Annotated in this window: 86 protein-coding genes (2 of these 86 only partly in view); 36 read left to right on the top strand and 50 right to left on the bottom strand. The window is 64.0% G+C overall.

What is annotated here, in order from left to right; genetic code table 11:
- The 4 genes from AC515T_RS12830 to AC515T_RS12845 form a co-directional block, all read right to left on the bottom strand.
- Window positions 1-2,886, bottom strand: partial view of a dermonecrotic toxin domain-containing protein gene (locus AC515T_RS12830; RefSeq protein WP_496532780.1) — the 5' portion only. The gene continues 1,815 nt to the left of window position 1, outside the view; the window shows 2,886 of its 4,701 coding nt (coding positions 1-2,886); its start codon is at window positions 2,884-2,886; its stop codon lies beyond the left edge, outside the window.
- A 163-nt stretch (window positions 2,887-3,049) separates the two neighbouring features.
- Complete coding sequence (locus AC515T_RS12835) at window positions 3,050-7,753, bottom strand: dermonecrotic toxin domain-containing protein (RefSeq protein WP_496532781.1); 4,704 nt, start codon at window positions 7,751-7,753, stop codon at window positions 3,050-3,052.
- Between the two features lie 140 nt (window positions 7,754-7,893).
- Window positions 7,894-8,613, bottom strand: a complete 720-nt coding sequence (locus tag AC515T_RS12840; protein ID WP_053119770.1) for a FadR/GntR family transcriptional regulator — start codon at window positions 8,611-8,613, stop codon at window positions 7,894-7,896.
- Between the two features lie 274 nt (window positions 8,614-8,887).
- Window positions 8,888-10,624, bottom strand: coding sequence for an IlvD/Edd family dehydratase (locus AC515T_RS12845; RefSeq protein ID WP_186613878.1), 1,737 nt, complete (start codon window positions 10,622-10,624; stop codon window positions 8,888-8,890).
- A gap of 193 nt (window positions 10,625-10,817) precedes the next feature.
- Here AC515T_RS12845 and AC515T_RS12850 point away from each other — a divergent pair, with 193 nt between their 5' ends.
- The 7 genes from AC515T_RS12850 (at window position 10,818) to AC515T_RS12880 (ending at window position 17,287) form a co-directional block, all read left to right on the top strand.
- Window positions 10,818-12,140 carry an MFS transporter gene (locus AC515T_RS12850; protein WP_496532782.1) on the top strand — a complete coding sequence of 441 codons (1,323 nt, stop codon included), beginning with the start codon at window positions 10,818-10,820 and terminating at the stop codon, window positions 12,138-12,140.
- Window positions 12,141-12,372: 232 nt separating this feature from the next.
- Window positions 12,373-13,365, top strand: a complete 993-nt coding sequence (araD1, locus tag AC515T_RS12855) for an AraD1 family protein (protein ID WP_496532783.1) — start codon at window positions 12,373-12,375, stop codon at window positions 13,363-13,365.
- 12 nt (window positions 13,366-13,377) lie between these two features.
- Entirely contained in the window at window positions 13,378-14,958 is a 1,581-nt protein-coding gene (locus AC515T_RS12860; protein ID WP_496532784.1) for an aldehyde dehydrogenase (NADP(+)), read from the top strand.
- Between the two features lie 234 nt (window positions 14,959-15,192).
- Window positions 15,193-15,489: a DUF5629 family protein gene (locus AC515T_RS12865; RefSeq protein ID WP_496532785.1), complete on the top strand. Its 297-nt coding sequence runs from the start codon at window positions 15,193-15,195 to the stop codon at window positions 15,487-15,489.
- A complete protein-coding gene (locus AC515T_RS12870; protein ID WP_496532786.1) occupies window positions 15,476-16,651 on the top strand; it encodes a lactonase family protein in 1,176 nt (391 codons plus the stop codon). The genes AC515T_RS12865 and AC515T_RS12870 overlap by 14 nt, the downstream gene beginning before the upstream one ends.
- A gap of 156 nt (window positions 16,652-16,807) precedes the next feature.
- A complete protein-coding gene (locus AC515T_RS12875; protein WP_018611529.1) occupies window positions 16,808-16,987 on the top strand; it encodes a hypothetical protein in 180 nt (59 codons plus the stop codon).
- Between the two features lie 174 nt (window positions 16,988-17,161).
- Window positions 17,162-17,287, top strand: a complete 126-nt coding sequence (locus AC515T_RS12880; RefSeq protein WP_256587218.1) for a hypothetical protein — start codon at window positions 17,162-17,164, stop codon at window positions 17,285-17,287.
- 175 nt (window positions 17,288-17,462) lie between these two features.
- Here the strand turns inward: AC515T_RS12880 and AC515T_RS12885 are convergent, their stop codons facing one another.
- The 14 genes from AC515T_RS12885 to AC515T_RS12950 form a co-directional block, all read right to left on the bottom strand.
- Window positions 17,463-18,065, bottom strand: coding sequence for a glutathione S-transferase (locus AC515T_RS12885; protein ID WP_496532787.1), 603 nt, complete (start codon window positions 18,063-18,065; stop codon window positions 17,463-17,465).
- Complete coding sequence (locus AC515T_RS12890) at window positions 18,062-21,703, bottom strand: AAA family ATPase (protein WP_496532788.1); 3,642 nt, start codon at window positions 21,701-21,703, stop codon at window positions 18,062-18,064. The genes AC515T_RS12885 and AC515T_RS12890 overlap by 4 nt, the downstream gene beginning before the upstream one ends.
- Window positions 21,700-22,944 carry an exonuclease SbcCD subunit D C-terminal domain-containing protein gene (locus AC515T_RS12895; RefSeq protein ID WP_496532789.1) on the bottom strand — a complete coding sequence of 415 codons (1,245 nt, stop codon included), beginning with the start codon at window positions 22,942-22,944 and terminating at the stop codon, window positions 21,700-21,702. The genes AC515T_RS12890 and AC515T_RS12895 overlap by 4 nt, the downstream gene beginning before the upstream one ends.
- 277 nt (window positions 22,945-23,221) lie before the next feature.
- The gene (locus tag AC515T_RS12900) at window positions 23,222-24,859 is read right to left on the bottom strand and encodes a BatD family protein (protein WP_496532790.1); all 1,638 of its coding nucleotides are present in this window, start codon (window positions 24,857-24,859) and stop codon (window positions 23,222-23,224) included.
- Window positions 24,856-26,595 (bottom strand): tetratricopeptide repeat protein, encoded by a 1,740-nt coding sequence (locus tag AC515T_RS12905; protein ID WP_496532791.1) that lies wholly within the window; start codon window positions 26,593-26,595, stop codon window positions 24,856-24,858. Before AC515T_RS12905 ends, AC515T_RS12900 begins: the two co-directional genes overlap by 4 nt.
- Window positions 26,592-27,671, bottom strand: coding sequence for a vWA domain-containing protein (locus tag AC515T_RS12910; protein WP_496532792.1), 1,080 nt, complete (start codon window positions 27,669-27,671; stop codon window positions 26,592-26,594). The genes AC515T_RS12905 and AC515T_RS12910 overlap by 4 nt, the downstream gene beginning before the upstream one ends.
- Window positions 27,664-28,158, bottom strand: coding sequence for a DUF4381 domain-containing protein (locus AC515T_RS12915; RefSeq protein ID WP_496532793.1), 495 nt, complete (start codon window positions 28,156-28,158; stop codon window positions 27,664-27,666). Before AC515T_RS12915 ends, AC515T_RS12910 begins: the two co-directional genes overlap by 8 nt.
- Window positions 28,155-29,099, bottom strand: a complete 945-nt coding sequence (locus AC515T_RS12920; protein WP_496532794.1) for a DUF58 domain-containing protein — start codon at window positions 29,097-29,099, stop codon at window positions 28,155-28,157. The genes AC515T_RS12915 and AC515T_RS12920 overlap by 4 nt, the downstream gene beginning before the upstream one ends.
- A 9-nt stretch (window positions 29,100-29,108) precedes the next feature.
- Window positions 29,109-30,068: an AAA family ATPase gene (locus AC515T_RS12925; protein WP_039589986.1), complete on the bottom strand. Its 960-nt coding sequence runs from the start codon at window positions 30,066-30,068 to the stop codon at window positions 29,109-29,111.
- A 322-nt stretch (window positions 30,069-30,390) separates the two neighbouring features.
- The gene (locus AC515T_RS12930) at window positions 30,391-31,368 is read right to left on the bottom strand and encodes a 2-hydroxyacid dehydrogenase (protein WP_496532795.1); all 978 of its coding nucleotides are present in this window, start codon (window positions 31,366-31,368) and stop codon (window positions 30,391-30,393) included.
- Window positions 31,369-31,383: 15 nt separating this feature from the next.
- Complete coding sequence (locus AC515T_RS12935) at window positions 31,384-32,682, bottom strand: MFS transporter (RefSeq protein ID WP_496532796.1); 1,299 nt, start codon at window positions 32,680-32,682, stop codon at window positions 31,384-31,386.
- Window positions 32,683-32,767: 85 nt separating this feature from the next.
- A complete protein-coding gene (locus tag AC515T_RS12940) occupies window positions 32,768-33,748 on the bottom strand; it encodes a sugar kinase (RefSeq protein ID WP_496532797.1) in 981 nt (326 codons plus the stop codon).
- Window positions 33,741-34,523: a sugar phosphate isomerase/epimerase family protein gene (locus tag AC515T_RS12945; RefSeq protein WP_496532798.1), complete on the bottom strand. Its 783-nt coding sequence runs from the start codon at window positions 34,521-34,523 to the stop codon at window positions 33,741-33,743. Before AC515T_RS12945 ends, AC515T_RS12940 begins: the two co-directional genes overlap by 8 nt.
- Before the next feature lie 152 nt (window positions 34,524-34,675).
- The gene (locus AC515T_RS12950; protein ID WP_496532799.1) at window positions 34,676-35,701 is read right to left on the bottom strand and encodes a LacI family DNA-binding transcriptional regulator; all 1,026 of its coding nucleotides are present in this window, start codon (window positions 35,699-35,701) and stop codon (window positions 34,676-34,678) included.
- A gap of 244 nt (window positions 35,702-35,945) precedes the next feature.
- On the opposite strand from AC515T_RS12950, the gene AC515T_RS12955 reads away from it, so the two are divergent.
- On the top strand, window positions 35,946-38,099 hold the full coding sequence (locus tag AC515T_RS12955) for a WG repeat-containing protein (protein WP_496532800.1): 2,154 nt from the start codon (window positions 35,946-35,948) through the stop codon (window positions 38,097-38,099).
- Between the two features lie 171 nt (window positions 38,100-38,270).
- Here AC515T_RS12955 and AC515T_RS12960 read toward each other — a convergent pair whose 3' ends face one another.
- A complete protein-coding gene (locus AC515T_RS12960; protein ID WP_496532801.1) occupies window positions 38,271-38,624 on the bottom strand; it encodes a hypothetical protein in 354 nt (117 codons plus the stop codon).
- A 430-nt stretch (window positions 38,625-39,054) separates the two neighbouring features.
- On the opposite strand from AC515T_RS12960, the gene AC515T_RS12965 reads away from it, so the two are divergent.
- Window positions 39,055-43,923 carry an NAD-glutamate dehydrogenase gene (locus tag AC515T_RS12965; RefSeq protein WP_496532802.1) on the top strand — a complete coding sequence of 1,623 codons (4,869 nt, stop codon included), beginning with the start codon at window positions 39,055-39,057 and terminating at the stop codon, window positions 43,921-43,923.
- 185 nt (window positions 43,924-44,108) lie between these two features.
- Here AC515T_RS12965 and AC515T_RS12970 read toward each other — a convergent pair whose 3' ends face one another.
- From AC515T_RS12970 to pdxR, 3 genes are all read right to left on the bottom strand, one after another.
- Entirely contained in the window at window positions 44,109-44,513 is a 405-nt protein-coding gene (locus AC515T_RS12970; protein WP_496532803.1) for a cupin domain-containing protein, read from the bottom strand.
- A gap of 325 nt (window positions 44,514-44,838) precedes the next feature.
- Window positions 44,839-45,132 carry an antibiotic biosynthesis monooxygenase family protein gene (locus AC515T_RS12975; protein WP_496532804.1) on the bottom strand — a complete coding sequence of 98 codons (294 nt, stop codon included), beginning with the start codon at window positions 45,130-45,132 and terminating at the stop codon, window positions 44,839-44,841.
- 121 nt (window positions 45,133-45,253) lie between these two features.
- Window positions 45,254-46,687 carry a MocR-like pyridoxine biosynthesis transcription factor PdxR gene (gene pdxR / locus AC515T_RS12980; RefSeq protein ID WP_496532805.1) on the bottom strand — a complete coding sequence of 478 codons (1,434 nt, stop codon included), beginning with the start codon at window positions 46,685-46,687 and terminating at the stop codon, window positions 45,254-45,256.
- Window positions 46,688-46,881: 194 nt separating this feature from the next.
- Between pdxR and AC515T_RS12985 the strand changes: the two genes are divergently transcribed.
- Window positions 46,882-47,322 (top strand): carboxymuconolactone decarboxylase family protein, encoded by a 441-nt coding sequence (locus tag AC515T_RS12985; protein ID WP_496532806.1) that lies wholly within the window; start codon window positions 46,882-46,884, stop codon window positions 47,320-47,322.
- Window positions 47,323-47,458: 136 nt separating this feature from the next.
- Here the strand turns inward: AC515T_RS12985 and AC515T_RS12990 are convergent, their stop codons facing one another.
- Window positions 47,459-47,800 (bottom strand): hypothetical protein, encoded by a 342-nt coding sequence (locus AC515T_RS12990; protein WP_496532807.1) that lies wholly within the window; start codon window positions 47,798-47,800, stop codon window positions 47,459-47,461.
- A gap of 205 nt (window positions 47,801-48,005) precedes the next feature.
- On the opposite strand from AC515T_RS12990, the gene AC515T_RS12995 reads away from it, so the two are divergent.
- The 3 genes from AC515T_RS12995 to AC515T_RS13005 are packed head-to-tail and all read left to right on the top strand — an operon-like array spanning window position 48,006 to window position 50,159.
- A complete protein-coding gene (locus AC515T_RS12995; protein ID WP_496533129.1) occupies window positions 48,006-48,638 on the top strand; it encodes a secretin and TonB N-terminal domain-containing protein in 633 nt (210 codons plus the stop codon).
- The gene (locus AC515T_RS13000) at window positions 48,635-49,180 is read left to right on the top strand and encodes a sigma-70 family RNA polymerase sigma factor (RefSeq protein WP_496532808.1); all 546 of its coding nucleotides are present in this window, start codon (window positions 48,635-48,637) and stop codon (window positions 49,178-49,180) included. The genes AC515T_RS12995 and AC515T_RS13000 overlap by 4 nt, the downstream gene beginning before the upstream one ends.
- A 37-nt stretch (window positions 49,181-49,217) precedes the next feature.
- Window positions 49,218-50,159 (top strand): FecR family protein, encoded by a 942-nt coding sequence (locus AC515T_RS13005; protein WP_496533130.1) that lies wholly within the window; start codon window positions 49,218-49,220, stop codon window positions 50,157-50,159.
- Window positions 50,160-50,540: 381 nt separating this feature from the next.
- Here the strand turns inward: AC515T_RS13005 and AC515T_RS13010 are convergent, their stop codons facing one another.
- Window positions 50,541-51,152, bottom strand: a complete 612-nt coding sequence (locus tag AC515T_RS13010) for a type II secretion system protein GspJ (RefSeq protein ID WP_496532809.1) — start codon at window positions 51,150-51,152, stop codon at window positions 50,541-50,543.
- A complete protein-coding gene (gspH, locus tag AC515T_RS13015; RefSeq protein WP_092445040.1) occupies window positions 51,149-51,601 on the bottom strand; it encodes a type II secretion system minor pseudopilin GspH in 453 nt (150 codons plus the stop codon). The genes AC515T_RS13010 and gspH overlap by 4 nt, the downstream gene beginning before the upstream one ends.
- Window positions 51,602-51,718: 117 nt before the next feature.
- On the opposite strand from gspH, the gene AC515T_RS13020 reads away from it, so the two are divergent.
- Window positions 51,719-52,162, top strand: a complete 444-nt coding sequence (locus tag AC515T_RS13020; protein WP_496532810.1) for a type II secretion system protein N — start codon at window positions 51,719-51,721, stop codon at window positions 52,160-52,162.
- 113 nt (window positions 52,163-52,275) lie between these two features.
- Here the strand turns inward: AC515T_RS13020 and gspI are convergent, their stop codons facing one another.
- Window positions 52,276-52,650 (bottom strand): type II secretion system minor pseudopilin GspI, encoded by a 375-nt coding sequence (gene gspI, locus AC515T_RS13025; RefSeq protein ID WP_092198320.1) that lies wholly within the window; start codon window positions 52,648-52,650, stop codon window positions 52,276-52,278.
- A 148-nt stretch (window positions 52,651-52,798) separates the two neighbouring features.
- Between gspI and gspG the strand changes: the two genes are divergently transcribed.
- The 9 genes from gspG (at window position 52,799) to AC515T_RS13070 (ending at window position 75,609) form a co-directional block, all read left to right on the top strand.
- Window positions 52,799-53,248, top strand: a complete 450-nt coding sequence (gene gspG, locus AC515T_RS13030; protein ID WP_060742020.1) for a type II secretion system major pseudopilin GspG — start codon at window positions 52,799-52,801, stop codon at window positions 53,246-53,248.
- 8 nt (window positions 53,249-53,256) lie between these two features.
- Window positions 53,257-54,243, top strand: coding sequence for a type II secretion system minor pseudopilin GspK (gspK, locus tag AC515T_RS13035; RefSeq protein ID WP_496532811.1), 987 nt, complete (start codon window positions 53,257-53,259; stop codon window positions 54,241-54,243).
- Complete coding sequence (gene gspL / locus AC515T_RS13040) at window positions 54,240-55,418, top strand: type II secretion system protein GspL (protein WP_496532812.1); 1,179 nt, start codon at window positions 54,240-54,242, stop codon at window positions 55,416-55,418. Before gspK ends, gspL begins: the two co-directional genes overlap by 4 nt.
- A complete protein-coding gene (locus AC515T_RS13045) occupies window positions 55,411-55,986 on the top strand; it encodes a type II secretion system protein M (RefSeq protein ID WP_496532813.1) in 576 nt (191 codons plus the stop codon). The genes gspL and AC515T_RS13045 overlap by 8 nt, the downstream gene beginning before the upstream one ends.
- Window positions 55,983-58,349 (top strand): type II secretion system secretin GspD, encoded by a 2,367-nt coding sequence (gene gspD, locus AC515T_RS13050; RefSeq protein ID WP_496532814.1) that lies wholly within the window; start codon window positions 55,983-55,985, stop codon window positions 58,347-58,349. The genes AC515T_RS13045 and gspD overlap by 4 nt, the downstream gene beginning before the upstream one ends.
- Before the next feature lie 169 nt (window positions 58,350-58,518).
- Window positions 58,519-59,937, top strand: a complete 1,419-nt coding sequence (gspE, locus tag AC515T_RS13055) for a type II secretion system ATPase GspE (protein ID WP_496532815.1) — start codon at window positions 58,519-58,521, stop codon at window positions 59,935-59,937.
- Complete coding sequence (gene gspF, locus AC515T_RS13060; RefSeq protein ID WP_496532816.1) at window positions 59,937-61,148, top strand: type II secretion system inner membrane protein GspF; 1,212 nt, start codon at window positions 59,937-59,939, stop codon at window positions 61,146-61,148. Before gspE ends, gspF begins: the two co-directional genes overlap by 1 nt.
- Window positions 61,149-61,687: 539 nt before the next feature.
- On the top strand, window positions 61,688-62,869 hold the full coding sequence (locus tag AC515T_RS13065) for a substrate-binding domain-containing protein (protein ID WP_496532817.1): 1,182 nt from the start codon (window positions 61,688-61,690) through the stop codon (window positions 62,867-62,869).
- Between the two features lie 278 nt (window positions 62,870-63,147).
- Entirely contained in the window at window positions 63,148-75,609 is a 12,462-nt protein-coding gene (locus AC515T_RS13070) for a filamentous hemagglutinin family protein (protein WP_496532818.1), read from the top strand.
- 247 nt (window positions 75,610-75,856) lie between these two features.
- Here the strand turns inward: AC515T_RS13070 and AC515T_RS13075 are convergent, their stop codons facing one another.
- Complete coding sequence (locus AC515T_RS13075) at window positions 75,857-78,430, bottom strand: bifunctional diguanylate cyclase/phosphodiesterase (RefSeq protein WP_496532819.1); 2,574 nt, start codon at window positions 78,428-78,430, stop codon at window positions 75,857-75,859.
- A 280-nt stretch (window positions 78,431-78,710) separates the two neighbouring features.
- Window positions 78,711-80,510, bottom strand: coding sequence for a thiamine pyrophosphate-requiring protein (locus AC515T_RS13080; protein WP_496532820.1), 1,800 nt, complete (start codon window positions 80,508-80,510; stop codon window positions 78,711-78,713).
- A gap of 298 nt (window positions 80,511-80,808) precedes the next feature.
- On the opposite strand from AC515T_RS13080, the gene AC515T_RS13085 reads away from it, so the two are divergent.
- The 3 genes from AC515T_RS13085 (at window position 80,809) to AC515T_RS13095 (ending at window position 83,013) form a co-directional block, all read left to right on the top strand.
- Complete coding sequence (locus tag AC515T_RS13085; protein WP_496532821.1) at window positions 80,809-81,195, top strand: HvfA family oxazolone/thioamide-modified RiPP metallophore; 387 nt, start codon at window positions 80,809-80,811, stop codon at window positions 81,193-81,195.
- A 233-nt stretch (window positions 81,196-81,428) separates the two neighbouring features.
- A complete protein-coding gene (locus AC515T_RS13090; protein WP_496532822.1) occupies window positions 81,429-82,274 on the top strand; it encodes an HvfB family MNIO-type RiPP peptide maturase in 846 nt (281 codons plus the stop codon).
- Window positions 82,267-83,013 (top strand): HvfC family RiPP maturation protein, encoded by a 747-nt coding sequence (locus tag AC515T_RS13095; protein WP_496532823.1) that lies wholly within the window; start codon window positions 82,267-82,269, stop codon window positions 83,011-83,013. Before AC515T_RS13090 ends, AC515T_RS13095 begins: the two co-directional genes overlap by 8 nt.
- Before the next feature lie 128 nt (window positions 83,014-83,141).
- Here AC515T_RS13095 and AC515T_RS13100 read toward each other — a convergent pair whose 3' ends face one another.
- From AC515T_RS13100 to AC515T_RS13115, 4 genes are all read right to left on the bottom strand, one after another.
- Window positions 83,142-83,648 (bottom strand): HvfX family Cu-binding RiPP maturation protein, encoded by a 507-nt coding sequence (locus tag AC515T_RS13100; RefSeq protein WP_496532824.1) that lies wholly within the window; start codon window positions 83,646-83,648, stop codon window positions 83,142-83,144.
- A 17-nt stretch (window positions 83,649-83,665) separates the two neighbouring features.
- Window positions 83,666-84,301, bottom strand: coding sequence for a ferric reductase-like transmembrane domain-containing protein (locus tag AC515T_RS13105; protein ID WP_496532825.1), 636 nt, complete (start codon window positions 84,299-84,301; stop codon window positions 83,666-83,668).
- A gap of 943 nt (window positions 84,302-85,244) precedes the next feature.
- The gene (locus tag AC515T_RS13110) at window positions 85,245-86,555 is read right to left on the bottom strand and encodes an ATP-binding protein (protein ID WP_496532826.1); all 1,311 of its coding nucleotides are present in this window, start codon (window positions 86,553-86,555) and stop codon (window positions 85,245-85,247) included.
- Window positions 86,552-87,292: a response regulator gene (locus AC515T_RS13115; RefSeq protein WP_003202589.1), complete on the bottom strand. Its 741-nt coding sequence runs from the start codon at window positions 87,290-87,292 to the stop codon at window positions 86,552-86,554. The genes AC515T_RS13110 and AC515T_RS13115 overlap by 4 nt, the downstream gene beginning before the upstream one ends.
- 225 nt (window positions 87,293-87,517) lie before the next feature.
- Between AC515T_RS13115 and AC515T_RS13120 the strand changes: the two genes are divergently transcribed.
- The 3 genes from AC515T_RS13120 (at window position 87,518) to AC515T_RS13130 (ending at window position 90,014) form a co-directional block, all read left to right on the top strand.
- The gene (locus AC515T_RS13120; RefSeq protein ID WP_496532827.1) at window positions 87,518-87,781 is read left to right on the top strand and encodes a DUF2790 domain-containing protein; all 264 of its coding nucleotides are present in this window, start codon (window positions 87,518-87,520) and stop codon (window positions 87,779-87,781) included.
- A 169-nt stretch (window positions 87,782-87,950) separates the two neighbouring features.
- A complete protein-coding gene (locus tag AC515T_RS13125) occupies window positions 87,951-89,159 on the top strand; it encodes a cytochrome c biogenesis protein DipZ (RefSeq protein WP_496532828.1) in 1,209 nt (402 codons plus the stop codon).
- A 525-nt stretch (window positions 89,160-89,684) separates the two neighbouring features.
- Complete coding sequence (locus tag AC515T_RS13130) at window positions 89,685-90,014, top strand: hypothetical protein (protein WP_053119980.1); 330 nt, start codon at window positions 89,685-89,687, stop codon at window positions 90,012-90,014.
- Window positions 90,015-90,018: 4 nt separating this feature from the next.
- On the opposite strand, the gene AC515T_RS13135 is transcribed toward AC515T_RS13130, so the two are convergent.
- Window positions 90,019-91,884 carry a sigma-54-dependent Fis family transcriptional regulator gene (locus AC515T_RS13135; protein WP_496532829.1) on the bottom strand — a complete coding sequence of 622 codons (1,866 nt, stop codon included), beginning with the start codon at window positions 91,882-91,884 and terminating at the stop codon, window positions 90,019-90,021.
- A 358-nt stretch (window positions 91,885-92,242) separates the two neighbouring features.
- Here AC515T_RS13135 and AC515T_RS13140 point away from each other — a divergent pair, with 358 nt between their 5' ends.
- The 5 genes from AC515T_RS13140 (at window position 92,243) to AC515T_RS13160 (ending at window position 97,610) form a co-directional block, all read left to right on the top strand.
- Window positions 92,243-93,316 carry an ATP-NAD kinase family protein gene (locus AC515T_RS13140; protein WP_496532830.1) on the top strand — a complete coding sequence of 358 codons (1,074 nt, stop codon included), beginning with the start codon at window positions 92,243-92,245 and terminating at the stop codon, window positions 93,314-93,316.
- A 2-nt stretch (window positions 93,317-93,318) separates the two neighbouring features.
- A complete protein-coding gene (locus tag AC515T_RS13145) occupies window positions 93,319-94,296 on the top strand; it encodes a thiamine pyrophosphate-dependent dehydrogenase E1 component subunit alpha (RefSeq protein ID WP_496532831.1) in 978 nt (325 codons plus the stop codon).
- A 36-nt stretch (window positions 94,297-94,332) separates the two neighbouring features.
- Window positions 94,333-95,349 carry an alpha-ketoacid dehydrogenase subunit beta gene (locus AC515T_RS13150; protein ID WP_496532832.1) on the top strand — a complete coding sequence of 339 codons (1,017 nt, stop codon included), beginning with the start codon at window positions 94,333-94,335 and terminating at the stop codon, window positions 95,347-95,349.
- Window positions 95,349-96,461: an acetoin dehydrogenase dihydrolipoyllysine-residue acetyltransferase subunit gene (locus AC515T_RS13155; RefSeq protein ID WP_496532833.1), complete on the top strand. Its 1,113-nt coding sequence runs from the start codon at window positions 95,349-95,351 to the stop codon at window positions 96,459-96,461. Before AC515T_RS13150 ends, AC515T_RS13155 begins: the two co-directional genes overlap by 1 nt.
- 84 nt (window positions 96,462-96,545) lie before the next feature.
- A complete protein-coding gene (locus AC515T_RS13160; protein ID WP_256573690.1) occupies window positions 96,546-97,610 on the top strand; it encodes a 2,3-butanediol dehydrogenase in 1,065 nt (354 codons plus the stop codon).
- Window positions 97,611-97,668: 58 nt separating this feature from the next.
- Here the strand turns inward: AC515T_RS13160 and AC515T_RS13165 are convergent, their stop codons facing one another.
- The 17 genes from AC515T_RS13165 to AC515T_RS13245 all read right to left on the bottom strand — a co-directional run bounded on the left by AC515T_RS13165 (window position 97,669) and on the right by AC515T_RS13245 (window position 113,431).
- Window positions 97,669-98,172 carry a DUF6644 family protein gene (locus AC515T_RS13165; protein WP_496532834.1) on the bottom strand — a complete coding sequence of 168 codons (504 nt, stop codon included), beginning with the start codon at window positions 98,170-98,172 and terminating at the stop codon, window positions 97,669-97,671.
- The gene (locus AC515T_RS13170; protein WP_496532835.1) at window positions 98,172-98,522 is read right to left on the bottom strand and encodes a DUF6152 family protein; all 351 of its coding nucleotides are present in this window, start codon (window positions 98,520-98,522) and stop codon (window positions 98,172-98,174) included. The genes AC515T_RS13165 and AC515T_RS13170 overlap by 1 nt, the downstream gene beginning before the upstream one ends.
- A gap of 26 nt (window positions 98,523-98,548) precedes the next feature.
- A complete protein-coding gene (locus AC515T_RS13175) occupies window positions 98,549-99,103 on the bottom strand; it encodes a DinB family protein (protein WP_496532836.1) in 555 nt (184 codons plus the stop codon).
- Window positions 99,104-99,378: 275 nt separating this feature from the next.
- The gene (locus AC515T_RS13180) at window positions 99,379-100,296 is read right to left on the bottom strand and encodes a dihydrodipicolinate synthase family protein (RefSeq protein ID WP_253475494.1); all 918 of its coding nucleotides are present in this window, start codon (window positions 100,294-100,296) and stop codon (window positions 99,379-99,381) included.
- A 204-nt stretch (window positions 100,297-100,500) separates the two neighbouring features.
- The gene (locus AC515T_RS13185) at window positions 100,501-101,526 is read right to left on the bottom strand and encodes a trans-3-hydroxy-L-proline dehydratase (protein ID WP_496532837.1); all 1,026 of its coding nucleotides are present in this window, start codon (window positions 101,524-101,526) and stop codon (window positions 100,501-100,503) included.
- Window positions 101,527-101,641: 115 nt separating this feature from the next.
- Complete coding sequence (locus tag AC515T_RS13190) at window positions 101,642-102,364, bottom strand: amino acid ABC transporter ATP-binding protein (protein WP_122566449.1); 723 nt, start codon at window positions 102,362-102,364, stop codon at window positions 101,642-101,644.
- Window positions 102,357-103,007, bottom strand: a complete 651-nt coding sequence (locus AC515T_RS13195; RefSeq protein ID WP_496532838.1) for an amino acid ABC transporter permease — start codon at window positions 103,005-103,007, stop codon at window positions 102,357-102,359. Before AC515T_RS13195 ends, AC515T_RS13190 begins: the two co-directional genes overlap by 8 nt.
- Before the next feature lie 12 nt (window positions 103,008-103,019).
- Entirely contained in the window at window positions 103,020-103,685 is a 666-nt protein-coding gene (locus AC515T_RS13200) for an amino acid ABC transporter permease (RefSeq protein WP_305470770.1), read from the bottom strand.
- Window positions 103,678-105,456 (bottom strand): cis-3-hydroxy-L-proline dehydratase, encoded by a 1,779-nt coding sequence (gene lhpI, locus AC515T_RS13205; protein ID WP_496532839.1) that lies wholly within the window; start codon window positions 105,454-105,456, stop codon window positions 103,678-103,680. Before lhpI ends, AC515T_RS13200 begins: the two co-directional genes overlap by 8 nt.
- Before the next feature lie 10 nt (window positions 105,457-105,466).
- Window positions 105,467-106,285 carry an ABC transporter substrate-binding protein gene (locus AC515T_RS13210; protein ID WP_496532840.1) on the bottom strand — a complete coding sequence of 273 codons (819 nt, stop codon included), beginning with the start codon at window positions 106,283-106,285 and terminating at the stop codon, window positions 105,467-105,469.
- Window positions 106,286-106,519: 234 nt separating this feature from the next.
- Complete coding sequence (locus AC515T_RS13215) at window positions 106,520-107,269, bottom strand: AraC family transcriptional regulator (RefSeq protein WP_496532841.1); 750 nt, start codon at window positions 107,267-107,269, stop codon at window positions 106,520-106,522.
- 278 nt (window positions 107,270-107,547) lie between these two features.
- The gene (locus AC515T_RS13220) at window positions 107,548-108,804 is read right to left on the bottom strand and encodes an FAD-dependent oxidoreductase (protein WP_496532842.1); all 1,257 of its coding nucleotides are present in this window, start codon (window positions 108,802-108,804) and stop codon (window positions 107,548-107,550) included.
- Complete coding sequence (locus AC515T_RS13225; protein WP_496532843.1) at window positions 108,801-109,037, bottom strand: 2Fe-2S iron-sulfur cluster-binding protein; 237 nt, start codon at window positions 109,035-109,037, stop codon at window positions 108,801-108,803. Before AC515T_RS13225 ends, AC515T_RS13220 begins: the two co-directional genes overlap by 4 nt.
- Window positions 109,038-109,222: 185 nt before the next feature.
- A complete protein-coding gene (locus AC515T_RS13230) occupies window positions 109,223-110,338 on the bottom strand; it encodes an NAD(P)/FAD-dependent oxidoreductase (protein ID WP_496532844.1) in 1,116 nt (371 codons plus the stop codon).
- Window positions 110,335-111,267: a 4-hydroxyproline epimerase gene (locus AC515T_RS13235; protein ID WP_496532845.1), complete on the bottom strand. Its 933-nt coding sequence runs from the start codon at window positions 111,265-111,267 to the stop codon at window positions 110,335-110,337. The genes AC515T_RS13230 and AC515T_RS13235 overlap by 4 nt, the downstream gene beginning before the upstream one ends.
- A gap of 112 nt (window positions 111,268-111,379) precedes the next feature.
- Window positions 111,380-112,051, bottom strand: a complete 672-nt coding sequence (locus AC515T_RS13240; protein WP_496532846.1) for a GntR family transcriptional regulator — start codon at window positions 112,049-112,051, stop codon at window positions 111,380-111,382.
- A gap of 213 nt (window positions 112,052-112,264) precedes the next feature.
- Window positions 112,265-113,431 (bottom strand): MFS transporter, encoded by a 1,167-nt coding sequence (locus AC515T_RS13245; protein WP_496532847.1) that lies wholly within the window; start codon window positions 113,429-113,431, stop codon window positions 112,265-112,267.
- Window positions 113,432-113,569: 138 nt separating this feature from the next.
- On the opposite strand from AC515T_RS13245, the gene AC515T_RS13250 reads away from it, so the two are divergent.
- Window positions 113,570-114,961: an aminotransferase-like domain-containing protein gene (locus AC515T_RS13250; RefSeq protein ID WP_496532848.1), complete on the top strand. Its 1,392-nt coding sequence runs from the start codon at window positions 113,570-113,572 to the stop codon at window positions 114,959-114,961.
- A 256-nt stretch (window positions 114,962-115,217) separates the two neighbouring features.
- Window positions 115,218-115,343: the start of a TonB-dependent siderophore receptor gene (locus AC515T_RS13255; RefSeq protein WP_496532849.1), read on the top strand. The gene runs 2,016 nt beyond the window's last position; the window shows 126 of its 2,142 coding nt (coding positions 1-126); the start codon lies at window positions 115,218-115,220; the stop codon falls past the right edge of the window.

Here is a 115,343-nt window from a genome sequence, read left to right on the forward strand (position 1 = left end):
ACGCTTGGGTGGCGCACCGCCCAGCAGGCGCAAGCGCAGGTCCAGGGACCAGTGGCCTTGGGTGTCCGACTTGAGTGCCGGACCGTTTTTGCTCGGGTCGCGCGGGTCGACAATGGTCGCGCTGCCGTCCTCTTCCGGAGTGACTCGATACAGGACGCCGTCGACCTCGGCGTGCCAGGTGTTGTTGATCACGTAAAGGCCCTTGTAAGGCCCGTAGGTCACCGGGTCGGGCAGTGCTGCCGGGCGCGTTGCCTGCAAGCGCAGCAGGCGGGTGCGTTGTTCCGGCGTCAGGCGCTGACGCGGGTTGGCGAAACTGAAGTCCAGGACCCTGCTGGCGGCTTCGGCGTGGGCGCCAGGCAAGGCAACGGGGCCTTCGACAAGGCTGGGCAAGGCCGGGGCGGGCCATTGATCAGGTACAGCGCGTGGCGCCGGGGGACGCATCGCCTGGGCCTTGACCGATTCGGGCAGCGTCGCGCGAACAGGCACGTGGACGGCGGGAAACTGGCTCACCAGCAGGGCCAGGTTGACCAGCAGATCGACAGTGGCGAGTTCCCGTGTCACCGGGTCTTCGCTGCTCAGGGCCGGGATGTCGTTTCGGGCGCTGGCCATCAGGTTCCACAGCCAGACCGTGGTCATGGCCGGGCCACGCAGCAAGGGGAACAGCAGCGTGTTGAACAACAGGCTGCCGCCCTCGAGCAATACCGCCCAGCGGCTCTCGCTGTTGGAGACCGAGGCCCGGTCGGCCTGGGTGACCAGGGCCTGGGCGTTGCAGCCGTAGAGGTACTGCATGAGTTGGCCTTTTTGCAGCGATTGCAGTAGATCGTCGTGGCTGTCGTCGTTGGCGAGGGTCGCCGGTGCGGGCTTTTCGGGCCGCTCGAACTCGTCACCCGGGAAAAACCGCACGATGTGTGGCTCCAGGAAACCACCGTTGGCGTACACCGGGCGTGCGGCATCGGACAGCCAGGTCAGGACGCTGTCCTGCAGCTCCCCGGCACTGGCGATGGCCTGCATCAGCCCCTGGCGCGTGGGGAATTCCCGCAGCGTCGGCGCATGCAGCGGTCGGTACAGCACGTGTGGGCCGGTGGTGATGTCTTGCGCCTCGATGATGAACATGTTCGTCACGACATCGGCTTGGGCCTGGGGCTTGCGCAGCAACGCCAGGTGCCGTATGACCACGGTGCGACCGTCGACCTGTTGGTCGTGGGGGTCGGATTGCAGGACGGCTTCCATCAGCCGCAGGCCTTTGCGGGTCATGCCGTTTTCATTGGCGAGCACCTGCTTCAACGTCTCCAGCGCCAGTTGCGCCGGGATCTGTTCGGCGAACATCTGTCGACGCCGCTGCGCCTGGGGCGAATCGCCAAGCAGCTTGTCTTGCAGGTAGTGCGGGTAGGAGGTGCCAATGTCGACCTGTTCGATCAAGCCGTCCCGGCGGGTGATGAACTCCGGCGTCAACCATGCAGGCAGCGCCAGGCCCAGGCGATGGCTGATCGTCAGGCTGCCGCTTGGCCGGGCGACGAGGTTGCGGATGGCCAGGTCGGTCAGGCTCATCTTCCTTTTTTCGCTGATACCGGCGGTGCCGGGATACCCCGCGGACACGGTGAAGATCAGCACCACATCGTCGGGTTGGTAGCGGTTGGACGGCACCTTGTCCGGGCTGCTGTCGTTGGTTTGCTGCATGCGCTTGAACAGGGCGTCGGCCGTGAAGGCCTTGATGTCCTTGATGTCGCTGAGAAAGGTTTGGCCCTGGTGCCGTTTCTTGGCGCTGGCCAGTACCAGGCTGTGGTGCTGGAAGGTGGTCTGGTCGACGATGGAGGCCTGTTGCAGCCATTTGGGCAACAGCGGTTCAAGTTGCGCCGAGGTTTTAGGCGTAAGGCGTGGGGCATCGAGCAGAGCGCGGGCCGGGTCGCTCAAGTCGTTGTAGAGCTTTTTCAGGTTTTGCAGGCCGATCCGAGCGGGCAGTTGTACGGTCTTGAGGTCGGCCAGTTGCTGTTCCAGCAGCATGGCTGCCTGGATTTCGAAGGTATTGCCGCTGATCTCGTAGCGCTGGCAGGTGACGGTGTCGACCACGTACCGACTGGCGATCCGTTCGCGCCAATGTTGGTTGAACGCCTCCAGGGAGGTGAAGGCGTGCACCGCGCTGCCGGGGCTGCACAACAGGAAGACGGTGGCGTCTGTGGTAGCGCGGGTCAGGAGGATGTCGCTGCCGATCAGCACGGTGCTGGTCGTGCCTTGGGTGACCAGGGTCTCCAGGCTGTAGGCGTATACCGGCGCCTGGCGGTTGTCACGCAAGCGTCTGTCACGGTCCGGCCAGCGGATCACCTGGTCCAGGGCTTCACGTGCCGGGTCGGTGAGCCCCGGTTGTTGCAGCCCACGGATATGCAGCATGTTCTTGAAGGTGTCGCTGAGCCATTGCCAGCGGCTGATAGGGCTGTTCGCCTCGGTGGGTGGGCTGGTATCGAGGTCGTCGCTCCAGTAGCGGGACAGCGCCTCTTCCAGCCCGATGGGTACACTCCAGGACAGCTCACGCAATACCTTTTCGATGACCTTCATGTCCAGCGTTTGATTGCCTGACCAAAGACGGTGGGGAACGCTGTCGGAAAGGTAGTAATCCAGATTGCCCTGTGGGCTCAGATCCAGGGGGGTACCAAGTGCCAAATAGTTGAGGACCCAAGCCATGAACGATTGGAAGTGCCAACCGTGCCCGACGGCGTCCGGCGTTGCCAATTGGGTCTTGGCGAGGTCGAGGGTCAGCCAGGGGCATTTGTCCTTGAGGGCTTGCTCAAGCATGCGCTGGGCGACCTGTTCGAAGGTCGGGCGGCTGGCGAATTGCAGGCTGACCCGTTGTGCCAATGCGGCGGCGGTGTCAGCCGTGGGGAGGGCGGTCATGAGAAGTCCTTTTCATAAGTGCCATGGCCGTCGGAATGACGACCAGAAAAGTATCGACTTCGCTGTTCCCGGTGGGTGGTATATACATACCACCCTGTCGAATTCAGGTTGTGGCAGGTCTCGCCGCAGCCCGCAAAGCCGAGCCCTTGATCCTGCGCTGTGATCAGGGCGCCAGCGGCAGGAACTTGCTTTGCGCCAAGGATTTGCTGAGCTGTCCTCGATGTACGTTCACCACTGCGTAGGGGCTGTCCGCCTTGGCGATCAGCGAGTGGTAGTGCTCCCGCCGTTGCTCCTTGGTTTTCAGGTGCGCGACGCTGTAGTCGGCTTTGGGTGTGTCGGCCGTTTCGTAGTGGAAATGGGCATACCAGAGGGGAAACCCGTCGCGGTCGTTGACGGCGTATTCCTGGAGAAAATCCTTGCGATCGCCTTTCAAGGCCTGACATTCGCCGAGTCGGGCGACTTGTATCAGTTGTTTTTCGAACAGGAACCGAAGGTTGCTATCGGTGGGCGGCAATTTCAGGCTCAATTCGATGCGCAGGGCACTGCCCTTGCTCCTCAGGCTGGAAACAGCGTCTGATAGTTGTTTGCGCAGTGCCTGGTCGGCCGGCGTAGGCGAGGTTTGTGATGCGCTGAAGGCTCGGTCGAGTTCTTCATGGAGCGCGCTGAATCGACTCGCCTCATTGTTCACGATTTCCTCGATTTCCTGAGGGTAGCGGCAATATTTCTTGTAGCTTTCAGCGCGGCGTAAACGTTCGGCCAATTCGTCCAGCAGCTTTCGCGCAGCACTCTTGATGGCCTTGACCGACCTCGTTCGGGGGACGGGGGCGGGCACCGGCATCGGAGGCCGCACGTCAACGACATCCCAGACATCGTCGTGGCGCGAATAGGTGGCGATCACCTCGTCACTGGTTTCGGAACGCAGCTCGACGACTTCAATCGGCAAGGCTGTGCCGGCCGGTTTCAGGTCACCAATCAAAACACCGCTTTTGCGGGTCCTGATCACCTGTTTCTGCGGCCGCCCGGGCGCTGCCTTGGGGCGCCTGGGCGCACGCCTGCGTGGTTTGGGCTCGGGTTTGATTTCAACCGCCAGTTTCCCTGACACGTCTTGGTACAGACTCTCGACCACCTTGATGAACCGGTCGAAATAGGCTTCGTCGATATCGTCGGCATAGAGGGTTTTAATGCCCTGCAAGGCATCCAGGGATTGGCCATAGTGCTCGGTCAGGCTCTCCAGTACCTCCAGTTGTTCCGAAGGGAGTAGCTCGTAGAGCCGCAGCTTGCAATGAGAAATCATGTGTTCTCCCAGCGGCTCGATGATGTGGGACAGGCTCTCGGTCAAGTCGGAATCAAGGTCCTTGATCGCCAGTACGGGAAGCGTAGAGAGCTGCAAGGATTTGGTGCCGGTCGCATCTATCCCGCCTGATGGGAACTCCGTGGTCAGGCGTTCAAACGCTTGGGCTCCGGCTTCATCTAGGTTCAATAACCTTTCCAGGTAGTCGTCCTTGAGTTCCAGCCAATGAATCCATTGATCGGTGACATCCGTCAGTGTGTCGAGGAACCTTCTGTAGCCCGGCAGGTCATGGGTCATGGCCGCCTCTATGTTGGGTTCCGCGTATTGGGGATGGGTGGCCCTGATGTTCGTGTAGTCTCTTTCTGTGATCAGGGAGGCTCTGCGGGCATTTCTGACCACGTTTTCCAGTAGCCCGCGCAAGTATTCGGGCGCAAACGCGATACCCAGGCTGGCGCGTTCGGGCGCGCTGTTCACCAGGTGCACATACATCTCGGTCTGCGCCTGGAGCAGGTCATAGAACACTTTGCGCTTCGGTGCGCGCTGCGCCTCGGTGTAGGGCCCTTCCTCGAGTCTCGCCAGCACTTGGAGGGCAACAGTCATGGCTTTGTGTCGATCGGGCTCTTGCGCGATGAACTGGTCCATCTCCTCGATCAATTCCTTGCATCGTTGGCTATTGAGACGACGTTGTGCTGCCACGCGCTTGGGCGGCGCCCCTCCCAGCAGGCGCAGGCGCAGGTCCAGGACCCATTGGCCCTGGGTATCGACGCGTAACGGCGGACCTTTTTTGGTCGAGTCGAGCGGGTCGACGATGGTGGCGCTGCCGTCCTCTTCCGGGGTGACTCGATACAGCATGCCCTCAACCTCGGCGTGCCATTTGTTGCCGATCACGTACAGGCCCTTATAGGGCCCATAGGTGATCGGTTCGGGCAGTGAAGCCGGGTGTGGTACTTGCAGGCGCTGCAGGCGGGTGCGTTGTTCCGGCGTCAAGCGATGGTGGGTGCTGGCGAAGCTCAAGTCCAAGGTCCTGGCAGCGGTTTCAGCGTGGGTGCCCGGCAAGGCAATGCTCCCCTCGATGATGCGCGGCGAGGACGGCGCGGGCCATTGCTCGGCAATGGCCCGTGGCGCTGGCGGGCGCATGGCTTGTTTCTTGATCGATTCGGGTACGGGGGCATGAGCAGGGATGTGGCTAGAGGGGAACTGGCTCACCAGCAACGCCAGGTTGACCAGCAAATCGACGGCCGCCAGCTCCCGAGCCACCGGATCTTCACTGATCAGGGCCGGGATGTCATGGTTGGCGCTGGCCATCAGGTTCCACAGCCAGACGGTGGTCATGGCCGGGCCACGCAGCAAAGGAAACAGCAGCGTGTTGAACAACAGGCCGCCGCCCTCGAGCAACACCGCCCAGCGGCTTTCGCTGTTGGAGACCGAGGCCCGGTCGGCCTGGGTGACCAGGGCCTGGGCGTTGCAGCCGTAGAGGTACTGCATGAGTTGGCCTTTTTGCAGTGATTGCAGCAGATCGTCGTGGCTATCGTCGCTGGCGAGGGTCGCCGGGGCGGGCTTTTCAGGCTGCTCGAACTCGTCACCCGGAAAAAACCGCACGATGTGTGGCTCCAGGAAACCACCGTTGGCATACACCGGACGTGCGGCATCGGACAGCCAGGTCAGGACACTGTCCTGCAAGTCCCTGGCAGCAGTGATGGCCTGCAACAGGGCCTCACGGGTCGCAAATTCCTGTAGGGCGGGCGCGTACAGCGGTCGATACAGCAGGTGCGGGCCGGTGGTGATGTCTTGCGCCTCGATGATGAACTGGTTGGTCACCACATCGGGCTGGGCCTGAGGTTTGCGCAGGAGCGCCAGGTGGCGCATGACCACCGGACGTCCGTCGACCTGTTGGGCGTCTGCGGTGGGTTGGAGGACGGCTTCGAGCAGGCGCAGGCCTTTGCGGGTCATGCCGTTTTCGTTGTCGAGTACCTGTTTCAATGCCTCCAGCGCCAACTGCGCCGGCATCTGCTGGGCAAACATGTGTTGACGCCGCTGTGCATGAGGCGAACGGCCGAGCAACTTTTCTCGCAGATAACGAGGATAGTTCGCGCCGATGTCGACCTGTTCGATCAACCCGCCTTTGCGGGTAATGTAATCCGGCGTGATCCAGGCCGGCAGCGTCAGGCCCAGGCGATGGCTGAGCGTCAGGTTCCCGCTTGGCCGGGCGACGAGGTTGTTGATGGCCAGGTCGGTCAGGCTCATGTTCCGCTCTTCGCTGATACCGACGGCCCCGGGATAACCCGCCGAGACAGTGAATGTCAGGCGCACATCGTCGGGCTGGAAGTGGCTGGAGGGTACCTTGTCCGGGCTGCTGTCGTTCGTTTGTGTCATGCGGTTGAGCAAGGCGTTGGCGGTAAAGGCCCTGATGTCGCTGATGTCACTGAGAAAGGTCTGGCCCTGGTTGCGTTTTTTCGCGCTGGCCAGGGTCAGGCTGTAGCGCTGGAACGCGGTCTGATCGGCGATGGAGGCTGTTTGCAGCCATTTGGGTAACAACGGTTCAAGCTGGGTCGAGGTTTCAGGCGTGGGCCGGGGCGCGTCGAGCAGATAACGAGCCGGATCGCTCAAGTCGTTGTAGAGCTTTTTCAGGTTTTGCAGGCCGATCCGAGCGGGTAGCTGTACCGCCTTGAGGTCGGCCAGTTGCTGTTCCAACACCATGGCTGCTTGGGTCTCGAAGACATTGCCGCTGATCTCGTGGCGCTGGCAGGTGACGGTGTCGACGATGTACTCGCTGGCGATTCGTTCGCCCCAATATTCATTGAAGGCCTCCACCGAGGCAAAGGACTGCACGGGACCACTGGGGCCGCACAACAGAAATTCGGTTGCGCCGCGAGTGGACCAGGACAGGAGGATCTCGGTGCCGACCAGTGCGGTGCTGGAGGTGCCTTGCGTGATCCTGGTTTCCAGGCTGTAAGCGTACACAGGCGCCTGATTGTGGCGAATGAAACGCAGGTCACGGTCCGGCCAGCGGACGATCTGGTCCAGGGCCGCACGTGCCGGATCGCTGAGGCCCGGTTGTTGCAGCCCGCGGATGTTCAGCGTGTTCCTGAGCACATCGCTGAGCCAGCCCCAGCGGGTGACGTTCGCACCGGTTTGGCCGCTGGCGTCGAGGTCGGTGTTCCAGTAGCGGGTTACCGCATCTTCGAGTCCGATCGGCACGCTCCAGGTCAGTTCAAGGAGCAATTTTTTGATGACTTTCATGTCCGGTTTTTCGTTGCCTGACCAGAGGCGGCGGGGAATGCTGTCGGAAAGGTAGTAATCCAGATTGCCCTGTGGGCTGAAATCCATGGGGGTGTCCGAGGCCAGGTAATCGAGGACCTGGGGCATGAACGGTTGGAAGTGCCAACCGCGCCCGACCACGTCCGGCGTTGCCAATTGGGTCTTGGCGAGGTCGATGCTCAGCCATGGGTACTTTTCCTTGAAGGCTTGTTCAAGCATGCGTTGGGCGACCTCTTCGAAGGTCGGGCGGCTGGCGAATTGCAGGCTGACCCGTTGTGCCAATGCGGCGGCGGTGTCAGCCGTGGGGAGGGCGGTCATGAGAAGTCCTTTTCATAAGTTTCATGGCCGTCGGAATGACGGCGAGAAAAGTATCGACTTCTCTGTTCCGGGTGGGTGGTACATACATACCACCGGGTTGCGGGCGGGGTGTGGCAGGTCGCGCTGGAATTCGGGGGATGTCAGGCGGGATCGCTGCCCAGCACCACATTCAACGCGCTACGGGCATCGTCCAGCTGCACCAGCGTGGCATGGCGGGCGCCGAGGGCGTCGCGGTTCTCGATGGCGGTGAGGATCGCCTTGTGTCGCGGCATCGCCAGTTCATGCAGATTGGGCCGCTGGTTGGAGTGCTTGAGCGCTTCGGCGATGGCCACCGACAACATGTTGCAGAGGTTGGCGAGCAGGTCGTTGTGGGTGGCGTCGGCGATGCGGCTGTGGAAGTCCAGGTCCGGTTGCAGCACGGCCTCGGGGGTCGGGGCTGCCTCCATGCGTTGGTAGGCTTCACGGATGGCGGCGATGTCGGCCTCGTCGGCGAACTGGGCGGCGAGGGCGGCGGCGGCCGGCTCGATGATGCTGCGCACGCTGGTCAGGAGGTTGAAGAATTCATTCTGCGGGCTGCTCTGCATCAGCCAATGCAGCACATCCGGGTCGAGCATGTGCCATTCCCGCCGGGCCTTGACCACCGTGCCCACGCGCGGGCGCGAATACACCAGGCCCTTGGCGACCAGCACCCGCGTGGCTTCGCGCAGCACCGGGCGGCTGACTGCATACTCTTCGCACAACAAGGCTTCAGCGGGGAGTTTATCGTCAGGTTTGAAACGCCCGGAGACGATCTGCATGCCCAGCTCCTGGACGATGCGCGCATGCATGCTTTTGCGGTCGGAGGGTTTGCGGTAATCCATGGGGCGCGGCGCGATCCTGTGCGAGGGGAATGTTGCGCATGATAGCAGGCGCGCGGATATTCATCAGGCCAAACCCTTGGGCCTGGCGACCTTTGTGGCGAGGGAGCTTGCTCCCGCTCGGTTGCGTAGCGACCGCCCAGGGGCCTGCTTCGCAGTCCAGCGGGAGCAAGCTCCCTCGCCACAGTCGGTGTGATAGCCAACTTTGGATGTTGTCTGTTACACCGCTATCGCGAGCAAGCTCAGCTTCCACAAAAGCTCGCTCCCACAGGGGGGGTCAGTGGGAGTGGCGTGGCACCTCGGCGCCGCGGCAACCCACCAGGAAGTCGAAGTCACAACCCTGGTCCGCTTGCAGGACGTGGTCGATGTACAACTGGCGATAGCCACCCACCAGCAGTTGCTGCGGTGGCGCGAGGTCGGCCAGGCGTGCGGCGAGTTCGGCGTCCGGGATGTCCAGGTGCAGGCGGCCGCTGGCGCAATCGAGCTCGATCCAGTCGCCTTCCTTCACCGCCGCCAGAGGTCCGCCGGCGGCGGCTTCCGGTGCCACGTGCAGCACCACCGTGCCGTAGGCGGTGCCGCTCATGCGCGCATCGGAAATCCGCACCATGTCCGTCACGCCCTGGGCCAGCAGCTTGGCCGGCAAGCCCATGTTGCCGACTTCGGCCATGCCCGGATAACCCTTCGGCCCGCAGTTTTTCATCACCAGGATCGAGCTGGCGTCCACGTCCAGTTCCGGGTCGTTGATCCGTGCCTTGTACTCGTCGAAGTTCTCGAACACCACCGCGCGCCCGCGATGCTGCATCAGTTCGGCGGTGGCGGCGGACGGCTTGAGCACTGCGCCCAGTGGCGCCAGGTTACCGCGCAGCACGCAGATACCGCCGTCGGCGCGGATCGGGTTGTCCAAGGTGCGGATGACTTCGTCCTGGCCATAGATCGGTGCGTCCTTGGTGTTTTCGCCGAGGCTCTTACCGTTGACGGTCAAGGCGTTCGGATGGGGAATCAGGTTGGCTTCGCCCAGACGCCGCAGCACGGCGGGCAGACCGCCGGCGTAGTAGAACTCTTCCATCAGGAAGCGCCCGGACGGCTGCAGGTCGACGATGGTCGGCATGCCGCGCCCGATGCGGGTCCAGTCGTCCAGGTCCAGTTGCACGCCGATGCGTCCGGCAATGGCCTTGAGGTGGATCACCGCGTTGGTCGAGCCGCCGATGGCCGCGTTGACGCGGATGGCGTTTTCGAAGGCCTCCTTGGTCAGGATCTTCGACAGTTTCAGGTCTTCACGAACCATTTCCACGGCGCGCATGCCGGACATGTGGGCCAGCACATAACGCCGTGCATCCACGGCCGGAATCGCCGCGTTGTGGGGCAGGGAAGTACCGAGGGCTTCGGCCATGCAGGCCATGGTCGAGGCCGTGCCCATGGTATTGCAGGTGCCGGCCGAGCGGGACATGCCGCCCTCGGCCGCGAGGAAATCGTCAATGGTGATGGTGCCGGCCTTGACCTGTTCGCTCAATTGCCAGACCACCGTGCCCGAGCCAATGTCCTGGCCTTTGTGCTTGCCGTTGAGCATCGGCCCGCCGGTGACGACGATGGCCGGTACGTCACAGCTGGCGGCGCCCATCAGCAACGCCGGGGTGGTCTTGTCGCAACCGGTGAGCAGCACCACGCCGTCAATCGGGTTGCCGCGAATCGCTTCTTCCACATCCATGCTCGCCAGGTTGCGGGTCAGCATGGCGGTGGGACGCAGGTTCGATTCGCCGTTGGAGAACACCGGGAATTCCACCGGGAAGCCCCCGGCTTCGATCACGCCGCGCTTGACGTGCTCGGCGATCTGCCGGAAGTGCGCGTTGCACGGCGTCAGCTCCGACCAGGTGTTGCAGATGCCGATGATCGGCTTGCCGTGGAACTGATGGTCGGCGATGCCCTGATTTTTCATCCAGCTGCGGTACATGAAGCCGTTCTTGTCGGCGGTGCCAAACCATTGGGCCGAGCGCAGGGAGGGTTTCTTATCAGACATGATCGATTCTCTTATTGTATGACTATATTGTTCTAGCTGAAGCGTAACATAAGCGCAATTTGTGCGGTTTGGAAGTGTTGTTGGGTAAATAGTATTACTATATAGTCCGATTCAACGGAGGGGTTGTCCTGGCGGTCATTCGCGAGAGAAATCCCCCGAGGTTCTATAACAACAACAATCGGAGACCGGTCCCATGAGCCAGGAATTGCGGCTTATTCGTCGCATTACGCTGAAACTTATTCCCTTCCTGATCCTGCTGTACCTGATCGCCTACGTGGACCGCTCTGCGGTGGGCTTCGCCAAGCTGCACATGGGCGCCGACCTCGGGATCGGCGACGCTGCCTATGGCCTGGGTGCCGGGCTGTTTTTCATCGGTTACTTCCTGCTGGAGATCCCCAGCAACCTGATGCTGGAGCGCTTCGGTGCCCGGCGCTGGTTCGCCCGGATCATGGTCACCTGGGGCGCCATCACCATCGGCATGGCTTTCGTGCAAGGCCCGCATAGCTTTTATGTGATGCGCTTCTTGCTGGGGGCGGCCGAAGCCGGGTTCTTCCCGGGCGTGCTGTACTACATCACCCAGTGGTTCCCGGTGCGCCATCGCGGCAAGATCCTCGGTCTTTTCATACTTTCCCAACCCATCGCGATGATGATCACCGGCCCCGTGTCCGGCGGCTTGCTGGGCATGGACGGGATCCTTGGCCTGCACGGCTGGCAGTGGCTGTTCATCGTCATCGGCCTGCCGGCGGTGCTGTTGACCTGGCCGGTGCTGCGTTACCTGCCGGATGGCCCGCAACAGGTGAAATGGATGGACCAGGCCGAGAAGGACTGGCTCACCGGTGAGCTGAAAAAAGACCTGCAGGAGTATGGCCAGACCCGCCACGGCAATCCGCTGCATGCCCTCAAGGACAAGCGTGTCTTGCTGCTGGCGCTGTTCTACCTGCCGGTGACCTTGAGCATCTACGGCCTGGGTCTATGGCTGCCGACGCTGATCAAGCAGTTCGGCGGCAGCGACCTAGTGACCGGTTTCGTGTCGTCGGTGCCCTACATCTTCGGCATCGTCGGCCTGCTGATCATTCCCCGCAGTTCCGACCGTTTGAACGACCGCTACGGTCACCTGGCCGTGTTGTACGTGCTGGGTGCCATCGGCCTGTTCCTCAGCGCCTGGTTGTCGGTGCCGGTGTTGCAACTGGCGGCGCTGTGCCTGGTGGCGTTCGCGCTGTTTTCCTGCACGGCGGTGTTCTGGACCTTGCCCGGGCGTTTCTTTGCCGGCGCCAGTGCGGCGGCGGGCATTGCGCTGATCAACTCGGTGGGCAACCTGGGCGGCTACATCGGGCCGTTCGTGATCGGTGCGCTGAAGGAATACACCGGCAACCTGGCCTCGGGGCTGTACTTCCTGTCCGGTGTGATGGTGTTCGGCCTGGTGTTGACCGGGGTGGTCTATCGCCTGCTGGAGCGCAAGCATGTGCTGCCGGCGGACCAGTTCGCCGCCAGCGCCCGGGGGGCGACGCGTACCTGAGGCCACCGCAATCAACTGTGGGAGCAAGCTTTTGTGGCGAGGGAGCTTGCTCCCGCTCGACTGCGCAGCAGTCGCAAACACGCGCTGTGTTTTGCCTGAATGAACTCGGCGCCTGAAGTTGGGGGGGCTTCGCCCCCCAGCGGGAGCAAGCTCCCTCGCCACAAAAAGCCTGCGAAGGGAGCCTGACCGTTCACTACGCCTATTTATGTTTTTGTTTACAGGGAGAAAACCCATGCGTTTAGTTCAGTTCGAATTGAGTAACGGCGAACGCCGCGTCGGTGTGGTCGAGGGCGATCAGGTGCGCGAAGTGCAGGGCGCCGGCACCGTGCGCGACCTGGCGCTGGCGGCCATCGAGGCCGGCGTGAAGCTTGAGCAGCAGGTCACCAGCCTGGGTCTGGGGGCCGGTCATGATTACGCGCAACTGCTCAAAGAGCTGCGCATCCTGCCCCCGTTGGACCACCCGGACCCGGCGCACCTGCTGGTCAGTGGCACTGGCCTGACCCACCTGGGCAGCGCCTCGGCCCGGGACAAGATGCACCAGCAGGCCGGTGACGAAGCGACCATGACCGACACCATGCGCATCTTCAAGTGGGGCGTGGAGGGCGGGAAACCCCAGGCCGGGCAGGCCGGCGTGCAACCGGAATGGTTCTACAAGGGCGACGGCAGCATCGTGGTCCGCCCGGGCCATCCGTTCCCGCTGCCACCCTTTGCCGAAGACGCCGGTGAAGAGCCGGAAATCAGCGGCCTGTATGTCATCGGCCACGACGGCAAGCCCTATCGCCTGGGCTTTGCCGTGGGCAATGAGTTTTCCGACCATGTGATGGAGCGCAAGAATTATCTGTACCTGGCCCACTCGAAACTGCGCAGTTGCAGTTTTGGCCCGGAACTTCGCGTGGGTGAACTGCCTCAACATCTGTCTGGGACCAGTCGTATCCTGCGCAACGGCGAAGTGCTGTGGCAGAACGAGTTCCTCAGTGGCGAGGCGAATATGTGCCACAGCCTCGAAAACCTGGAATTCCACCACTTCAAGTACAGTCAGTTCCTGCGCCCGGGGGACGTCCACGTTCACTTCTTCGGCACCGCGACCCTGTCGTTCGCCGATGGCATCCGCACGCAGCCAGGGGATGTGTTCGAAATCAGCCAGGCTGAATTCGGCGCGCCGCTGGTCAATGGCATTGCCCCGGTGGACGCGGTGTTCAACCCGGGTACTATCGGCACACTTTAAAGGAGACTTGCGATGAACCAGATCCTTGGCCACAACTACATCGGCGGGGCGCGCAGCGCGGCCGGCCAGACTCGCCTGCAGAGCGTCGACGCCAGCACCGGCGAGGCCTTGCCCCATGATTTCATCCAGGCCACGGCCGAAGAAGTCGACGCCGCCGCCAAGGCCGCCGCCGCGGCTTATCCAGCCTACCGCAGCCTGAGCGCGGTGCGCCGGGCCGAGTTCCTCGAGGCCATTGCCGATGAACTGGATGCCCTGGGCGATGCGTTCGTCGCCGTAGTCTGCCGTGAAACCGCGTTGCCGGCGGCACGGATCCAGGGCGAGCGCGGTCGCACCAGCGGCCAGATGCGCCTGTTCGCCAAAGTCTTGCGTCGCGGTGATTTCTACGGCGCGCGCATTGACCGGGCATTGCCTGAGCGCACACCGTTGCCACGTCCAGACCTGCGCCAGTACCGCATCGGCCTGGGGCCGGTGGCGGTGTTTGGCGCCAGTAACTTTCCCCTGGCGTTTTCCACTGCCGGTGGCGACACCGCGTCGGCCCTGGCCGCAGGTTGCCCAGTGGTGTTCAAGGCCCACAGCGGCCACATGGCGACCGCCGAGCACGTGGCCGATGCGATCATCCGCGCGGCGGAGAAAACCGCGATGCCGGCCGGTGTGTTCAACATGATCTACGGCGGTGGCGTCGGCGAATGGCTGGTCAAGCATCCGGCGATCCAGGCCGTAGGCTTCACCGGTTCCCTCAAGGGCGGGCGTGCCCTGTGCGACATGGCGGCCGCACGGCCGCAGCCGATCCCGGTGTTCGCCGAAATGTCGAGCATCAACCCGGTGATCGTATTGCCGCAAGCGCTGGAGACCCGTGCCGAGAGCATCGCTCGCGACCTGACCGCTTCGGTGGTGCAGGGCTGCGGTCAGTTCTGTACCAACCCGGGCCTGGTGATCGGCATTCGCTCGCCGCAATTCACCGCCTTCACCCAGCAGGTCGCCGCGCTGATCGGCGACCAGGCGCCTCAGACCATGCTCAACGCCGGCACGCTGCAAAGCTACGGCAAGGGTCTGCAGAAACTGCTGGCTCACCCGGGCATCGAACGCCTGGCCGGGCGCGAGCAGCAGGGCAACCAGGCCCAGCCGCAGTTGTTCAAGGCCGACGCCAGTCTGTTGATCAACGGTGACGAAGCGCTGCAAGAAGAAGTGTTCGGCCCGACCACGGTGTTTGTCGAAGTCGCCGACCAGGCGCAACTGACCGCCGCGCTGAACGGCCTGCATGGCCAATTGACGGCCACGATGATCGGTGAGCCGGCGGACTTCGAACGGTTCAGCGAACTGACGCCGCTGCTGGAGCAGAAAGTTGGCCGCATCCTGCTCAACGGTTATCCGACCGGGGTGGAGGTGTGTGATTCGATGGTGCACGGCGGGCCTTACCCGGCGACGTCCGATGCCCGTGGTACGTCGGTGGGCACATTGGCGATCGATCGTTTCCTGCGTCCGGTGTGCTTCCAGAACTACCCCGACAGCCTGTTGCCCGAGCCGCTGAAAAATGCCAACCCGCTGGGGATCCTGCGGTTGGTGGATGGGGTGCCGGGGCGCGAGGCGCTCTGATCGCAGTCAGGCAGTTGCATTGCGGTTGATTGGGCTGCCGCCATCGCGAGCAGGCTCGCTCCCACAGGGGATCTTTAGTGAATACAGAACTTGTGTTCGCTGAAAATCCAATTGTGGGAGCGAGCTTGCTCGCGATGGCAATCGCCCAGGAAACATCGCTGCTGAAGTTATGGCCCAAGGCCCACTCCCACATTGGGTTATCATGGCAACTTTCCCAACGACCGACTGATCATCATGACTGCCGTAACCGAAACCCTGCTCGATGCCCTTGAAACCTGCGACATGCTGATCATTGACAAGCTGCATGCGTTCGATTTTTCCCTCGACGAGCAGGATCAATTGCACGTCGAGTGCATGAATGGTCGCACCCGCGAACATTGGCGTTTCACATCGGCGCAGATGCAGGCCGCAACCTTCGATGCAACCTGCAATCACTGGGTCATCACCAGTGATTCGGGTGATCACCACCTGGAGTGCATAGAGGCATTCGGCGGCTACGACGATGAGGACGAAGAACATGAAGATGCGTAGTCTCTGGCCGCTGTTGATGGCCGGCAGCCTGGGTGCCATGGGCGTCCAGGCGGACACCGAAGAACGTCATCAACTGCTGGTGGGCTCCTACACCGCCGGCCAGAGCCAAGGCATCTACCGGTTGCAGTTCGACAGCCGTACCGGCCGCATCGACGCCAACCCGTTGCAAGTGATCAAGACCGACAACCCTTCGTGGCTGACCCTGTCCAAGGACATGACCCGGCTGTTCGTGGTCAACGAAAACGGGCCGGGCCAGAAAGACCCGGTGGGCAAGGTCAGCAGCTATGCCATCGACCCGAAGACCCATGCCATCAGCCTGATCAACCAGGTGCAGTCCCTGGGCAACGAGCCGACTCATTCAAGCTTGAGCCACGATGGGCTGCATTTGTTGGTCAGTAATTATTCCGTCCTGGAAAACCCGGGCGGCACCTTGGTGGTGCTGCCGGTGGGGCCGGATGGCAAGCTGGCGCCGGTGGTCCAGTCGGGCAGCCATCAGCCGAGTCGGGTCGATCCCGAGCGGCAGAAATCCGGTCATGTGCATTCCGCGGTGCCGTCACCAGACGGCAAATATGTGTTCGCCAATGACTTGGGGGCGGACAAGGTGTTTGTCTACCGCTATGACCCCAAGGCCAATCCCGAACTGCCGCTGACGCCTGCCGATCCGCCATTCGTGCAACTGCCGCCGGGCAGCGGGCCGCGCCATCTGTTGTTCAGTGGCGACGGCAAGCACGCCTGGTTGACGATGGAGATGACCGCCCAGGTCGCGGTATTCGATTACCAGGACGGTCGCCTGACCCAGCGCCAACTGGTCGACCTGGCCGCCGGCAAACCCCAGCCGGGCAGGGCGGCGGCTGCACTGCATGCCTCCAGGGATGGCAAGTTCCTCTACGTCAGCAACCGTGGCACCACCAACGAAGTGCTGGTGTACGCCATCGACCCGGCCGCCGGCACGCTCGAAGAGCTGCAGCGACGCTCGGTCGAAGGCGATCATCCGCGGGAATTCAGCCTCGACCCGAGCGGGAAATTCCTGCTGATTGCCAACCAGAAGAGCAACCAGATCGTGGTGGTCGAGCGTGATCCGAAGACCGGCCTGCTGGGTAAAACCGTGCAGAAAATGCCGATGGATGCGCCGAGCGACCTGAAATTCATCGTCCATCAATAGAGCGAAGGCCCCGTATTTCGGGGCCTGCGCCGTTGTATCAACGAGACTGATAGTCGCTAGTATTGCAAAGCATTTCAAAGCGAGACGCCTCGGCGCGTAAGTTTGCTTCACGGCCCAACCGGGCAAGTCAGCCAACTGAATCCGAGGTATACCGCCATGAATCTGAATCTCTTCTCCGTGATCGCCGCTTCCGCCATCTCCGCCACTGTGGCATTGCCTGCCAGTGCCAGCATCGAGATCAGTGACAAGAAAAACCGCACCCAGAGCTACACCGAGAAATACCTGCAACAAAGCGCCAACTTCTATGCGGCGCTGGACCACAAGACCCAACACTGAAATCTCGCGCAACGATCGAAGCCTGCGATCTTTTCATCTTCACGGACCCTCAAGTGAAAGAGAAAAGATCGCAGGCTTCGCCGTTTCTGGAGAAATGCTACTGTAATATCACTTGGCCATGTGTTTAAATTTGACGCTGACAAATTGACTCCTTCGCAGATAAGGATCGACACCATGGCGATGCGTCTGGCAGTGATGCTGCTGTTCCTCTATTCCACACCGATTGTTTCGGCGGCCCAACCGGATGCCGGTGAGTTGGAAGTGGCGCGTGAGCGATTATTGAGTTTGCTGAGCGACTGATCGGATCAGGCAACAAAGGTCGGGCATGATTGCCTTTGTGGCGAGGGAGCTTGCTCCCGCTGGGCCGCGCAGCGGACCTTTTTTGCGATTGCTGCGCAATCGAGCGGGAGCAAGCTCCCTCGCCACAAAAGCTTCCTTAGCCACAGTTATAAAAGTGTGCTCGCCAGGCAAACGGCTACTTAGCCATGATCGCCACGAACAGCTCGGACTCCAGGAACCTCTGCAACCAATCCTGTAGCCGGGGATAGGGCGCCTGGGCAAACCAGTCGCGATCGACATGGGCGAACTGCCGGATGAAGGGCATTACTGCCACGTCCGCCAGGCTCTGGTGCTCCGCCGCGAGAAACGACCGGGTTGCAAGCAATGCCTCCAGGCGGCGCAGAAAGTCTTCACCCTCGCGGCGGTAATGCTCCTGCGGATACTCGGCGTGGCGTTCGGGGTATTTGTAGCGATTCAAGTGCAGCTTGAACACCTGGTCGTTTTCCTCGATCAACGCCGCCGTCAACGCCTGGCCGTCGGCATCGTTCCGTAGCCTCCAGTCCTGCGGGTCGTGTTGGGCCAAGGCCCAGCGCATGATCTCCAGACTTTCATCGATCACCCGGCCATCGACCTGCAGCACCGGCACCGTGCCTTTGCTGGAGAGGGCGAGCATCTCGGCTGGCTTGGCCTTCAGGCTGACTTCGACAATCGCCACGTCAATCGCGCTGTAGCGCAACGCCATGCGCGCCCGCATCGCGTAGGGGCAGCGGCGGAAGGAATAGAGCGTGGCGCGGCTCATTTCACTTCCACCGTGCTCAACCCGTTGCCCTGGCGTCGCACCTGGATCTGCACCGGGATCCGCTCGTGCATTTCCTGCACGTGGGAAATCACCGCGACCTTGCGGCCCTGGGCCTGCAAGCCGTCGAGGGCGTCCATCGCCAGTTGCAGCGACTCGGGGTCCAGGCTGCCGAAGCCTTCGTCGATGAACAGCGATTCGATCTTCAAGGTGCTGGACGCCATCGAGGCCAGGCCCAAGGCCAGGGCGAGGGAGACCAGGAAGGTTTCGCCGCCGGACAACGAATGCACCGAGCGCAGTTCATCGCCCATTTCCGTGTCCATCACCAGCAGCCCGAGCATGCTGCCGCCGCGTTTGAGCCGATAGCGGCGCACCAGTTGCCGCAGTTGGGTATTGGCGTGATGCACCAGCAAGTCGAGGTTGTAGGCCTGGGCCAGCTTGCGGAAGCGGTCACCGGTGGCCGAGCCGATCAGGGCATCGAGGCGTGCCCAGCGCTGGTATTCGGCGTAGGCCTGTTCGATCTGCTGGGCCAGGGCTTGGTTGGCGTTCTGCCGGCGCTGGTCCTCGGCCTGTTCGGCGCGCAGTTCGGCGCAACGCTGTTCGCTGGCGGCGAATTGAGTTTGCAGTTCGGCGAGGGCTTCGGCGAGTTGCTCGGGCGCCAGGTTGCCGTTGTGCTGGGCCTGGTGGTTGTGCAGGCGCTGCTCGCGTTCGGTGAGCAGTACGCGGGCCTGTTCGATGGCCTTTTCGCTGTTGAGCAAGCGCTGGCGCAACTGGCCGACGTGTTGCTCGTCCAGGCTGAGCAAGGCTGCAAGGGCGGCATCGTCCAGTTCAGGATGGCCGGTGCGCCACTGGGCGATACCTGTGGCCAGCGCCTGAAGTTCATGCTCCAGGGATTGCGCCTGCTCCTGGCGGGCCTTGAGTTCGGCGGCCAGTTGCACAAGGCTGTTACGCACTTGCTGCAACTGCTGATTGGCCGTCGCCTCGGCCTCCCGGGTCTGTTCCAGGCGCTGGTCGAGTTGGTGCTGCCAGTGTTCGGCGCTGGGGTGTTCGCCGAGCAGTTGCGCGAGTTTCTCCTGGCACGCCTGCTGTTGCTCGCTCAGGGCACTGAATTGCAGGCGGGCCGCTTCCAGTTGCTGGACGCGGGTCTGTTGGCGGTCCTGTTCTTTTTCCAGGGTCTGCTGGCGCTGGAGCTGTTCACCCAGTTCGTCGCGTTGCTGTTCCAGTTGCTCCAGGCGCTGGGCAATCTGCTGGTCGAGCTGCAAGAAGGCCGCGGCGGGTTCGCTGCGCAAGGCCTGCAAGGTGTCAGCCGGCAGCAGGGTGCTGAAGTGGCTCAACTCCTCGTCCAGGCGCTGGCGGTCGCGGGTCAGTTCTTGCTGTTGGTTGCCCAGGTGTTGGGAGGCCTGCTGGCTGGCTGCTTCGGCCTCGCGCAGCCGCTGGCCCATGCGCGCGGCGTCCTGCTGCAAAGTCAGCAGGGCGGCTTGCCGTTGTTCGTCCTGGCTGATGCGCAAGTGCAGCTGGCTGTTCTGTTGGGTCAACCAAGCGTCGCGCTTGCCCGAATCCTGGGCCAGCAGTTGCGCCGACAACGGGTGGGCTTCCAGGCTGGGCGCCAGGCTCTGTTGCTGGCTGGCGAGCTGGTCCTGCTGTTGTTTGAGTTCCTTGAGCTGGGCGATGACCCCGCTGTACTGAGCCCGCAGGTCGATGACTTTTTCATTGAGCTGCTCGACGGCTTTGCGGGCGTCGGCCTCTTCGGCTTCATCGAAGCGCCCGAGGTTTTCCAGCAGGGCTTCGGGCTGATGATAAGGATGCTCGACGCTGCCACACACCGGGCAGGGCTGCTCGTCCTGCAACTGTGCGCGCAGCTGTTCGACGCTTTCGCTGCGGGCCAGGCGCTGGCGTTCCAGCAGTGCGCGGGTCACGGTCAGGGTCTGTTCGGCGATGCTCAGTTCGGCCTTGGCTTCGCCGCCCTCACGCACCAGGCGGTCGCGTTCCTGCAACGCCTGTTGTTGGCGTTGCTCAAGCTCGGCACCACGCTTGTCCAGCTCTTGCTGACTGGCCCACAGCCGGGTCAGGTCCTCGAAGGCGCGCAGTTGCTTGCGGTTGTCTTGCAGCAGGGTACCAAGCAATTGGATCTGTTCGGCCACGGCCTCCGGCTCGGCGCCGGCTTCCTTGTACAGCACCTCGAGGTCTTGCCGGCGGCTAGCCAGTTCCTCGGCGGCACGGGCGGCGCCTTGTTCCAGCGTGGCGAGTTCGGCCTGGCCCTGGTTCAGGCGGTTGCCGATCAGCATCAGTTGTTGGAGGCGGTCGCGATAGGCGTTCCAAGCGTCGCTCAGTGGTGCCAGGTGCGTGCTTTGTTCAAGCTCGCCGGCGATTCGCTGCAAGCGCTCGGCCACCTGTTTTTGCTGATCGAGCAAGGTGTCGATGGCGTGCTGGCCTTCGCTGCACGCCTGTTGTGCCGTTTCCTGGCGCTCGGCGGCTTGGCTGGCGTCTCTGGCGAGGCGGGCCAGGGTGCTTTGTTCTTCAAAGGCCTGGCGCAGCAGCGGCGCGCTGTCGCTGCTTTGTTGCCGAGCCGCGGCCAATGCCAGTTGCGTGGCGCCCAGGCCTTTTTCCTGTTCGGCTTGCTGTTGATGCAGGTCGATCTGCTGCTGGGTGAGCTGCTGGATCTGCGCGGCCAAGGGGTCGAGCTGTCGGCTCAACTCCGCCTGGCGAATGAACTGATGGCGCTGGGGTGCCAGTTGTTCCAGGCGGGTCAGTTTCAGGCGTTCGTCGGCCAGGGCGTTCCAATCGGCCTGGGCCTGTTGCAACTGTTCGGCGGCGCTGGCGTGTTCGTCCTGCAACTGGCGCAGGTCGCGCAGCCAGGTGTGTTGCTGTTCCAGTTGCTTGAGTTGCGCCTGCTGGGCCTTGAGGTGTTGCTGGGCGTCGTTGAAGCGCTGGTCCAGCTCGGCCCGGGCCTCGGGGGCCAGCGGCGTGACACCGGTGGCCTGGTCCTGCAACTGCCGGTGGCTGTCCTTGGCTTGCTTGGCCTTGTCGAAGGCACGGCGGCCGAGGCGGGTATACAGGGCGGTGTCGGTGAGTTTTTCCAGCAGTTCGCTGCGATCGTTGTCATCGGCCTTGAGGAACGCGCTGAACTCGCTCTGGGCCAGCAACACGGCGCGGGTGAACTGCTCGAAATTCAGGCCCAGGGCGGCTTCGAGCTGGGTCTTGTATTCGCCTTTCTGGCTCGCCAGCAGTTGATCGTTGTCCAGGTCCCGCAGGCTCTGGCGGCTGGCTTGCAACTTGCCGCCGGCTTTTTCCCGGGCGCGATTGGCTTCCCAGCGGGCCCGATAGCGACGCCCGTCGATGCCGCGAAAATCCACTTCGGCAAAGCCATCGCCAGTGCCACGGCGCAACAGCGTGCGCGGGTCGCCCGTGGCAATCTCGCCATCGACATCCGGCACCTTGGCATCGCGACCGGTGTTGTTGAGGCGCGGCACGGCGCCGAACAGCGCCAGGCACAAGGCATCGAGCAGCGTGCTCTTGCCGGCGCCGGTGGGGCCGGTGATGGCAAAGAGGCCGGCACTGGCCAAGGGTTCGGCGGTGAAATCAATTTCAAACGGCCCGGCCAGGGACGCCAGGTTCTTCAGGCGGATCGCGAGGATCTTCATGGCTGCTCGCTCTCCATCTGCACGTCTTGCAACAGCACGGCAAAGTCCTTGAGGGTCTGTTCGTCCACTTCGTTGCCATAGGTGTCCTGCCAGGCGCGGCTGAACAGTTCCTGCGGGCTGAGTTGATCCAGTTCCACCAGCGCGCTGCTGTCATCGGCACTGCCGGCGCCACCGTTGCCGGCGTACTCGGCGGCGATCCGCACCAGGCGCACGGCCTTGCCTTGCAGCGCGGTCTCCACCTGGTGGCGCAGGTCGGGCTGCGGTTCGTCGAGGCGCACCCGCACTTCCAGCCAGGGTTGGCGCTGGACGTCGGCCAGCAGGTCGATGTCGGGCAACTCCTTGAGTTGCCCCAGGATATCGGCCAAGGGCGCCGGGCCCAGGCGTTGCAGGTTGACGGCCCGGGGAATCAGGCGTGGCTCGACCTTGACCAGGGTTTCACCGTCCAGGGTGATGTCGAGAATCTGATGCTGGTAACCAATCTCCGAGAATGACAGCGGGATCGGCGAGCCGCTGTAGCGGATGCGCTCTTCACCGTTGACCTTCTGCGGCTTGTGCAAGTGACCGAGGGCGACGTAGCTGATGCTCGGGCCGAACAGGCTGGCGGGCAGGGCCTCGGCGTTGCCGATGATCAGGCTGCGCTCGGAATCCTCGGACACTGAACCGCCGGCCATGTGCGCATGGCTGATGGCGATCAGCGCCTGGCCTTTCTTGCGCTTGCTGTTGGCCGCGGCGATCAGCCACTCATGGACCTGGCCGATACCCCGCAGGTAGTCGTCGCCCAGTTGCGCGCCGGTGACTTCGGCGGGGCGCAGGAACGGCAAGGCCAGGCACCACGCCTTGACCTTGCCCTTGGCATCGGGCAACGGCAATAACAGGCGTTCGACGTCCAGTTGACCGTCGTCCAGCCACAACACCCGGCCCAGGGCGTGGGTGCGCAAACGTCGCATCAGCGGCGCAGGCAATTCGATACGTGAGCCGGAGTCGTGGTTGCCGGCGATCATCACGATGGTCAGGTTGGCGTTTTGTTCGTGGGCACTGACGATGAAATCGTACAGCCGCTCCTGGGCTTTGACCGGCGGGTTGACGGTGTCGAAGATGTCGCCGGCGATCAGCAGCACGTCGGGTTTTTCGTGGGTCAGTTGACGCAGCAGCCAGTCGAGGAAACAGGCGTGTTCGAAATCGCGTTCCTGACCGTGCAGGTTTTGCCCCAGGTGCCAGTCGGAGGTGTGAAACAGACGCAAGGCAAACTCCAGAAAACAGATGATGGCCGCGGTGAAGAGGAGGGCGGCTAAAAGAAGGAGAGTTTACTGGGAAACCGGGGGGAGGACTTGTTCAACTTCGAGGTATCTGCTGCAGCGCGATCCTGTGGCCAGGGAGCTTGCTCCCGTTGGGCTGCGTAGTGGCCCCCTTTTTTGCGATTGCTGCGCAATCGAGCGGGAGCAAGCTCCCTCGCCACAAAAGCACAAAAGCACAAAAGCACAAAAGCTACAAAGCTCAAAAGCTACAAAAAAGAGCGGGTTATTTGGGGTAAAGCGGCGGCAATCCCGAATCACCCGCAGAATCCAGCGCCCCTTCGGTGGGCGGGATGGTGCGAATGGCCCGCCACAGGTCTTCGCCTTGCCAATGCTGGCCGGTCTCGCTGTAGAGCGCGCCGTTGAGGCCGTCCAGGGCGTCGGACAGCGGCACGAAGCGCGCCGCCATGTCGGCCAGGGTCTCCGGTTGCTGGCGGGCCCAGGCGTCCAGGGCCTGGCGAGTGGCGTGGGGGTCGTTGGCCAGGCAGGTGCGCTTGAGGTCGTCCAGCAGGGTGCGCGGGCTCGGTCCGGCCTGGGTCGAGCGCAGGATCGCCGGCTGCCACCGGGCGCGCCACCACAAGCCAAAGCCGAGCAACGTCGTGCAGGCCAGGATCAGGCTGCTCAGTTGCCAATACCACAGGCTCTCGTTGTCGACCGTCGTCACGATCTGCGCCGTACCGGCCGGCGTATCCACCATCAGGCTTGGATTGTTCGCCACTTGCAGGGTCCGCGCCGGGAGGCTGGTGCGGTCCAGGTGATCTTCCAGGGTGTTCCACCAGACCACTTCCACCGGTGGCAGCTCGATGGTGCCGCTCCGGTTGGGCACCAGCGCCTCGCGGTCTTCGCGGCTGCCCACCAGCCCGCGTTCACTGCTGCGGCTGCTGAGGACCGGTTGGTCCGGGTAGCGCCGCAGGCCATTGATTTCGGTGGCTGGCAGCGGTGGCAACTGGGCGCTGGCCAGGCCTTCGGCTTCCAGGGTCAGGCTGCGGGTCAGGGAGTCGCCGACCTGGCTGTGGGTCGGTTCCGGGCTCCAGCTTTCGCTCAAGGACAGGCTGCGTGCCGGCAGCCAGGGTACGTCGGCCGGGTAGCTGGCGGGCTTGGGTTTGACGCTCAGCAGCAGTTGTTCGGAGCTGACCCGCATCAATTGGCCGGGCTTGGGGCCTGAAGGTGCGGCGTCCTGGGCCACCGGTTCGACCAGGGTAGCGCTGAAGGTCTGGGCCGGGATCGTCAGCTCGCCGCTGCGCTGCGGGTAGATGCCATAACGCAGTTCGATCACGCCGTGGCGCACATCGTTGATGACCTTTTCATAGGTGCGCGATTCGCCCAGTTGTTCGGTGCGGGCGTCGGGGATGTGCAGCGGCGTCAGGCTGCTGTCGTCGTACAGCGACACCGAATGGTAGATGCGCAGGGTCAGGATCGCCTGGGCCTGTACGTAGACATCGCGCTGGTCGAGGCTGGCCTCGATGAACACCGGCGCCAGGGTCCCCGAGGCGTTGCGGGTTTCGCTTTCGATGACTTGCAGAGTGATGGGCTGGCTGCTCACCTCGCCCAGTTGCAATGGAGGAATGACCACGGTGCCGCTTCGACGCGGCAGCAGGGTGACGATCCAGCGGGTGGTGGCGCGGTTCTCGCCGTCGAGGGTGGTCAACTGGTTGACCTGGCGGGTGCCGCGTACATCGAACAAGGCCTGGAGCGGGCCCAGGTCGGGTTTGCCGAACAACGTGGCGTCATTGGATTCCAGGGTCAATTCCACCGTTTCCCCGGAATTCAGGCGGCTGCGGTCCACACTGGCCGTCAGCTGTGCAGCCTGGGTTCCAGAGGCCCAGAGCAGCAAGACGAGGAGGTAGGCGGTGAAGCGGGTCATGGGGTTTTTCCCTGGGCCTGATGGCTTTGCTGTTCATACCAGAATTTACGCCTGAGCAGCTCGCCGGGATTGTCCGGGATCTGGCGCAGCCACTGTTCCATGGCCTGGCGTTGTTCTTCTTCATTGCGCTGGCCGGCGGCGGGACGCAGCGGCGGCGTGGTGGTTTGTTCATCAGGCAGCTCACTGCCCGGCACATCCTGGGCGGTGGGCGCTTGTGCGGTCCGTGGGGGCTGGGACTCGTCCGGCGTCGCGGTCGCCTCGCTGGATGGCTGTCCCGGTTCGGAAGACGGGTGGGTTGAATCGCTATCCGGCGCTTGTTCGGCCGGCCCCGGTTCCTCGCTTTCGGCGGGCTTGGGCTCTGGCGTCGCCGGTGGTGCCTGTTCCTTCAACAGGCTCTGTACCAGGGCCTTGTTGGTCTGGGCCGGGCGCAGGTCGGGTTGCAGTTCCAGGGCTTGTTCATAGGCATCGAGTGCGGCTTCCAGCTCGCCGCTCCGGGCCAGGGCATTGCCACGATTGTAGTGGGCACGGGCGTCGTTGCCTTCGGCGAAGCGCCGGGCGGCTTCGCTGTATTGGCCGGCTTCGTACAGGGCGACGCCTTGCCACTGGCTGTCTTCGAAGTGGACGGCGGCTTCGGCGGGGCGCTTTTGCTTGAGCAAGTGCTGGCCCTGTTGGTCGGCGCGCAACCACAGGTCCTGGAATTCGAAGGCGTGGCCGGTTTGCGGCAAGGCGAACAGCAGCGGCAGGCAGAACAGCCAACCGCGACGCCCGGCGCAGGCGGCCAGCAGCAACAATGGCAGGAGCAGCCAATGACCCTGGTCGGCCCAGGTGTCCAGGCGCAACGTCTGGCCGTCGCTGCGCAGATGGCGAGGACCGTCCAGCAGGCCCAGGCCGCGCAGGTCGCTGTCGTCCAGCCGCGCCGGGCGGTAGCGACCGTCCAGCTCGTTGGCGAAGGCCTTGAGGCCCGGGCTGTCCAGGCGTGGCACCAGGATCGAACCCTGGGCATCCTTGAGGTAACTGCCATCTTCCTGGGCCACCGGTGCGCCTTCGCGGGTACCGATGCCCAGCATCAGCCATTGCGTGGCGGAGCCGTCCAGGACCAGGCGGATGCCTTCACGTTCCTGCTCGTTCAACGACGAACCGATCAGCAGGATCCGACCGTGGCCGAGCTCACCCTGGTCCAGCAGGGCCATGGCTTTATGAACGGCCAGGTCGGCGCGATGGCCGCTCTGGGGCATGATCGACGGCGCGAGGGCTTCGAGCAGGTTGGTGCTGGTGGCCAGGTCGTCGGACAGCGGCACCAGCGTGTGGGCGCTGCCGGCATAGACGATGATCGCGGTCTGGGCATCGCTGCGGTTCTGCAACAGGTCCAGCACCTTGCGCCGGGCCTGTTCCAAGCGCGTGGGCGGAACATCGGTGGCGAGCATTTCCGGGGTCAGTTCCAGTATCACGACTAGCGGGTCGGCGGGTTTCTGGCTGGTCTGTTCGACCCGCGCCCAGCTTGGCCCCAGTAACGCCAGCACGATCAACAGCCAGCCCAGGCCGAGGGCAATCCACGGCAGCCGGCTTTCCCGGCCACTGCCACCACTGAGCAGCACCGCATGGAAGGCCGGTGGCAGGATCATCTGCCAGCGGCCCACCCGCTTCTGCCGGTGCCACAGTTGCCAGAGCAACCAGCCCAGCAACGGCAGCAGCAACACGAACCAGGGGCGCAGCCAGTGTGGCCAGAGGGCGATCATCGACGCCTCCGCAAGCGCAGGCGCTTGAGCCGCTGGCGCCACTCGGTGTGTTGGGCCGGCTGGAACAGCGCTTGGTTGAGCAGGCGTTGCAGTGGGTTGTCCGGCCAGCGCGCCCGGGCCACCAGCAACATGCTCAACAGCAGCGCAACGGCCAGGGGCCAGTGATACAGCGCCAGGGCAGGGCGCGCCTGGGTCGGTTGCTGGGTCACCGGTTCGAGCTGGTCGAGGGTGGTCTTGATCGCCAGCAATTGCTCGCCATCCTGGGCGCGGAAATAGCGACCGCCCGTGACCTGGGCAATGTCCTTGAGGGTCGGCTCGTCGAGGTCCAGGCTCGGGTTGACGCCGAGGAAGCCCGCCGTGCCGCTTTGCTCCGGGTCGGCACCAATGCCGATCGGGTAGATTTTCACGCCTTCGTCGGCGGCCAGCCGAGCGGCGGTCAGCGGGTCGATTTCGCCGCCGTTGTTGGCACCGTCGGTGACCAGGATCAGCACGCGACTGTGGGCCGGACGCTGGCGCAGGCGTTTGAGGGCCAGGCCGATGGCATCGCCGATGGCGGTGTTCTTGCCGGCGATGCCGATGCGCGCTTCGTCGAGCCAGCGACGCACGGTGCGGCGGTCGAAGGTCAGCGGCGCCTGCAAGTAGGCCTGGCTGCCGAACAGGATCAGGCCGACCCGGTCACCTTCGCGGCCTTCGAGAAAATCCCCGAGCATGTGTTGGACCAACGTGAGGCGGCTGACTTCTTCGTCCTTCCACTGCATGTCGGGAAAGTCCATGGAGCCCGAGACGTCCACCGCCACCAGGAGGTCGCGACCGCTGGCGGCAATGGGCAGCGGCTCCCCCAGCCACTGCGGTCGTGCAGCGGCAATCAGCAACAGCAGCCAGAGCAGGATAAAGGGCGTCTGTTGCCGCCAGGTCGGCAGATTGGCCCGGGCCCGACGGCCCACCAGGCCTTCCAGGTCGCCGAGAAAACTGACCTTGAGCGCCGACTCGCCGCTGTCGGCCGCCGGCAGCACCAGGCGCATCAGCCAGGGCAGCGGCAGCAGGGCGAACATCCACGGCCAGGCGAATTCAAACATGTTTGCGAATCCAGATTTCCACCGCCTGGGTCAGGCCGGCGATGGCTTTGTCATCGAGTTTGCATTCGGGCTTGTAGGCGCCTTCCACCAGTACCATCCAGCGCGTCAGGCCGGCGGCCGGGCAACGGTTATCCAGGAAGGCCAGCCATTTGCGCCCGTTGAGGGTGTGGCTCTGGCTGTAGGGGTAGTGGTTGCGGCATAGGCGTTTGAGCAGCCCATTGAGCTGCTGGAGCCAGGCACCGGCTGGCGCGCCGTCGTAGGGCTTGGGCAGGCGGGCGAGTTCGGCCAGGGCGGCCAGGCGCACCGGGTCCAGGGGTTGCTCGTTGCGGTCGGTGGTGCGCTTGGCGGGAATGAACCGGCGCAATTGCCACAGGCCCAGGCCCAGCAACGGCAACATTACCAGCAGCAACCACCAGCCCGGCGCGGGCGGCCAGAAGCCAATGGGCGGTGGCGCCATCAGCGGCTGCAGTTGATCGAGATTGCTCATCGGCCTTTCCCGGCCCGCTTGGGGTTCAGGTATTCGCGCAGTTGCTCGACCATGTCGCCCTGGGTGCTCAGGGGCATCATCAGGATCCGCAGCTTCTGCGCCAGCAATTCCCAACGCGCCTGGCGTGCCTCGGCCTGGGCGCGATAGGCCTGGCGCAGTTCGAAATTCAGGGTGTCGAGTTCCAGCTGCGCGCCACGCTGGGCGAAGCGCAGCAAGCCGGCGGCGGGCAAGGCGTGATCCAGCGGGTCCGACAGCGGCAGCAGCAACAGGTCGCAATGACGCGACAGCAGGCTCAGTTGCTGCTCGGCGCCGTCGGACAAGGCTCGTTCGTCGCAAATCACGATCACCAGGCTGCCGGGTCGCAGCACTTCCCGGGCCCGGCGCAGGGCGATGCCGAACGAGTCGCGGTCCGGCTCGCCCTCGGTGTGCAACGATTGATTGACCCGCACCAGCCGGTTGAGCAATTGCAACAGGCTCTGTTTGCTGCGTCGCGGCTTGACCTCGTAATGGGTGTTGTTGCCGAACACCAGGCCGCCGACCCGATCGTTATGCCCCAGCGCGGCCCAGCCGATCAGACTGGCGGCCTGGGCGGCAAGCACCGACTTGAACATCAGTCCAGAGCCGAAGAACAGCCGGTGGCTTTGCTCGATCATGATGAAAATCGGTCGCTCGCGTTCTTCGTGGAACAGTTTGGTGTGAGGCTCCTGGGTCCGGGCGGTGACGCGCCAGTCAATGGTGCGTACGTCGTCGCCGGCCTGGTAGACCCGCACCTGGTCGAAATCCACCCCGCGCCCGCGCAGCTTGGAGTGATGCAGGCCGATCAGCGGGCTGCGCTGGCCCGGTGTCGAGAACAATTGCACCTCGCGCACGCGATGGCGCATCTCGATCAGCTCCGAAAGGCTGACGCGGATGCCCGGTGCGGGCGCCAGGGGGTTATTCATGACTCATGCTCAAGCGACAGCGACGACGTCGAGAATCCGCTGCACGACCCGGTCCTGGTCGATGCCGGCGGCCTCGGCTTCGAACGACAGGATGATGCGATGGCGCAGCACGTCGAACAGCACGGCCTGGATATCTTCCGGGCTGACAAAGTCGCGCCCGGCCAGCCAGGCATGGGCACGGGCGCAGCGGTCCAGGGCGATGGAGCCCCGCGGACTGGCGCCGTAGGCGATCCACTCGGCCATCTCGGGATCGAACTTGGCGGGGTTGCGGGTGGCCATGATCAGTTGCACCAGGTACTCCTCCACGGCATCGGCCATGTACAACCCGAGGATCTCCTTGCGGGCGGAGAAGATCGCCTGCTGGCTCACGCGGCGCTCGGGCTTGGTCTCGCCGTTCAGCGCTTCACCCCGGGCCTGCTGGAGGATGCGGCGTTCCACGGCGGCATCGGGAAAGCCGATCTTGACGTGCATCAGGAACCGGTCGAGCTGGGCTTCGGGCAGCGGGTAGGTGCCTTCCTGCTCGATCGGGTTCTGCGTGGCCATCACCAGGAACAGCGGCGACAGTTCATAAGTGCTGCGCCCGACACTGACCTGGCGCTCGGCCATGGCTTCGAGCAGGGCCGACTGGACCTTGGCCGGGGCGCGGTTGATTTCGTCCGCCAGCACCAGGTTGTGGAAAATCGGCCCTTGCTGGAACACGAAGCTGCCGGTTTCCGGGCGGTAGATCTCCGTGCCGGTGATGTCGGCGGGCAGCAGATCGGGAGTGAACTGGATACGATGGAACTGCGCTTCGATGCCCTCGGCCAGCTCTTTGATGGCTTTGGTCTTGGCCAGCCCAGGCGCGCCTTCCACCAGCATATGACCGTCGGCGAGCAGGGCGATGAGCAGGCGCTCGATGAGTTTTTCCTGGCCGAGAATCTGCGTTGAAAGAAAGGTTCGCAGCGCAAGCAGCGCTTCACGATGTTCCATCGATGACTGTTCCTGGAAAGGGTGGCCCCAGGCGTTCGGATAACGCCGGGGCTGGGGGCGTTACTTTAATGCATGGCGGGGGTTGGCGACTAACGGGATTTTGTCTGGTGTGCGGATTTGTGATCGGTTTGGAGTCGTTGTGGGGGCGGGCTTGCTCGCGAAGGTGGTGTGTCAGTCGACGAAAATGTTGCCTGACACTACGCCATCGCGAGCAAGCTCGCTCCCACAGGGGGATTGGCGGTGGACGCGGGTCAAGGAGCGCCACAGATCCATTGTGGGAGCGAGCTTGCTCGCGATGACGTTTTGACTGGCGGTGAATGGCTCAGCCTTTCCACGCCCCCGCATTCACCAGATTCACCGGCCGCTCCCCCGCCAACGCCGCCAACAGATTGTCCACCGCACAGCGCGCCATCGCTTCCCGGGTCTCGTGGGTGGCCGAGCCCATGTGCGGCGTCGCGACCACGTTGTCCATCTGCAATAGCGGCGAATCCGCATTCAAGGGTTCGCGCTCGAACACATCCAGCCCCGCGCCACGGATCTGTTGGTTGCGCAGGGCCTCGATCAGCGCCGCTTCATCCACCACCTTGCCTCGGGAGATGTTGATGAAGATGCTCTCGGGGCGCATTTGCGCGAACGCTTGGGTGCCGATCAGCCCTTGAGTCTCAGCGGTCAAGGGCAGGGTCAGGCAGATGAAATCCGCCTGCTGTAACAGCGTTTCGAGGCTGCAATAACGGGCGTTGAAACGCTGGTCGACCGCGGGCTTGGGCGAATGGCTGTGGTAGAGCACCGGCATGCCGAAGCCGAAGTGCCCGCGTTGGGCCAGGGCTTCGCCGATGCGGCCCATGCCGATGATGCCCAGGGTCTTGCCATGGACATCGGTGCCGAAATGACGGGGGCCGATGCTCTGTTGCCAGCCACCTTCGCGGACCAGGTTGGCCAGTTCCACCACGCGCCGGGCGGTCGCCAGGATCAGGGCGAAGCCTGTGTCTGCGGTGGTTTCGGTCAGCACGTCGGGGGTGTTGCTGAGCAGGATTCGGCGTTCGGTCAGGTAATCGATGTCGTAGTTATCGACCCCCACCGAGACGCTGGCGATGGCTTGCAGGTTCGGCGCCAGGTCCAGCAGCGCCGCATCCAGCTTGAGGCTGGCGCCGAGCAGGCCGTGGGTCGTGGGGAGGGCGTCGCGCAGTTGCGCCAGGCCCTGGGCATCAAGGCGTTCGATGAGCGTGACTTGGGCCTGGGCTTGCAGGCGGGCCATCAATTGAGGTGACAGCGCTTTGTACAGCACCACGTGCTTTTTCATGGGGCGGGTCTCGATTCAGGAGCGGGCGGGCGACGGGTGTGGCGTCGCGGGATGGGAGACGGTCCGGTCGCTGGCGCCGGGCTTGAGGGCGAGGGTCAGCACGACCGAGAGCAGCAACGCGCCGCTCATCAACAGGAAGGACATGCCAGGGGAGCCGGTGGTGCCGTTGAGGTAGCCCACCAGGTACGAGCCGCCGAACGAACCCAGCGCGCCCATGCTGTTGATCAAGGCCATGGCGCCGCCGGCGACATTGGCCGGGAGGATTTCCGGAACGATGGCGAAGAACGGACCGTAGGGCGCGTACATGCAAGCGCCGGCGACTACCAGCAAGCCATAGGACCACCAGAAGTGCTCAGCTCCCAGCAGGTAGGAGGCGTAGAACGCGATGGAGGCGATCAGCAGCGGCGGCCAGACAAAACGCTTGCGCTTCTGCGCCTTGTCCGACGCCCAGGACACCACCAGCATGCCGATCACCGCCGCCAGGTACGGCAAGGACGACAGCCACCCGGCCTCGACCATGTTCATCTGCAGGCCGGCCTTGAGGATCGACGGCAACCACAGCACAAACCCGTAAACCCCGATGCTCCAGCAGAAAAACTGCAGCGCCAGGATGATCACCTTGGGCGAGCGGAAGGCTTCGGCGTAGTTCTTCACCGCCTTGATGCCGACCTGTTCGGCCGCTAAGGCACTTTCCAGGTCGTGTTTTTCCTGGTCGCTGAGCCACTTGGCCTGAGCTGGACGATCATCGGCCAGGCGCCACCAGACAAAGGCCCAGAGCACCGCCGGCAGGCCTTCGATGATGAACATCCAGCGCCAGTCGAATTGCTGCACCAGGTAACCCGAGACCACGGACATCCACAGCATGGTCACCGGGTTGCCGAGGATCAGGAAGGTATTGGCGCGCGAGCGTTCGGCCCGGGTAAACCAGTGACACAGGTACACCAGCATCGCCGGCATGACGGCGGCCTCGACCACCCCGAGCATGAAGCGGATCACGATCAGCCAGTAGGCGTTGGAGACCACGCCCGTCAGGGTGGCCAGCGAACCCCAGAGGATCAGGCTGACGAAGATCAGCTTCTTCACGCTGTGCTTTTGCGCGTAGATCGCCCCAGGGACCTGGAAGAAAAAGTAACCGAGGAAAAACAATGCGCCCAGCAGCGACGAAAGCCCCGGCGTGATCATCAGGTCTTCGGCCATGCCCGAGGCGGCGGCAAAGCCATAGTTGGCCCGGTCGAGGTAGGCCAGGCTGTAGGTGATGAACACGATGGGCATGATGTACCACCAGCGGCGGGTGGCGAGGTTGAGCGTTTGCATGGCGTTGACTCCTGAGCTTGTTGTTTTTGTTGCAGCAGGTGCGTTTGTAGTGGTTTCAATCGCGAGCAGGCTCGCTCCCACAGGGTCAGTACGAAACCTTGTGGGAGCGAGCTTGCTCGCGATCGGCGGTTTCAAATTCAGCCAATAACTCAAGGCGCGTCGGCAACCCTTCCATGTCCCCACGGCTCTGCACCGCGCGGCTGCCAATCCAGTTGGCGCGCCGCACGGCCTCGGTGATGGCGTGGCCTTCGAGCAATGCGCTGATCAGGCCGACAGCGAAGCCATCGCCGGCGCCCACGGTGTCCACCACCTGGGCCACCGGCACGCCGGGGATGACGCCCTGGTCCAGCGCCGTGCGGTAATAGGCGCCGTCCGCGCCGAGCTTGATCACGACGATTTCAGCACCTTGGTCCAGGTAGAACGCGGCGATGTCGGCGGGGTCGTCGAAGCCGGTCAGCAGCCGGCCTTCGCCAAGCCCCGGCAAGACCCAGTGGGCGAGGGCGGCGAGGCGATTGATTTCAGTGATCATCGTCGACTCGCTGCCCCACAGGCTCGGCCTCAGGTTGGGGTCGAACGAGAGGCTGCGGCCGGCCTCGCGCATGCGGCTCATCAATTCAAAGGACATTTCGCGGGCCATGCCCGACAGCGCCGGGACGATGCCGGTGGCGTGCAAGTGACGGGCGTCAAGCAGCGCTGGCGCGATGGAGTCGATCGACAGATGGCTGGCCGCCGAGTTGCGCCGGAAATACTCGACTTGCGGGTCGCTGCCATCGACGGTACGGGATTTGAACTGGAAGCCGGTGGGGTGCTCCGGGTCGACCGTCACGTGGCGACAATCCAGACCCTCGTTTTCCAAGGTCTGCGTCACGAAGCGCCCCAGGGAATCGGCGCCGACCCGGCTCAGCCACGCCACCTTGAAGCCCAGCCGCGACAGCCCGATAGCCACGTTGCTATCGGCCCCCGCAATGCGCTTGTGAAACTGATCGACGCTGGCCAGGTCACCGCGCTGGTCCGCCACCAGCATTGCCATGGTTTCGCCGAACGACAATACATCGAACTCAGACATGGGCAGGCTCCTGGTGCGATTGCCCGAGGCGGGACAGGGTGGCGACATGGCGGGTGGTCAGTTGCAGCAGGTCATCGTCTTGCAGCGGGTATTCGGCGGCGCGCATCACGCCGGTGGGCATGTGCTTGAGCAGTTGTTCCCACAGGTGCAGGTCGGTCATGGCCGGAGGCACGGCGACGAGTTTGCCGTCGGCGCGCCGGGCCACGGCCTTGCAGTGCACATACGCCACATACCGTCCGAGCTGTCGGGCGGCCACGGCGGCCGATTGGTCCTGCCATTGCCAGTTGCCAATGTCGAAGGTCATGGCGACGGGCAGCGCTTGATGCTCCACCGCGGTGAAGAACCGTTGCAACGGTTCGATCCGTCCGCCCTGCAAGGTCTGGTCGTTTTCCACCAGCAACCGCACCGGGCTAGCGGCGAGCACCGGGGCCAGTGCCGACAGGTCATTGGAGTCGGTGAAATGACCGAGGGAGACTTTCAGCCAGGTCGAACCGAACGCCTCGCCGCGTTGCAGGGCCCGCGCCAGGGCGGGATTGGGCCTGGACTGGCCGGCGAGCCACAGTTCCAGTGGTGACGAAAAAATACTCTGCAGCCCCTGGGCTCGGGCAGCGGCGGCCAGTTCAGCGGGCTGTTCGGTGGTGAGCAATTCTTCGCGCCATTCGATGCGCGAGGCACCGGCGGCGGCCAACAGATCGATGAAACGGCCTTGGCCATGTTGTCGCACCAGGTCGGCGCCGTAGCTGGAAAGGCTGATGGAGACGGGTGGATTGTGCATTGTTGTTATACCTCTGAAACCGGTTTCAGTTTTGTTCAAAAAAAGGGGGATGCTTCAGGGCCTCATCGCGAGCAGGCTCGCTCCCACACTGGATCTGTGGCGCACTGAAGATCCCTGTGGGAGCGAGCTTGCTCGCGATAGGTCCCTCACCATCACCGCCCATGCCCAAGCGTCGACCCACGCTCAATCAACCGCGCCGCAAAATCCAGGGTCCGCACCGGCCCGTTGTCACCGCGCAAGCGCTTGAGCAGGCATTCGAACGCGCTGGCGCCGATCTCCGCCGTCGGCTGGGCCAGGGCCGTGATGCCGCTGCCCACCAAGGGGTACCAATCCAAGTCATCGAGGGCGATCAGGCCCACGTCGTCGAACAAGTGACAACCCAGCTCGCGCAACACCGTCGTGGCGGCCAGGGCGGCGATGCCATTGGCGCAGAACAACGCCTTGGGGCCATGGCCAGGCTGGGCAAGAAAGGTCTTGATGCGCGTGGTCAACTGATCACAGGTTTGCACCACGGTGCCGGCCAGGGCAGGCCGTCGTTGGATGCCGGCCTTGAAACTCTCGACGCGCTCGATCCTGGAGCTGGTGCCATCGAACGGTTCAGTCACCAGCAACAGGTCGCGGTAGCCCCGTTGTTCGAGGTGATCGAGGGCCATTTCGATGGCTGCCGGGTTGTCCAGTCCGACCAGATCGCTGTCGAGCCGATCGACCTTGCGATCCACCAGCACCAGGGGCATTTCGCTGCGCAGTTCGAACAGTTCGTCACGGTGGTGACCCAAGGTGTTCACGATCAGCCCTTCGATGTTGTAGGCGCGCAGCAGCGCCAGGTGCTGGCGTTCCTGCTCGTCATCGCGGTCGGTGTTGCACACCACCAGGCTATAGCCATGGCGACGACAGGCGGTTTCCACGCCATGCATCACGGCAATCGAATAAGGGTTGCGGATATCGGCCACCAGCATGCCGATCAGGCGTGTGCGCCCGCGCTTGAGGCCACGGGCCATCTGGTTCGGCCGGTAGCCCAGTTCGCTGATGGCCTGCTCGATGCGCCGGGCGATGGCCTCGGAGAGCAGGGCACGGTCTTCGCCAATGAAACGCGAGACACTGGCCTTGGAGACCCCGGCGCGTTCGGCGACGTCGAGCATGGTCACGCGGTTGCGCTGGGCGGCGGAGAAAGAGTTCACGGATTGAAACCTGCTTATTGGATTTATTAGTGGCTCTGAAACCGGTTTCAGGAAACACCAGAACCCAAGCGGTCGTCAAGGGCGACGTGTCAGAGGCACGACCGACGGTGGTTCGCTTCAGTCCCACAGGGGCGACGATCCAGACAGATCCTCATCAGAACCGACCCCTCCAGCCGATTTGCAGCGCGTAAGGCCGTGTGGTTAGCTGCCTGCCTTTCCCTGCCCTTTGACTACCGAAGCCACCATGAACTTTACCCAGCCTCGCTTGAGATTGCTGTCGATACTGAGTGTGACCTTGTTGGTGGTGGGCTTTACGTCCTATTACCTGTTTCGCCACAGCGGCGCGCCGGCCGATGAAGGTTTCGCCGCCGAGCAACTGAACGAAGGGGGCATGGAAGACATCGGCACGCTGGCACCGCCCGAGGTGGAGAAACGCCTCAATTACTTGATTCAGGACGCCGGTGAAAGCCTCAGGTCCTTGGAGTTGGTCAGTGATGTGCAACTGAGCCTGACCGTCGAGACGAACGAGCCTGCCGATGAGCAGCCGCTGCAATACGAGCCGCTGTTTGTGCCGTTCACAAGTGCGCAACTGAAAGCTGAACTGGCGTCGATCCAGGGCCTGCGTTTTACCCAGCGGCTGTTCGCCGAGGGTTCTGAGGTGCGGCTCGATACCAGCAGCCTTGATCCGCTCTGGAAGCGCGCCGCCACGCCGGATGAGCCAGCGGCCGAGCAATACCTGCCGCAACGCCTGCGTTTTCGCGATGGCAGCGAAAAAATCTTCGCCGAGCTCAAGGGGGCGCCTGAGGTAGAGTCCGACGACACGATCTCGTCCCATGACGCCTTTGCACTGTCGGTGAACAAACCGCTGGCGAGTCTCGGCCTGACAGTCGCGTACCGCAGCTACCCGGCGTTCAAGAAAGTGGTGCTGGACAAGGATCACCCGAAAGTGACCCTGGACGACGACCAGTCCTTCCAGCTCACCGCCCTGGGTGATGGCAGCGCCTCCGTGCGCTTGAGTACGCCGAAATCGTCGACCTTCGTGGTGCAGGGGGTGGATGATGCGGGCAGGGCGCTCTACAGCAACGGTCACAACGCCCGGTCGTTTCCCTCCGATGGCGATATCGCGGCGTTGCAGAACTATTACAAAGCGCTGCTGCAGACCAAGGATGATCTCAAGCAGCTCAAGACCGGCCAAGCGGTGCAGCAACAGTTGGGACGCTTGACCGAGGCGCTGGTCGCTCAGGCGGGGCCTTTGAAAAACACCGAGGTCGACTATCGATTCGAGGCCACCCCGCAACGTATCGTCATCCATGTGCTCGATCCGATGGAAGACAACACCGTTGAGTTCACCCAGGTCGACAACGTCCTGGCTGCACAAGCGCGTTACATTGCCCTGGACCGGAACGCCGAGCGCTACGGCTTCATCGACCAGGCCGGCCAGTGGTTGATCAAGCCCCGTTGGGTGCAGGTGCAAGATAGCCAGATGGCCGATACCTACGCCTTGTTTTCCCCGGAGAAATCCAGCGACCCGGATTCGCAGTGGCAGGCGTTGCGCAGCCAGCTCGCCTATTTTCCCGCCGGTAGCAACAAGCTCGTGGACTTGCCGTTCGAACACATCACCGAGGCATTGAGCAATGGCCTGCTGTTGGTGGAGCGTGAAACCAACGGCCCTTATGGGCTTTACGATGCCAGGCGTCACCGTTTCGTGTTGCCGATGAAATTCGTCAACCCCACCGTGACCGACAACCTGTTCATCGCCCGTCTCGGCAAGCGAACCGATGTCACGGAGGGCCTGTACGGTGCCTATACCCTGGATGGCAAGCAGATCCTGCCGACGCAATTCTCGGGCATCGAGCACAGCGAGGGTTTGCTCTACGCCAGTGCCCCCGATCGGCGTCATCAGGACGTTTTCGACCTGGAAGGTAAACGGATCAACCTTCAGGGTGACAACGTGATAGGCCGGTTTGTGGGCCAGCAACCGCTGCTGGTGCAGGACACTAAAAGCCGGAAATTCGCGTTTATCGATCGCCAGGGCGCGCGGCTACCCATCAAGTTGCCGTATGACGAAGTGACACCGTTTTCCAACGGCATGGCGGTGGTCGCACGGGATGGTAGCTACGGTGCCATCGACCTGGCGGGCAGGCTGCGGGTGCCGCTGGATTACAGCCAGATCAACGCGTTTCAGACCCGTTACGCCGCGGCCATCCGGGCCGGTGGTGGTTCCGGGCTGGTCTTGATCAGTCAGGACAACAAGGTGATCAAGGCACTGGGGTCCTACACCAGCATGAAGGTGCCGGATAACGGCAATGAGGCCCGTTACTACGTAAGGGATCCGAATAACGATGACGAGTACCTGGTCTATGACGCTGACGGCAATCTCGTGCAGAAAGACGAATAACAGCTGGCGCACTGATCCTGTGGCGAGGGGATTTATCCCCGTTGGGCTGCGAAGCGGCCCTCGAACCAGGCAACTCGGTGTGCCAGGAAGACTGAATTCACTGCTTCAGGGCTGCTGCGCAGCCCAGCGGGGATAAATCCCCTCGCCACAGGGGAGCGGTCGCCTTGGAAGTCAGAGCTGGCTTATATAGGTCCCCGTCCCCTTGAGGATGTTCTGCAACGTCAGTTCCACTTCCGCCAGGTCCGCCGCATCGGTGTCGTGGGTGATCTCCAGCACATCGTCGCCGTTGAGCGCATCGGCGTCCGCCGGGGCAATTTCAATCAGCAGGCGGGTCGGGCTGAGGGTGACCTTGACGCCCTCCAGTGTCGAAGGCTCTCCATCGAGGGCGATTTCCAGTTCGTCTTCGTCGGGGTAGCGCGTCATCAGGAACATTTCGCCCTGGGCGCTGTGGCAGCAGAGCATGGCCATGTTGTCTTCTTCTTCATCACACGGGTTGGCGATCAGAAGGGCGGTGGTCATTTGCATGGTGTTGGCTCCAGGATCGAGTGCACCTGCGGGGTGCGAAAAGTGGATTTTGCCAGCCTGAAGGATTTTCTGCTGGTTTACCGCCTCGGGGTGCCGTTTGGCCCCCGGCCTGCTAGGGTTGTTCGGTGCGTACCGGCTGTTTAGCTAGCCGATGACCGAATATGTCGCAGCGCTGCAAGCAGGCAGGTTGTCGCACTCGTTAAGCTGCGCAACGGATGTGCACCTGCCAAGGCCACCCTTGGGTGGTTTTTGCAGGTGTCCATGACACGAAATTAGATGGAAAAGGATGTGACCTGTGGGTCCTGTCCAGCTTCACCCACCTGTCATCCTGTTTCCTCTGCCCGAGAATCAGGAACGGGATGGCCGATAGCCCCGCAAGGGGTTGCACGCGACGCTTTCATCAATAACAAGCCCAAGCGGAGTACCACAGATGGCGTTCTTCACCGCAGCCAGCAAAGCCGACTTCCAGCACCAACTGCAAGCGGCACTGGCGCAGCACATCAGTGAACAGGCACTGCCACAAGTGGCGCTGTTCGCTGAACAATTCTTCGGCATCATTTCCCTCGATGAACTTACCCAGCGCCGGTTGTCCGACCTCGCCGGCTGCACCCTGTCTGCCTGGCGCCTGCTTGAGCGCTTCGATCACACGCAACCGCAGGTGCGCGTCTACAACCCCGATTACGAACGCCACGGCTGGCAGTCGACCCACACGGCCGTGGAAGTGTTGCACCATGACCTGCCGTTCCTGGTGGACTCGGTCCGCACCGAGCTGAACCGTCGCGGCTACAGCATCCATACCCTGCAAACCACTGTGCTGAGCGTGCGTCGCGGCAGCAAGGGCGAGTTGCTGGAAATCCTGCCAAAAGGCACCCAGGGCGACGGCATCCTGCAAGAGTCGTTGATGTACCTGGAGATCGACCGCTGCGCCAACGCCGCCGAACTCAACGTCCTGAGCAAGGAACTTGAGCAAGTGCTGGGCGAAGTGCGCGTGGCCGTGGCCGATTTCGAACCGATGAAAGCCAAGGTCCAGGAAATCCTCGACAGCCTGGACAGCAGCGCCTTCGCCATCGACGCTGATGAAAAGAGCGAGATCAAGAGCTTCCTGGAATGGCTGGTGGGCAACCACTTCACCTTCCTGGGCTATGAAGAGTTCGTGGTACGCGACGAGGCCGACGGCGGTCACATCGAGTACGACCCCGAGTCGTTCCTGGGCCTGACCAAATTGCTGCGCGCCGGCCTGACCGCCGAAGACCTGCGCATCGAAGACTACGCCGTCGCCTACCTGCGCGAGCCGACCCTGCTGTCGTTCGCCAAGGCCGCGCACCCGAGCCGCGTACACCGTCCGGCCTACCCGGACTACGTGTCGATCCGCGAAATCGACGCCAGCGGCAAGGTCATCAAGGAATGCCGCTTCATGGGCCTGTACACCTCTTCGGTGTATGGCGAGAGCGTGCGGGTCATCCCGTACATCCGCCGCAAGGTCGCGGAAATCGAGCGTCGCTCGGGCTTCCAGGCCAAGGCGCACCTGGGCAAGGAACTGGCCCAGGTGGTCGAAGTGCTGCCCCGTGACGACCTGTTCCAGACCCCGGTGGACGAGCTGTTCAGCACCGTCATGTCCATCGTGCAGATCCAGGAACGCAACAAGATCCGCGTGTTCCTGCGCAAAGACCCGTATGGCCGTTTCTGCTACTGCCTGGCCTACGTGCCACGTGACATCTATTCCACCGAAGTGCGCCAGAAGATCCAGCAAGTGCTGATGGATCGCCTGAAGGCCTCGGACTGCGAGTTCTGGACCTTCTTCTCCGAATCCGTACTGGCCCGTGTGCAGTTGATCCTGCGGGTGGACCCGAAGAACCGCCTCGACATCGACCCGCTGCTGCTGGAAAAAGAAGTCGTGCAGGCCTGCCGCAGCTGGAAGGACGACTACGCCAGCCTGGTCATCGAAAGCTTCGGCGAAGCCCAGGGCACCAACGTGCTGTCGGATTTCCCGAAAGGCTTCCCGGCCGGCTACCGCGAGCGCTTTGCCGCGCACTCGGCCGTGGTCGACATGCAACACCTGCTGAACCTGAGCGAAAAGAACCCGCTGGTCATGAGCTTCTACCAGCCGCTGGGCCAGGTCTCCGGCCAGCGCGAGCTGCACTGCAAGCTGTATCACGCCGACACGCCGCTGGCGCTGTCCGACGTGCTGCCGATCCTGGAAAACCTCGGCCTGCGCGTGCTGGGTGAATTCCCGTACCGCTTGCGCCACACCAACGGCCGCGAGTTCTGGATTCATGACTTCGCCTTCACCGCCGCCGAAGGCCTGGACCTGGACATCCAGCAACTCAACGACACCTTGCAGGACGCCTTCGTCCACATCGTGCGCGGCGATGCCGAGAACGATGCGTTCAACCGCCTTGTGTTGACCGCTGGCCTGCCATGGCGCGACGTGGCGCTGCTGCGCGCCTACGCCCGTTACCTGAAGCAGATTCGCCTGGGCTTCGACCTGGGTTACATCGCCAGCACCCTGAACAACCACACCGACATCGCTCGCGAGCTGACCCGGTTGTTCAAGACCCGCTTCTACCTGGCGCGCAAGCTCAGTGGCGACGACCTGGAAGACAAGCAACTGCGTCTGGAGCAAGCGATCCTCTCGGCCCTGGATGACGTCCAGGTGCTCAACGAAGACCGCATCCTGCGTCGCTACCTGGACCTGATCAAGGCCACTCTGCGGACCAACTTCTACCAGACCGACGCCAACGGCCAGAACAAGTCCTACTTCAGCTTCAAGTTCAACCCGCACCTGATCCCGGAACTGCCGAAACCGGTGCCCAAGTTCGAGATCTTCGTCTACTCGCCACGGGTCGAAGGCGTGCACCTGCGCTTCGGCAACGTTGCCCGCGGTGGCCTGCGCTGGTCCGACCGTGAAGAAGACTACCGCACCGAAGTGCTGGGCCTGGTAAAAGCCCAGCAAGTGAAGAACTCGGTGATCGTGCCCGTGGGCGCCAAGGGTGGTTTCCTGCCTCGTCGCCTGCCGTTGGGCGGCAGCCGGGACGAGATCGCGGCCGAAGGCATCGCCTGCTATCGCATCTTCATCTCCGGCCTGTTGGACATCACCGACAACCTCAAGGACGGCGCGCTGGTACCGCCGGCCAACGTCGTGCGGCATGACGACGATGACCCGTACCTGGTGGTGGCGGCGGACAAGGGCACCGCGACCTTCTCCGACATCGCCAACGGCATCGCCATCGACTACGGCTTCTGGCTGGGCGATGCGTTCGCCTCCGGCGGTTCGGCCGGCTACGACCACAAGAAAATGGGCATCACCGCCAAGGGCGCGTGGGTCGGCGTGCAGCGCCACTTCCGCGAGCGCGGCATCAATGTCCAGGAAGACAGCATCACCGTGGTGGGCGTTGGCGACATGGCCGGCGACGTGTTCGGCAACGGCTTGTTGATGTCCGACAAGCTGCAACTGGTCGCGGCCTTCAACCACCTGCACATCTTCATCGACCCGAATCCGGAGCCTGCCAGCAGCTTTGCCGAGCGCAAGCGGCTGTTCGACCTGCCGCGTTCGGCCTGGACCGACTACGACGCCAGCATCATGTCCGAAGGCGGCGGTATCTTCTCGCGCAGCGCGAAAAGCATCGCCATCTCGCCACAGATGAAAGAGCGCTTCGACATCAAGGCCGACAAACTGACCCCGACCGAACTGCTCAACGCCTTGCTCAAGGCGCCGGTGGACCTGTTGTGGAACGGCGGTATCGGCACCTACGTCAAGGCCAGCACCGAAAGCCACGCCGATGTCGGCGACAAGGCCAACGATGCGCTGCGCGTGAACGGCAACGAACTGCGCTGCAAGGTCGTGGGTGAGGGCGGCAACCTGGGCATGACCCAACTGGGTCGCGTCGAGTTCGGTCTCAATGGCGGCGGTTCCAACACCGACTTCATCGACAACGCCGGTGGCGTGGATTGCTCCGACCACGAAGTGAACATCAAGATCCTGCTCAACGAAGTGGTGCAGGCCGGCGACATGACCGACAAGCAACGCAACCAGTTGCTGGCGAGCATGACCGACGAAGTGGGTGGCCTGGTGTTGGGCAACAACTACAAGCAGACCCAGGCCCTGTCCCTGGCGGCACGCCGCGCCTTCGTGCGTATCGCCGAATACAAGCGCCTGATGAACGATCTGGAAGCCCGGGGCAAGCTGGACCGCGCCATCGAGTTCCTGCCGACTGAAGATCAACTGGCCGAACGTGTCGCGGCGGGCCATGGCCTGACCCGTGCCGAACTGTCGGTGCTGATCTCCTACAGCAAGATCGACCTCAAGGAAGCGCTGCTCAACTCCCTGGTACCGGACGACGATTACCTGACCCGTGACATGGAAACCGCGTTCCCGCCGACGCTGGTGAGCAAGTTCTCCGAGGCCATGCGTCGCCATCGCCTGAAGCGCGAGATCGTCAGCACCCAGATCGCCAACGACCTGGTCAACCACATGGGCATCACCTTCGTCCAGCGGTTGAAAGAGTCTACGGGCATGAGCCCGGCAAACGTGGCTGGCGCTTATGTGATCGTGCGTGACATCTTCCACCTCCCGCACTGGTTCCGTCAGATTGAAGCCCTGGACCACCAGGTCTCGGCCGACGTGCAACTGGAGCTGATGGACGAGCTGATGCGCCTGGGCCGTCGCGCCACGCGCTGGTTCCTGCGCAGCCGCCGCAACGAGCAGAACGCTGCCCGTGACGTCGCGCACTTCGGTCCGCACCTGGCGGCGTTGGGCCTCAAGCTTGACGAACTGCTGGAAGGCCCGACCCGCGAAGGCTGGCAGACCCGCTACCAGGCCTATGTCGCGGCTGGCGTGCCAGAGTTGTTGGCGCGCATGGTCGCCGGCACCACGCACCTGTACACCTTGCTGCCGATCATCGAGGCGTCCGACGTCACCGGCCAGAACGCCGCCGATGTGGCCAAGGCTTACTTCGCCGTGGGCAGCGCCCTGGACATCACCTGGTACCTGCAACAGATCAGCGCCTTGCCGGTGGAAAACAACTGGCAGGCCCTGGCTCGTGAAGCGTTCCGCGATGACGTCGACTGGCAGCAACGGGCGATCACCATCTCGGTCCTGCAAGAGGGCGATGGCGCCCAGGACGTGGAAACCCGCCTGGCGCTGTGGCTCGAGCAGCATCACGATATGGTCGAGCGCTGGCGTGCCATGCTGGTGGACATCCGTGCCGCCAGCGGCACCGACTACGCCATGTACGCGGTCGCCAACCGCGAACTGCTGGACGTGGCGATGAGTGGTCAGTCGGTCAAGACGCCCAACTGATCCGGCGTTGAATGAAAAAGCCCCGCATTGAGAGATGCGGGGCTTTTTTTTGATTAAAGATTCACTGTGGTCCCCTGTGGGAGCGAGCTTGCTCGCGATAGCGGTGGGTCCGCGACATTGAACTTGACTGATCCACCGCCATCGCGAGCAAGCTCGCTCCCACAGGGGGACTGCGTCTCGGCGGGTCAGTTTTTCAGTGGGATCAACACCGCCTCATCCTCTCCCATCACCATGAACACCAGCAACTTGGCCGGTTGGCTCGCGCTGGCGTTTTTCGACACCAGGTGCTCGGACCCCGCCGCTTCATACCAGAATTCCCCGGCCTTGTAGGTCTTCGCCGGCTCGCCCTTGACCTGGGAGGTGATGGCGCCTTCCAGCACATAGGCCATGGCCGTGCCTTCGTGTTTGTGGGCAATGGACGCTTGGCCGGGGGCATAGTTGACGGTCAGCATCATGGCTTTTTTACCTGGAACGTTTTTCAGCATTTGCTCCTGCAACACCGTGACCTTCTCCGAAGGCGCGGCTTCGTGGGCGTAGGTCTGAGTCATGGGCAGCAGGCTGAGGACGGCAAACAGACAAAGGGTTTTCATGAGGGTATGACCTGTGTGGTTTCGAGTGATTTCGCGCTGTCGCGGCGATGGGTTCACCCTAAGCCCCAGGGTGGGGCAAACAAACGTCCAATCTTTCGGAAGGTGGGGAGACCAATTGGCTGGGCCGATGAAGCCATTGGCCGATGGGGGCTTTTGTGGCGAGGGAGCTTGCTCTCGCTGGGCTGCGAAGCAGCCCCAACAGCAACAACTCAATCCATCTGACACGCCGCTTCAACAGGTTTTAGGGTCGCTTCGCAACCCAGCGGGAGCAAGCTCCCTCGCCACGGGGTGAAGCGTTTACTTCAGTGGCCCAGACAGGAATACCTCAGACAACCGGAAAACTATTGAAATCCACGCTTCGGGCCAGGCGGTTGTCGATCAGGCTGATGAAGCCTTGCACTTCCGGGCAGTTGAAGTGGGCTTGCATGGCCGCTTCCGATTGCCAGCGGGCGCTGACGTTCCAGCGGTCGCCATCGTCCGGGCAACGATCGACCAGGTAGGCATCGCAGCCTGGCAGGGCGCGCAGGGTCTCGACGATTTGCTGCAATTGCCGGCCCAGTTCTTCCGAGCGACCGGCGGCGGCTAGCACCTGTACGGTATTGATCACTTGGCGAGACATTGTTTCAGGCTCCTGAATCAAGTCGGACGGGGGTGTTTACTCGCAATGACACCCGTGCAGGATAGGCCTGGCGGCGCGAGGCTCAAACAGCCAATGGGCGGATAAATGCCCAGTCCAATCCTCAGGCCACCTGCTGCAGAATGTCGCGCAAACGGTCGAGGGCGATGTCGATGTCCAGGGTTTCGATCGCACCAAAACCGAAGAACAGGCCCGGCCGCACGGGCACATCATTGAAAAAGCCCTCAAGGCTGTAGAGCCCGACCTCGGCTTTTCGCGCCAGCTCGATCACCAGCGCCAGGTCCATCGGCACCTTGCACAACACCGCCATATGAAAGCCCGCGGTGGTGGGCACGGCCTCGAACCAGGGCGACAAGTCCCCGGCCATGCGCGCCAGGATCCGCTCGCGGCGCCCGGCGTACAGGGTGTGGCAGCGGCGGATGTGCTTGAGCAGGCAGCCTTCGGCGATGAACTTGGCCAGCGCCCATTGGGGTAGGGTGGAGGTGTGCTGGTCAGTGAGGCGCTTGGCCAGGATCACCGCTTCAAGGATCGCCGGCGGCAGGATTGCGTAACCGAGCCGCAGCTCCGGCAACAGGGTCTTGGAGAAGGTGCCGACGTAGGCGACGATGCCGCGCTCATCCAGGCTCTGCAACGAATCGGCGGGCCGACCTTCGTAGCGGAATTCGCTGTCGTAATCGTCTTCGATGATGATCGCCCCCAGCTCATAGGCCCGTGCCAGCAAGGCCTCGCGGCGAGCCTGGCTCATGGGCATGCCCAGGGGAAACTGGTGGGAGGGCGTCACATAAATCAACCGAGTGCCGTCGGGGACCAGGTCCACCCGCATGCCTTGCTCGTCCACCGGCACCCCGGCCACCGTGGCGCCCTGGGAGCCAAACAGCAACCGCGCCGGCGGATAACCCGGATCTTCCATGGCCACCAGGCTGCCGGGACGGGTCAATACCCGCGAGATCAGGTCTAGGGCCTGCTGTGCGCCGTTGCACACCACGACGTCTTCATCCTGGCAATTGACCCCGCGGGAAAACGCGATGTGCCGGGCAATGGCATTGCGCAGCGACGGCAGGCCTTCGGGCTGGCTGTAGAAGCCCTTGGCGCTGGCGATCTGGCGCAGCGCGTGGGCGGTGCAGCGTCGCCAGTCGTCCAGTGGAAACTGGCCCTTGCCGGTGGCGCCGCCGATGAAGTCGTAGCGCAACGCACCTTCGAGGGTGGGGTGGCGCATCAGGTCCGGCATGGTGCGCCAGGCCTCGACGACGTCGGCACCGGCCAGTTCGCGGTGGCTTTGCTTGCGCACGACTTTGGCCGGCCGCGCATTGACGTAGGTGCCTTTGCCGATGATGCCGGTGAGGAAGTTTTCGTAGGTCAGTTGGGCGTAGGTGTCGGAGACGGTCTTGCGCGAGACCCCCAGTTGCTCGGCCAGCAGGCGACTGGGCGGCAGTTGGGTGCCGGCGGCCAGGCGACCGCTCTCGATGGCGCTGCGCAACTGTTGATACAACTGGCCCGACAGGTCCTTGCGGCCGTTGATGACAACATGAAGTTCCATACCCGCAAGCTCCTGGGCGATTGTTGGCGGCCAGCGTCAAAGGCGCAAGATTACCCGCATTGTGCGACTGCGTAGAAGTTGCGTGGAGAAAATCCCGTTCATTGGACTTGTCCCCGGGTTTTTCGACGAATTGGACCTGTCATTGCCCAGCCCCGGGGCCTACCGTGAAGGTCTCGAATGCCACGGAGCCCGCCATGAGCCCGCGTCTGGATTACTACACCGCATCCCCCGGGGCGATGCGCGCCATGATCGGCCTGGAAGCCCTGACCAGTCGCCTGAGTATCGAACCGGCGCTGCTGCACCTGATCAAGATCCGCGCCTCGCAGCTCAATGGCTGTGCCTTCTGCACCGATATGCATTCGGTGGAAGCGCGGCGTCAGGGCGAGACCGAGCGGCGGCTCTACGCGGTGGCGGTATGGCGCGACAGCGGTTTCTTCACGGCCCGCGAACGCGCCGCCCTGGCCTGGACCGAGGCGGTGACGCTATTGGCTGAAAGTCAGGTGTCCGATGACGTCTATGCCCAGGCCCGGGCCTGTTTCAGCGAGGAAGAACTGGTGGACCTGACCCTGGCGATCAGCACCATCAACAGCTGGAACCGGCTGGCGGTGAGTTTTCGCCAGAGTCCGGGTGGTTGATGTTCGTTCATCCGGCCTGAATGCGTTCCTGTGGCGAGGGAGCTTGCTCCCGCTCGGTTGCGCAGCGACCGCAAAATCTTGGGGCCGCTTCGCAGCCCAGCGGGAGCAAGCTCCCTCGCCACAAAAAGCAATATCGTTACTTGGGCAACGGCGAGTTGTTAGCCGGAACCGGCGGCCGCTGGGGCTTGACCGAAGTGCCAAAGGTATTGCCCATGCGCACCCCCGTGGCCGCCGGGGTTGCCAGGCCAATACTGTTCGGCGCACGTTCGTTGACGGGCACGTTCATGGCCTCCCGGGCCTGTTGCGCTGCCTTCGCGGCTTGCGGGTCGTTGCCCATCTGCCGGCTCAGGCAGTTGTAGTCGGGGGTCTTGTAGCCACCCACGGTCACCTCGATACAGGCCGGGGCTTCTTCACCCTGGGCCCAGGGCAGGGCCATGAACAGCCCGAGGCCTGCGATCATGTTCATCCACTGTTTCATCTCCGACCTCCTGGCCCGCCGCAGCGGACGGTGCGTTGTCAGGGGATCAGTCTAGTGCGGTCCAGGGGATTTGTATCAGTTGTCATACGACATTCATAAACACCCCTCAGGATGACGATTTTCAACGGATACGTCAGTCGTGCAGCAGGGCAGAGCCGGGGGCGGACGCGGACGTGGATGGACCAGGGCGCCCTTGGGGTGGTTGATGGTGTTGCTGTGTCTGCTGGCCGGGCCGATCCAGGCGGTTGGCCTGGTGGACCTGGACATCGCGCCCCAGGAACTGACCACGGCGCTGGAGCAGTTCAGTCGCGCGACGGGCATGGCGGTGCTGGTGGATCACCCGCTATCGAGCCAGCGCCAAACGCTGGGCGTGCAGGGGCGGTTCACCCCCGCCGAAGGGTTGCGGGTGTTGCTCAGCGGCACCGGGCTGGCGGCGCATTATGCCCGGGCGGATGCGTTCACGTTGCAGCCGGTGCGGGTCCGCGAGGTGCCGCTGCCTGCCGGCGTCACCCCAGGCTTGAGTGACAGCAACTACGCGGCAGCCATCCAGACGGTCATCCAGCGCAATTTATGTCGTTCACCGTTGACCCGCCCGGGCAGTTTTCGGGCGGTGCTGCAAGTGTGGATCGGCCGGGACGGCGTGGTCCAGCACAGCCGCCTGGTCAGTTCCACGGGCGACCTGATGCGGGACAAGGCCTTGGTCAACAGTTTGCAAAACCTCAGGATCGACCGCCCGGCGCCCAGTTCGCTACGCCAGCCGGTGACCCTGCTTTTGTTACCCGACTCATCAGGAAGAAGCATGGAATGCATGACAGGGGAAGGGGTGTCGGGGCGATGAAAGACACCGGTCGCAGCCCGTTGGTGAAACTGTTCCTCACCTCCTATGAGGATTTCAGGGTACGCCTGCGCAGGCGCCTGGGTTCCGAGGAACTGGCCAACGACGTGCTGCATGAAACCTACCTGCGGGTCGATCGCATGGTCGACACGCCGGACATCGCCCAGCCCAATGCGTATCTGTATCGCATGGCCCTGAACATCGCCGCCGACCGTCGGCAGGCCGATGCGCGCTTGCTGACGGGCGATGAAGTCGAGGAGTTGCTGCAAGTCTCGGACGAGGCGCTGGACCCGGCCCGGGTGGTGGGTGGGCAGAAGGAGTTGCAGACCTTGCTCAAGGCCTTGTACGAACTGCCGGCGCGCCGACGCAGGATTTTCATCGCCGCTCGCCTGGAAGAGGCGCCGCACCTGGAAATTTCCCAGCGCTTCGGTATTTCCACCCGCATGGTGGAGAAGGAAATCAAGGCGGCGCTGGGGCATTGTGCTCTGCGCCTGGAAAGAAAAGTCATTCAGCGGTTCGGTCCCGGCGCGGGAAAACCGTCTTGAGAGTAGAGACCCGACCCTTTCATGAGTGTGTGTGCGCTTGAACATCTTCAGCATCGCTTCCCCTGACGCCACGCCCCAGGCCCGATTGGCCAGCGAGGCCCGAGACTGGCTGATCCTGCTGACCTCGGGGCGTGCCACCGTGGCCGATGCCCGGGCCTTGCGCCTGTGGTGCGGGCAAAGCCCCGAACATGCGCAGGCCTTCGAACAGGCCAAGGCGCTGTGGCAGGGGCTGCAACCCGCCGCCGCAGCGTTGCAGGCGCCCCGGCATTTCGGTCGTCGGGCGTTGTTGGGGGGCGCCATCGCCGCATCGGCGGCCTTCCTGTTGATCCGCGCCACGGTACCCGGCGGTGTTTCCGGGCTGGGGGCCGACTACATCACCGATGTCGGCGAACAGCGCCGAGTGGAATGGGCCGAGGGCGTCAGCCTGGAACTCAACACCCAGACCCGTCTCAGCCGCCGCGCGCTGGCCGATGGCGGGCAAGGGTTGGAATTGCTCAGTGGCGAAATTGAAGTGCAGGGGCGCAGTGCCCAGGTGGTCAGTGTCCAGGCCGGCGCCGGTTGGATCAGCGCCGCCCGGGCACGCTTCAACATCCGCTACACCGACCAGAGCGTCTGCGCGACCTGCCTGGAGGGCGTGGTGCAGGTCGAGGTGCAAGGCCAGCGGTTTCGCCTGGAACCGGGTATGCAGCTGACTTACGACCCTCACCAGGTGGGCGTTCTCAAGCGTGCCGATGTGTCGGCCGCCATTGCCTGGCGTGAGCAGGTCCTGGTGTTCAACGACGCGTCCCTGGCCAGCGTCATCGATGAAATCAACCGCTACCGTCCCGGCATGTTGCTGCTGCTCAACCGTGAATTGGGCCAGCGCAAGGTCCAGGCACGGTTTCGCCTAGACCAGTTGGCGGGCGTGGCGCTGTTGATCCGCGATGCCTACGGCGCCAAATGCACCGAATTGCCGGGTGGGGTGGTGGTGCTGAGCTGAGGCCAGCGGCGTCTGGGCGGGCATCATCGCGAGCAAGCTCGCTCCCACAAGGGACCTGTGCCGGGCCCGAAACCTGAGGCCACCCAATAACCCTGTGGGAGCGGGCTTGCTCGCGAAGAGGCCTGTAGGCTCGACATCAATGTCGACTGTCATGGCGCTTTCGCGAGCAAGCCCGCTCCCACAAGGAACCTGTGCTTGGCTCAAGTCTTCGGTTCACTCCATAACCCTGTGGGAGCGAGCCTGTGTCTGGCTCAAGTCTTCATTTCATAACCTGTGGGAGCGAGCTTGCTCGCGATGGGGCCGGCACATTCGACATCATCTTCAATAGACCCGCCACTATCGCGAGCAAACTCGCTCCCACAGGGGACAGTGTTGTTCGGCTTATTCCAGTGGCCCTAATACCTGCCGATACTTCTCGACGCCCTGGGGTGTCTGGCGAGTCAGGCTGATCTCGATGCCTGTCGGGTTTTCCTGGCGGTTACCGCTGAGTTTGCGCCAGCCTTTTTCCGTGTCCCAGTACCGCAGTGCGGCGTCGCTGACATCACTGAGCACGGCCACGCCCGAGCCGGGTGCGGGCAGGGGGTAGCGGTTGCGGGCCTGGCCTTGGGCGCGGTAAAGCGTGTCGCCCTTGAGCCACCAGCGCACCCGTTGCAGCTCGCCTTCCTGGGCCGCCGCCACGCGGATCACATCCAGGCGAAAGCCCCGGCCTTCGGTGCTGCGCACGGTGAGGGCGGGCGGCGCGGTCGAGGGCGGGTCGTCGACGCCGGGCTTGAGCGGTTCACTCAGCTCGATGCTGGCGCGCAGGGCGACGTCGCGCTCCAGTTGGTTCAAGACCCGCAGCAGCGCTTCGGTCTGTTCGGTACTGGCCTGCAAATGGCTGTCGGCACGGGTCACGCTGTCCAGCCCGCGCCAGGCGATCAGACTGACCACCGCCATCAGCAGGATCGCCACCATCACTTCCAGCAAGGTGAAACCCGCCTGCCGGGCGCTCATTGGAGTTGCACCCGTCCGGCGGCACTGCGTTGCACGGTGAGGCTGTTCTGGCCGTCCGACAAGCGGATCTGCAAGGGCTCGCCGATCCACTCGGCATTCAGCACGACCCGCTGCCTGGGTTCCACGCGAACCTCCATCGACGGACTCTGCCAGCGCCGTCGACGCAGTTGCGGGTCGTCCTCGAAGCGATCAACCCCGGTGCCCCGGTCCGCGCGGCGACTGAAGCCAAAGCCCTTGGCGTCCCAGCGCCAGGTAATCGGCCGCCCGTCGGTGCGCGCTTCGGTCTGGGCCAGTTGCAACAGCTGCACCAGCCGTTCGCCATCCTGGCGCAGCAACTTCAACGGGTCCGGCTTGATGCTCAGGCTCACGGCGGCACTGGCGATGCCGATGATCACCAGCACCACCATCAATTCGATCAGGGTAAAACCGCGTTGCTTGCCGAGGTTCATGCGCGCTCCTTTGCGTAAAGGTCACTCTGCACGGTGAAGATGATAAGGATGTGAAATAAAACGGAGAGAATTGACGCGTACGCTGCAAGCTGGAATCAAAAAAAGGAGATTCAGGCCATGGCGTTCATCGAGCGTGTGTCCCCGGCGCAAATCGTCCAGGCCGTGGGCTTGTTGGCGGCGTTGGCCGGGGTGGCGACCTGGTCTTCGCTGCTGCTCACCTCGGCCGAGTCCCGCACGCCGGACGTCGCCCCGCAACGCATGGCCGAGCGTTCCGATAACCCGGCGTTGCAATGGTTCTCCAACCAGCCGGCACCGGTGGACATCAAGGTCAGCGGGGTGATGGCCGGCACCCACGCCGCCGTGGCGATTCTCAGCCTCAACGACGGGCCGCCGCGCAGTTTCCTGGTGGGTGAGCGCGTGGCCCAAGGGGTGCGGCTGGTGGCGATCGAGGCGCAGGCGGTGGTCATCGAACGTGGCAACGAACAGACCCGACTGGCCCTGGCCCGGTTGCCGGACTCAGTGAGTTTGCCTTCCCTGACTTCCCCCGAAAATCAGCGCTGAACCCCTGTGGCGAGGGAGCTTGCTCCCGCTGGGTCGCAAAGCGGCCCCAAAATCCTGCGGTCGCTGCGCAACCGAGCGGGAGCAAGCTCCCTCGCCACAAGAGCGCCCACCTTTTATTTCTCCCGGCTGACCAACGTCTCCAACCGAGCCAGTGGCGGTGCTTCGCGACTGCGGTCCGACACGCTCAGTTCAACCCGCAGCAGCCGGCCGTTTTCCGCCGGGCGCAGGGTCTGTTCGCAGCGCAGCAGCAAGCGCCCCTGGTCGCACTCGAACACTTTCGAGCCTTGGGCAAAACGGCCTTCCAGACGCAACTGCGCCAGTTGGCTGCGGGCGGCCAGCAGGGCGATGGATTTGTCTCGCAACAGGCCGTTGCTCTGGGTCATCACCGCGGCCACGCGCACGGCGGCCGACATGGCCACGGCGATGATCGCCAGGGCCACCAGCACTTCGATCAGGGTGAAGCCGGCTTGCGGAGCAGGGCGTGGCATGGCGCGGGCTCGAGGGCGAGGACAACCTGCAACGCTAGCCGACGTTCGTGACCGATTGACGACGCAAGCTCCTGAGCAATTTCAATATCACTGACATATTTTCTTGCAACACTGCGCCTCGAATCGAATCCAGCGAAGGACCGTCGAGATGCAGATCGCCCGTTACAACGCCCGTTCCCAAGGCCCTCGCGGGCAGCGGGGTTTCACCCTGATCGAAATCATGGTCGTGGTGGTGATCCTCGGCATCCTGGCGGCGATGGTGGTGCCCAAGGTTCTCGACCGTCCCGATCAGGCGCGGGCAACGGCGGCGAAACAGGACATTGGCGGCCTGATGCAAGCCTTGAAGCTGTACCGCCTGGATCACGGCAGTTACCCGAGCATGAACCAGGGCCTCAAGGTGCTGGTGGAGAAACCGGCCGACGCGAAAAACGGCACCTGGCGCTCCTACCTCGAGCGCCTGCCCAACGACCCATGGGGTCGCCCCTACAACTACCTCAACCCCGGTGCCAACGGCGAAGTCGATATCTTTTCCCTGGGGGCCGACGGCCAGCCTGATGGCGACGGCGTGAATGCCGACATTGGCTCCTGGCAGTTGTAAGGGCCGTGATGCGAACGGATTCGCCCCTCGCGGCGAAGCAGCGCGGCATGGCGGTGATCAGTGCCTTGCTGATCGCTGCCGTGGTGGCGGTCATCGCCGGCGGCATGCTGACCCGCCAGACCCTGTTCACCCGCAGCCTGGAGGCCGAGCAGTTGCGCGTCCAAGGCACGGCGCGGTTGCAGGGTGGTTTGCAACTGAGTCGCCAGTTGCTCTGGGACGCCCGCCAGCGCGATCCACTGACGCGCTTCGGCCAACCCTGGGCGAAACCCATCGTGATGCCGGGCGCAGGCCAGGTCGACACGCCGTTCGAAGGCCAGTTGGAAGATGAGCAAGGCAAGTTCAACCTGCGCAACCTTGTCGTCAATGAGCGCGTGGACGAGGAACAGGTGCGCGCTTTCGAACGCCTGTGCCAGCAGTTGGGCGTGGCCGCGCCGGTCCGCACGCGCATCGTCGAAAGGGTGGTCGAGGCCTATCCGCGCCTGTTGAATCCGCAGCGGCTGGACCAGGCGCCAAAGGCCAATACCTTCAACAGCGGCCGCGAAACCTCGCCAGGGGCCGACAACACGCCGCTGGCGCCGACGCGCCCGATGCTGCGTACTTTGCAAGACCTGCGCAGCGTCAAGGGCGTCACCACGCGGTTACTGGACACACTGACGCCGTACGTGACGATCCTGCCGGCCAACACCTGGATCAATGGCAATACCGCCAGTGCCCCGGTGCTGGCCGCCTACGTGCCGGGGCTGTCGCTGCAACGGGCCGAGGCACTGGTCAGGGAGCGCGACGGCGGCCACTGGTTTATCAACCGCGGGGATTTCGTCAATCGCCTGCGCATGCCGGAGCTGGAGAACGCCAACGTCAAGGTCGGCATCACCAGCGACTGGTTCCGCTTGCGGGGCCAGGCGCGCAGCGGTGAGCGGCGGGTAGAACTGGAGGCTTTGCTGCAACGCACCGAGGACCGTTTGCCCCAGGTGATCTGGTCAAGGGTGGGCGTATGACGCGCTTGCGCATTGCCCTGGCGCCGCTGTGCAGCCTGGACCTCGACAGTGTGGTGGCGTTTGCCTGGCTGGATCGCCAGGGCCAGGTTTGCGAGCAAGGCCGCAGTAGCCTGCGGGCGTTGGGCCAGGGCGGCAAAAACCTTTCGGTGGAGTGTTTCCTTCATCCCCGCGACAGCCTGTTGACTCGCCTGGAGTTGCCGCTATTACCGGCGGCCAAGATCACCGCGGCGGTGACGTGCGCGGCCCAGGCCCTGATGCTCGGTGCCAGCGAACACATGCAGGTGGCCCACAGCCCGCGCGACGTTGATGGGCAGGTGCAGATCGCCTGGCTGGACCGTGAATCCCTCGCCAATCTCGGGCGGCTTGTGCACCAGGCCGGCATGAAGCTGCGCGGCCTCTATCCGGCGGCCTACGCCTTGCCGGTGCTGTCGGGGCCGGTGGCCTGCATCGAGGACGACCATCTGCTGGTGCGCCATGGCTTGCAGCACGCCGTGGTGCAACCGTTGCAGCAAGAGGCGTTGGACGAGTGGCTGCTGGAAATCGGGGCCGGGCTGCACTGGGTCGGCGAAGCGCCGCAACCTTCCCTCGGCACCTTGGCCGAAACCCAGCGCTGGACCGGTCCTGCGCCGGGCTGGGGCTTGCATGCCGGCCTTTCGCGTAACGCCACCGAGCGTGGCGGCTGGGGGCGGGCGGCGGCGATCTGTGCGGCAGCGCTGGCGGTGTGGGTGGTCGGGCTGAACCTCTACGCCGCCCGCGAAGCGGCCCAGGGCCAACGGCTCAAGGCGCAGATGAGCCAGCGGGTGAAACAGGCGTTTCCCGAGCTGCCGGTGATCCTCAACCCGCTGCAACAGGCACGCCAGCAAATCGCGGCGCGCCAGAGCGGTGCGGCGACCGACCCGGGCCAACGTTTTGCCAGCCTGGTGCAGCAAGCGGGCAGCGCCATGCCGTTCATGAGCGGCAATGTCCAGGCATTGGTGTTCGAGAACGATGAATTGCGCCTGAGTGTCGTGGCCGAGGCGCAGAAAACCACCGCCGAAGAAGATTGGAAAATCCCCCTGGCCCAGGCTGGGATCGACGTCGCTGCCATCGACCAGGGCTGGCGCCTGCGGGTGGCCCCGGCCGGCCAGGGTAGCCAAGACACCCCCGACGAAACCCCGGACGCCGCTGATGAATAAGCATTCCCTGGTACTGGCGCGGGCTCGTTGGCAAACCTTTCGCACGCGTTTGCGCACGTTCTGGCAGGGGCTTGCCGTGCGCGAACAAGCCGCCGTTGCCCTGGCTGCGTTGGTGTTGGGCGGCTGTCTGGTCTGGCTTGCGTTGATTGAGCCACCGCTCAAGACCATCGCCTACTGGCAAGCCGAAACCCCGAAGCTGCGGTCGCAGACCGAGGCCCTTGAAGTGTTGTTGCGTGACGTCGCCGGGCCTGCACAAGGCCTGCCCCTCGAAGCCGCCCTGCGCCAGAGCCTGGACGCCAGCGGCTTGAGCCAGCACTACCAATTACAAGCGCCCGGCACCGAGTTCCCCAATGCCTGGCAGCTCACGTTCGACCAGGCCCCGGCGGAGGCGGTGATCAGCTGGCTGCTGGGCAACCCACGGCAGTTCTCCTTGGAAGTGATCGAGGCCCGTTTGCAGCGCACCGCCCTTGCCAATCCCGATAACCACGACAACCTCGACAACAGCGCCGGCACACTGTCCGGAACCGTTCGCATGGATCAGGCGCAAAGCGCTAAGGAAGCTTCATGAAAGGGGCCCGATACCCACGTCATTGGCGCAAGGCCGCGCCGCTGTTGTTGCTGGCGTTGAGTGCGTGCAACAGCACGCCGCCCGCGTCGCAGCCACCGTTGCTGGTGGACAGCGAGCTGGGTATTCCGTTGGGGAGTACCCAGCGCAGCGGCGATGCATTGCTCGATCGCCAGCGGGCCCAGGACCTGCGTGAACGCAAGCCCGCGGTGCGGCATCAGGTCGACCTCACCGCCCGTGCCCGAGCGCCGAGCAGCCAAGCGCCGGCGCGCACGCCCCTGGGGGATCAACCGGTGACGCTGAATTTCGTCGAGGCGGATATCCAGGCGGTGGTGCGGGCCTTGTCCCGTTCCACCGGCCAACAGTTCCTGGTGGACCCGCGGGTCAAGGGCAACCTGACGCTGGTTTCCGAAGGCCAGGTCCCGGCTCACCAGGCCTACGACATGTTGCTGGCCGCGCTGCGCATGCAAGGCTTCAGCGTGGTGGACGTAGGCGGCGTGGCCCAGGTGGTGCCGGAGGCCGATGCCAAGCTGCTGGGAGGGCCGATCTACAGCGCCGACAAACCGGCCGGCAACGGCATGCTGACACGCACCTTCCGCCTGCAATACGAAAACGCGGTGAACCTGATCCCGGTGCTGCGCCCGATCGTGTCGCCGAACAACCCGATCAATGCCTACCCGGGCAACAACACCATTGTCGTCACCGATTACGCTGAAAACCTGGCGCGGGTGGCGCAGCTCATCGAAGGCATCGACACCCCGAGTGCCATCGACACCGACGTGGTGCCGATCCACAACGGTATCGCCGTCGACATCGCGCAAATGGTCTCCGACCTGCTGGAAACCCAGGGTGGCGACCAGACCCAGAAGATCAACGTGATCGGCGACCCGCGCTCCAATTCCATCATCATCCGCGCCGGCAGCCCCGAGCGCACCGAGCTGGCGCGCAACCTGATCTACAAGCTCGACAACGCCCAGAACAACCCGAGCAACCTGCACGTGGTGTACCTGCGCAATGCCCAGGCCGGCAAACTGGCCCAAGCCCTGCGCGGCTTGCTCACCGGGGAAAGCGAAGGCGAGGGCAACGACAACTCGCGCTCGGTACTCAGTGGCATGGGGGGCAGCACCAATGGCCAGAGCGGGCAGGGCAGCAGTGGCGATGGCACCAGCAGCAGCACCACCAGCGGCAGCGGGTCGACCAGCGGCAACGGCTACGCCCAGGGCAGCAACGGGACCACCGCCGCTTCGACGAAAAACGAACAGAACACCGCTTTCAGCGCCGGCGGTGTGACCATCCAGGCCGACGCCACCACCAACACCTTGCTGATCTCCGCGCCGGACCCGCTGTACCGCAACCTGCGGGAAGTCATCGACCTGCTGGACCAGCGTCGCGCCCAAGTGGTGATCGAGAGCTTGATCGTCGAGGTCGGCGAGGACGACGCCAGCGAGTTTGGTGTGCAATGGCAGACCGGCAACCTCGGTGGCAGCGGTGTGATCGGCGGGGTCAATCTCGGCGGCACGGGGCTCAACCTCAATGGCAAGACCAGCATCGACGTGCTGCCCCAAGGCCTGAACCTGGGCCTGGTCAACGGCACCGTGGACATTCCCGGCATCGGCAAGATCCTCGACCTCAAGGTCCTGGCCCGGGCCTTGAAGAGCAAGGGCGGCACCAATGTGCTGTCGACGCCGAACCTGCTGACCCTGGACAACGAAGCGGCGAGCATTTTCGTCGGCCAGACCATTCCCTTCGTCAGCGGCAGCTACGTCACCGGCGGGGGCGGCACCAGCAACAACCCGTTCCAGACCGTGACCCGCGAGGAGGTGGGCTTGAAGCTCAATGTCCGGCCGCAGATTTCCGAAGGCGGGACGGTCAAGCTCGATATCTATCAGGAGGTCAGCAGCGTCGACAATCGCGCTTCGAGCACCACGGGCATCGTCACCAACAAACGCGCCATCGACACCAGCATCCTGCTCGACGACGGGCAGATCATGGTTCTTGGCGGGCTGCTGCAGGATGGCTACAGCCAGAGCAACGACGCGGTGCCGTGGCTGTCGACCCTTCCCGGGATCGGCGCGCTGTTTCGCAACGAGCGGCGGCAGATCACCAAGACCAACCTGATGGTGTTCCTGCGGCCCTACATCATCCGCGACACGGCGGCGGGCCGCGGCATCACCCTCAACCGCTACGACTTCATGCGTCGCGCCCAAGGCCTGCTGCAACCGGATCGCAGTTGGGCGATGCCGGACATGCAAGCCCCGCAATTGCCGGCCTCGGCCCGGGCGATCCCGGGGGCCGCGCCGGCTGGATTGCAGACGCCGAGGGCGGTGATCAAGGCGGTGCCGGCAACGGAGCCGGTTGGACAATGAGTACCGTGGCGAGGGAGCTTGCTCCCGCTGGGCTGCGCAGCAGACCCGAAACCTGGCGCCTCGGTGCGTCAGGCAGATCGTATTCAACCTGTTTGGGGTCGCTGCGCAACCCAGCGGGAGCAAGCTCCCTCGCCACGGGGGGCATGTCAGTCATAGAGGAGGCGTCGGTATGAACACCCTCCCATACGCCTGGGCCAAGGCCCAGCGCCTGGTGTTGCGCCAGTCCGACGAGGGCGCGGTGCTGATGGTGTGCCCGTCCACGCCGGGCTGGTCCATCAGTGAAGTGCGCCGTCAGTTCGGCGAAGTGCGGCTGGAGCGGGTGCGCGACGAGGAGCTCGATGGACTGCTCAACAGTGCCTACGCTGACACCGGCAGTGCCGCCGCAGTGGTGGGCGCGGCGGAAAACGAAGTCGACCTCGACCGCCTGATGCAGGACATCCCCGAGATCACCGACCTGCTGGACACCCAGGACGGCGCGCCGGTGATCCGCATGATCAACGCTTTGCTGACCCAGGCCGCCCGGGATGAAGCCAGCGACATTCATATCGAGCCTTACGAAAGCCATTCGGTGGTGCGCTACCGCGTCGACGGCACCCTGCGCGATGTGGTTTCGCCACGCAAGGCCCTGCACGGCGCCCTGGTGTCACGGATCAAGATCATGGCCCAGCTCGACATCGCCGAAAAGCGCCTGCCCCAGGACGGGCGCATCGCCTTGCGCGTCGCCGGGCGACCGATCGATATCCGCGTCTCGACGGTGCCCACCGGCCACGGCGAACGGGTGGTGATGCGGTTGCTGGACAAGCAGGCCGGCCGCCTGCAACTGGAAACCCTGGGTATGGACCCGGACGTGCTGGGCAAGCTCGATCACCTGATCCGCCAGCCCCACGGCATCGTCCTGGTCACCGGCCCTACCGGCAGCGGCAAGACCACCAGCCTCTACGCCGCCCTGGCCCGGCTGGACGCCAGCGTGCACAACATCCTCACCGTGGAAGATCCGGTGGAATACGACCTGCCGGGCATCAGCCAGATCCAGGTCAACGCCAAGATCGACATGACCTTCGCCCTGGCGTTGCGGGCGATTCTGCGCCAGGACCCGGACATCATCATGATCGGCGAAATCCGCGACCTGGAGACCGCGCAAATCGCCGTACAGGCCTCCCTCACCGGGCACCTGGTACTCGCCACGCTGCACACCAACGATGCGGTATCGGCCATCAACCGCTTGATCGACATGGGCGTCGAGCCGTTCCTGCTGGCCTCGTCAATGCTCGGCGTGCTCGCCCAGCGACTGGTGCGCAGGCTCTGCCCACAATGCAAACAGGCCGATCCGGCCACGCCCGGCACCTGGCGCCCGGTGGGTTGCCCGAGCTGCAACCAGACCGGCTACAGCGGTCGCACCGGTATCCATGAACTGTTCTGCATCGACGATGACATTCGCACGCTGATCCACCAGGGGGCAGGGGAGCAGGCACTGCGCGCCGCCGCCCGCCAGGCCGGTATGTTCAGCATGCGCGAGGACGGTGAGCGCTGGGTGCGCAGTGGCACCACGGCCCCTGAAGAAATCCTGCGCGTGACACGGGACGCCTGATGAATCGCTACCGTTTTGAAGCGGCCGACGCTACCGGCAAGATCGAGATCGGGCACCTGGAAGCCGACAGCCAGGGGGCCGCCTTCAACCTGTTGCGCAGTCGCGGGCTGACGGCATTGCAGGTGCAGATCGAGCGCAACACGACACCGGCCAACGGCGGTGGCTTGTTCAGCGCCAAGCTCTCGGACAACGACCTGGCCTGGGCCACCCGGCAACTGGCGAGCCTGCTGGGCGCCAGCCTGCCGCTGGAAGCCGCGTTGAGCGCCACGGTGGAGCAGGCCGAGCGCAAGCACATCGCCCAGACCCTCAGCGCGGTGCGCGCCGATGTGCGCAGCGGCATGCGCCTGGCCGAAGCCCTGGCGGCACGGCCCCGGGACTTTCCGGAAATCTATCGGGCGTTGATTGCCGCCGGTGAAGAGTCCGGCGACCTGGCCCAGGTGATGGAGCGGTTGGCGGATTACATCGAGGAACGCAACAACCTGCGGGGCAAGATCCTCACGGCGTTCATCTACCCCGGGGTGGTGGGGCTGGTGTCGGTCGCCATCGTGATTTTCCTGCTCAGCTACGTGGTACCCCAGGTGGTCAGTGCATTTTCCCAGGCCCGCCAGGACCTGCCCGCGCTGACCGTGGCGATGCTCACTGCCAGTGATTTCATTCGTGCCTGGGGCTGGTTGTGTTTTGGCGTGCTGGCCGGTGGGTTCTGGAGTTGGCGTATGTACTTGCGCAAACCGGCGGCGCGGTTGAACTGGCACGCACGGGTGCTGCGCCTGCCGCTGATTGGGCGTTTTGTATTGGGCCTCAACACCGCGCGTTTTGCCTCGACCCTGGCGATCCTCGGCGGCGCCGGGGTGCCATTGCTGCGGGCGCTCGAAGCCGCGCGCCAGACGCTGTCCAACGACCGCCTGAGCCTGAGCGTCAGCGAGGCCACGGCCAAAGTCCGGGAAGGGGTCAACCTGGCGGCGGCGCTGCGGATTGAAAAAGTCTTCCCGCCGGTGCTGATCCACCTGATCGCCAGCGGCGAGAAAACCGGTTGCCTGCCACCGATGCTCGAACGCGCCGCGCAAACCCTGTCCCGCGACATCGAACGCCGCGCCATGGGCATGACCGCGCTGCTGGAGCCGTTGATGATCGTGGTCATGGGCGGCGTGGTGCTGGTGATTGTCATGGCCGTGCTGCTGCCGATCATCGAGATCAATCAGTTGGTCCAGTAAACCGAGCATTTTCTGGTTACCACCACTCTTGCGGCAAGCACAGCCCCTGTGGCGAGGGAGCTTGCTCCCGCTGGGCTGCGCAGCAGCCCCAAAACCTGACACCTCGGTACATCAGGCGAAGCGCGTTCGGCCTGTTTGGGGTCGCTTCGCAACCCAGCGGGAGCAAGCTCCCTCGCCACAAAAGCTGCGAATATTTTTGCACTGCCACAACACCTCCCGAGCCCCGTCCGCGCCAAACTCGGGTTCCTCGTTCTGTCATGTTTGCGCGCCGCACGACCGCCTGCCGTCGGCTTCCCTGACAACCCTTGTCGTATCCCCGCAAAACCAGCCCGGACCCTCAACCCAGAGCCCTCGAACACCCGAGGAAAAAACTCGAAAAACAGCCTCAGCTCCCGAGGTTTTTTCCTTTATCTGTCACCGGAAGCTGCGAATTTCTAACCCATGGCCTCACCCCATCGCCATCGGCACAGGACCGAGCGCCATGACGGCAAGCATGCGTCACCCAACCTACGTACGAACACGATGAAAGGAGATTCTTCATGTTTAAGCGCACTATGATCGCAGCGTCCCTGGCAGTAGCCGCCCTGGCTTCGGCCCAATCGATGGCCGCGGTTGTCGGTGGCGGTGCCACCCTGCCTGAGAGACTCTACAACGGCGCTTCGCCTCTGCCACGTCTGCTGCCAACAGACTTCAGCTACACCGGTGTCGGCAGCGGCGCCGGCAAGACGGCTTTCCTGACCAACGCACCGGCTTCGATCAACCAGCCTGCCGGTACCCCGGTTGACTTCGCCGGTAGCGACTCGGTCATCAGCCAGACTGAGCTGACCAACTACAACAACGCCTTCGGTGCCACCTTCGGCAAACTGATCCAGATTCCATCGGTCGGCACTTCGGTCACCATCCCCTACAAGAAGTCCGGCACCACTACCCTGCAACTGACCGGCGCCCAACTGTGCAGCATTTTCTCCGGCGCCGTGACCACCTGGGGCCCGATCCTGGGTAACAGCGACGCCACCCCGATCAAGGTCATCTACCGTTCCGGCAGCAGCGGCACCACAGAATTGTTCGCCCGCTTCCTGAATGATTCCTGCCCTGCCCAGTTCGGCGTCAGCAGCACCTTCACCACTGCCAAAGTAGGCGCCGAGCCTGCCAACTGGCAAGCCGTTGCCGGCAGCGCTGACATAGTGACCGCAGTCAACGCCACCGATGGTGCCATCGGTTATGTCAGCCCTGACTTTGTTTCCCCCAACAACAACGCCGTGGTTGCTCGTGTCAGCAAAAACGCCGTAGCCGCCGGCACTGCTCCACTGCCAAGCCTGGCCAACACCACCGCCGCCCTGGGTACTGCTCCAGTTCCAGCTACCGCTGCCGATCGTGCCAACCCATTGAAGTGGGTACCCACCTTCGGTTCCGCCGCCGGTGACACCGCTGTACCAACCGGCGCCAACCAGTACCCGATCGTGGGTTACACCAACCTGCTCGTAGGTCAGTGCTACAAGACCGCTGCTGATGCCACCGCCATCCGCAACTTCCTGACCAGCGTGTACACCGGCACTAAAAACACCATCATCAACGCCCACGCCTTTGCCATCGTACCGGGCACCAGCGCAACACCGACCAACCTGGCCGGCGAAATCAAGAAAACCTTCCTCGACAACGCTTATGGCGACGGCCTGGATATCGCCAACGTAAGCGTCTGCAACGGCAAGGGTCGTTTGTAAGCTGCACGCAGGAAGCACCTTCCGGCCACAGGATGTGGCCACTCTGAACACAGCATCGGTAGCGGCCAGGTTGGCGCTACCGATGTTGTTTTTCTGCGCCTGACGACTTTGAGCAGGCCGATGCGCCGAATGATTTCGCTACCCGGCGAGCACGCATATGAACTTTGTATGACAAGCGTTCGGTCGCGCACCTTTGTAACCGCCTATAGATATCGATACGGCCGCCTTGGTCGACCGTGTGACCTAACTCTGTGCTTTGGGAAAAGGATCGGATAGTGATGCGTCTGTATAAAAAAACTTCAAAACCGACGCCTCGCGGCTTCGCCCCTGGATCCTCTCGCTCGGTACTGGAGCAGGGCGCGTTGTACCTCACCCCCCTGGCCCAGGCCATCGGCCTGCTGGTGCTCACGGGCACGGCCCAGGCCGCGCAGCCGGCGGCGTTCAGTTCGAGCTGGTTTGCCGCCAAGGGCGCGGCCCAGGCCACCAACGCCGCGCGCCCGGGCGGGCAGGTTCCGGGAGCGCCGCCACCGCTGGCGCAACAGCAGACGGTCAACCAGCAATTGCAGCGCTCGCTGAGCAACCTCAACAACACGGTGGCGGCGATCGCCGCGCAGCAGGCCTTGCAGGCGGCGGGCCGTGCGGCAGCCCTTGCCAGTCCGCAAACCATTCATAACGGCCTGGGTGGTAATGGCCTGAATCTGGTGATTGGTGCCGACGGCAAACCGCTCTTCAGCAATGTCGAGGCGCCGGTGCAGACCGAGGCGGGCGGCAAGACTCAGGTCTCGATCAAGCAGACCGCGGACAAGGCGATCATCAACTGGGACACCTTCAACGTCGGGCGCGATACCACCGTCAACTTCCAGCAGAACGCCGACTGGGCGGTGCTCAACCGGGTCAATAACGCGACCGCGCCGAGCCAGGTCCAAGGTGCGATCAAGGCCAATGGCACGGTGCTGATCCTCAACCAGAACGGCATCGTCTTCAGCGGCAGCAGCCAGATCAACGTGCGCAACCTGGTGGCCGCGGCTACCGCGTTCGACGACAGCCAGTTCAAGAGCAATGGCTTGTACAGCCCCGGCACGGCGCCGACCTTCACCAACGCCGGCGGCAAGGTGCGGGTCGAGCAGGGCGCGCGGATCGAAACCCACGCGCCTGCCAGCTCCACCGCTGGTGGTGGTTATGTGCTGCTGTTGGGCAGCGAAGTGGACAACGCCGGGACCCTCACTACCCAGAAGGGCCAGGTCGCATTGGCCGCCGGCAGCAATTTCGTGATCAAGAAAGGCCAAGGCACCGACGGTAATGCGCAATCGTCGGTGCGCGGCAATCAGGTGGTCGCCAGCGGCACCGGCCAAGTCAGCAACAGCGGCCTGCTGCAGGCGGCGTTGGGCGATGTGAGCCTGACCGGCCAGGACGTGCGGCAAAACGGCGTGGCACTGGCCAGTACCTCGGTGGATTCACGCGGCACCCTGCACCTGACCGCCAGTCGCAGCGTGACCCTGGGCGAGGGCGCTACCAGTGCGATCCTGCTCGATAGCAGCAGCGCCCTGGATAGCCAACGCAACGGCCTGATGCAACCGCTCGGTGCCAACGACGCGTCTATCGTCGCGGCCGACGGCTATCGCCGCGACCAGTCGCTGATCGCCATCGACAGCGCCGGCACCGTGGACTTCCAGAAAGGCTCGATCACCCTGGCCAGCGGCGGACAGGTCGGCGTGCGCGCGGCCCAGCGCAGTCGGGTCGGCGATGGCGCGATCATTGACGTGTCCGGTGCGCTGGGCGTCAAGGTGGCGATGGAATCCAACAGCATCAAGGTCAACGTCCAGGGTAACGAGCAGCGCGATGCCCCGGGCAACCGCGACAAGGGCGGCCTGAACAGCAAGGACGTGTGGGTCGATACCCGCGAACTGGTGTTCGTGCCAGCCGGCACCAACGGTTACGCAACGGATCGCTGGTACACCGCCGGTGGCCTGCTTGAGGTCAGCGGTTACCTGGGTACCCGCGTGCACAGCGTGGGGGAGTGGATGGCCCAGGGCGGTACGGTGTCCTTCAGCGGTAACGATGTGGTGACGCAGAAGGGTTCGCAGATCAACCTGTCCGGCGGCACCCTCGATGTGCAGTCCGGGATGGTCAAGCAGAGCTGGCTCAAGGGGGCGAACGGGCGACTTTATGAAGTCTCCAGCGCCCCCGGCGACATCCTCTATGACGGCGTATACCAGGGTTACGAGGAGCACAGTGCGCGCTGGGGCCAGAGCGAGTTCTACTACAGTCCGCTGATCGCCCCCCGGGAGCGTTTCGAGCAGGGCTACAGCGTCGGCCGCGACGCCGGCGCCCTGGTGATCGGCACGCGCAACGCGGTGCTGGAAGGCCAGGTGGTCGGCGACACCTTCCAGAGCGACCGCCAGGTGCAGGCCGCGCAGGGCGGGCTGGACGGTTACAACCAGTCGGCGAAGGCGGTGGCCCGTGGCGCGCAACTGATCGTCGGCAATTATGTGCCGTACTACGTGAAAAGCAGCGGCACCTTGCAATACGCCTTGCGCGCCAATGCCGGCACCCTGCAGGACATTGTCCTGGGCTCCGAGGCGCAATCCGTCGCGGCTGGCCTGGGGCTCGAAGACCCGGTGGTCGAAGGTCGCGAAGGCCGCCTGTACCTGAACACTGAACAGCTCAACGGTTTCGGCCTTGGCGCCGTGAAGATCGCCGCCACCGGCAGCATCAAGGTCGAGGGAGACCTGCAAGTGGCGCCGGCCGGTAGCATTACCCTGTTTGGGCCGCAGGTCGAGGTTGACGCCAACCTGACGGCCCGGGGCGGTGACATTGCCCTGGGCAACGTGTTGCAGCAGATCAGTGAGAGCGCCCGGGTCGAGGACACCCGGATCGATGCCGTTGACGGCAGCCGCGCCGCCGTCCGCGTGGGCAAGGGTGTGACCCTCGATACCCGTGGCCTCTGGAGCAACCAGCTACACAACCCGAATGACAACAGTGCGCTGCCCTTCCTCAATGGCGGCAATGTGTCCCTGCGCAGCAGCGGTGACCTGACACTGGCGAGCGGCAGCCTGATCGATGTGTCATCGGGGGCCGCGCTGCTGGCCGACGGCAAGCAACGCGGTGGCAAGGGCGGCAACCTGACCCTGGCGGCCAACGCCAATACGTCCGCCGGCAACGGGGTGCTGAGCCTCGACGGTGAGCTGCGCGGCCATGGGGTCAATGGCGGCGGCCGGCTGAGCGTGCAGGCCGGCAAGGTGACCATCAGCGACCAGCCAGTAGCGGGCGCCGGCGCTGGCCTGGTGTTGGATAGCGGCTTCTTCAACAAGGGCTTCTCGGCCTACGACATTACCGGTAACCAGGGACTGACCGTCAGCGATGGTACCCAGCTGGACGTCAGCATGCCGGTGTACCACTTCGGCGATAACATTCAGGACGCCGCCACCGGCAGTGCGCCGCAGACACTGTTGTCGCTCTGGACCCCCGAGCTGTATCAGCAGGATGCGATCAAAGGTGTGTTGAGCCAGCGCAAGGGCGCGAACCTGAGCCTGCAGGCCGGCAGCATCCTGTCCACCGCCAGCGAGCGGGAAACGGCGGCGCTGGTGATCGGCACGGGCGCGCGGGTCAGTGTCGATCCGGGCAGTACCCTGAGCCTGGCCAGCGTCGGCCAGTTGAGCGTCGACGGGCAACTCGATGCCTGGGGCGGGAACATTCTGCTCACCCAGATCAAGCCGGCGGGGGGGGCGGATATTCCGGTGGTCGAGCGTCCCCATCAGCGTTCGATCCTGTTGGGCGAGCATGCAGTGCTGGACGTCTCGGCCCGCGCGGTAACGGCCGTGGATGCCCAGCGTCGGCGTTACGGCCGGGTAGACGACGGCGGCAGCATTGTCATCGGCGGCAGCGTCGACACAGACAAAGGCACGGCCAATGCCCCGGACCTGTTCGTGGTGGTGAAGCAGGGCGCGCGGCTGTTGGCCAACGGCGCTCAGGCCGAGCTGGATATTCGCGGCCAAGGCGCCACGACGTTGAGCAGCGCCGGCGGCAGCATCGCCTTGAGTTCGAACAATGGCTTGCGCCTGGACGGCGAGTTCCAGGCGGCGTCTGGCGGTGTGGGCGCTGCCGGGGGCAGTCTGTCGGTGGCCCTGGAAACCCCGCTGTACGATCGCTCGACGGTGGACGATCAGGTGCGGGTGCCCCGTGAGCTGATCTTGTCCCGGGGCACCGGCAGCGCTTCCACCGATAGCCTGATGAGCTACGGCCAGGGCCGCCTGGACGTCGATAAAGTCAGCAGCGGCGGTTTCGCCAACCTGACTTTGCTCAGCAACGGCATCCTGTCGTTCGCCGGTGATATGCACTTGAACCTGGCGCAGAGCCTGCAAATCTATACCGGCTCCCTGGCGCTGGCCGAGGGCGCGCCGGGTGACAGCCGGATTTCCTTGAACGCTCCTTATGTGCGGCTGGCGGGGGCCGCGGCGCGTGGCGCCGACGTGCACGTGCGTCCGACCGTACAAGGTGGCCTGTCGGTGCAGGACAGCGCCGCCCAATTGCAGGTCAACGCCGACCTGCTGGACCTGCGCGACGTCCTGACCCTGGGCGCCCATGGCGTGCTGGCGCGCCAGCAGGGCCCGGCCCTGGAGGTCGACCGTCGCGGTTTTGCCCAGGCGCAGTTGAGCAGCCGCGGCGATATGCGTTTTCTCGTCGGCTCGCCGCTGAATATCGAGAGTACGGCCACACAATTGCTCAGCAACGCCGACCTGACTCTGCTGGCGGCGCAGATCTACCCGACCACGGGGGCCACGGCCCTGGTCAAGACCACCGCCGACGCGACCCTGCGGATCGGGCGTACCACCGACACGCTGCCGGCCCAACCGTATTCGGTGTTCGGTTCGCTGAGCCTGGACGCCGGCACCTTGTTGCAGGGCGGCGTGGTCCGGGCGCCGTTGGGGCTGCTCAGCCTTGGCGAAGAAGTAGGCAATATCCAGACCCTGAAATTGTTGCCGGGCAGTGTCACGTCGGTCAGCGGGGCCGGTTTGAACATGCCTTATGGCGGCACGGTCGACGGTTTGTCCTATCGCTACAACGGCAAGGACGTCCAATTGATCGGCGCGGGAGGCAGTACCTCCTCCAACGTGTTGTCGGTGGGCGTGTCCATGACCGGCCACAGCATCGATGTGCAACCCGGTGCCGTGCTCGATCTGTCCGGCGGCGGCGAACTGGCCGGCGCCGGTTTCATTTCCGGGCGTGGCGGTTCTACCGACGCACGCTACAACCCACTGGTGCAGATCGGTGCGGACGGCAGCCTGGTATTGCCGGGGTTGGACACCAACCCGGTATACGCCATCGTCCCTGGCGACCAGCGCGGCTATGCGCCGCCGTCAGGGGACGCCGGGGCGCGCGATCCGCTGATAGGCCAGCGCATTACCCTGGACGCGGGTATTCCAGGCCTGCCGGCGGGCACCTACACCTTGCTGCCCTCGACTTATGCTTTGTTGCCGGGGGCGTTCCGGGTCGAACTCAATGGCTTGGCCGACAGTGGGAAAATGGCCAGCAGCCTGGCCATGCGTAACGGCTCCTGGGCCACCTCGGGAGGCCTGTCGATTGCCCACAGCGATATTCGCGATACGCTCTCCAGCCAAGTGATCCTGACCTCGGCGGACGTGCTGCGGCGTTATTCGCAATACAACGAAACCGGCTACGCAGCGTTCGCCAAGGCCGACGCCGCGCTCAAAGGCGTGCCGCGGCCGATGATCGAGGCCGATGGCAAGACCTTGAAGCTCAAGTTCAAAGGGGTGGGCGACCCTGCCGAGACGTTCCGGTTCAACGGAACAGCCCGTTTCAAACCGGCCGAGGGCGGCCTGGGCGGCAGCGTCGGCATCTTCGCCGACGCCACCCGCCTCGAAGTGCTGCCGGTCGGCCAACAGGCCACGGCGGGTTTCGCCGGCGCCTCGCTCTATGATCAGGCACTCAATGCCTTGCAGGCTCCGCGCCTGTCGATCGGCACGCTGCCCGGGGTCAGCTACGGCCAGGGCGGCAATCTGGTGACCTTCAACTCGACGCTGTCCGACATCATTCTGCGCCAGGGCAGCAGCCTCAAGGCCGGTGAGGTGTTCCTCGTCACCAACGTCAAGGCCGGTGCCATCGTGGTCGAGCAGGGGGCGAGCATCAATACCCTGGGCCAAGGCAGCGCACCGTTCGATTCGCGCAGCGGTTTTGTCTACAATCCGGGCAAGAACAGCCTGCTGGCGGTGTCCAACGGCTGGCTCGATGTGCTGCCGCCCACCGCAAGCGCGGATACCGATGGTCCGGGCTCGATCCTGATCGGCCAATGCGACACCGGCCATTGCAGCGGCACCACCGAACTCTACTCCCAGGGCACCATCATTGCGGCTACCGATAACGCCTTCAACCTTGACGAGTCGGTGCGCTTCGGCACGCGCAACCTGACGCTGGCGGTGGGCGCGATCAACATCGGTTCGGCCCAGGCGCTGGCGGCGGCCCAACAACGCCAGGCGCTGCCCAAGGGGCTGACGCTCAACCAGCAGGTGCTCGACCGCCTGCTGCGCGGTGACAGCCTCAAGGGCGCGCCGGCCCTGGAAAACCTAGTGCTCAATGCCCGGGATTCGGTGAATTTCTACGAAAGCGTCGAGCTCAGCACCCTGGACCCTTTGACGGGCAAGTCCAGCCTGGAGCGCCTGGTCCTCGGCACGCCAGCGATCTACGGCTACGGCGCGGCCGATGACCACGCCAGCATTCGCACCGGCACCCTGGTGTGGAACGGGGCGCTGACGCCGGCCGGCGCGCCGCTGCTGGCCGGGCCTGGCAACGGCAGCGGGGTGCTGGATATCCAGGCCCAGGTGCTGGAATTCGGCTACGGCCCCAATGCCCAGCCCAACAACCTCGACAACCCGCAGCGCCTGGCGCTGGGCTTCGGCCAGGTCAACCTGACCGCCAGCCAGCGCATCACCGCCAACCACAAAGGCGCGCTGCAGGTGTACCAGTCGCGCGGCGACTATGTCAGCGGTAAAGGCTACAGCTACAGCGGCGGTGACTTGCGGGTGAACACACCGCTGTGGACCGGCGAGGCAGGCTCGGTCAACCGTATCACCGCCGGTGGCGCGCTGACGGTGGCGGGCATCGCCGGGCTGTCGGCCGCGGCCGCCGACAACACGGCACTGGGGGCTGAGTTGCAGCTGCAGGCCGGCAGCCTGCTGCTCGACGGCACGGTCCGCCTGCCCAGCGGCAAGCTCACCCTCGGTGCCAGCGGCGACGTCGTGCTGGGGGACAACGCCCGGATTGACCTGGCCGGGCGCGAAGTCGTGCTCAACGATGTGCGCAAATACAGTTGGGGCGGTGATCTGTTCCTCGACAGCCGCACCGGCAATATCCGTCAGGCCGTCGGCTCGACCGTCGACCTCAGCGCCCGCAACAACCGCGCCGGCCTGCTGAGCGCGATCGCCCTCGACCCCGATGCCGGCCTGATCGACCTGCAAGGACGGATCCTCGGTTCCGCCACCGGCACTTATAACGCTGGCGGCACCCTGGTGCCCTATGCCGGCGGCGCGGTGGATCTGCGCGGGCAAAGCCTGGGGGATTTCGCCGCGCTGAACGGGCGGCTGAACCGTGACCAGGTGTTCGGCTCGCGCAGCTTCCAGCTCAAGCAAGGCGACCTGGTGATCGGCAACGAACTCAAGGCCAATGCCATCAATGTCTCGGTGGACAACGGCAGCCTGACCGTGATCGGCACCGTCGATGCCAGCGGGCAAGAAGTCGGAAGTATCCGTCTGGCGGCGAAAAACGGATTGACCGTTGCCGGCAGCGCGCTGCTCGATACCCACGGCAGTCTTTTGCGGGTCGACAGCTACGGCAAAATCATCGACAGCCCCAACCGGGCGCTGATCGAACTCAACTCGGGGGACGGCCAGTTGACCCTGGCCAGCGGCGCGCGCCTTGACCTGCGCCACGGCACCGGTGCGCCGCTGGGCAATGGGCCGGGACAAAACGACGGCCGGGCCCGTGGCACCCTGGAGCTCAATGCCCCGCGGCTGCGAGTCGATGACCCGCGGTACGGCGATATCGCCATCGATGCCTCCGGCAACGTGTCGGTGCTTGGCGCGCGTTCCATCAACGTCAATGCGATTGCCCGTTACACCGATGCCCGCGACGGCACCGCGCCGGCGGTGGATGGGCGGCCTTATCAAGTGATCGATCAGGGATACCTGAACGACAAACACAATGACAGCGAGGCGTTCATCAAGGCCGCGCTGGTCAACGGCAATCTGCTCAACGGCAAGCTGGCCGGGCTGAACAATGCGGCTTACGCCGATGCGCTGCACCTGCGGCCCGGCGTGGAAATTCTCAGCAAGACGCCGGACGGCAACCTGGTGGTGCAGGGCGACCTGGACCTGTCCGGTTATCGCTACGCCAGCCTCAACCGCCATACGCAAAAGACCGATGTCTATGGCTCCGGCGAGGCGGGCAACCTGGTGGTGCGCGCCGGCGGTAACCTGAATATCTATGGCAGCATCAACGATGGTTTCGCACCGCCGGAGGCCGGCGACCCGAAGGTACGCACCGATGGCAATGGCTGGTTGCTGATCACCGGTAAACAGCCGTTCGGTGCCGACCTGGTGGTGCCGGGGGCCGGCGTCGAATTGGCCGAGGGCACCCTGTATCCGGCCGGCAGCCTGCTCAACTATGACGTGCCCTTCAAGGGCGGCAGCCTGCCGGCGGGGCTCGAGCTGCCGACCACGCTGAGCCTGGGCGAGGCGCTGAACCTGCCCGCGGGTACGCTGTTGCAGGCCGCCATCCGCGATGCCAGCGGCAACCTCCTGTATGCCGCTGGCACCTTGCTCAAAGAGGCGGTCAGCTTGCCGGTCGACACTCGCCTGGAAGCCGGTACCCGCCTGTCGATGGGCATTACCGTCAAGGACGGCACCTGGCCCAAGGGGGTCGCAGTGCCGAGCAGTGGGCTGACGCTGCGTGGGGCCCTGGCGTTGGGCACCGGCGCGCTGATTCCTGCCGGCACCGACGTCAAGCTGGCCGAGGGGGTCGACCTGATCGAATTGCGGCCGGTCGAGAACGGTATCCAGGGACGCAACTGGGCGGTGGCAAGCCTGCTGCCGGACGGTTCGCAATCCTGGTCGATGCGTTGGGTGGCGGGGGCCGATACCGAGGCGGCTGACACCCGCATCACCCGTCCTCATGCAGAGGCGGGCAGTTTGCAATTGGCCGATGGGCATTACCTGGCCAAGCGCGAGCAGACCGGTGGTGGCGGCGGAGGTGGTGGCGGAACGGGGCTGGTTTGGGCGCCAGGCAGCAATATCGGCGTGCCAGGAGAGCCCGTACCACCCGAGATGTTGGATTTCTGCACCTGGATTCCAGGTGAATGTATCCCAGCACCGCCCAAAACGGTTTTGGTCTGGTCTCCGACCAACAATTATGGTGTACCAGGGGAGCCTGTGCCGCCTGAGGCGCTGGATTTCTGCACCTGGTTTCCTGACTGGTGCGTGTTGGCTGTGGTTCCCGACAACCCTCCGGAGCCGATACGCACCAAGGTCACTCCCGGCAGCCAGCTGTTCAGCGTCTTGCGCACCGGGACCGGGGATCTGGAACTGCTCAGTGCCGGTGATTTCAATATGCGGTCGCTGTTCGGGGTCTACACCGCCGGCACCCAGTCGGCCTCGTTGGCGCCGGGCGCCAACGACCCCTATCAGCAGGCCCGTGGCCGACAACCCGATGGCAGTGTGCTGGGCGCTGCGGGTGCCGCCTATGAATCGCTCACCACCGGTGGCGCTTACCAGGCCTGGTACCCGGAGCAAGGCGGTAACCTCAAGCTGACGGTGGGCGGTGACCTGCACGGCGATTCGTTCTCCAAGAGAAACGTCAGCAGCGGGGCACAGAACACGTCCGCGGCCATGGGCAACTGGTTATGGCGCCAAGGCACGGGTAGCACGGCCGATCCGGCCGCGCAGATTCCCACCGCGTGGTGGATCAACTTCGGCACCTTCGCCCAGCAGCCCTCCACTGAGGCGGGTGATCCCTACCTGACCGGCTTTACCGGGATCGGTACGCTGGGCGGCGGCAACCTGAGCATCGATGTCGGCGGCGACGCCGGCCTGATCTCCCAGCAGCTCGGTGTCCTGGGCGCCGATGTGGAGCGCAGCCAGGGACTGGTTCTGGCTGTGGGCAGCAGTGGCCGGGTTGCCGCCGATGGCAGCCTGGTGTTGACCGGTGGCGGTGACTTGCGGTTGCGCATCGGTGGGGCGCTCAACCCTTCCCAGGCGGCACGAGAGAGTATCAACGCGGCGGCTGATCTGAACGGGATGCTGGCCAACCTGCGGGGTTCATTGCAGTTGCAGGCTGGCGCGATCGGGGCGTTGGGCCTGACCTACGGCAGCTTTGGTGCTTTCCAGGATCCGCAAGAGTCTCGAGCCTATGACGCTTACGTTGCTACCATGGCCACCGCTCGCGGCGGCGTAACCCTGATGCCGGGGGATGCCGGCGTCAGCCTGGACAGCCGTGGCGACCTGGTGTTGCAGGGGGTGGGCGATCCGGGACGAGTGGTGATGCAGAACTCCACCGGCTACACCGGCCGCGACGGCGCCTACCGCAGTGGTGGCGGCCTGAGCCAGTTCTCCTTGTGGACCGGCAATACCGCCATCGACCTGTTCAGTGTCGGCGGTAACCTGACGCCCATCGTCGCCTACGAGAACCTTGCCGGTCTCAATGCCTCGACCTCCGGCGGACGTTTTGTCTACCCCTCGATCCTGCGGGCCGTCGCCGCCAATGGCAGCCTCTACTACGGACCATCGGCCCGTGGCGTCAGTGGCGTGGCATCGGGGTTCTCATTGATGACCGCGCCCTCGGCCAATGCCGAGTTGCAACTGATCGCCGCCGATTCGATCTATGCCGGCGGTTATGCGGTCACGCAGTCCGGAGCTGACCCGGCCCTGTTATCCGGTCCGCTGCGTCCGGCCTTCGCCGGCTACAGCGGGATCAACATCAACCCGAACTATGACAATTACGGCGCCGGGGTCTATGTCTCGCCGAGCGAGTTCCCGTTGTTCAGTTTTGGTATCAATACCTTCAGCGTCCAGCCGTATGCCCAGCGCGAGCCAGTGCGTTTTTATGCAGTGAAGGGCGACATCGTCGGCCTACGTACCGGCGAAGTGATTCGTTATCCAGGGTCGAGTGACGAGGTGCGTTACGAGGGCAGTGGCCCGCTGCGGGTCATGGCCGGACGCGACATTGTCAATTCCGGGGTGCCGTTGAACACCGTGACCGATGCGCCTTCAGCTATCAGTGGCTCGGCTGGCGGGCAATCCACCGGTAACTTGATCGTGCACAGTCGGGCTGATGAGATTTCCCAGGTTTCCGCTGGGCGCGACATCCGCCTGAGTACCTTCAACATTGCCGGTCCCGGCCTGCTGGAGGTCAGTGCCGGGCGCAACCTGTACGGTTCGGGCCCGGGCGTGGGGCAGCTGTACCAGGAGAGCGGATTCAACAGTATCGGCAATGTTGACCCGGCGGCGCAGGTTCGTGACGGCGGCGCCTCGATCGCGCTGATCGCCGGGGCTGGCGCCCAGGGGCCGAATTACCGGGGCTTGCTGGCGCGCTACCTGCAACCGGGAGCGGCGCTGAAGGATTATCGCGGCGAACTGAACCTGTGGCTGAGCCAACGCTTTGGCTACAACGCTGGCGAAGACCAGGCCCTGGCGTTTTTCGCCAACCTGCCGGCGGAACAGCAGAACGTCTTCGCCCGACAGATCTACTTCGCCGAACTCAAGGCCGGGGGGCGTGAATACACCACCGTCGGTGGCGAGCGCAGTGGCAGTTACCGCCGAGGGCGCGAGGCGATTGCCGCGCTGTTCCCCAGCAAGGATGTGGCGGGTAACAGCATTCGTTATGACGGCGACATCACACTCTACGGCGGTTCGGGGATCCATACCGATTTCGGCGGCGATATCCAGGTGCTGACCCCGGGCGGCCAGCAGGTGTTCGGGGTCGAAGGCAACGCGCCACCGGCCTCCGCCGGGGTCATCACCCAGGGCCAGGGCGACATTCAGTTGTACGCCCAAGGCAGCATTTTGCTGGGGCAGAGCCGGATCATGACCACCTTTGGCGGTTCGATCCTCGGCTGGTCGGCCGAGGGCGATATCAACGCCGGGCGTGGATCGAAGACGACGGTGGTCTACACCCCGCCAAGGCGCGTGTATGACACTTGGGGCAACGTGACCCTGTCGCCGTCGGTGCCGAGCACCGGTGCGGGTATCGCCACCCTCAACCCGATTGCCGAAGTGGCGGCGGGGGATATCGACCTGATCGCGCCGTTGGGCACCATCGATGCGGGCGAGGCCGGGATTCGGGTGTCGGGCAACGTCAACATCGCGGCGTTGACCGTGGTGAACGCGGCCAACATCCAGACCCAGGGCAAATCCACCGGCGTGCCGCTGGCGGCCACGGTGAACACCGGGGCCATCACCTCGGCCAGTTCGGCGGCGTCGTCGGCGACGCAGGCGGCTGAGGATGTGGCCCGTCAGCAACAGAACGCGGCGCGGCAGAACCAGGCGTCGGTGTTTACCGTGCAGGTGGTGAGTTTTGGCTCCGAGCAACTGGCCCCGTCACGCGATGGTGCCAGCCGCGAAGCGCCTCGTGCCTATGATCCGGCCAGCCCGGTGCAGGTCCTGGGCGCGGGACCTTTGGACGAGCAGAGCCGCCAGCGGCTGACCGAGGAGGAGCGGGGGCGGTTGAGTTTGTAGGGGATTGAGCTTGCGGTGAGGTTGGCTGTGCTGGCGTCATCGCGAGCAAGCTCGCTCCCACTGGGAACTAGGGTGTTCATGAGTTTTTGCATGCGCCACAGTGTTTACCGGTGATCAATCTCTAGCGGATGGTTTTGGAGGTTTTTTGTGGCGAGGGAGCTTGCTCCCGCTTGAGTGCGCAGCGCTCATCGTTTTTTGGGGGCGCTGCGCGCCCCAGCGGGAGCAAGCTCCCTCGCCACAGACTGGGTTACAGCCACCGCGGCGTGGTGAAGAACGAGGCCATTTCCGAGCGGGCCAGTGCCGCGCCGAAGTAGGGGCCCTGGACATGGTCGCAGGCCACGTTGCGCAGTTGGCTGAATTGCCGGGCGTTTTCGATGCCTTCGGCGGTGACCATGAGCCCTACGCTGCGGCTCAACCGGATCATCGCCAGCACGCCCTCCTTGTCGTCCTCCAGGCCAAGCTGCGACAGGATGTTGCGATCGAAGCGGATGCCATCGAACGGCTGGTTCAGTACTTCGCGAAGGGAGGCGATGCTGGTGCCGAATTTGTCGATGTTGATCCGCACGCCGAGGTCCTTGAGTGCATGGAGGGTGCTGGCGACGGTCTTGTGGTCGGCCAGCAGGACCCCTTCGGCCACTTCCAGGGTCAGCCGGTGAGGTGCCAGGCCGCTCGCTTCGAGGGCTTCTTGCACCTGGTTGAGCAGGAAGCTGCTGTTGAACCACCGGGGGGAAACCGCGATGGAGACATTGACGGCGTTCGGCCAGGTCGCGGCCTCTTCACAGACGTTGATCAACATCCAGGTGCCCAGCTCTTCCAGCTGGCCCGAGGTTTCGGCCACCGGTATGAAGTCGGCCCCACCCAGTTCACCTTTCTCGGGATGGTGCCAGAAGGTCTGGGCTTCGAAACCGTGCAGTTGCTCGGCGCTCACGTCGAAGCGCGGCAAGTAGCGCAGTTCCAGTTGGTCCCGTTGCATCGCGTCGCGCAGTTGCTGCTCGTATCGCCGCCGGTCGCGGGCCAGGTTGCCCATGGCCTCCACATATACGCGCCAGGTGTTGCGGCCCGCGGCCTTGGCCGCATACAAGGCGATATCGGCGTGGCGCAACAATTCATCGGCCCGTTCGTCACCGGGCTGCGACCAGGCGACGCCGATGCTCACCCCCAGGTACAGCGTATTGCCGTCCAGGTGCATGGGCCGTTGCATGCAGTCGATCAGCCGTTCACAGAGTTGATCGAGATTGTCGGCGTCGCCGGGGTCGGGCATGACGATGACAAACTCATCACCGCCCAGGCGCGCCACCAGATCGGTGCCACGCACGTTTTGCTGGAGAATATGCGCCACTTCCTTGAGCACTTTATCGCCCACGGCATGGCCCAGGGAGTCGTTGACCGGCTTGAAGCGGTCCATGTCCAGGTTCAGCAGCGCCAGGGGCGGGCGATCAGGTCGGCCCAGGTGTTCACGCAGGCAATCGAACAAACGGTTGCGGTTGGCCAGCCCGGTCAGCGGGTCATGCAGGGAAAGGTGCTTGATCTGGGCCAGCGCCCGCAGCTCGTCGGTGATGTCGGTGGCGGTGCCACGAAAACCCAGGGTGCCGGCTTCAATGGCCCGTACCGACAGTTTGCAGGTGCGGATGCGCTGGTTGCGCGCGGTGTACTCGCACAGCAGCGGCGCCGATGAGAGGCTGTTGGCACCGCCGAGCAGCCATTGGGCAATCGAGATCGAGCCGCCATGGGGGTGGAGCAGCCGGTGCAGGGGTTTGCCCAGCCATTCCGTGGGGTTGAACCCGGTCACTTGTTCGAAGCGTTCCGACAGATAGGTCAGGGTCCCGGTCGAATCGACCTCCCACAACCAGTCGGAGGAGACTTCGGCAATGTCGCGGAAACGTTCTTCACTGCGTTCCAGCGCCTTGCGGTGGGCCAGCAGGCTGGCGTATTGGCTTTCCTGGGCGCGAAGCATCACCAAGGCGTGGCGCAGAACGGCGAGCGCCAGGATCCCCAGCACCAGTAACGCCAGGGCCAGCACAGGCAGCAGGACCTTGCGCAGGTCCTGGCCCGGGGTCTGCGGTCGCCAGGCCAAGGCCTCCTGGGTCAGGTCGTCAAGCAGTAGTTGGGCGGTATCGGCTGGCCCCGGTGTCCTGGCGATATGGGCATCGGGCAGGGCGAAGTCCCGCGCCAGGATTTCCAGGGCACCGGGGTCCAGGACCTTGACGAAGAGCATCAGGCTGGGTGGGCCGGGAATTTGCGCCACGCTGTTGTCCGTGCCGGTGGTGATGGCGGACACGGCGACGAACGCCGGGGCGTCTTCGTGATGCAGCATCTCGACGACCACTTCGTCGTGATTTTCCGCGGTGCTGGCGTTGTTCCACAGGGCGCGCAGGTCGCCGGTCAGCCAGGTGTCGGCATCGACGTCGCTCATCTGGCCGTCGATTACCGAATAAACCGTCTTGCCGGTCGGGGAAATGACAAACACCGCCTGGTAGCCATAGAGCGAATACACGCTGCTGCCGACGTTTTCCTGGTCATAGGCCCATTCCTTGTCGACCTCGACATGCAGGTGTCGATAGGCGTCGCTCCACTTGGAATAGTCGCTCAGGTCCCGGCCAATGCCGGTACGAATCCCCTCAATGGCCCGCTGGGCGAAAAACAGGCTCTGTTCACGGGCGCGCCGGTCCTGGGCTCCGGTGATATTGAGCAGCACGGCGATCGCCAAGGCGGACATGACAAACAGCAGGAGCATGATGGCCGGAAAAGTGCGACGGGTGAAGCTACGGGTTGGCGAGCCCGGGGAGAGGACAGTCGAGTCATTGCCAGCATTTTCAATCATAAAGATAATTCATCAGCCAAAAAGCGATTTCACCCGCACGTGTCTTATATCGGCGGGTGGGCTGATTTACTGAGTCGTGTTAACGAAGGGGCCGACAGGCTGCGTTGTTTTCCTCCTGTGCGGGTCTTGAAACTCATGAGCTGGGCAGCGACTGGCCCACGGTCACGGCCTGCCACCATGGATTGCAACGCCGGGCCAGCCATCCCCACAGCACGCGGAACACCAGCTGCGGGGACGGTTCATAGCGACGATGCAGCTCAACGGTGGCATCGCGTCAGCCTTACTCTTTATCCGTGCGATGGCCCGGTAGCAGGCTGCTCAATACCTGTTTGGCGGTCTCGACCACGATGCCTCGCTCGTTCGGGTCGCCCTGGAGCAGGGTCGAGGCAAACTTCTTCGCCTGTTCCAGCTTGATGTGCGGCGGCAGCGGTGGCACGTCGGGGTCGGTGCGAAACTCGATCAGCACCGGACGGTCCGCCGCCAGGGCGGTTTCCCAGGCCGTGGCCACGTCGTCCTCATGCAACACCAGGATGCCCTTCAAACCAATGGATTCGGCGAACAGATGGTAGGGCACGTCGGGGATGTCCTGGGAGGCGGCGAATTTCGGATCGCCCTCCATGACCCGCTGTTCCCAGGTGACCTGGTTCAAATCCCGATTGTTGAACACTGCGCAGATCCAGGTGCCGTTGGTCCAGGTGCGCCAGTATTTGGCGACGGTGATCAGCTCGGCCATGTTGTTCATCTGCATGGCGCCATCGCCCACCAGGGCGATCACCGGCCGCTCTGGATGACAGAACTTCGCCGCGATGGCATAGGGCACGGCCGCACCCATTGACGCCAGGCCGCCGGACAGCGAACACATCATGCCGCGACGGATCTTGATGTCCCGGGCGAACCAGTTGGCGCAGGACCCGGAATCGCAGGTGATGATGGCGTGCTCCGGCAGCCGCGGCGACAGTTCGAAGGTGACCCGTTGCGGGTTGATCGGCTTGGCGGATACCCCGGCGCGTTTTTCCAGGGTGCGGTCCCAGCGTTCCCGCCAATGTTCGATTTTCTTGCGCCAGCTACGGTCGGGTTTTTCCTCGATCAGCGGCAGCAGGGCGCGCAAGGTATCGACGCTGTCGCCGTGCAGGTTGACTTCCATGGGATAGCGCAGGCTGAGCATGTCCGCCTGAATGTCGATCTGCACGCCCCGGGCCTGGCCTTCAGGGGGCAGGAACTCGGCGTAGGGGAAGCCGGAGCCGATCATCAGCAGCGTGTCGCAGCCGGCCATGAGGTTGTCGCTGGGCTCGGTGCCGAGCAGGCCGATGGTGCCGGTGACCCAGGGCAGGTCATCGGGCAGGGCGGCCTTGCCCAGCAGCGCCTTGGCCACGCCGGCGCCGAGTTTTTCGGCGATGGCGATCACCTCGTCGGTGGCGTGCAGCGCGCCGGCACCGACCAGGATGGCGACTTTCTTGCCGGCATTGAGGACCTCGGCGGCTTTGCGCAGGTCCTCTTCGTAGGGGACGATGCTGGGCTTGCGGTAGCCGACGCCGGAGTGAACCGTACCGTGCTTGTGGCGCGGCGCGGTGTATTCCATGTCTTGCAGGTCGTTCGGCAGGATCAGCGCCGTGACCCGGCGCTCGCCCACTGCCGTGCGTACGGCGCGGTCCACCAAGTGACGCACCTGGGCGGGCACGCTGGCTTGTTGCACGAACGCCCCGGCCACGTCCTTGAACAGGCTGACCAGGTCCAGTTCCTGCTGGTAATGCCCGCCCAGCGCGGCGCGGGCCTGTTGGCCGCAGATGGCGAGCACGGGCACGTGGTCCATCCGCGCGTCGTAGAGACCCGTCACCAAGTGGGACGCGCCGGGCCCGGAGGTGGCGATGCAGACCCCCAGCTCGCCGGTGAACTTGGCGTGGGCGCAGGCCATGAACGCGGCCATTTCCTCGTGGCGGGCCTGGATGAAGCGGATTTTTCCCTGGGCGCGGTTCAAGGCGCCAAACACGCCGTTGATGCCATCGCCCGGATAGCCATAGATACGGCGAACCCCCCATTCATAAAGACGTTCCACCAGAAAATCACCGACGGTCATGCTCATGTCTGTCCCTCGTTTCAGGCTGCGGGCGCTTGGCGCGACGCGCAGCGGTTGACGTTCATACAGGACTTGACCGGTGCAGGCCTTCCAAGGTTTCGATTTTTTCAACGCCAGGGACCTGAGGCCGGGCGGGCGTGTATCGCAATGTGTACCGCACCGGCCCAGATACACCTGCTTGACGAAGGCCCGGGCCGGCGACACAGGCCGGATACACACCGGCGATTAACTACGCCAGCCAGCCGACACCGAGCTTCGGTGCGGGTAATGGCGCCTTAATCGTCAATCGTCAGAGGAATACCCCATGCTCAACTTCTCTCGCAATTCGTCCCTTGCACTCGGCCTGGCCCTGGTCGGTGGCCTGGGTCTCTCCACGGCGGCTTCGGCCTTGACCATGAACGACCTGGCCCAGGGCTATACCGTGGCGGCAGCCGATACCGTGAAGAAACCCGCCGAAGGCAAGTGCGGCGAAGACAAATTCGCCAAGACCGATAAAAACCACGATGGCCAGGTCTCGCGGGACGAGTTCGTCGCCGCGGCACCGGAGCGTGCGGCGGAGTTCGACAAGATCGACGCCAACCATGACGGCGGCATCTCGTTGCCGGAAGCCAAGCAATACCTGTCGGCCCAGGCGAAGACTGCGGAAGGCAAATGTGGCGAAGGCAAGTGCGGGGCGGCTATCGAGTCCTGATTCGCCCGGTGGTGAGCCTGATGAGTTGATGCCAGCCCACTGATGCGGCATCGGACAAAGGACCCGTGGCGAGGGAGCTTGCTCCCGCTGGACTGCGCAGCAGGCCCAAAAAACTGGGGCCGCTGCGCGACCCAGCGGGAGCAAGCTCCCTCGCCACGGGTGTTCGGTTTCCGTCATGGGTGGGTGTTCGTTACATGAGGCTCTCCACATCTCGTTTCCCCAGGAGATGTGTCATGTTGAAGTTATCTCAACCTTCGGCAGGCCTCGGCCTGCGCCGGGCCTTGCTCGATGAACTGCGCCAGGCACCGGCCGGGGATTTCGACTTTCTCGAAGTGGCTCCGGAAAATTGGATCGGAATCGGCGGCCCCCAGGGTGTCGCCTTGCATTCGCTGGCCGAGCGTTATCCGTTGACGTGCCATGGCCTGTCGTTGTCTTTGGGGGGGCCGGCGCCGCTGGACCTGGCGTTTCTCGGCCAGGTGCGCGCTTTCCTTGAGCGTTTCAACGTGCCGTTGTACAGCGAGCACTTGAGCTACTGCGGCGATGACGGGCATTTGTATGACCTGTTGCCGCTGCCCTTTACCGAGGAAGCGGTGCATCACGTGGCGGCGCGCATCCGTCAGGCCCAGGATGTGCTGGGGCGGCGCCTGGCGGTGGAAAACGTCTCTTATTACGCCGCCCCCCAACACGACATGAGCGAGCTGGAGTTCACCCGGGCGGTGTTGCGCGAAGCCGATTGCGACCTGTTGCTGGACGTCAACAACGTCTACGTCAACTCGGTCAATCACGGTTTCGATCCCCAGGCATTCCTGGTGGGCCTCGAGCCGGGGCGGGTGGTCGCGATGCATGTGGCCGGGCATTACGACGAGTCCGACACGCTGAAAATCGACAGCCATGGCGCGCCGGTCAAGCCAGTGGTCTGGGCCTTGCTGGCCCAGGCCTACGCCCGTTTCGGCGTGCAGCCGACCTTGCTCGAACGGGACTTCAACTTCCCGCCCTATGCCGCGCTGGTGGCCGAATTGCAGACCATTCGCCAGTTGCAACACCCGGCCGTCACCCGGCAGGCGGTGCCCCATGGCTGAGGCCCGGCAAACGCTGCATCAGCAGCAACAGGCGCTGACCCATTACCTGCGCGACCCGGAACACTGCCCGGTCCCGGCCGGCATGGACGCGGCGCGGGCGCAGGTCTACCGCGACCTGATCTTCGAGAACCTGCGTTCGCTGCTCAGCGGCACCTTCCCGGTGTTGGTGGGCGTACTGGGACAGGAGCGCTGGCGTGCCTGCGTGCGCCGTTTCTTGCGGGAGCATCGCTGTACCACGCCAAAGTTCGGTGAAATCGCCGAGGAATTCGTTGGATACCTCGCGGCCCACACGTCGCCGGACTGGCCGCCGTTCGCGGCGGAGCTGGCGCACTATGAGTGGGTCGAGATGGCGCTGCTGCAAGCCGAGGCCGAGCCGTTGCCGGCTCATGAAGAGGCCGCCTTGCTCGATCTGCCACTGCGTGTCTCGCCCCTGGCCTGGCCGCTGGCGTACCAGTGGCCGGTGCATCGCCTGGCGCCGAGTTACCAGCCCTCGATACCACCGGCCCAGCCGACGCTGTTGCTGGTGCGGCGCACGCCAGGATTCGAGGTGCGCTTTTCCGAACTCAGCCCGCTGGCCTGGCGGCTTTTACAGCGCATCGAGGAAGATCCCGGGTTGGCGGGGCGAGGGCAGCTGCTGGCGTTGGCGCGGGAGGCGGGGGTGGCTTCGTTCGAGTTCATGGACAGCGCCGTGGCGCTGTTGCGGCGGATGCAGGAGGAAGGGGTGGTTGGCGTGCGGTAGTAATCTGCCTACTTGAAATGCTGACTCCTGTGGGAGCGAGCTTGCTCGCGATGGCGGTATATCAGTCACTGTTGTAGTCGACTGACCCACTGCCATCGCGAGCAAGCTCGCTCCCACAGGGATTTTTGTCAGGCCTTGTTTGGGTGATGCAGCCCGGTCTTCAGCAGGGCATCCACACTCAACTTCCCAGCCCCCTGCAGTAGCAACGGCAGCAACGCCACCAAGTAGATCAATGGCAGCTTGAAGTTGCCATGTCCCTTGTTGGTAATCGCATAGCCCTGGGCCAGTTCGCTCAGGCTCGACCAGTCCGCCGGCCAGTGCACGGCAGCGGTCGCCACCACGGTGACGACGATCAGCACCAGGGCCGACAAGCGCGTACCCAAGCCGATCAGCAGGGCGATGGCGCCGATCAGCTCGGCCCACATCGCCAGTTCCCAGTTCCACTGGGCCGGTACATGGTCGAAGGGGAACGGGAAGGCGGACTGGATTTCGGCGAACCAGTTCTCGCCGTTCCATTTCTCCAGTCCGGATTCGAAAAACTCCCAGGCCAGGAACAGGCGCAGGCCCAGGGGCGCGAGCCATGTTCCGACATTATCGAGCTGGATATGCAGTGTTTTCAGCGCTTTTGAATACATGATCGACCTCCCTGGGCTCAAGCCGCGTGTTGCGACCGTTGGCGGCGCTGGGTGGCCTGGGCCAGCTTGCCCATCAGGCGGATAGCGGTGGCGGCGCAGATCAGGCCGAAGGGCAGCACGTACCACGCGCTCATGGGGATGCGCTTGAAGTTGGAATAAGCAAAGATCGCCGCCAGCACCCACATACCGGTGACATGCAGGCGCTTCCAGGCCTTGAAGCCGATCAGGCGCGTGGTGCTTTTGAACGAGGTCAGCGCCAGCAGCAGGATGAACACGTAGCCCACGCTGCCGGGCACGTTGCCGAGGGTGGTGCGGCCGGGCCAGAACTCGGTGTTGAGCTGGCCGTAGCTGTAGATCAGCACGGCATGGACCAGGTGGGAAAAGGCAAAGGCCAGTCCGATGAAGCGCCGTTCACGCACCAGCGACCGGCTCAGGGGCGAGGGCACCAGCACCGCGAATGCCGAGGCGGTGAAGGCCAGCAGGAACAAAGCGAAGGACGAACGCGCCGTGGCGCGAATGGCGCTGCGCACGCCTTCGGTCAGGTCCGGGTTGAGCACCAGGATCAACCCGGTCATCAACAGCACCAGGGCGGCGAGCAGGCTGAACAGCGTCCAGCCCTGGAAACGAATAGGGGATGCAGTTGCGGTAGGCATGTAACGGCTCCTTGGATGTCGAGACCCGGTCGGGATAGTCGCCGGGGATACGAGGGAGTCTTTCAAGCGGGTGTAAGCAGGGTGTGTCCACGACGCAGCATTGTGCAAGTTTGTGTATGTCGATCATCTGCAGACACACTGGCATACAAACCGCATTCCAACCTGACCAAACTCCTGTGGGAGTGAGCCTGCTCACGATGGCGTCAGGTCAGTTGAATGGATGCCGGCAGACCCACCGCTATCGCGAGCAAGCTCGCTCCCACAGGGGGATTGGGTGAGGCATCAATATTTGTAGCGCCTCGGAACAGTGTGGGAGCGAGCCTGCTCGCGATGGCGTCAGGTCAGTTGAATGGATGCTGGCAGACCCACCGCTATCGCGAGCAAGCTCGCTCCCACAGGGGGATTGGGTGAGGCATCAATATTTGTAGCGCCTCGGAACAGTGTGGGAGCGAGCCTGCTCGCGATGGCGTCAGGTCAGTTGAATGGATGCTGGCAGACCCACCGCTATCGCGAGCAAGCTCGCTCCCACAGGGGGATTGGGTGAGGCATCAATATTTGTAGCGCCCCCGGAACAGTGTGGGAGCGAGCCTGCTCGCGATGGCGTCAGGTCAGTTGAATGGATGCTGGCTGACACACCGCTATCGCGAGCAGGCTCGCTCCCACAGGGGGATTGGGTGAGGCATCAATATTTGTAGCGCCCCGGAACAGTGTGGGAGCGAGCTTGCTCGCGATGGCGTTAGGTCAGTTGAATGGATGCCGGCAGACACACCGCTATCGCGAGCAAGCTCGCTCCCACAGGGGAATTGGGTGAGGCATCAATATTTGTAGCGCCCCGGAACAGTGTGGGAGCGAGCTTGCTCGCGATGGCGCCGGCTCAGTTGTATGGATGGGCTGGCTGACACACCGCTATTGCGAGCAAGCTGAACTCCCACAAGGGGCGGTGTCAGCTTGCGAATGCCAGGCGCAACTCGGCGCACAGGCCGCCGCCGTCGCGGTTGCTCAGGGTCAGTGAGCCGCCCATGGCGATCGCCAGTTGCTGGGCGATGGCCAAGCCCAGGCCGGTGCCGCCGGTTTCCCGGTTGCGCGAGCTTTCCACCCGGTAGAACGGTTTGAGCACCTCGGCCAGTTCCTGCTCGCTGATCCCGGGGCCACGGTCCAACACCTGGATCGCCAGTTGCCCGTTGTTGGCCAGTCGCACCTGGATCTGCGCCGCGCCGCCGAATTTCAAGGCGTTGTCCACCAGGTTGACCAGCACCCGCCGCAAGGCATGGGGGCGGGTGTCGATCACGGCGGCGTTTTTTCCGGACAGTTGCACGTCCTTGCCGGTGTCCTGGTAGTCGAACACCAGGCTGTCGAGGAACGCATCCAGGCTGATCCGGCAACTGGCCTCGGTGGCGCCGTGGATGCTGCGGGCATAGGCCACGCCTTCACGCACCAAGTGTTCCATTTCGCTCAAGTCGCTCCACAGTTTGTCCCGTTCGATCCCTTCGTCCATGAACTCGGCGCGCAGCTTCATGCGCGTGATGGGCGTCTGCAAGTCATGGGAAATCGCCGCCAGCAACTGCATGCGTTCCTTCAGGTAGGCGGCGATGCGGTCCTGCATGGCGTTGAAGGCCTTGGCCGCATGCACCACTTCGGTCGGGCCTTTTTCGTCCAGGCGCACGCTATGGGCGTTCGGGTCGAGGGTTTCCACCGCCTGGGCCAGCCGGGTCAGGGGACCGATGGCGATGCGCACGGCCAGCCAGGTGCAGCCGATCAGCAGCGCCAACTGCCCCAGCAACACCATCGGCAGCCAGGGGGAGAGGGGCATCATCGCCGGACGCACATCGATGGTCAGCGGGCTGCCATCCCCCAGGCGCAGGTGCGCCTGATAGTGCATTTTCGGTCCTGGAATCTGCTGGAAGGTCAGGCCATAGGCCTGGCCGATGGCCTCCTGGATCGAACTGACCGAGATCGGCGCGTCGGCAAGGTCCATCGGTTGGCCGGGCTGGCCTTCGTCGAGCAGGTAGCCATAATTGCGCCGGGCGAGTTTCGGCAGCCAGGCCGGGCGTTCGGCGGCAGGCAGGCGGTCGAGAATGGCGACGGAAGTCGAGACATCGGTTTCCAGGTTGCCGAGCATGGTCGACCTGGCACTCTGGTAGCGCTCGTAGTACTGGACGCCGAAGGACAGGCCCTGGGCCAGGATCAGGCCGATCAGGAAGATCAGCGACAGTCTCGAGGCCAGGGTCCGCGGCCAACGCAGCGGCAGGCTCATACCGACGCCTCGAGGATCTCCACCGGCAGCGAGAACACGTAGCCTTCGCTGCGCACGGTCTTGATGTAGGCCGGTTCCCGGGCGTCGTCCAGCAGGCGTTGGCGCAGGCGGCTGACCAGCAGATCGATGGAGCGATCGAACAGGTCGGCGTCCCGGCCCTGGGTGAGGTTAAGCAACTGGTCGCGGTTGAGCACCCGTTGCGGATGGTCGAGGAATACCCGCAACAAACGATACTCGGCGCCGCTCAAGGCAACCATGGTGCCGTCGGTGTCCAGCAGGTGGCGGGCGGTGGTGTCCAGGCGCCAGCGCCCGAACGCCAGCAGGCGACCGCTTTCGGTGACCACCAGGTTGGGCGGCAGCATGCGGGTGCGGCGCAGCACGGCGTTGATCCGCGCCAGCAGTTCACGGGCGGCGAACGGCTTGACCAGGTAATCATCAGCGCCCATCTCCAGGCCGATGATGCGGTCAGTTTCGTCGTTGCGCGCGGTGAGCATCAGCACCGGCGTGGCCTTGTGCTTGCCGGCCCGCAGCTCCCGGCACAGCACCAGGCCGTCGTCGCCGGGCATCATGATGTCCAGCACGATCAAGTCCACCGGGGTGGTTTCCAGGAAAGCGCGCATCTGCCGGCCATCGGCGACGACGGTGGTGCGCAGGCCGTTCTTTTTCAGGTAGTTGCCAACCAGCTCTCTGATCTCGCGATCGTCATCCACTATCAACACGTGATCGACATGATCCATGGTGTCCAGCTCCTCGGCGTTTCGTTGTGAGCAGTCTACAGGCGCCGGCCGGCCCGGCTCGCGGCGGTTTGTATTGCAGTGTATCTGGCGCGCGACGGATACACAGCGATGCAAAAAGCCACCTGGCTCGATACAGACGCGATACCTGCGGGGCATTCAATGGCATCCATCGAGGCAACACAACGGGCCTCGGCAGACAAACCCCCATTGAATCGAGGAATCGCCATGAACACCAAAGCCCTCTACGCCGCCTGCCTTTTTGCCGCGCTGAACATCTGCACCCTGTCGGCCCGGGCCGAAAGCAACGTGCAGGCGCACAGCTATACCTACGGCAGCCACCTGGACATCCAGAAGGTGCTCTCCCTGACCGAAGACGCCGAGCCGACCTGCGGCGTGGTCAACGCCCACATGACTTACCTGGATTCGGCAGGCCACAAGCAGGCGCTGGACTATCGCAAGTTGTCCGATAACTGCAGCAACCAGAACTGACCTGCTTTTGTGGCGAGGGCGCTTGCTCCCGCTGGGGCGCGAAGCGGCCCCCTGTATCGGTCTGACGCACCGCGTTGTCAGGTCTTTTTCGGGGCCGCTTCGCAGCCCAGCGGGAGCAAGCTCCCTCGCCACGGGGTTTGCGTCGGCCTTATTATGTTGAGGTATTGCCATGCTTCTGATCGCTTTTCTCGGCGGGATCCTGACGATCCTCAGCCCCTGTATTCTTCCGGTGGTGCCGTTTCTGTTCGCCCGGGCCGATCGCTCCCGTGGCTCGGTGCTGCTGACCCTCGGCGGCATGGTGTTGACGTTCGCCCTGGTCTCCAGCCTGGCGGTGGTCAGCAGCGAATGGGTGGTGCGCGCCAGCAGCGTCGGCCGGCAAGTCGCCTTGGTGGTGATGGTGGTGTTCGCGCTGTCGCTGATTTTCAGCCGGGTCGGCATCTGGCTGGCGCGGCCGCTGGTCAGCCTGGGCAATCGCCTGGACGCCGGGGCCGGGCGGATGGCCGGACCTGTGGCCTCGGTGCTGATCGGGGTCGCCACCGGGCTGCTCTGGGCACCATGCGCCGGACCGATACTTGGGGTGATCCTGACCGGCGCGATGCTGCAAGGCGCCAGCGCACAAACCAGCCTGCTGTTGCTCGCCTACGGCCTGGGCAGTGCCTTGTCCCTGGGCACGTTGATCCTGGCCGGGCGTGGACTGGTCGGACGTCTGAAACTCTCGTTGCCGATTACCAACTGGCTGCGCCGGGGAACGGGGGTGGCGGTATTGCTGGCGGCCGTGGCGATTGGCACCGGGACAGATGATCAGTTGTTGGCGGCGACGTCGTCTCAACAATCGGCCACCTTGGAAAAAAGCCTGCTGGAGAACGTGCCCAAGGCCATCGACTATGTGGTGAGCAAGGCCGGCGCAAGTTCCATGCCGACCCTCGAATCCCAGGGCACCATGCCTTCGCTGGACGGTGCGGTGCAATGGCTGAACTCGCCTGCGCTGAACAGCGAGTCCCTGCGGGGCAAGGTCGTGTTGGTGGACTTCTGGACCTACGACTGCATCAACTGCCAGCACACCTTGCCCTATGTGAACGGTTGGGCGAAGAAGTATGAAAAGGACGGGCTGGTGGTGATCGGTGTCCACACCCCGGAATACGGCTACGAGAAGATCATCGACAACGTGCGTGAGCAGGTGCGCAAGCTGGACATCCACTACCCGGTGGCAATCGATAATCAGTATGCGATCTGGCGCGCCTTCAACAACCAGTATTGGCCAGCCCATTACTTCATCGATGCCAAGGGGCAGGTGCGCTACAGCCATTTTGGCGAAGGACGTTATGGTGAGCAGGAGCAGGTGATCCAGCAACTGCTGCAGGAGGCGAAGGCAGGCTAATGAACTGTGGCGAGGGAGGTTGTCCGCTGTTTATCTGACATATCGAGTTGTCAGTGCTTTCTTGGGGGCTGCTTCGCAGCCCAGCGGGAGCAAGCTCCCTCGCCACAGGGATCGGCGGTTTTCTATAAATTTGTTTTATTTCATGTGCTTAGTGGTTTGTTCTCTACCTTTTTCTAGGTTTTTGCATGTTCCTGGGGCAGATATCGCAGCGGGTGAAGGCCAGCTCCTGTGGTCACTGGGGTAGGAAGCAGAATTCAAGTTAAATTCGTTTATTTTCAATTAGTTAATACAATAACCTCTATCTATTTATAGGCTGGCATGTCGCTTGGGCAGATAGCGCAGTGGGTGAAGGCACGCCATTACCCGTGGCGAGGGAGCTTGCTCCCGCTGGGCTGCGAAGCGGCCCCAGGAACGCAATGCCAACTCGGCGTTTCAGGTAGACAGGGGGCCTGTTCAAATGCTGGCCCCTTGCTCATTTTTATACGGTCAAACTTCTTTCCTTTCAGAAAGTTGGGCGACAAACCTATGCGTATTTCTATGTGGGTCGTAGCGACGTTTCTCCTGGCCGCCGTCTCGCTTGAGGCCCAGGCCAGGGCGCTGACACAGAATCAGCAGTCGGTGTGCCGCTGGGGTTCGGACATTGCGGCGGGCGCGCAGGCGTCGAAGCTGTCTGGCGTCAGCCTGTACGGCGCGCGCAAGAAGCTGCAAGTGCGCAAGTTTCCCCGGCCCTGGATGCGCATGACGGCCCTGGGCATTACCGAACAGACCTACAACAGCGCGTCGCGTCTCAAACCGGCTGCGGTCAAGCAGACCTACTACGAGCAATGCGTCCGTCATGAGTTGGCGCGCCGGTAGGCCCTCAGGCGGGGCTGCGGCCTGGCATCTCGATACCGTGCTGGTGCACCCGCCGATACAGGGTCGCCCGGGAAATGCCCAGGGCCCGGGCAGCGGCGGTGGGTTTCCAGCGGTGGCGCACCAGGGCATCGAGCAACGCCTGGCGTTCCGGGCTGGCGCTCGGCTCCGGTCCATGATCGGCGGCGTCCGCGCGGTGCAATGACTCGGGCAAGTGGCTGAGCTGAACCACACTGGCTTCGCACACCGCGCAGGCATAGCGCAGCACATGGCGCAACTGGCGGATATTGCCCGGCCAGTGATAACCGAGCAGGCATTCCAGTGCCGCGCCGCTCAGTTGCACCGTCCCCCCACACAACGCCGACTCCTCGGCAAGAATCCGATTGATCAACGCCAGCCGGTCGCTGCGTTCGCGCAATGGGGGGAGCTGGAAACGCGCGCCGCCAAGGCGGAAATACAAATCCTCACGAAACTCGCCGGCGGCCACCAGGGTCTCCAGGTCGCGGTGGGTGGCACAGATCACCTGAATGTCCACGGCCTTGCGGCGCGATGCCCCCAGCGGCGCCACTTCACCCTCGGCCAGTACCCGCAACAGGCGGGTCTGCAAGGCCAGTGGCATGTCGCCGATTTCATCCAGGAACAAGGTGCCGCCATCGGCTTGTTGCAATAGGCCCTGCATGCCTTTGGCCGAGGCACCGGTGAAGGCGCCGGCGACGTAGCCGAACAGTTCGCTCTCGATCAGGCTTTCGGGGATGGCGGCGCAGTTCAACGCCACGAAAGGGCGATCACGGCGCTGGCTGGCCTGGTGCAACTGCCGGGCGAACACTTCCTTGCCGGAACCGGTTTCGCCCTGGATCAGCACTGGCAGGTTGCGATCCTTGACCCGTACCGCCAGGCGCAGGCTGTCGGCCAGGCGCGGATCGATCTCGGCAGGCGTCATCGCCACCCGCGGACGCGGACTGGTCCGCTGGCGAGGCGCGCTCAAGCGGCCATGCAACGCGTGATCGAGCGGGCAGAGGCTTTCGTCCCGGGCACGGTGCAGCCGTTGCGGGTCGAAGACCTGGCCGATGTGTTGCGGCAACTGCCCGTAATGTTGCAACAGGTATTGGCGGGCGGCCGGGTTCAGGGCTTGCAGGCAACCGTCGTCGTCCCAGGCGAACAGGAAGTCCGGCTGGCTGTCGACGTAGCCGGCGTTGCGATGGGCCCGCAGCACCCAGTAGCCCTGGGCGCTGCCCATGAAAAATGCCTGTTCGATCTCCCGGGCGCTCTGCACCACCATTTGCCGAATCAGGTGCTGCGAGCGTCGATCGTCCGGCGAGCGCACCGCCGAAACATCCAGCACCCCGAGCAGTTCACCCTGGGGGTCGAACACCGGGGCGGCGGAGCAGGTCAGGCCAATGAACGCCGCGCGAAAATGGTCGTGCTTGTGCACCGTCACCGGGGCCCTGGCCGTGAGCACCGCCGCCACGCCACAGGTGCCTTCTTCGCCCTCCGACCAACAGGTGCCCAGGTACAACCCGGCCTTGCGACAGTCATTACGAATCGTGGTTTCCACCCGGTAGTCGATGGTCTGGCCCTGGGCATCGGTGAGCAGCACGCAGTAGTCGGCGTCGCGGACCCGGCCATGGAGGCGGGCCACTTCTTCGCTGGCGATATTGAGAAACAGCTCGGAGCGCTCGCGACATTGCTTGAGCACGTCCTGGGACAGGATGCGCGGGCCCTGCAGCGAACCAGGGTCCAGGTGATGTTGCTCCAGGGAGCGGCGCCAGGAGTCGAGGATCAGGTCCGGGACGGGCAGTTGTGGCAATTGGTTCGCGTTTTTCACCACGCGGCTGACGCAATCCACGTGCGCCCGGGAGTGAGCGGAAAGCATAGGGCCTCCGATTCAGCTTCTTGTCGTTGTGCGCACATTAAGCGCCGTTCGCTGGGTGCAGACAAGCTCGACGGATTATTCGGGCAGGGGTGAGACGCCACGTCTCAGCGTCTCGCCGCCACCTCGTGCAGGCTGACATGGCGCGTCTCACCGGGGCTCGCTTCGCCTCATCGGAGATCACGCCTGGACCGCTCTGGCCCGGCCATCTCCAGGATGTTTTCCGTAGCTGGCACCGCCCTTGCTCTACCTCTGGAGCCCGCTTCGACGGGTCATCCAATAATAACAACGAGGTGTCTATGTTTTCCTGTCGAGGGTCCTCCTGCCCAGGCCGTTCGCCTGTTCCTTCCTCGGTGGCGCCATGAGCTGCCGGCCACTGACCGTGGGCATCATCGCCAACCCCGCATCGGGCCGTGACGTGCGGCGCCTGACCGCCAATGCCGGGCTGTTTTCCAGCACTGACAAGGTCTCGGTGATCCAGCGCCTGCTGGCCGCGTTTGGCGCCACCGGCATCGAGCAGGTGTTGATGCCCACCGACATGATCGGCATGGCCGCCGCCGTGCTGAAGAACAGCCACAGCCGCCAGGCCCGCAGCAGCCACTGGCCGGCCCTGGAGTTCCTCGACTTGACCCTGCGCCAGACCGTCGAAGACACCCGCCGGGCCGCGCGCCTGATGGCCGAGCGCGAGGTGGCGCTGATCGCCGTGCTCGGCGGCGACGGCACCCACAAGGCGGTGGCCGCCGAAGTGGGGGACATCCCATTGCTGACCTTGTCCACTGGCACCAACAACGCCTTTCCCGAACTGCGCGAGGCCACCAGTGCCGGGCTGGCCGGTGGGTTATACGCCAGTGGCCGGATCCCGGCGCAGATCGGTTTGCGCCGCAACAAACGCTTGCTGGTCTGCGATGCCGGACGTGGCCTGCGCGAAGTCGCCCTGGTGGACGTCGCCGTGTCGCCGCTGCGGTTTGTCGGCGCCCGGGCCATCAGTCGCGCCCAGGACCTGGCCGAAGTCTTTGTGACCTTCGCCGAACCGCAATCCATCGGCCTGTCGGCGCTGTGCGGCTTGTGGTTTCCGGTGTCACGCCAGGCACCGGGTGGGGCCTGGATGCGCCTGGACCCGCAATCCCCCGAAGCGCTGCTGGTGCCGCTCGCGCCCGGCCTGTTGCAGGGCTGCGGCGTGCTCGCCGCCGGCCCTTTGGAACCCGGCGTCGCCCACGGCCTGTCGCTCTCCAGCGGCACCTTGGCCTTGGACGGCGAGCGGGAAATCGAATTCAACGTCCATGACCGGCCCACGGTCACCCTCGATGCCGGTGGTCCGCTGAGCATCGACGTCAACGCGGTGCTGGCCTACGCCGCGCAACAGCGTTTGCTGGCCATCGGCCGCGAACACCCGCAACACCCTCTGAATCTTCAAGAAGACACCCCAGGAGAATAAAAATGTCGACACCGCTCACCCACGATCAACTGCTGCACGCCTACCAGGTGATGCGCACCATCCGCGCCTTCGAAGAGCGCCTGCACGTGGAGTTCGCCACCGGCGAGATTCCCGGCTTCGTCCACCTGTATGCCGGCGAAGAAGCCTCGGCCGCCGGCGTCATGGCCCACCTGGGCGATGACGATTGCATCGCGTCCAACCACCGTGGCCACGGCCATTGCATCGCCAAGGGCGTGGACGTCTACGGGATGATGGCCGAGATCTATGGCAAGAAAACCGGCGTTTGCCAGGGCAAGGGCGGCTCGATGCACATCGCCGATTTCGAGAAAGGCATGCTCGGCGCCAATGGCATCGTCGGTGCCGGCGCGCCGCTGGTGGTCGGCGCTGCCCTGGCGGCCCGGCTCAAGGGCACCGACAGCGTGGCCGTGGTGTTTTTCGGCGACGGCGGCTCCAACGAGGGCGCGGTGTTCGAAGCCATGAACATGGCCTCGGTGTGGAACCTGCCGTGCCTGTTCGTCGCGGAAAACAATGGTTACGCCGAGGCCACCGCCTCCAATTGGTCAGTGGCCTGCGATCACATCGCCGACCGCGCGGCCGGCTTCGGCATGCCTGGGGTGACGGTGGATGGTTTCGACTTCTTTGCCGTGCACGAAGCCGCCGGGGCCGCCGTCGAACGCGCCCGTGCCGGGGAAGGGCCATCGCTGATCGAGGTCAAGCTGACCCGCTACTACGGCCACTTCGAGGGCGACGCCCAGACCTATCGGGCGCCGGACGAGGTCAAGCATTTCCGCGAAAACCAGGACTGCCTGATGCAGTTCCGCGAGCGCACCACTCGGGCCGGCTTGCTCACCGTCGAGCAGTTGGACCAGATCGACAAGGAAGTGGACACGCTGATCGAAAACGCCGTGTACAAGGCCAAGTCCGATCCCAAGCCCTCCGCGGCGGACCTGCTGACCGACGTCTACGTCAGCTATCCCTGAACGCCCCCCTGAATAACAAAAATAGAGAATCCCATCATGGCGAGAAAAATCAGCTATCAGCAGGCAATCAACGAAGCCCTGGCCCAGGAAATGCGCCGCGACGCCAGCGTCTTCATCATGGGTGAGGACGTGGCCGGCGGCGCCGGCGCGCCTGGTGAAAACGATGCCTGGGGTGGCGTGCTCGGCGTCACCAAGGGCCTTTACGACCAGTTCCCCGGGCGCGTGCTGGACACGCCGCTGTCGGAAATCGGTTACGTCGGTGCGGCGGTCGGGGCCGCCACCTGCGGCGTGCGTCCGGTGTGCGAACTGATGTTCGTCGACTTCGCCGGCTGCTGCCTGGACCAGATCCTCAACCAGGCGGCGAAGTTTCGCTACATGTTCGGCGGCAAGGCCTCCACGCCCCTGGTGATCCGCACCATGGTCGGCGCCGGCCTGCGCGCCGCCGCCCAGCATTCGCAGATGCTCACGTCCTTGTGGACGCACATTCCGGGGCTGAAAGTGGTGTGCCCGTCATCGCCTTACGACGCCAAGGGCCTGCTGATCCAAGCGATCCGCGACAACGACCCGGTGATCTTCTGCGAGCACAAGTTGCTCTACAGCCTGCAGGGCGACGTGCCGGAAGAGCTCTACACCGTACCGTTCGGCGAGGCCAACTTCCTGCGCGACGGCAAGGACGTGACCCTGGTGTCCTACGGGCGGCTGGTCAACACCGCCATGGACGCAGCGCGCAACCTGGCGGGGCGCGGCATTGACTGCGAAGTGATCGACCTGCGCACCACCAGCCCGCTGGACGAGGACAGCATCCTGGAAAGTGTCGAGAAGACCGGGCGCCTGGTGGTGATCGACGAGGCCAACCCGCGCTGTTCCATGGCCACCGATATTTCCGCGCTGGTGGCGCAAAAAGCCTTTGGCGCACTCAAGGCCCCGATCGAAATGGTCACCGCGCCGCACACCCCGGTGCCGTTCTCCGATGCCTTGGAAGACCTGTACATCCCTGACGCGGCGAAAATCGAGCAAGCCGTGCTCAACGTGATCGAGTGGAGCAAGCGCTGATGAGCCAGATTCATACCTTGACCATGCCCAAGTGGGGCCTGTCGATGACCGAGGGCCGGGTCGATGCCTGGCTCAAGGAGGAGGGCCAGGCCATTACCAAGGGCGAGGAAGTGATGGACGTGGAGACGGACAAGATCTCCAGCAGCGTCGAGGCGCCGTTCTCCGGGATCCTGCGCCGGCAAGTTGCCCGCCAGGACGAAACCCTGGCGGTCGGCGCGTTGCTTGGCATCGTCGTCGAAGGCGAGGCCAGCGAGGCCGAGATCGACGCGGTCATCGAGCAGTTCCAATCCAACTTTGTGCCCGGTGACGCGGCCGATGAAGACAGCGGCCCGAAACCGCAGAAAGTCGTGCTGGACGGCCGGGTGATCCGCTATTTCGAGCGCGGCGAGGGCGGCACGCCGCTGGTGCTGGTGCACGGTTTCGGCGGCGACCTGAACAACTGGCTGTTCAACCATGAAGCGCTGGCCGTCGGACGGCGGGTGATTGCCCTGGACCTGCCAGGCCATGGCGAATCGTCGAAAACCCTGCAACGCGGCGACCTGGACGAACTGAGCGGCGTGGTGCTGGCCTTGCTCGACCATCTGGACATCAACGCTGTGCACCTGGTGGGGCATTCCATGGGCGGGGCGGTGTCGCTGAATGCCGCGCGCCTGATGCCCCAGCGGGTACGGTCGCTGACCTTGATTGGCAGCGCCGGGTTGGGGGCGGAGATCAACGGCAGCTACCTGCAAGGTTTCGTCGAAGCGGCCAACCGCAACGCCCTCAAGCCGCCACTGGTGCAACTGTTCTCCAATGCCGAGCTGGTCAACCGCCAGATGCTCGACGACATGCTCAAGTACAAGCGCCTGGAAGGCGTGGACGCCGCCCTGCGGCAATTGTCCGCGACGCTGTTCAAGGACGGTCACCAGCAGGTGGACCTGCGCGAGGTCGTGCAGGCTGGCCACGTACCGACGCTGGTGATCTGGGGCAGCGACGACGCAATCATCCCGGCGGCCCACAGCGACGGGCTGAGTGCCCAGGTCGAAGTGCTGCCTGGCCAGGGCCACATGGTGCAGATGGAAGCGGCCGAGCAGGTCAACTGGCTGATCCTTGGGTTCATCGGGCAGCACTGATCAAGCGGGCGGCGAGGTGATTCGTCGCCCCTATAAAATTCTGGAGGCAACGCTATGAACGTTTCAATCAAGCCGACCCGCAGCATGCGCGCCGCCGTCTGGCATGGCCGCAACGACATCCGCGTCGAGGACGTGCCACTGCCGGTTTCGCCGCCTGCCGGTTGGGTGCAGATCCGTGTGCAATGGTGCGGCATCTGTGGCTCTGACCTGCATGAATACGTGGCCGGGCCGGTGTTTATCCCGGTGGACGCGCCACACCCGCTGACCGGGATCAAGGGCCAGTGCATCCTCGGCCATGAGTTCTGCGGTGAGATCGTCGAACTGGGCGCCGGCGTCGAAGGTTTCAGTGTCGGCGAGCCCGTGGCGGCGGACGCCTGCCAGCACTGCGGCACTTGTTATTACTGCACCCATGGGCTCTACAACATCTGCGAGAACCTGGCCTTCACCGGGCTGATGAACAACGGTGCGTTCGCGGAGCTGGTCAACGTGCCGGCGAACCTGCTCTACAAACTGCCCGCCGATTTTCCGACCGAGGCCGGTGCGTTGATCGAGCCGTTGGCGGTGGGCATGCACGCGGTGAAAAAGGCCGGCAGCCTGCTGGGCCAGAACGTGGTGGTGGTTGGTGCCGGTACGATCGGCCTGTGCACCATCATGTGCGCCAAGGCCGCCGGCGCGGCCCAGGTGATCGCCCTGGAAATGTCCGGCGCGCGCAAGGCCAAGGCCCTGGAAGTCGGGGCCAGCCATGTGATCGATCCGAACGAGTGCGACGCCCTGGCCGAAGTCCGTCGCCTGACCGCTGGCCTGGGGGCCGACGTCAGTTTCGAATGCATTGGCAACAAGCACACCGCCAAGTTCGCCATCGACCTGATCCGCAAGGCGGGCAAATGCGTGTTGGTGGGCATTTTCGAGGAGCCGAGCGAGTTCAACTTCTTTGAACTGGTCTCCACCGAGAAGCAAGTGCTTGGCGCGCTGGCCTACAACGGTGAGTTCGCCGATGTGATTGCCTTCATCGCCGACGGACGCCTGGACATCTCGCCGCTGGTGACCGGGCGTATCCAGTTGGAGGAGATCGTCGGGCAGGGCTTCGAGGAGTTGGTAAACAACAAGGAGCACAACGTGAAGATCATCGTGTCCCCTGCACGGATCTGAGAGCGCCCGGGTGGGCGATTTGGCGATGGCCGGCAGCGGCCATCGCCTTTTTTCAGGTTCAGGTATAGGCCAGCAATCGACCGCAGAGAATGACCGAGATCCAGAGCGCCATGGACACCAGCGCTTGAAGTCTGGCCAGGCCGGGTGCCTTGTGGCCGGTGTTCCATTGCTCGACCGAACGGTAGGTTCCAACGTGGAACAGCAGGGCGTTGAGGCCCGCCGCCGCGATCAGGCAAAGCTTGAGAATGAAGACATTGTTGCCGGCAAAGTCATGGGGATGCGCACTGAACATCATCAATCCGGCAGGCACGATCAACAGCAGGGTCGCAACGGCCCAGGGCAGCAGGTGGCGGGCCAGCGCGGTCACGGCGATGCCCTTGGACAGCCCCAGGACGCGCAGGTCGAACATCACCACTGCGCCCACCAATACCGAAAAGCCGATGATGTGCACCACTTCCACCAGCGGATAGAGCCACAGCTCGCTGCGCATCGCCAACCCCAGGGACGAGTCGGCCAACCGGTCCATCCAGCTTTGGGCTGAGCCTGCCTGGGAACCCTGCATCAGCGCAACTCGGTGGTCTTGTCGTCGATGGTGATGCGTTCGGCGCGTAATTCATCGGGTTTGTTGCGGTTCGCATAGCCGACCACGGTGGCGCGGTTACCCGCTTTGAGCATGTCTTTGGTCAGCCCCCGATTTTCCATGCGTGACGGCGGGGCCAGCACGACGGTCCAGGTTTTGTCGGTGGTCTGCAGGCGCACGTAGCCGTGAGGATGGGAATACCCGGCTTCCTTGATGGTGCCGTCGAGTTCCAAGGGGTTGCTGGCGTCGTATTCGCTCCAGCCGTGGTGAGCGAGTGCTGCCGTGGTGATCAGCATCAACGCCAAACCGATGCAACGAAGGATAACGTTCATGGCAAGGTCTCCTTTGAGTGGTCGGTTCAACCGGGCAGGTATTCGCGCCAGACCCGCCGTTCATCGAGTTGAAGCAACTGTTCCTCGTCTTCGCGGAACCGACGGTCGCAATCGAGAAAAAACTCATCGAGTTGGGGTGGCTCGACGTGGGTGGCGCTGAGCATGGCGTGGACCTGTCCACGATGATGGATCTGATGTTCGAGCAGGTGCAACAGCAGCCGGTCGATTCGTTCGCGCACCACACCGTCGGCACGCACCAGGTCGACGGAGCGGGCGAGGTCGTCTTCCCGCAGGGCTTCGCAGAACGCCACCAGCCGCTGGTCGGTTCGGGTCTGGTTGTGCATCAGTTGGGCAAAGGCCAGGGTCTCGGAAAAGTCTTTTATCTGGCCGTCCCGGTCGCCTTCCAGGGCGGTGAGGTAATAGCGGTCCACTTCCAGGATGTGGCAAAGCGTGGCTTGGATGGACGGGAAGAATCCCGTGCGCGGCGCGGCGTAGTCGGCCTCGCTCAACTGCGCGCAGGCGCCGAGCAGCCTGTGGTTGGCCCATTGATTGTTCAGGGCCTGAGCCAGGAAATAATTCATGGGACACCTTGAATCCTTGTGGGAGCGAGCCTGCTCGCGATGATGGCGGCCTATCCAGCATAGTCGATTCAGACAGACCGCTATCGCGAGCAAGCTCGCTCCCACAGTTTCATTGCGTGTGTTCACGATTCGGTATTCACCATCAATCCTGTGGGAGCGGGCTTGCTCGCGAAGACGGCGGCACATGCAGCATAGTCATATCAGACAGACCGCTTTCGCGAGCAAGCCCGCTCCCACATGGGTTTCTTTACCTACCTGGCGTGCCGGGTCGGTTCTTAAAGCCCCACATCCGGCAACACCGGCCGATTGGCCATGGCCTTGGCCATGATCTGCTCCACATACACCCGGTCCGCTTCCGGCAGGGCCAGGCGCGGTGGGCGGGTGAGGGCGCTGCCGCGGCCGGCGATGGCTTCGCACAGCTTGATGCATTGCACCAGGTCGGCGCGGGCGTCCAGGTGCAGGATCGGCATCAACCATTCGTAGATCGGCATCGCTTCGGCGAACCGGCCGGCGCGGGCCAGGCGGAAAATGGTTTCGCCTTCCTTCGGGAACACGTTGGACATGCCCGAGACCCAACCTTCGGCGCCCACGGCAAGGCTTTCCAGCACCACGTCATCGAGGCCTGCGAACAGCACAAAGCGATCGCCGACTTCATTACGCACGTCGATGAAGCGCCGGGTGTCGCCGGAGGAGTCCTTGAAACACACCACGTTGTCGCAATCGGCCAGGGAAATCAGGATGTCCGGCGTCACGTCATTCTTGTAGATCGGCGGGTTGTTGTAGACCATCAACGGCACATCGGCGTGGCGGGCCACGTAGCGGAAATGCTCGGCGGTTTCGAAGGGCTTGGAGCCGTAGACCAGCGCCGGCATCAGCATGACCCCGTCGACACCGACCTTGCGCACCGCGTTGGCGACCTTGGCGGCCTGCACGCTGGTGAACTCGGCCACGCCGCAGATCACCGGCACGCGGCCACGGGAGGCGTCCACCGCCACTTCGGTCACGGCGATTTTTTCCTCGGCGCTCAGGGACGTGTTTTCCCCCACCGACCCGCAGACCACCAGGCCGGAAACGCCATCGCGGATGACGTTGGAAATCACCTGGTGGGTTTTTTCCAGGTTGATGGAAAAGTCGTCGTTGAATTGGGTGGTGACGGCAGGGAACACGCCGCTCCAGTTGATGCGTTTGCTCATGGGTTGTCTCCTTTGGTATTTCGTATACGTGTATGAATGTGTGAAAAACTCAGTGCTTTTGTGGCGAGGGAGCTTGCTCCCGCTGGGGCGCGAAGCGGCCCCCAGAATCTGACTGACACACCGAGTGGTCAGATTTCAGGACTGCTTCGCAGCCCAGCGGGAGCAAGCTCCCTCGCCACAAGGGTTTTAGGGTGAATCTGAACGTCATGCCCCCGGCCAGGTATCCGAAAGCCGATAGCCCTGCGGCCACGGATCGGCCGGGTCGAGCAACAGCTGATGTGTGCCGGTGATCCATGCCCGCCCGGCGATGCACGGGTAAATCGCCGGGCGTCCGGCCACGTCGGTCAGTGAGTCGATGCGGCAGTGGAATTCGGAGCCGATGATCGAGCGGCCGATAAATCGCTCGCCCACTTGCATCAGCCCCTTGGCGTGCAACACCGCCATGCGTGCCGAGCAGCCGGTGCCGGTGGGGGAGCGGTCGATCTTGCCTGGCTGGATCACCACGGCGTTGGCGCCAGTGGCGATGCCGTTCTCCTGGACGATGGGCGCGGCGATCTGGCAGAACGAGATATGCGACCAGTCGGGGTTCAACGGGTGCACGAAGCCCAGTTGTTCATTGGCGGCCCGGGTGATTTTCAAGCCCACGGCCACCAGCTCGGCGGCCTCGTCGGGGCGGATGGCGAAGCCCAGGCGCTGGGCGTCGACAATCACACTGTCGCCGCCGTACGCCGTGTCCACCTGCAACGAGCCCAGGCCCTCGACTTCGATCCACGCATCGAGACGGTCGGCGAAGGAGGGCACGTTCTTGATCTCGACCCGTTGCACCTTGCCGTCGCGGCAGTCGGCCACCGCTTCGATCAGGCCGCCCGGCGCTTCCAGCACCAAGCGGGTCTGGGGTTCGGTCATCGGCAGGATGCCGCTGTCCAGCAACACGGTGGCGACGCACAGCGAGTTGGAGCCGGACATCGGCGGGGTGTCGGCCGGTTCCATGATGATCCAGGCCATTTGCGCCCGCGGATCCTTGGCCGGCACCAGCAGGTTGACGTGGCGGAACACCCCGCCACGGGGTTCGTTGAGGACGAAGTTGCGCAGGGTCTGGTCCTGGGCGATCCAGCGTGATTGCTCCCACACCGTGGCGCCGGGTGGTGGGGCGACACCGCCGACGATCACATCGCCGACTTCGCCTTCGGCGTGGCAGCTCACTACATGGATGATTTTCGATGAGCGCATGGGTCAAATCCTTGTGTTGTCTGGTTGGGCCTCATCGCGAGCAAGCTCGCTCCCACACTGTTTTGTGAGCGCCACAGAACCTGTGGGAGCGAGCTTGCTCGCGATGGGGCCATCGCTATTTCACCGACTTGAGAAAAGCCGCCGTCTCCGGCTGCACCGGATGGCCAATCACCTGGTCCGGCGGGCCGATCTCATGGACCCGGCCATTGCAGAAAAACGCCACGCGGTCGGAGACGTCCCGGGCGAAGCGGATCTCGTGGGTCACCAGCACCATGGTCATGCCGTCTTCGGCGAGCATGCGCATGGTGTCCAGCACTTCGCCCACCAGTTGCGGGTCGAGGGCCGAGGTGGCTTCGTCGAAGAGCATGTAGTCCGGCGACATCGCCAGCGCCCGGGCGATCGCCATGCGTTGCTGCTGGCCGCCGGAAAGCTTGCCGGGGAAGGCCTTGAGCTTGTCCCCCAGACCCACGTGCTCAAGCTGCTTCACCGCCAGCGCCTCGGCGTCCTGACGGCTCTTGCCCAACACCTTGCGTGGCGCGAGCATGACGTTTTCCAGTACGGTCAGGTGCGGGAAGGCGTTCCATTGCTGGAACACGATGCCGATCTTCTGCCGCAGGCGATTGAGGTCGGTGGCGCGGTCATGGACCTCGATACCGTCCACGCGGATGCTGCCTTTCTGGATCGGTTCCAGGCCGTTGATGCACATCAGCAGGGTCGACTTGCCAGAGCCGGAACCGCCGATGATCGACACCACTTCGCCCTTGTCCACCGTCAGGCTCACACCCTTGACCACTTCCAGGTCACCGAAGGATTTGTGCACGTTTTCGATCTCAATCATTTTCCTGCCACCTTCTTTCCAGGCGTGCGCCGAGGCGGGCGACCACCAGGCTCATGACGTAGTAAATGAGGCCCGCGATGCATAGCACCAGCAGGGGTTCCTGAATGCGCGTGACGATGGTTTGCGACGCCCGCAGCAATTCGACGATGCCGATCCACATCACCAGCGCGGTGTCCTTCATCACGCCCAGCACCAGGTTCAGCCAGCCGGGAAAGGCCACCCGCGTAGCAATCGGCAGGACGATGAAGCGCAGGTCCTGCCCATAGCTCAGGCCCAGCGACCGGCTGGCCCGGCGGGTGCTCAACGGCACCGCCAGCACGCCACCGCGGACGATCTCGGTGAAGTACGCGGCGGCGTAGACCCCGAGGACGATGCAACCGACGGCAAAGGCGCTGAGGTTCAGGCCGGCGATGCTCTTGAGGGAATTGAACAGCACGAACTGGATCAGCAGCGGCACGCTGCGAAACACGTCCAGCAACCAGGCCAATGGCAGGCTGGCCCGTGGCAACAACGCCCGCAACAGGCCGAACAGCAAGCCGGCGAGGGTGCCCAGCTGGATCGACCACGCGGTCAGTTGCAGTGTGACCCAGGCCCCTTCGAGCAAATACAGCAGGTCGTTGACGCTGAGGCTTGTAGAAAACATGTCCCACCCCCCTCAATAACGAAACAAGCGCCAGGACAACAGCCGGGCCAGCCCGACGATCAGCTTGGCGATCAGGTAATACAGCACCGCCGCGAGGGCGAAATATTCGAAGGTGCGGAAGGTCTTGACGTTGTATTCCTGGGTGACACCGGTGAGGTCGTTGTTCAGGCCGACCACCACCCCCAGGGACGTCATCAGCACCGCCCAGACCATCTGGTTGGTCAACGGGTAGAAGACGATGCGCAACAGTTGCGGGACGATGATCATCCGGTAGGCCTGGAAGGCACTCATCCCCAGGGAGCGGGCGGCGCGCATTTGCGTACCGGGCACGGCCTTGAGGCCGCCGCGAAAGTTTTCCGCCAGGTAGCCGGCATTGTTGAAAGTGATCCCGGCCAGCAAGGCCAGCCAGGAACTGACGTGCAGCCCGAGGGAGCCGAGGCCGAAGTAGAGGATGTAGATCTGGAACAGCGAAGGTGTGTTGCGGGCGATGGACACCCAGCCATTGCCCACGCCCCGCAGCACGCGATTCGGGGCCTGGCGCATCACCGTCAGCACCAGGGCGATCAGCACGCCGAAGATCATCGACAGCGCGGCGGTCTCGAAGGTCACCCAGGCCCCGGCAAGCATGTCGGGCAGGGCGCGCAAGGCCGGGCGCCATTGGAAGCTGTAGTCAAACATGGGTCGGGCTCCCGGTGCCGGCGGAGGGTTGCAGCCAGGTCGGCGGCTGGCCGCGGGTCGCGGCGGTGCAGGCGGCGTCGACGCAATCGGCGAGGGCGGCAAAGTGCACCCCGCGACCGACCAGGCCGGGCGCGTAGTGGGCGTATTTACCGGAGTTGGTCATCAGCGTGGTCGCCTGGGGCGGGATCACCGGCTCACCCAACATGCACCAACAAGTGTCGGTCACCAGCACCGCACCGAAGGCCTCGATGGCGGTCAGATACCCGGCTTTGCGGGCCTGCTCCAGCACCGCCCGGCCGCAGGTGATTGCCAGCACCACGTAGGGATGCTTGATCCGCCCCGCGCACAAGGTCGCGAGGGCGGCGAATTCGCTGAGGGAGAAATGCGGATTGCCCAGGGAGACCACGTCCACCCAATTGTCCCGGGCGCTGTTGAGCTCACGCCAACTGGCAAGCAGCCCTGCGGCATCGACGCTTTCCTGCGGCAACGCGACGTCGCGCTCCAGGACCTCGGCCGGGTCGAGGGCTTCCGGTGTCACCCCGGCGATGTGGAACAGCGGCGCGGCGCTGGTGGTGGCGAACGCGGCGCCGAAGGCCTTGAGGTCGTCCAGGCTCGGTGCGGCGTGTTCCAGGCCGCGTATCAGCGGAACGCGCCGGCCCGCCAGGCTGCCGATGTGGTAGCCCAGCAGCGGATAGAAACTGTCATCGACCTTGCCCAGCGCCGGCACATCGACGATCAATTGGGCCTTGCGCGGGTCGTCGAGATGGCAGCCGGACAAGGGGGCCCGCCCGCACAGGGCGATGCAGATGTCGAGGAAGTCCGGGTACTTCTGCGTGCGAGCGCCCAGCACACTGTTGGCATAGACCACCGCGTTGGATTCGGCCCAGACGATTTGCTCGCCGGCCTTTGGCGCGCTGTCCAGCAGGTAGGGCGCGCAGGTGAAGCTCAGTTGGGCACCCATCGCCATGTAGGCGTCGCCCAAGGCACTGGCCGGCTCTCCCAGGGCCGGTTCGACGCCCAGCTCGCGCCAGCGCCGCTGGTCCACGGAGATGGCATTGAGGGTGGTGGGGATGCGCACCTGCGCGCCCCACTGCACCAGTTGCTCGGCAAAGCGCAGGCTGGCCGGGCCGGTGTAGATGCAGCCGTCGATGTGGGCCTGGGTCACGTCCAGCAACTGCGTGGCGCCCTGGATCTCGGCCATGCGCAGCACGATCTGCATCGCCACTTGGGCGGCCTTGCCATGGCTGCCGTCGAGCAATGCCCGGTCTTGTTCAGTCAGCGCCAGGGTCGAGGCGGTGGGCGGCTGCAACGCCGCGTCCGAACCTTGCCAACCGTCGTTGGGGGGCCGGCCAGACAATGTCAGAAGATCGCCTTCCAGGCGCACGAAACCCTGGCCGCGCAGCCCATTGAAGGCCTCGTGTCCCACGCACAACACCGGCAGCGAACGCTGGAAAATCACCTGGGCCACCAGCACGCCCAGGGTCAGGATTTCATCGGCTTCGGCCAGCACCAGGGCTGCGGGGGCGTGGCCGTTGCTGATCAGCTCCATCAAGACGCTGCTGCCGGTGCAGGAACCGCGTCCACTGGGAATCGCCAATACGCGCTCGGCCAGGCGCTCCCCACTCAAGGGATGGTGGCGGTCGATGACCTCGCCGCTGGCTGGATCGACCCCGCCCCAGAAGCTCAGCCCCACCTCGGCGAACAGCAGGGCGCCCTGGGCGGCACCCTCCACCAGGCTGCGGCCTTTCAAACGGACTGGCGTGCTTGGCATGCGCCGATCCTCAGTAATAGACCTGGGGAACGGTCAGGTTGGCCGGCGGGATGTCGGTGCCGACCCATTTGACGAACAGCTCCTTGTAGCGCCCCGTGCGCACCTGCTGGTTGACGAACAGGTTGAGGTAGTTGAGCAGGCCGTACTCGCTGCGCTTGGCGCCGAGGGACACGTAGTCGATGACGTAGGGCGCGTCACCGGCGATCTTCAGGCCCTTGTACTTGCCCGACTTGATGGTCGCGGCGGCCACGGTGTTGGTCACCACTGTGGCATCGATGTGCCCCTGGGCGACGGCCAGCAGGGTGTCGTTCTGCGACTGGTAGGCGCGGAAGCTGCCGCTGCCCCAGCTCTTCTGGTCCTTCTCCAAGGCGATGGCTTCGTAGGTGCTACTGGTGTTACCCAAGGCCTTGCCCTTGAGGTCGGCGTAGCTGTTGATGCCAGTGTTGTCGCGGGTCAGCACCACCATCTGGAAGGCGAAGTAGGGCACGGTCAGGCCGACGGTCTTGGCCCGCTCCAAGGTGTCGGAGGTGGAGGCGACGATGACGTCGGCGCGGCCGGACAACAGCGCGGGGATTCGGTCGGAGAACGGGGTTTCCACCACTTCCGCGTCGACGCCGAGAACCTTCGCCAAGTCGTGGCAATAGTCCACGTCGAAGCCCGCCGGGTTGTTTTTTTCATCACGAAAGCCCATGGGCGGGAAGTCCAGGGTCACGGCGCAGCGCAGTTTGCCGGAGCCGATGATGTCGTCGAGCTTGTCGGCGTGGGCGGGGGCGATGAAAAGCGGGGTGAGGACAACGCTGAGGGCTACGGCCAATGCAGGGTTTTTCATAAATGCCTCGCTGTCGAATAAATGCGGTGAGATATCGTATTGAGGATTTCGTATACGATATTAAATAAGCAATCCGCATGCCTGTTTCGGGTTGAGGCGCAGTAATTGTGCGGGAGGACTGACCTAGAGGCGTTCCCGGCGGGGCGTGATCCATAAGGACAGGGTGCTACGTTGGCCTGGGGTGTTACAGATGGGAGCAGCCACGGGATGCGACGCCCCATCAGGGAACAAGGATCAGCGCTGATTCTCGCGATATTGGCTGGGGGACAGGCTGGTCAGGGCGCGGAACTGGCGACTGAACGCGCTGTGATCGGTGTAACCGCAGCGCAGGGCGATCTCGGTGATCGGCAGGTCTTTGTCGAGTAACAGCCGTGAAGCTTCCTCCAGTCTTGCCTTGTGAATCATCTGCCGTGGTGTGAGTTGGAAGATGCGTTTGCAGTGCCGTTCCAGCTGCGCCACCGACAACTCGGCGATGGCGGTCAGCTCGGCAAGGCTGATGGGGCGGGCGAAGTGCTGCTTGATATGGGCGTCCACCGCCGCCAGTTTGTGAAACGCCGGGTGGCTCGATTGCGGCAGTTGCAGGTCACGGGAAATGCCGGCCAGGCCGACGATCTGACCGTTTGAGTCATGCAGGGCGAGCTTGTGGGTCAGGCACCACACCGGTTGGTTGCCGTAATACAAATGCAGTTCGAGCTGGTCGGCCAACTCCCGCCCGCTGGCCAACACCCGGCGATCCTGTTCGGTGTACAGCGGGCCGAAGCGCTCGGGGAACACTTGTTCGGCGGTGAGACCGAGCAGGTCGCCACTGTGTTTGAAACCGCAGCGCCGGGCCAGAGTCTGGTTGACGAAGGCGTAGCGGGCTTGCTTGTCCTTGAGGAAAAACACCACATCCGCGAGGGTGTCCAGCAGCGGGGCGATGGGCTGCAGGCTGCGCAGCAGGGTGTCGAGGTCGCAAGGGGCTAGTGAAGTGAGCGAGGGGTACATGGCCGGCGTCGTCTTTTTTTTGTGGAGGCGATGACGGAGTGTCAGTCGAAAATGTAGTGCCTGTCACGCCGCCTTCGCGAGCAGGCTCGCTCTCACAGGGATTTGCGGTGAGCTTCAACTTTGCAGGCACCGCAGGAACCTGTGTGGGAGCGAGCCTGCTCGCGATGGCGTCAGTTCATTCGACATCGATGCAAGCTGATCCACCGCTATCGCGAGCAAGCTCGCTCCCACAGGGGATTTGTGGCGAATGTAGATCAGAGTGGGGATGTGTGTCGGGCTCAGGTGGGTGGCGTTTCCGCCAGGTTCAGCAAGGTCTCGATCCGCGCCGGGCTGAAGGGTGGGCGAGGGGTGGGCGGTGTCCAGCCGAACAGGTGTTCCAGGGCGGCGCCGCACACTCGGCCCTGGCAAGCGCCCATGCCGCAGCGGCTAGCGAGTTTCGCTTCGCGCCAGTTGTCATGGCCGGCCAGTTCGCCATACGGCACGTCCTCGCAGCGGCAGACCAGGGTGTCCGCCGTGGCCAGGGTCTTGAGCCGTGGGTCGAGGGCGAAGGCCCTGTTCAATGCCCGGGCGAAACCCTGCCAACGTGCGCGTCGCGGCCATAGCTGTTGGGCGGCGGCGTTATTGCCGACGGCGGCATGCCCGGCGATGGCACCTTCCACCAGCGCCAGTTCGCTGCCGCCGAAACCGGTGCACTCACCGGCGGCGTAATGTTCTCGGCGCGAGGTCGCTTGCCAGGCGTCAACCGCCAGCGCCTGGTCTTCAACCGCGCAGCCCAGGGCCTGGCCCAACTGGGTATTGGGAATCAGCCCGAAGCCGCAGGCGAGCCGGTCGCAGGCCAGTTCAATGGTCTTGCCTTGCTGTTGCAGGCGCACACCCTCCAGCCGCTCCCGCCCGAGCGCCTCCACCACATGGGTGTCGGTGCGGTAATGCCGGTCGAACAGACTGAACGCTTGGAAAAACTTCCCCGGCCAGCGTGGCAGTTGAGCGACGAAACCGGCCACGGCGGCGCGACGGGCCTGCTCGGCGATACGCAGCACCTGTGCGCCCTGATGGGTTGCCGTGGCGGCGCTGGCCAGCAGCAAGGGGCCGCTGCCGGCGATGACCAACCGTTCGCCGCGCACCGGCAAGCCACCCTTGATCAGCGCCTGCAACCCGCCGGCGCCGGTCACGCCGGGCAGTGTCCAGCCGGGAAACGGCAGCAGCAGCTCACGGGCACCGGTGCAGAGGATCAAGCGCTCGTAGCGGATCTGCCAACCGCGCTCGGCATCTTCCACCAGCAAGGTGTTATCCGCCGCGCAGGCGATCACGCGAGTACCGGCATGACAGCGTACGTTGGCGCAGGTGTGCAGTTGTTCGCGCAGGCGTCGGGCGGTGCCGGGCAGGTTGGCCTGGGGGCCGTCGCGCCAGATCTGCCCGCCGGGCAACGGGTTGTCGTCCAGCAGCACAATGCGCGCGCCGCTGCTGGCCGCCGCGAGGGCGGCGGCCATGCCGGCGGGGCCGGCGCCGATGATCAGCAGGTCGGTGGATTCGTTCATGGTCGGGTCTGCACCTGCATGCCATCGAGGCACAAGGTCTGACAGGCCAGGCGGCGACGGCCATCGATTAGCACCCGGCATTCCTGGCAGACGCCCATGCCACACAAGGGCGCCCGCCGCTGACCGCTGACCGAGGTGCGACTGCAACCGTCCGCGCCCAACGCCAATGCCGCCGCGACGCTGGTGCCGTTGGCAACCGAGAGTGGGCGGCCGTCCAGGAATAATTCAGGCATGGGGCCAATCCTCCTTGGCGAAGCGGATGTCTTGAGCGCCCCCAGAACCTGTGGCGAGGGAGCTTGCTCCCGCTGGGCTGCGCAGCAGACCCAAAACAGGGCCGCTTCGCGCCCCAGCGGGAGCAAGCTTCCTCGCCACGGGGTTAACCCTGTCCCCGGAGCAAACAGGGGATGTGTGTCGGGCTTCAGGCATGGGCGGGTTCCCCCAGGAAACGCTGCGGCAGGTAAGGTTGCTCGGGCAGTGGCGAGGTTTCGTCGAACAACTGCGCAACCAGTAAATCGGCCGTCGCAGGCGCCGTGGTAACGCCAAGCCCTTCGTGACCGACCGCCAGCCACAGCCCCTTGCGCTGCGGATGTTGGCCCACCAGGGGCAAGCCGTCAGGACTCGCCGCGCGAAAACCGGTCCAGGCCCTGATGCCGTTCAGATACGCCAACCCCGGCATGTAGTCGACGGCTCGCTTGAGCATCTTCGCCAGCATCCAGCCTTCCACCTGCGGGTCGACGGTGCCGAACTGCCGCGAGGCGCCGATGAACAATTGCCCGGTCGGGCGTGGCTGGATATTGCACGCCACCGACGGCCCGCTGGCGTTATGGGCGCTGGTGACGTAGCCCAGCTCTACCAGGGTGTGGGTGACGGTGGCGGGGTAGCGGTCGGTGATCAGCAGGTGGCCCTTCTTCGGCTCGATCGGCAATTCCGGGCATAACTCGGTGGCCTGGATGCCATTGGCGAGGACCACCGCCTCGGCGCTCAACCAGCGCCCGTCATCGAGGCGTACGCGAGCGCCGTCGATTTCGCTGACCTGTGCCCGTTGCTGGCGAATGTCAGGCGCGTCCAGCATCCAACGGGCGGCTGCCGGGGCGTAGAGGATGCCGTCGCCCTTGATCAGCAATCCGCCTTCCAGCCCTGGGCGCAGTTCGGGTTCACGCTGACGCAGAGCGGCTTGGCCGACCAGTTCACAGGCTTCGCCATGGGCCAGCAGGTTCAGGTACTTAGTGTGGGCCACGGCCATTTCTTCGGCATTGGCCGCCAGCCACAAGGTGCCGTTGTTGCGCCAGGCGCAGGCCTCGGGCAGGGCCGGGGCCAGTTCGCGCCAGCGTTGCAGGGAGTATTGACTGAGGGCCAATTCCGCCGGGTTGTCATCCAGCACCAGCAGATGGCCCATGCCGGCCGCCGTGGCGCCGTGCCAACCGGCGTCCAGCACCAACACATTCAGATTGCGCTGGGCCAATGCCCGGGCACAGGCCGCGCCAATGATGCCCGCGCCGATGACGATCACGTCGGCGACATGGCCCTCGCTCACGGACGTATGCCCCAGGCGAACGGATCATCCGCTTCGATGATCAGGGTGGTTTCGGCACTGATGTAGGCGCGGCCGCGAATGGTCGGCACGATGCGTTCACCCGAGCGTTCATAGGAACCTTCGAATTCGCTGCCAATCACACTGGCCTGACGCCAGATCTGCCCGGGTTGGAGTTTCCCATCGGCCGCCAGGCACGCCAGTTTGGCGCTGGTGCCGGTGCCGCAAGGGGAGCGGTCATAGGCCTTGCCCGGGCAGAGCACGAAGTTGCGGCTGTCGGCGTGCGGGTCATCGGCAAACAGTTCGATGTGGTCGATCAGGCCGCCGTCCTCACCGCGAAAACCCTGCTGCTCCAAGGCTTGCTGCACGGCGTAGGTGTAGGCGGTCAACGCGTCGAGGTTATCGCCGGCCACGCGCTGGCCATGTTCGGCGATCAGGAAAAACCAGTTGCCGCCCCAGGCCACATCGCCGACTACCTGGCCGATGCCCGGCACCTCCAGGGCCAGTGCCTGGCGGTAACGGTAGGCCGGTACGTTGCGCACGCTGACCGAGCGGTCTTCGTGCAAGGTGGCCTGTACCGTGCCCACCGGGGTTTCGATGCTGTGCACGCCGGGGCCGATCCGGCCCAGGTGGGCCAGTGATGCCACCAGGCCGATGGTGCCGTGGCCGCACATGCCCAGGTAGCCACTGTTATTGAAAAAGATCACGCCGGCACAGGCGCTTGGGTCCACCGGCTCACAGAGCAGCGCCCCCACCAGCACATCGCTGCCCCGGGGTTCCAGCACGCAGGCGGTGCGCCACGCGTCATGCTCCGTGGCCAGGCGTTGCTTGCGCTCGGTCATGCTGCCCTGGCCCAGGTCAGGAAAGCCGTCGGTGACCAGTCGGGTCGGCTCGCCGCCGGTATGGGAATCGATCACGGTGATGCGTTTCATGGGAGGGCCACGTCCGTTCAGATGAGTGACGGCAAGCGTGGCCCGCGCCCAGGGGGGACGGCTTGATGGTTTTATCTGTCGCCGATGACGAAATCGGCACAGTGCCAGCCCATCAATGGCTGGATGGCAGGAACTTGAACAAGGTCTCGCAGACCCCGGCGATATGTTCGTCCAGCAGCGCCACGGCCCGCTCGACATCGCCGGCGCGGCAAGCCTTGATGATTTCCCGGTGCTCGTGATCGGCGCGGTCCTTACCGGCCGAAAGGCTTATCTGCATGCGCAAGTAACGCTCCAGCTTGTCGTGGACCGAGCGGATCAGACTCACCATGAACGGCCGTTGCGCCGGTTCGTAGAGGCACGCATGCAGTTGCCAGTTCAATTCGGCCCAACGCCCGACGTCGTCTTCACCGACGAACTCCCGGCAGATGCTTTCGGCGCGGGCGAAGGTGTCTTCGGTCATGTTGGGAATCGCCAGGCGCAGCACTTTGTCTTCCAGGAGCATCCGCACCTCGAACATCTGCGCCAGCTCCGCCTCGGAAATGCGCGTCACCATCGCCCCGCGATTGCGCTGGAACATCACCAGGCCCTCGGCCTCCAGGCGCTTGAGGGCCTCGCGCACGGGGATCTTGCTGACGTTGAACTGGCGGGCGATGTCATCCTGGCGAATCGGCTCGTCCTCGGCGAAATGCCCGGCCACGATGGCATCGCGCAGGTGGCGGGTGATGATTTCCGAGGTGGAAGGGGTGTTGCCCAGGTCAGGCAGGTTGAACTTGGATAAAGTCACGGCGGCGGGTCGTTCGGCTTAGGTGGGGATATGGTATACGACTTTGTCGGGTGTAGTGTCCCAGTGGGGTTTAGCCAGCCCTGTTTGCACCGGGGATAAAGTCGACTCTGTGGCGAGGGAGCTTGCTCCCGCTGGGCTGCGCAGCAGACCTGAGATTTTGCGATTGCTGCGCAATCGAGCGGGAGCAAGCTCCCTCGCCACAAGGTTTTGTGTTCAACCATGGGACAGTTGGGTCACATAGGCCTGCGTCCGGACGATGCGCCATCCGGTGACAGACGCCCCCGCCAGCAGCGCCAGACCGAACACGGTCAGCGCCACGTCAGCGCCGAAAGCGTCAGCCAGCAGCCCGGTCACCACCACCGGGAGGCTGAACCCGACATAGGCGAACAGGAAGAACCCGGCGCTGACCCGAGCTTTCTCCGCTCCGGCCATGGCCGTGATAGCTGACAAACCACCGAGGTACAGGAAACCGTAGCAGGCGCTGCTGGCCCCCAGTGCCCCCAGCAGCACGGCGAGCAGGGAGCCGACGCTCGCGCCCCATGCCAGCAACGCGTAGCTCGCCGGCAGGATCAACAGGCCCAGACCCGTGGCCCTGGCCGGCTGCATGCGCCGCACCCAAGGCTGAAAGAGCAAGCCGCAACTGATGACCGTAAAGGTCGACAGGCCGGACCAACGCTGCAAATCGTGGGTCGCCAGCACTGACGGCAATAGGGCGATGACCAGGCCCGAGGTCGCCCAAGCCAACAGCATGGAAAAACTGTAGGGCAGGCTGCCGGCGGGAAACAACGGCAGGCGCAGCAGCGGCGCGTCTTTGATTTTCAGCGCCGGGTCCGGGAGCCGCCAGACCACGACAATCGCGATGGCAGCCAACATCAGCTGCAACCAGAAGCTGCCGGGCGTGGCGCTGTGATGGACGAACAGGAACAGACTGGTCAACGCCGCGCCCAGGCCAAAGCCCAGGGAGGTGCTGGCGGTGACCCGGTTGGCCGGCGAGCGGGGATCGCCGGTTGCCATCAGCTCTGTCATATAGGCGGTCGACGTGGCCGACGCCAGCCCCGTGCCGATCCCCATCATCAAGCGCGCCACGCCCAGCGCCAGCAAGCTCGGCCAGAGCAACGTCACCAATGTCGCCAGCATCGACAGCCCGAGCGCGACCAGGATCAACGGTTTGCGGCCTACCCGGTCGGCCAACCCACCGAACGCCAGCAGCACCGGCAACACGCCCAGCACATAACCGGAAAACGCCACCGCCGTAGCCCCGGCCCCGTGGCCGGACAACTGCGCGTAGGTGGTGTACAGCGGCGCCTGCAGGTTGACCGCGAGGGTGATGAGGCAAAGGCCGAAAGCCAGTCCCCAGGAATGTCGATGCTGTGGGTTCAAGGATGTTCCTTAAAGGGTGCGCATGAAGTCCCGGGGACTATCACTGCCGGGCACAACGCAAACAAGGAACAGACGCCGGCCATTTGTGTTTAACTGTTTTCTGAAAAATCGAGAACACTTTAGCCAAGAGTGCCCGCCGTGGACCTGAAGATTGATCGCAACGTGGCCGAGCCTGTGATCCGGCAGCTCGTGACGCACCTTACGGGCTGGATCAACGCTCATGGCATACGCCCCGGCGCGCGGATGCCGTCCATTCGCCAGTTGGCCCGGGAAAATGGCCTGAGCCTGTCGAGCGTGATCAAAGCCTATGACCAACTGGTTGCCAGCGGGGTGCTGGAGTCTCGGCATGGCGCGGGCTTTTTTGTCGCGCAGCAGTTGGCCCGGCCGATGGAGCCGGCACCTGAAACGGATAACGTGTCATGGCGGTTGTTCGACAATGAATCGACGCAGCTCAAGCTCGGTTGCGGCTGGCTGCCCGACGCCTGGCGCGACGACACCGACCTGGGCCAGGCGATCCGCCAGGTGGTGCGCAGCGACAACCACGCGTTGTTCAACTACAGCACTCCGTTGGGCTCGCCCCAGCTGCGCCTGCACCTGCAAAAACGGCTGGGCTTGATCGACATTCACGTTGACCCGGCGCAGATCATCACCACCCAAGGGGCCAGCCAAGGCCTCGACCTGCTGGTGCGAACCCTGCTCAAGCCCGGTGACCTGGTGCTGGTGGAAAGCCCCGGCTACTACAACCTGTTCAATCTGCTGAAGCTGCACGGGGTCAAGACCGTGGCGGTGCCAAGAACCGCCCAAGGCCCGGACATCGCCCGCCTGGAACAGCTTCTCGGCGAGCATAAGCCTTCGTATTTCTTCATCAACAGCATGTACCAGAACCCCACCGGCACCAGCCTCGCGCCGAGCGTGGCCTATCGTCTGTTGCAACTGGCGACGGCCCATGATTTTCGCCTCATCGAGGACGACATCTACGCCGATTTCCAGAATGGCCCGACGTCCCGCCTGGCCTCCCTGGATGCCCTGGACCGGGTGATCTACCTGGCGAGTTTTTCCAAGACGCTATCCAGTTCGCTGCGCATCGGTTATGTGGTCGCCCAGCCCGACATCATCCAGCGCCTGGCCGAAGTCAAGATGATTACCGGCATCGGTTGTTCGTTGCTGGCGGAGAACGTGGTGGCGACATTGCTGGCCAACGGTGCTTATCGCAAGCTGATCCAGCGCTTGCGCCAGCGCCTGAACAAGCAGATGGCAAGTACGCTGCGCCAACTGGACCCGACCCACTGGGAGGTGTTTGCCGAGCCGATGGGAGGCTTGTTCGTCTGGGCCCGGCCGCGGTGCCTGGCGGCACAACGGGTGCAGCAGATCGCCCGGGAATTGCAGATCCAACTGTCTCAGGGCTCCACGTTCCTGCCGCAAGGGGAGGCGTGCGATTGGTTGCGGTTGAACGTGGCCTATACCCAGGATGTGCGTGCGCAGACGTTTTTCCAGCGGGTGGCGCAGAAGTCGATTGCGGTGGGGCAGTAGGGTTTGGGGAGATAGTCCTGGCGTCATCGCGAGCAAGCTCGCTCCCACAGTGGATCTTCGGTGGATACAAGTTTAGTGATTGGTTCGAATCCCCCTGTGGGAGCGAGCTTGCTCGCGATAACGGACTGACCGGTCACAAAAAATATCAGCGTTAATGGGAATAGATATCAAACAACAATGAGTTACTGTATCTTTCGCGACACATTCTTGTCAGCCTCCCGATGTGGGGGCTTTTTTCCATTAGGATTGTGCGTCGATGCGTCGGATTCTCGTTTCACTGTGTGTGCTCCAGGCTTATTCCGTTTCCACCTGGGCTGAGGAGCCAATCCCTGCCAACCCCGCGACCCTTGAGCTGCAAGCCACCGATATCGTTGGCGCTGCA

It is taken from the genome of Pseudomonas sp. FSO-7 (assembly GCF_059579345.1).

Bases quoted from the DNA above. Each gene is read 5' to 3' on its own strand.
- AC515T_RS12835 (WP_496532781.1), bottom strand. From the start codon at position 7,753: ATGACCGCCCTCCCCACGGCTGACACCGCCGCCGCATTGGCACAACGG.
- AC515T_RS12840 (WP_053119770.1), bottom strand. From the start codon at position 8,613: ATGGATTACCGCAAACCCTCCGACCGCAAAAGCATGCATGCGCGCATC.
- AC515T_RS12845 (WP_186613878.1), bottom strand. From the start codon at position 10,624: ATGTCTGATAAGAAACCCTCCCTGCGCTCGGCCCAATGGTTTGGCACC.
- AC515T_RS12850 (WP_496532782.1), top strand. From the start codon at position 10,818: ATGAGCCAGGAATTGCGGCTTATTCGTCGCATTACGCTGAAACTTATT.
- araD1 (WP_496532783.1), top strand. From the start codon at position 12,373: ATGCGTTTAGTTCAGTTCGAATTGAGTAACGGCGAACGCCGCGTCGGT.
- AC515T_RS12860 (WP_496532784.1), top strand. From the start codon at position 13,378: ATGAACCAGATCCTTGGCCACAACTACATCGGCGGGGCGCGCAGCGCG.
- AC515T_RS12865 (WP_496532785.1), top strand. From the start codon at position 15,193: ATGACTGCCGTAACCGAAACCCTGCTCGATGCCCTTGAAACCTGCGAC.
- AC515T_RS12870 (WP_496532786.1), top strand. From the start codon at position 15,476: ATGAAGATGCGTAGTCTCTGGCCGCTGTTGATGGCCGGCAGCCTGGGT.
- AC515T_RS12875 (WP_018611529.1), top strand. From the start codon at position 16,808: ATGAATCTGAATCTCTTCTCCGTGATCGCCGCTTCCGCCATCTCCGCC.
- AC515T_RS12880 (WP_256587218.1), top strand. From the start codon at position 17,162: ATGGCGATGCGTCTGGCAGTGATGCTGCTGTTCCTCTATTCCACACCG.
- AC515T_RS12885 (WP_496532787.1), bottom strand. From the start codon at position 18,065: ATGAGCCGCGCCACGCTCTATTCCTTCCGCCGCTGCCCCTACGCGATG.
- AC515T_RS12890 (WP_496532788.1), bottom strand. From the start codon at position 21,703: ATGAAGATCCTCGCGATCCGCCTGAAGAACCTGGCGTCCCTGGCCGGG.
- AC515T_RS12900 (WP_496532790.1), bottom strand. From the start codon at position 24,859: ATGACCCGCTTCACCGCCTACCTCCTCGTCTTGCTGCTCTGGGCCTCT.
- AC515T_RS12905 (WP_496532791.1), bottom strand. From the start codon at position 26,595: ATGATCGCCCTCTGGCCACACTGGCTGCGCCCCTGGTTCGTGTTGCTG.
- AC515T_RS12910 (WP_496532792.1), bottom strand. From the start codon at position 27,671: ATGTTTGAATTCGCCTGGCCGTGGATGTTCGCCCTGCTGCCGCTGCCC.
- AC515T_RS12915 (WP_496532793.1), bottom strand. From the start codon at position 28,158: ATGAGCAATCTCGATCAACTGCAGCCGCTGATGGCGCCACCGCCCATT.
- AC515T_RS12920 (WP_496532794.1), bottom strand. From the start codon at position 29,099: ATGAATAACCCCCTGGCGCCCGCACCGGGCATCCGCGTCAGCCTTTCG.
- AC515T_RS12925 (WP_039589986.1), bottom strand. From the start codon at position 30,068: ATGGAACATCGTGAAGCGCTGCTTGCGCTGCGAACCTTTCTTTCAACG.
- AC515T_RS12930 (WP_496532795.1), bottom strand. From the start codon at position 31,368: ATGAAAAAGCACGTGGTGCTGTACAAAGCGCTGTCACCTCAATTGATG.
- AC515T_RS12935 (WP_496532796.1), bottom strand. From the start codon at position 32,682: ATGCAAACGCTCAACCTCGCCACCCGCCGCTGGTGGTACATCATGCCC.
- AC515T_RS12940 (WP_496532797.1), bottom strand. From the start codon at position 33,748: ATGTCTGAGTTCGATGTATTGTCGTTCGGCGAAACCATGGCAATGCTG.
- AC515T_RS12945 (WP_496532798.1), bottom strand. From the start codon at position 34,523: ATGCACAATCCACCCGTCTCCATCAGCCTTTCCAGCTACGGCGCCGAC.
- AC515T_RS12955 (WP_496532800.1), top strand. From the start codon at position 35,946: ATGAACTTTACCCAGCCTCGCTTGAGATTGCTGTCGATACTGAGTGTG.
- AC515T_RS12960 (WP_496532801.1), bottom strand. From the start codon at position 38,624: ATGCAAATGACCACCGCCCTTCTGATCGCCAACCCGTGTGATGAAGAA.
- AC515T_RS12965 (WP_496532802.1), top strand. From the start codon at position 39,055: ATGGCGTTCTTCACCGCAGCCAGCAAAGCCGACTTCCAGCACCAACTG.
- AC515T_RS12970 (WP_496532803.1), bottom strand. From the start codon at position 44,513: ATGAAAACCCTTTGTCTGTTTGCCGTCCTCAGCCTGCTGCCCATGACT.
- AC515T_RS12975 (WP_496532804.1), bottom strand. From the start codon at position 45,132: ATGTCTCGCCAAGTGATCAATACCGTACAGGTGCTAGCCGCCGCCGGT.
- pdxR (WP_496532805.1), bottom strand. From the start codon at position 46,687: ATGGAACTTCATGTTGTCATCAACGGCCGCAAGGACCTGTCGGGCCAG.
- AC515T_RS12985 (WP_496532806.1), top strand. From the start codon at position 46,882: ATGAGCCCGCGTCTGGATTACTACACCGCATCCCCCGGGGCGATGCGC.
- AC515T_RS12990 (WP_496532807.1), bottom strand. From the start codon at position 47,800: ATGAAACAGTGGATGAACATGATCGCAGGCCTCGGGCTGTTCATGGCC.
- AC515T_RS12995 (WP_496533129.1), top strand. From the start codon at position 48,006: ATGGTGTTGCTGTGTCTGCTGGCCGGGCCGATCCAGGCGGTTGGCCTG.
- AC515T_RS13000 (WP_496532808.1), top strand. From the start codon at position 48,635: ATGAAAGACACCGGTCGCAGCCCGTTGGTGAAACTGTTCCTCACCTCC.
- AC515T_RS13010 (WP_496532809.1), bottom strand. From the start codon at position 51,152: ATGAGCGCCCGGCAGGCGGGTTTCACCTTGCTGGAAGTGATGGTGGCG.
- gspH (WP_092445040.1), bottom strand. From the start codon at position 51,601: ATGAACCTCGGCAAGCAACGCGGTTTTACCCTGATCGAATTGATGGTG.
- AC515T_RS13020 (WP_496532810.1), top strand. From the start codon at position 51,719: ATGGCGTTCATCGAGCGTGTGTCCCCGGCGCAAATCGTCCAGGCCGTG.
- gspI (WP_092198320.1), bottom strand. From the start codon at position 52,650: ATGCCACGCCCTGCTCCGCAAGCCGGCTTCACCCTGATCGAAGTGCTG.
- gspG (WP_060742020.1), top strand. From the start codon at position 52,799: ATGCAGATCGCCCGTTACAACGCCCGTTCCCAAGGCCCTCGCGGGCAG.
- gspK (WP_496532811.1), top strand. From the start codon at position 53,257: ATGCGAACGGATTCGCCCCTCGCGGCGAAGCAGCGCGGCATGGCGGTG.
- gspL (WP_496532812.1), top strand. From the start codon at position 54,240: ATGACGCGCTTGCGCATTGCCCTGGCGCCGCTGTGCAGCCTGGACCTC.
- AC515T_RS13045 (WP_496532813.1), top strand. From the start codon at position 55,411: ATGAATAAGCATTCCCTGGTACTGGCGCGGGCTCGTTGGCAAACCTTT.
- gspD (WP_496532814.1), top strand. From the start codon at position 55,983: ATGAAAGGGGCCCGATACCCACGTCATTGGCGCAAGGCCGCGCCGCTG.
- gspE (WP_496532815.1), top strand. From the start codon at position 58,519: ATGAACACCCTCCCATACGCCTGGGCCAAGGCCCAGCGCCTGGTGTTG.
- gspF (WP_496532816.1), top strand. From the start codon at position 59,937: ATGAATCGCTACCGTTTTGAAGCGGCCGACGCTACCGGCAAGATCGAG.
- AC515T_RS13065 (WP_496532817.1), top strand. From the start codon at position 61,688: ATGTTTAAGCGCACTATGATCGCAGCGTCCCTGGCAGTAGCCGCCCTG.
- AC515T_RS13070 (WP_496532818.1), top strand. From the start codon at position 63,148: ATGCGTCTGTATAAAAAAACTTCAAAACCGACGCCTCGCGGCTTCGCC.
- AC515T_RS13075 (WP_496532819.1), bottom strand. From the start codon at position 78,430: ATGATTGAAAATGCTGGCAATGACTCGACTGTCCTCTCCCCGGGCTCG.
- AC515T_RS13080 (WP_496532820.1), bottom strand. From the start codon at position 80,510: ATGAGCATGACCGTCGGTGATTTTCTGGTGGAACGTCTTTATGAATGG.
- AC515T_RS13085 (WP_496532821.1), top strand. From the start codon at position 80,809: ATGCTCAACTTCTCTCGCAATTCGTCCCTTGCACTCGGCCTGGCCCTG.
- AC515T_RS13090 (WP_496532822.1), top strand. From the start codon at position 81,429: ATGTTGAAGTTATCTCAACCTTCGGCAGGCCTCGGCCTGCGCCGGGCC.
- AC515T_RS13095 (WP_496532823.1), top strand. From the start codon at position 82,267: ATGGCTGAGGCCCGGCAAACGCTGCATCAGCAGCAACAGGCGCTGACC.
- AC515T_RS13100 (WP_496532824.1), bottom strand. From the start codon at position 83,648: ATGTATTCAAAAGCGCTGAAAACACTGCATATCCAGCTCGATAATGTC.
- AC515T_RS13105 (WP_496532825.1), bottom strand. From the start codon at position 84,301: ATGCCTACCGCAACTGCATCCCCTATTCGTTTCCAGGGCTGGACGCTG.
- AC515T_RS13110 (WP_496532826.1), bottom strand. From the start codon at position 86,555: ATGAGCCTGCCGCTGCGTTGGCCGCGGACCCTGGCCTCGAGACTGTCG.
- AC515T_RS13115 (WP_003202589.1), bottom strand. From the start codon at position 87,292: ATGGATCATGTCGATCACGTGTTGATAGTGGATGACGATCGCGAGATC.
- AC515T_RS13120 (WP_496532827.1), top strand. From the start codon at position 87,518: ATGAACACCAAAGCCCTCTACGCCGCCTGCCTTTTTGCCGCGCTGAAC.
- AC515T_RS13125 (WP_496532828.1), top strand. From the start codon at position 87,951: ATGCTTCTGATCGCTTTTCTCGGCGGGATCCTGACGATCCTCAGCCCC.
- AC515T_RS13130 (WP_053119980.1), top strand. From the start codon at position 89,685: ATGCGTATTTCTATGTGGGTCGTAGCGACGTTTCTCCTGGCCGCCGTC.
- AC515T_RS13135 (WP_496532829.1), bottom strand. From the start codon at position 91,884: ATGCTTTCCGCTCACTCCCGGGCGCACGTGGATTGCGTCAGCCGCGTG.
- AC515T_RS13140 (WP_496532830.1), top strand. From the start codon at position 92,243: ATGAGCTGCCGGCCACTGACCGTGGGCATCATCGCCAACCCCGCATCG.
- AC515T_RS13145 (WP_496532831.1), top strand. From the start codon at position 93,319: ATGTCGACACCGCTCACCCACGATCAACTGCTGCACGCCTACCAGGTG.
- AC515T_RS13150 (WP_496532832.1), top strand. From the start codon at position 94,333: ATGGCGAGAAAAATCAGCTATCAGCAGGCAATCAACGAAGCCCTGGCC.
- AC515T_RS13155 (WP_496532833.1), top strand. From the start codon at position 95,349: ATGAGCCAGATTCATACCTTGACCATGCCCAAGTGGGGCCTGTCGATG.
- AC515T_RS13160 (WP_256573690.1), top strand. From the start codon at position 96,546: ATGCGCGCCGCCGTCTGGCATGGCCGCAACGACATCCGCGTCGAGGAC.
- AC515T_RS13165 (WP_496532834.1), bottom strand. From the start codon at position 98,172: ATGCAGGGTTCCCAGGCAGGCTCAGCCCAAAGCTGGATGGACCGGTTG.
- AC515T_RS13170 (WP_496532835.1), bottom strand. From the start codon at position 98,522: ATGAACGTTATCCTTCGTTGCATCGGTTTGGCGTTGATGCTGATCACC.
- AC515T_RS13175 (WP_496532836.1), bottom strand. From the start codon at position 99,103: ATGAATTATTTCCTGGCTCAGGCCCTGAACAATCAATGGGCCAACCAC.
- AC515T_RS13180 (WP_253475494.1), bottom strand. From the start codon at position 100,296: ATGAGCAAACGCATCAACTGGAGCGGCGTGTTCCCTGCCGTCACCACC.
- AC515T_RS13185 (WP_496532837.1), bottom strand. From the start codon at position 101,526: ATGCGCTCATCGAAAATCATCCATGTAGTGAGCTGCCACGCCGAAGGC.
- AC515T_RS13190 (WP_122566449.1), bottom strand. From the start codon at position 102,364: ATGATTGAGATCGAAAACGTGCACAAATCCTTCGGTGACCTGGAAGTG.
- AC515T_RS13195 (WP_496532838.1), bottom strand. From the start codon at position 103,007: ATGTTTTCTACAAGCCTCAGCGTCAACGACCTGCTGTATTTGCTCGAA.
- AC515T_RS13200 (WP_305470770.1), bottom strand. From the start codon at position 103,685: ATGTTTGACTACAGCTTCCAATGGCGCCCGGCCTTGCGCGCCCTGCCC.
- lhpI (WP_496532839.1), bottom strand. From the start codon at position 105,456: ATGCCAAGCACGCCAGTCCGTTTGAAAGGCCGCAGCCTGGTGGAGGGT.
- AC515T_RS13210 (WP_496532840.1), bottom strand. From the start codon at position 106,285: ATGAAAAACCCTGCATTGGCCGTAGCCCTCAGCGTTGTCCTCACCCCG.
- AC515T_RS13215 (WP_496532841.1), bottom strand. From the start codon at position 107,269: ATGTACCCCTCGCTCACTTCACTAGCCCCTTGCGACCTCGACACCCTG.
- AC515T_RS13220 (WP_496532842.1), bottom strand. From the start codon at position 108,804: ATGAACGAATCCACCGACCTGCTGATCATCGGCGCCGGCCCCGCCGGC.
- AC515T_RS13225 (WP_496532843.1), bottom strand. From the start codon at position 109,037: ATGCCTGAATTATTCCTGGACGGCCGCCCACTCTCGGTTGCCAACGGC.
- AC515T_RS13235 (WP_496532845.1), bottom strand. From the start codon at position 111,267: ATGAAACGCATCACCGTGATCGATTCCCATACCGGCGGCGAGCCGACC.